At 52.7% G+C, this 113652-nt stretch carries 118 protein-coding genes and 2 tRNA genes (1 of these 120 only partly in view); 57 read left to right on the forward strand and 63 right to left on the reverse strand.

The window, feature by feature from the left end; translation table 11 throughout:
- Positions 1-168: 168 nt before the first annotated feature.
- Entirely contained in the window at positions 169-945 is a 777-nt protein-coding gene (locus H8K27_RS10420) for an enoyl-CoA hydratase (RefSeq protein WP_186863131.1), read from the reverse strand.
- Positions 946-1067: 122 nt separating this feature from the next.
- Between H8K27_RS10420 and H8K27_RS10425 the strand changes: the two genes are divergently transcribed.
- Positions 1068-1220, forward strand: a complete 153-nt coding sequence (locus tag H8K27_RS10425) for a hypothetical protein (protein WP_186863132.1) — start codon at positions 1068-1070, stop codon at positions 1218-1220.
- Here the strand turns inward: H8K27_RS10425 and apaG are convergent.
- Positions 1217-1591 (reverse strand): Co2+/Mg2+ efflux protein ApaG, encoded by a 375-nt coding sequence (apaG, locus tag H8K27_RS10430; RefSeq protein ID WP_186863445.1) that lies wholly within the window; start codon positions 1589-1591, stop codon positions 1217-1219. The two genes, H8K27_RS10425 and apaG, sit on opposite strands and share 4 nt — an antisense overlap.
- Positions 1592-1719: 128 nt before the next feature.
- Between apaG and rpe the strand changes: the two genes are divergently transcribed.
- From rpe to trpC, 6 genes are all read left to right on the forward strand, one after another.
- A complete protein-coding gene (rpe, locus tag H8K27_RS10435) occupies positions 1720-2385 on the forward strand; it encodes a ribulose-phosphate 3-epimerase (RefSeq protein WP_186863133.1) in 666 nt (221 codons plus the stop codon).
- Positions 2386-2476: 91 nt separating this feature from the next.
- Positions 2477-3160, forward strand: a complete 684-nt coding sequence (locus H8K27_RS10440; protein WP_186863134.1) for a phosphoglycolate phosphatase — start codon at positions 2477-2479, stop codon at positions 3158-3160.
- A 243-nt stretch (positions 3161-3403) separates the two neighbouring features.
- On the forward strand, positions 3404-4900 hold the full coding sequence (gene trpE, locus H8K27_RS10445) for an anthranilate synthase component I (protein WP_186863135.1): 1497 nt from the start codon (positions 3404-3406) through the stop codon (positions 4898-4900).
- Entirely contained in the window at positions 4901-5473 is a 573-nt protein-coding gene (locus H8K27_RS10450; RefSeq protein ID WP_186863136.1) for an anthranilate synthase component II, read from the forward strand.
- Positions 5470-6501, forward strand: coding sequence for an anthranilate phosphoribosyltransferase (gene trpD, locus H8K27_RS10455; RefSeq protein WP_186863137.1), 1032 nt, complete (start codon positions 5470-5472; stop codon positions 6499-6501). The genes H8K27_RS10450 and trpD overlap by 4 nt, the downstream gene beginning before the upstream one ends.
- Positions 6502-6503: 2 nt before the next feature.
- Complete coding sequence (trpC, locus tag H8K27_RS10460; RefSeq protein ID WP_186863138.1) at positions 6504-7307, forward strand: indole-3-glycerol phosphate synthase TrpC; 804 nt, start codon at positions 6504-6506, stop codon at positions 7305-7307.
- Between the two features lie 56 nt (positions 7308-7363).
- Here the strand turns inward: trpC and H8K27_RS10465 are convergent, their stop codons facing one another.
- The 6 genes from H8K27_RS10465 to H8K27_RS10490 all read right to left on the reverse strand — a co-directional run bounded on the left by H8K27_RS10465 (position 7364) and on the right by H8K27_RS10490 (position 13241).
- Positions 7364-7717 carry a hypothetical protein gene (locus H8K27_RS10465; protein WP_186863139.1) on the reverse strand — a complete coding sequence of 118 codons (354 nt, stop codon included), beginning with the start codon at positions 7715-7717 and terminating at the stop codon, positions 7364-7366.
- 395 nt (positions 7718-8112) lie between these two features.
- Complete coding sequence (locus tag H8K27_RS10470) at positions 8113-10008, reverse strand: M61 family metallopeptidase (RefSeq protein WP_186863140.1); 1896 nt, start codon at positions 10006-10008, stop codon at positions 8113-8115.
- Between the two features lie 59 nt (positions 10009-10067).
- Positions 10068-10520 carry a DUF3429 domain-containing protein gene (locus tag H8K27_RS10475; protein WP_186863141.1) on the reverse strand — a complete coding sequence of 151 codons (453 nt, stop codon included), beginning with the start codon at positions 10518-10520 and terminating at the stop codon, positions 10068-10070.
- Positions 10521-10676: 156 nt separating this feature from the next.
- Complete coding sequence (locus H8K27_RS10480) at positions 10677-11276, reverse strand: nucleotidyltransferase family protein (protein ID WP_186863142.1); 600 nt, start codon at positions 11274-11276, stop codon at positions 10677-10679.
- Positions 11277-11281: 5 nt separating this feature from the next.
- The gene (locus H8K27_RS10485) at positions 11282-12025 is read right to left on the reverse strand and encodes a DsbC family protein (RefSeq protein WP_186863143.1); all 744 of its coding nucleotides are present in this window, start codon (positions 12023-12025) and stop codon (positions 11282-11284) included.
- Between the two features lie 10 nt (positions 12026-12035).
- Positions 12036-13241 carry an FAD-dependent monooxygenase gene (locus H8K27_RS10490; protein WP_186863144.1) on the reverse strand — a complete coding sequence of 402 codons (1206 nt, stop codon included), beginning with the start codon at positions 13239-13241 and terminating at the stop codon, positions 12036-12038.
- Positions 13242-13396: 155 nt separating this feature from the next.
- Between H8K27_RS10490 and H8K27_RS10495 the strand changes: the two genes are divergently transcribed.
- The 3 genes from H8K27_RS10495 (at position 13397) to H8K27_RS10505 (ending at position 15000) form a co-directional block, all read left to right on the forward strand.
- Positions 13397-13472: transfer RNA gene (locus H8K27_RS10495), tRNA-Phe, on the forward strand.
- Positions 13473-13564: 92 nt separating this feature from the next.
- On the forward strand, positions 13565-14299 hold the full coding sequence (locus tag H8K27_RS10500) for a DUF6538 domain-containing protein (RefSeq protein ID WP_186863145.1): 735 nt from the start codon (positions 13565-13567) through the stop codon (positions 14297-14299).
- Positions 14215-15000, forward strand: coding sequence for a hypothetical protein (locus H8K27_RS10505; protein ID WP_186863479.1), 786 nt, complete (start codon positions 14215-14217; stop codon positions 14998-15000). The genes H8K27_RS10500 and H8K27_RS10505 overlap by 85 nt, the downstream gene beginning before the upstream one ends.
- Here H8K27_RS10505 and H8K27_RS16705 read toward each other — a convergent pair.
- The 3 genes from H8K27_RS16705 to H8K27_RS10520 all read right to left on the reverse strand — a co-directional run bounded on the left by H8K27_RS16705 (position 14887) and on the right by H8K27_RS10520 (position 18175).
- A complete protein-coding gene (locus tag H8K27_RS16705) occupies positions 14887-15399 on the reverse strand; it encodes a GNAT family N-acetyltransferase (protein WP_186863146.1) in 513 nt (170 codons plus the stop codon). The two genes, H8K27_RS10505 and H8K27_RS16705, sit on opposite strands and share 114 nt — an antisense overlap.
- Positions 15400-15509: 110 nt before the next feature.
- Positions 15510-16196, reverse strand: a complete 687-nt coding sequence (rfaH, locus tag H8K27_RS10515) for a transcription/translation regulatory transformer protein RfaH (protein ID WP_222610656.1) — start codon at positions 16194-16196, stop codon at positions 15510-15512.
- Positions 16197-16303: 107 nt separating this feature from the next.
- Positions 16304-18175 carry an AMP-dependent synthetase/ligase gene (locus tag H8K27_RS10520; RefSeq protein WP_186863147.1) on the reverse strand — a complete coding sequence of 624 codons (1872 nt, stop codon included), beginning with the start codon at positions 18173-18175 and terminating at the stop codon, positions 16304-16306.
- A gap of 476 nt (positions 18176-18651) precedes the next feature.
- Between H8K27_RS10520 and minC the strand changes: the two genes are divergently transcribed.
- The 12 genes from minC to H8K27_RS10580 all read left to right on the forward strand — a co-directional run bounded on the left by minC (position 18652) and on the right by H8K27_RS10580 (position 31767).
- Positions 18652-19398 (forward strand): septum site-determining protein MinC, encoded by a 747-nt coding sequence (minC, locus tag H8K27_RS10525; protein WP_186863148.1) that lies wholly within the window; start codon positions 18652-18654, stop codon positions 19396-19398.
- 65 nt (positions 19399-19463) lie between these two features.
- The gene (gene minD, locus H8K27_RS10530; protein WP_186863149.1) at positions 19464-20279 is read left to right on the forward strand and encodes a septum site-determining protein MinD; all 816 of its coding nucleotides are present in this window, start codon (positions 19464-19466) and stop codon (positions 20277-20279) included.
- 1 nt (position 20280) lies between these two features.
- Complete coding sequence (gene minE / locus H8K27_RS10535; RefSeq protein ID WP_176801541.1) at positions 20281-20544, forward strand: cell division topological specificity factor MinE; 264 nt, start codon at positions 20281-20283, stop codon at positions 20542-20544.
- A 269-nt stretch (positions 20545-20813) separates the two neighbouring features.
- Entirely contained in the window at positions 20814-21506 is a 693-nt protein-coding gene (locus H8K27_RS10540) for a response regulator transcription factor (RefSeq protein ID WP_186863150.1), read from the forward strand.
- A 53-nt stretch (positions 21507-21559) separates the two neighbouring features.
- Positions 21560-23263, forward strand: a complete 1704-nt coding sequence (locus H8K27_RS10545; RefSeq protein ID WP_186863151.1) for a FecR family protein — start codon at positions 21560-21562, stop codon at positions 23261-23263.
- 34 nt (positions 23264-23297) lie between these two features.
- Entirely contained in the window at positions 23298-25679 is a 2382-nt protein-coding gene (locus tag H8K27_RS10550; protein WP_230419200.1) for a CHASE2 and HATPase_c domain-containing protein, read from the forward strand.
- Between the two features lie 80 nt (positions 25680-25759).
- Complete coding sequence (gene hemA / locus H8K27_RS10555; protein ID WP_186863153.1) at positions 25760-27052, forward strand: glutamyl-tRNA reductase; 1293 nt, start codon at positions 25760-25762, stop codon at positions 27050-27052.
- A gap of 87 nt (positions 27053-27139) precedes the next feature.
- A complete protein-coding gene (gene prfA, locus H8K27_RS10560; protein WP_186863154.1) occupies positions 27140-28219 on the forward strand; it encodes a peptide chain release factor 1 in 1080 nt (359 codons plus the stop codon).
- Positions 28220-28317: 98 nt separating this feature from the next.
- Positions 28318-28818 carry a disulfide bond formation protein B gene (locus H8K27_RS10565; RefSeq protein ID WP_186863155.1) on the forward strand — a complete coding sequence of 167 codons (501 nt, stop codon included), beginning with the start codon at positions 28318-28320 and terminating at the stop codon, positions 28816-28818.
- Entirely contained in the window at positions 28818-29642 is an 825-nt protein-coding gene (gene prmC, locus H8K27_RS10570; protein ID WP_186863156.1) for a peptide chain release factor N(5)-glutamine methyltransferase, read from the forward strand. The genes H8K27_RS10565 and prmC overlap by 1 nt, the downstream gene beginning before the upstream one ends.
- 22 nt (positions 29643-29664) lie before the next feature.
- Positions 29665-30084: a GNAT family N-acetyltransferase gene (locus H8K27_RS10575; protein WP_186863157.1), complete on the forward strand. Its 420-nt coding sequence runs from the start codon at positions 29665-29667 to the stop codon at positions 30082-30084.
- A 69-nt stretch (positions 30085-30153) separates the two neighbouring features.
- Positions 30154-31767 (forward strand): alkaline phosphatase D family protein, encoded by a 1614-nt coding sequence (locus H8K27_RS10580; RefSeq protein ID WP_186863158.1) that lies wholly within the window; start codon positions 30154-30156, stop codon positions 31765-31767.
- 112 nt (positions 31768-31879) lie between these two features.
- Here H8K27_RS10580 and H8K27_RS10585 read toward each other — a convergent pair whose 3' ends face one another.
- The 5 genes from H8K27_RS10585 to H8K27_RS10605 all read right to left on the reverse strand — a co-directional run bounded on the left by H8K27_RS10585 (position 31880) and on the right by H8K27_RS10605 (position 36574).
- Positions 31880-32701: a penicillin-binding protein activator LpoB gene (locus H8K27_RS10585; RefSeq protein WP_186863159.1), complete on the reverse strand. Its 822-nt coding sequence runs from the start codon at positions 32699-32701 to the stop codon at positions 31880-31882.
- 21 nt (positions 32702-32722) lie between these two features.
- Positions 32723-33337, reverse strand: coding sequence for a penicillin-binding protein activator LpoB (gene lpoB, locus H8K27_RS10590; RefSeq protein WP_186863160.1), 615 nt, complete (start codon positions 33335-33337; stop codon positions 32723-32725).
- Between the two features lie 34 nt (positions 33338-33371).
- Positions 33372-33770: a YcfL family putative periplasmic lipoprotein gene (locus tag H8K27_RS10595; RefSeq protein ID WP_186863161.1), complete on the reverse strand. Its 399-nt coding sequence runs from the start codon at positions 33768-33770 to the stop codon at positions 33372-33374.
- A 26-nt stretch (positions 33771-33796) separates the two neighbouring features.
- Entirely contained in the window at positions 33797-35338 is a 1542-nt protein-coding gene (locus H8K27_RS10600) for a COG3014 family protein (protein WP_186863162.1), read from the reverse strand.
- A 216-nt stretch (positions 35339-35554) separates the two neighbouring features.
- A complete protein-coding gene (locus H8K27_RS10605; RefSeq protein ID WP_186863163.1) occupies positions 35555-36574 on the reverse strand; it encodes an alpha/beta fold hydrolase in 1020 nt (339 codons plus the stop codon).
- A gap of 287 nt (positions 36575-36861) precedes the next feature.
- Here H8K27_RS10605 and H8K27_RS10610 point away from each other — a divergent pair, with 287 nt between their 5' ends.
- From H8K27_RS10610 to H8K27_RS10620, 3 genes are all read left to right on the forward strand, one after another.
- Positions 36862-39210 carry a Tex family protein gene (locus H8K27_RS10610; protein WP_186863164.1) on the forward strand — a complete coding sequence of 783 codons (2349 nt, stop codon included), beginning with the start codon at positions 36862-36864 and terminating at the stop codon, positions 39208-39210.
- A gap of 345 nt (positions 39211-39555) precedes the next feature.
- On the forward strand, positions 39556-41076 hold the full coding sequence (gene adh, locus H8K27_RS10615; protein WP_186863165.1) for an aldehyde dehydrogenase: 1521 nt from the start codon (positions 39556-39558) through the stop codon (positions 41074-41076).
- A 95-nt stretch (positions 41077-41171) separates the two neighbouring features.
- Complete coding sequence (locus tag H8K27_RS10620; protein WP_186863166.1) at positions 41172-41567, forward strand: DUF779 domain-containing protein; 396 nt, start codon at positions 41172-41174, stop codon at positions 41565-41567.
- A gap of 24 nt (positions 41568-41591) precedes the next feature.
- Here H8K27_RS10620 and H8K27_RS10625 read toward each other — a convergent pair whose 3' ends face one another.
- Positions 41592-43580 (reverse strand): sigma-54-dependent Fis family transcriptional regulator, encoded by a 1989-nt coding sequence (locus tag H8K27_RS10625; RefSeq protein ID WP_456243320.1) that lies wholly within the window; start codon positions 43578-43580, stop codon positions 41592-41594.
- A gap of 349 nt (positions 43581-43929) precedes the next feature.
- Between H8K27_RS10625 and grxD the strand changes: the two genes are divergently transcribed.
- Together grxD and H8K27_RS10635 are read left to right on the forward strand one after the other, a co-directional pair.
- Positions 43930-44241 carry a Grx4 family monothiol glutaredoxin gene (gene grxD / locus H8K27_RS10630; RefSeq protein ID WP_186863167.1) on the forward strand — a complete coding sequence of 104 codons (312 nt, stop codon included), beginning with the start codon at positions 43930-43932 and terminating at the stop codon, positions 44239-44241.
- Between the two features lie 14 nt (positions 44242-44255).
- Positions 44256-44846 carry a UbiX family flavin prenyltransferase gene (locus H8K27_RS10635; RefSeq protein WP_186863168.1) on the forward strand — a complete coding sequence of 197 codons (591 nt, stop codon included), beginning with the start codon at positions 44256-44258 and terminating at the stop codon, positions 44844-44846.
- A 68-nt stretch (positions 44847-44914) separates the two neighbouring features.
- Here the strand turns inward: H8K27_RS10635 and H8K27_RS10640 are convergent, their stop codons facing one another.
- The 7 genes from H8K27_RS10640 to petA form a co-directional block, all read right to left on the reverse strand.
- A complete protein-coding gene (locus tag H8K27_RS10640) occupies positions 44915-47101 on the reverse strand; it encodes a S9 family peptidase (protein ID WP_186863169.1) in 2187 nt (728 codons plus the stop codon).
- 199 nt (positions 47102-47300) lie between these two features.
- Positions 47301-47376, reverse strand: a tRNA-Thr gene (locus H8K27_RS10645).
- A 55-nt stretch (positions 47377-47431) separates the two neighbouring features.
- A complete protein-coding gene (locus tag H8K27_RS10650; protein WP_186863170.1) occupies positions 47432-47914 on the reverse strand; it encodes a ClpXP protease specificity-enhancing factor in 483 nt (160 codons plus the stop codon).
- 115 nt (positions 47915-48029) lie between these two features.
- Positions 48030-48641: a glutathione S-transferase N-terminal domain-containing protein gene (locus tag H8K27_RS10655; protein ID WP_186863171.1), complete on the reverse strand. Its 612-nt coding sequence runs from the start codon at positions 48639-48641 to the stop codon at positions 48030-48032.
- A gap of 152 nt (positions 48642-48793) precedes the next feature.
- A complete protein-coding gene (locus H8K27_RS10660) occupies positions 48794-49558 on the reverse strand; it encodes a cytochrome c1 (RefSeq protein WP_176801564.1) in 765 nt (254 codons plus the stop codon).
- Between the two features lie 25 nt (positions 49559-49583).
- On the reverse strand, positions 49584-50996 hold the full coding sequence (locus tag H8K27_RS10665; protein ID WP_186863448.1) for a cytochrome b: 1413 nt from the start codon (positions 50994-50996) through the stop codon (positions 49584-49586).
- On the reverse strand, positions 50996-51610 hold the full coding sequence (gene petA / locus H8K27_RS10670) for a ubiquinol-cytochrome c reductase iron-sulfur subunit (RefSeq protein WP_186863172.1): 615 nt from the start codon (positions 51608-51610) through the stop codon (positions 50996-50998). The genes H8K27_RS10665 and petA overlap by 1 nt, the downstream gene beginning before the upstream one ends.
- 32 nt (positions 51611-51642) lie before the next feature.
- On the opposite strand from petA, the gene H8K27_RS10675 reads away from it, so the two are divergent.
- A complete protein-coding gene (locus H8K27_RS10675) occupies positions 51643-51933 on the forward strand; it encodes a hypothetical protein (RefSeq protein WP_186863173.1) in 291 nt (96 codons plus the stop codon).
- Complete coding sequence (gene mscL, locus H8K27_RS10680) at positions 51911-52336, forward strand: large conductance mechanosensitive channel protein MscL (protein WP_329604386.1); 426 nt, start codon at positions 51911-51913, stop codon at positions 52334-52336. Before H8K27_RS10675 ends, mscL begins: the two co-directional genes overlap by 23 nt.
- 54 nt (positions 52337-52390) lie before the next feature.
- Here the strand turns inward: mscL and H8K27_RS10685 are convergent, their stop codons facing one another.
- Positions 52391-53158 carry a Nif3-like dinuclear metal center hexameric protein gene (locus H8K27_RS10685; RefSeq protein WP_408058438.1) on the reverse strand — a complete coding sequence of 256 codons (768 nt, stop codon included), beginning with the start codon at positions 53156-53158 and terminating at the stop codon, positions 52391-52393.
- A gap of 11 nt (positions 53159-53169) precedes the next feature.
- Here H8K27_RS10685 and H8K27_RS10690 point away from each other — a divergent pair, with 11 nt between their 5' ends.
- Complete coding sequence (locus H8K27_RS10690) at positions 53170-54321, forward strand: Do family serine endopeptidase (protein ID WP_186863174.1); 1152 nt, start codon at positions 53170-53172, stop codon at positions 54319-54321.
- Positions 54322-54326: 5 nt separating this feature from the next.
- Positions 54327-54995 carry a DUF2461 domain-containing protein gene (locus H8K27_RS10695; RefSeq protein ID WP_186863175.1) on the forward strand — a complete coding sequence of 223 codons (669 nt, stop codon included), beginning with the start codon at positions 54327-54329 and terminating at the stop codon, positions 54993-54995.
- 24 nt (positions 54996-55019) lie between these two features.
- Here the strand turns inward: H8K27_RS10695 and tatC are convergent, their stop codons facing one another.
- The 30 genes from tatC to H8K27_RS10845 all read right to left on the reverse strand — a co-directional run bounded on the left by tatC (position 55020) and on the right by H8K27_RS10845 (position 82392).
- Positions 55020-55781, reverse strand: coding sequence for a twin-arginine translocase subunit TatC (gene tatC / locus H8K27_RS10700; protein ID WP_186863176.1), 762 nt, complete (start codon positions 55779-55781; stop codon positions 55020-55022).
- 44 nt (positions 55782-55825) lie between these two features.
- Entirely contained in the window at positions 55826-56329 is a 504-nt protein-coding gene (gene tatB, locus H8K27_RS10705; protein WP_186863177.1) for a Sec-independent protein translocase protein TatB, read from the reverse strand.
- Between the two features lie 33 nt (positions 56330-56362).
- Positions 56363-56581, reverse strand: coding sequence for a Sec-independent protein translocase subunit TatA (tatA, locus tag H8K27_RS10710; protein WP_176801571.1), 219 nt, complete (start codon positions 56579-56581; stop codon positions 56363-56365).
- A 42-nt stretch (positions 56582-56623) separates the two neighbouring features.
- A complete protein-coding gene (locus H8K27_RS10715; RefSeq protein ID WP_186863178.1) occupies positions 56624-56995 on the reverse strand; it encodes a histidine triad nucleotide-binding protein in 372 nt (123 codons plus the stop codon).
- 67 nt (positions 56996-57062) lie between these two features.
- Positions 57063-57416, reverse strand: coding sequence for a phosphoribosyl-ATP diphosphatase (locus H8K27_RS10720; protein ID WP_186863179.1), 354 nt, complete (start codon positions 57414-57416; stop codon positions 57063-57065).
- On the reverse strand, positions 57413-57814 hold the full coding sequence (hisI, locus tag H8K27_RS10725) for a phosphoribosyl-AMP cyclohydrolase (RefSeq protein WP_176801574.1): 402 nt from the start codon (positions 57812-57814) through the stop codon (positions 57413-57415). Before hisI ends, H8K27_RS10720 begins: the two co-directional genes overlap by 4 nt.
- Entirely contained in the window at positions 57811-58575 is a 765-nt protein-coding gene (gene hisF, locus H8K27_RS10730) for an imidazole glycerol phosphate synthase subunit HisF (protein WP_186863180.1), read from the reverse strand. The genes hisI and hisF overlap by 4 nt, the downstream gene beginning before the upstream one ends.
- Positions 58572-59366 carry a 1-(5-phosphoribosyl)-5-[(5-phosphoribosylamino)methylideneamino]imidazole-4-carboxamide isomerase gene (gene hisA / locus H8K27_RS10735; protein WP_186863181.1) on the reverse strand — a complete coding sequence of 265 codons (795 nt, stop codon included), beginning with the start codon at positions 59364-59366 and terminating at the stop codon, positions 58572-58574. Before hisA ends, hisF begins: the two co-directional genes overlap by 4 nt.
- Positions 59367-59436: 70 nt before the next feature.
- Positions 59437-60075, reverse strand: a complete 639-nt coding sequence (hisH, locus tag H8K27_RS10740; protein ID WP_186863182.1) for an imidazole glycerol phosphate synthase subunit HisH — start codon at positions 60073-60075, stop codon at positions 59437-59439.
- 45 nt (positions 60076-60120) lie between these two features.
- Positions 60121-60723 (reverse strand): imidazoleglycerol-phosphate dehydratase HisB, encoded by a 603-nt coding sequence (gene hisB / locus H8K27_RS10745; protein ID WP_186863183.1) that lies wholly within the window; start codon positions 60721-60723, stop codon positions 60121-60123.
- Positions 60720-61799, reverse strand: a complete 1080-nt coding sequence (gene hisC, locus H8K27_RS10750) for a histidinol-phosphate transaminase (protein ID WP_186863451.1) — start codon at positions 61797-61799, stop codon at positions 60720-60722. Before hisC ends, hisB begins: the two co-directional genes overlap by 4 nt.
- Positions 61800-61895: 96 nt before the next feature.
- Positions 61896-62678: a DNA-methyltransferase gene (locus H8K27_RS10755; protein ID WP_186863184.1), complete on the reverse strand. Its 783-nt coding sequence runs from the start codon at positions 62676-62678 to the stop codon at positions 61896-61898.
- Between the two features lie 18 nt (positions 62679-62696).
- Positions 62697-64013 (reverse strand): histidinol dehydrogenase, encoded by a 1317-nt coding sequence (hisD, locus tag H8K27_RS10760; RefSeq protein ID WP_186863185.1) that lies wholly within the window; start codon positions 64011-64013, stop codon positions 62697-62699.
- Positions 64014-64024: 11 nt separating this feature from the next.
- Positions 64025-64684 (reverse strand): ATP phosphoribosyltransferase, encoded by a 660-nt coding sequence (gene hisG, locus H8K27_RS10765; RefSeq protein ID WP_186863186.1) that lies wholly within the window; start codon positions 64682-64684, stop codon positions 64025-64027.
- Complete coding sequence (gene murA / locus H8K27_RS10770) at positions 64681-65934, reverse strand: UDP-N-acetylglucosamine 1-carboxyvinyltransferase (protein WP_186863187.1); 1254 nt, start codon at positions 65932-65934, stop codon at positions 64681-64683. The genes hisG and murA overlap by 4 nt, the downstream gene beginning before the upstream one ends.
- Positions 65934-66170 carry a BolA family protein gene (locus tag H8K27_RS10775; protein WP_186863188.1) on the reverse strand — a complete coding sequence of 79 codons (237 nt, stop codon included), beginning with the start codon at positions 66168-66170 and terminating at the stop codon, positions 65934-65936. Before H8K27_RS10775 ends, murA begins: the two co-directional genes overlap by 1 nt.
- Positions 66171-66213: 43 nt before the next feature.
- Complete coding sequence (locus H8K27_RS10780; RefSeq protein WP_186863452.1) at positions 66214-66969, reverse strand: ABC transporter permease; 756 nt, start codon at positions 66967-66969, stop codon at positions 66214-66216.
- A 5-nt stretch (positions 66970-66974) separates the two neighbouring features.
- Positions 66975-67895 carry an ABC transporter ATP-binding protein gene (locus H8K27_RS10785; RefSeq protein ID WP_186863189.1) on the reverse strand — a complete coding sequence of 307 codons (921 nt, stop codon included), beginning with the start codon at positions 67893-67895 and terminating at the stop codon, positions 66975-66977.
- A gap of 156 nt (positions 67896-68051) precedes the next feature.
- Positions 68052-68330 (reverse strand): STAS domain-containing protein, encoded by a 279-nt coding sequence (locus H8K27_RS10790; protein WP_186863190.1) that lies wholly within the window; start codon positions 68328-68330, stop codon positions 68052-68054.
- A gap of 15 nt (positions 68331-68345) precedes the next feature.
- On the reverse strand, positions 68346-68993 hold the full coding sequence (locus H8K27_RS10795; RefSeq protein WP_186863191.1) for an MlaC/ttg2D family ABC transporter substrate-binding protein: 648 nt from the start codon (positions 68991-68993) through the stop codon (positions 68346-68348).
- Positions 68994-69123: 130 nt separating this feature from the next.
- Complete coding sequence (locus tag H8K27_RS10800; RefSeq protein ID WP_186863192.1) at positions 69124-69894, reverse strand: MlaA family lipoprotein; 771 nt, start codon at positions 69892-69894, stop codon at positions 69124-69126.
- A complete protein-coding gene (gene mlaD, locus H8K27_RS10805; protein ID WP_176801587.1) occupies positions 69891-70367 on the reverse strand; it encodes an outer membrane lipid asymmetry maintenance protein MlaD in 477 nt (158 codons plus the stop codon). The genes H8K27_RS10800 and mlaD overlap by 4 nt, the downstream gene beginning before the upstream one ends.
- A gap of 126 nt (positions 70368-70493) precedes the next feature.
- Complete coding sequence (gene mlaE, locus H8K27_RS10810; protein ID WP_186863193.1) at positions 70494-71261, reverse strand: lipid asymmetry maintenance ABC transporter permease subunit MlaE; 768 nt, start codon at positions 71259-71261, stop codon at positions 70494-70496.
- Positions 71258-72064: an ABC transporter ATP-binding protein gene (locus H8K27_RS10815; protein WP_186863194.1), complete on the reverse strand. Its 807-nt coding sequence runs from the start codon at positions 72062-72064 to the stop codon at positions 71258-71260. Before H8K27_RS10815 ends, mlaE begins: the two co-directional genes overlap by 4 nt.
- 283 nt (positions 72065-72347) lie before the next feature.
- Positions 72348-73811, reverse strand: a complete 1464-nt coding sequence (locus H8K27_RS10820; RefSeq protein WP_186863195.1) for a glutamate synthase subunit beta — start codon at positions 73809-73811, stop codon at positions 72348-72350.
- An 87-nt stretch (positions 73812-73898) separates the two neighbouring features.
- Positions 73899-78584: a glutamate synthase-related protein gene (locus H8K27_RS10825; RefSeq protein WP_186863196.1), complete on the reverse strand. Its 4686-nt coding sequence runs from the start codon at positions 78582-78584 to the stop codon at positions 73899-73901.
- Positions 78585-78756: 172 nt separating this feature from the next.
- Positions 78757-79461, reverse strand: coding sequence for a transposase (locus H8K27_RS10830; RefSeq protein WP_186863197.1), 705 nt, complete (start codon positions 79459-79461; stop codon positions 78757-78759).
- Positions 79462-79929: 468 nt separating this feature from the next.
- Complete coding sequence (locus tag H8K27_RS10835; protein ID WP_186863198.1) at positions 79930-80196, reverse strand: hypothetical protein; 267 nt, start codon at positions 80194-80196, stop codon at positions 79930-79932.
- A gap of 482 nt (positions 80197-80678) precedes the next feature.
- The gene (gene ssb, locus H8K27_RS10840; protein WP_186863199.1) at positions 80679-81170 is read right to left on the reverse strand and encodes a single-stranded DNA-binding protein; all 492 of its coding nucleotides are present in this window, start codon (positions 81168-81170) and stop codon (positions 80679-80681) included.
- A gap of 34 nt (positions 81171-81204) precedes the next feature.
- A complete protein-coding gene (locus H8K27_RS10845; RefSeq protein WP_186863453.1) occupies positions 81205-82392 on the reverse strand; it encodes an MFS transporter in 1188 nt (395 codons plus the stop codon).
- A gap of 259 nt (positions 82393-82651) precedes the next feature.
- Here H8K27_RS10845 and uvrA point away from each other — a divergent pair, with 259 nt between their 5' ends.
- From uvrA to H8K27_RS10860, 3 genes are read left to right on the forward strand one after another with little or no spacing between them, the layout of a single operon-like run.
- The gene (gene uvrA / locus H8K27_RS10850) at positions 82652-85519 is read left to right on the forward strand and encodes an excinuclease ABC subunit UvrA (RefSeq protein WP_186863454.1); all 2868 of its coding nucleotides are present in this window, start codon (positions 82652-82654) and stop codon (positions 85517-85519) included.
- A gap of 25 nt (positions 85520-85544) precedes the next feature.
- On the forward strand, positions 85545-86120 hold the full coding sequence (pth, locus tag H8K27_RS10855) for an aminoacyl-tRNA hydrolase (protein ID WP_186863200.1): 576 nt from the start codon (positions 85545-85547) through the stop codon (positions 86118-86120).
- Between the two features lie 17 nt (positions 86121-86137).
- Complete coding sequence (locus tag H8K27_RS10860) at positions 86138-87241, forward strand: patatin-like phospholipase family protein (RefSeq protein ID WP_186863201.1); 1104 nt, start codon at positions 86138-86140, stop codon at positions 87239-87241.
- Positions 87242-87310: 69 nt separating this feature from the next.
- Here H8K27_RS10860 and H8K27_RS10865 read toward each other — a convergent pair whose 3' ends face one another.
- The 3 genes from H8K27_RS10865 to H8K27_RS10875 are packed head-to-tail and all read right to left on the reverse strand — an operon-like array spanning position 87311 to position 88908.
- The gene (locus H8K27_RS10865) at positions 87311-87514 is read right to left on the reverse strand and encodes a type II toxin-antitoxin system antitoxin (RefSeq protein WP_186863202.1); all 204 of its coding nucleotides are present in this window, start codon (positions 87512-87514) and stop codon (positions 87311-87313) included.
- Between the two features lie 9 nt (positions 87515-87523).
- Positions 87524-87979, reverse strand: a complete 456-nt coding sequence (locus H8K27_RS10870) for a hypothetical protein (protein ID WP_186863203.1) — start codon at positions 87977-87979, stop codon at positions 87524-87526.
- Between the two features lie 14 nt (positions 87980-87993).
- Positions 87994-88908, reverse strand: coding sequence for an SPFH domain-containing protein (locus tag H8K27_RS10875; protein WP_186863204.1), 915 nt, complete (start codon positions 88906-88908; stop codon positions 87994-87996).
- Positions 88909-89251: 343 nt separating this feature from the next.
- On the opposite strand from H8K27_RS10875, the gene H8K27_RS10880 reads away from it, so the two are divergent.
- The 3 genes from H8K27_RS10880 (at position 89252) to H8K27_RS10890 (ending at position 93180) form a co-directional block, all read left to right on the forward strand.
- Positions 89252-90646: an MATE family efflux transporter gene (locus H8K27_RS10880; RefSeq protein ID WP_186863205.1), complete on the forward strand. Its 1395-nt coding sequence runs from the start codon at positions 89252-89254 to the stop codon at positions 90644-90646.
- 24 nt (positions 90647-90670) lie between these two features.
- Complete coding sequence (ychF, locus tag H8K27_RS10885; RefSeq protein ID WP_186863206.1) at positions 90671-91762, forward strand: redox-regulated ATPase YchF; 1092 nt, start codon at positions 90671-90673, stop codon at positions 91760-91762.
- 239 nt (positions 91763-92001) lie between these two features.
- On the forward strand, positions 92002-93180 hold the full coding sequence (locus tag H8K27_RS10890; RefSeq protein WP_186863207.1) for a tyrosine-type recombinase/integrase: 1179 nt from the start codon (positions 92002-92004) through the stop codon (positions 93178-93180).
- 39 nt (positions 93181-93219) lie between these two features.
- Here the strand turns inward: H8K27_RS10890 and H8K27_RS10895 are convergent, their stop codons facing one another.
- Positions 93220-93873, reverse strand: coding sequence for a hypothetical protein (locus H8K27_RS10895; protein ID WP_186863208.1), 654 nt, complete (start codon positions 93871-93873; stop codon positions 93220-93222).
- Positions 93874-93973: 100 nt separating this feature from the next.
- On the opposite strand from H8K27_RS10895, the gene H8K27_RS10900 reads away from it, so the two are divergent.
- The 16 genes from H8K27_RS10900 (at position 93974) to H8K27_RS10975 (ending at position 107507) form a co-directional block, all read left to right on the forward strand.
- Complete coding sequence (locus H8K27_RS10900) at positions 93974-94297, forward strand: helix-turn-helix transcriptional regulator (RefSeq protein ID WP_186863209.1); 324 nt, start codon at positions 93974-93976, stop codon at positions 94295-94297.
- Between the two features lie 3 nt (positions 94298-94300).
- Positions 94301-95689, forward strand: a complete 1389-nt coding sequence (locus tag H8K27_RS10905) for a replication initiation factor domain-containing protein (RefSeq protein ID WP_186863210.1) — start codon at positions 94301-94303, stop codon at positions 95687-95689.
- A gap of 8 nt (positions 95690-95697) precedes the next feature.
- A complete protein-coding gene (locus H8K27_RS10910) occupies positions 95698-96009 on the forward strand; it encodes a hypothetical protein (protein ID WP_186863211.1) in 312 nt (103 codons plus the stop codon).
- Positions 96010-96220: 211 nt separating this feature from the next.
- A complete protein-coding gene (locus H8K27_RS10915) occupies positions 96221-96511 on the forward strand; it encodes a hypothetical protein (protein ID WP_186863480.1) in 291 nt (96 codons plus the stop codon).
- 47 nt (positions 96512-96558) lie between these two features.
- On the forward strand, positions 96559-96777 hold the full coding sequence (locus tag H8K27_RS10920; RefSeq protein ID WP_186863212.1) for a hypothetical protein: 219 nt from the start codon (positions 96559-96561) through the stop codon (positions 96775-96777).
- Positions 96778-96947: 170 nt separating this feature from the next.
- On the forward strand, positions 96948-97199 hold the full coding sequence (locus tag H8K27_RS10925) for a hypothetical protein (RefSeq protein WP_186863213.1): 252 nt from the start codon (positions 96948-96950) through the stop codon (positions 97197-97199).
- Positions 97196-98746, forward strand: coding sequence for a hypothetical protein (locus H8K27_RS10930; protein ID WP_186863214.1), 1551 nt, complete (start codon positions 97196-97198; stop codon positions 98744-98746). Before H8K27_RS10925 ends, H8K27_RS10930 begins: the two co-directional genes overlap by 4 nt.
- Positions 98747-98753: 7 nt before the next feature.
- Positions 98754-99068 (forward strand): DUF2523 family protein, encoded by a 315-nt coding sequence (locus tag H8K27_RS10935; protein ID WP_230419201.1) that lies wholly within the window; start codon positions 98754-98756, stop codon positions 99066-99068.
- Between the two features lie 3 nt (positions 99069-99071).
- Positions 99072-100154: a zonular occludens toxin domain-containing protein gene (locus H8K27_RS10940; protein WP_186863215.1), complete on the forward strand. Its 1083-nt coding sequence runs from the start codon at positions 99072-99074 to the stop codon at positions 100152-100154.
- A 26-nt stretch (positions 100155-100180) separates the two neighbouring features.
- Entirely contained in the window at positions 100181-101446 is a 1266-nt protein-coding gene (locus H8K27_RS10945) for a type II secretion system protein GspD (protein WP_230419202.1), read from the forward strand.
- 1096 nt (positions 101447-102542) lie between these two features.
- Positions 102543-103211: a hypothetical protein gene (locus H8K27_RS10950; RefSeq protein WP_186863217.1), complete on the forward strand. Its 669-nt coding sequence runs from the start codon at positions 102543-102545 to the stop codon at positions 103209-103211.
- A gap of 85 nt (positions 103212-103296) precedes the next feature.
- Positions 103297-103614, forward strand: coding sequence for a hypothetical protein (locus H8K27_RS10955; RefSeq protein ID WP_186863218.1), 318 nt, complete (start codon positions 103297-103299; stop codon positions 103612-103614).
- Positions 103615-103863: 249 nt separating this feature from the next.
- Complete coding sequence (locus tag H8K27_RS10960; protein ID WP_186863219.1) at positions 103864-104418, forward strand: Panacea domain-containing protein; 555 nt, start codon at positions 103864-103866, stop codon at positions 104416-104418.
- Entirely contained in the window at positions 104411-104827 is a 417-nt protein-coding gene (locus tag H8K27_RS10965) for a hypothetical protein (protein ID WP_186863220.1), read from the forward strand. Before H8K27_RS10960 ends, H8K27_RS10965 begins: the two co-directional genes overlap by 8 nt.
- A 643-nt stretch (positions 104828-105470) precedes the next feature.
- A complete protein-coding gene (locus H8K27_RS10970) occupies positions 105471-106328 on the forward strand; it encodes an MOSC domain-containing protein (protein ID WP_186863221.1) in 858 nt (285 codons plus the stop codon).
- A gap of 42 nt (positions 106329-106370) precedes the next feature.
- Positions 106371-107507, forward strand: a complete 1137-nt coding sequence (locus tag H8K27_RS10975) for a GGDEF domain-containing protein (RefSeq protein ID WP_186863222.1) — start codon at positions 106371-106373, stop codon at positions 107505-107507.
- Between the two features lie 9 nt (positions 107508-107516).
- Here H8K27_RS10975 and H8K27_RS10980 read toward each other — a convergent pair whose 3' ends face one another.
- The 3 genes from H8K27_RS10980 to rsmD form a co-directional block, all read right to left on the reverse strand.
- Positions 107517-107777, reverse strand: a complete 261-nt coding sequence (locus H8K27_RS10980) for a YfhL family 4Fe-4S dicluster ferredoxin (RefSeq protein WP_186863223.1) — start codon at positions 107775-107777, stop codon at positions 107517-107519.
- A gap of 85 nt (positions 107778-107862) precedes the next feature.
- Entirely contained in the window at positions 107863-108357 is a 495-nt protein-coding gene (gene coaD, locus H8K27_RS10985) for a pantetheine-phosphate adenylyltransferase (RefSeq protein ID WP_186863224.1), read from the reverse strand.
- A gap of 55 nt (positions 108358-108412) precedes the next feature.
- Entirely contained in the window at positions 108413-109084 is a 672-nt protein-coding gene (gene rsmD, locus H8K27_RS10990; protein WP_186863225.1) for a 16S rRNA (guanine(966)-N(2))-methyltransferase RsmD, read from the reverse strand.
- Between the two features lie 114 nt (positions 109085-109198).
- On the opposite strand from rsmD, the gene ftsY reads away from it, so the two are divergent.
- The 4 genes from ftsY (at position 109199) to rpoH (ending at position 113045) form a co-directional block, all read left to right on the forward strand.
- Positions 109199-110257 carry a signal recognition particle-docking protein FtsY gene (gene ftsY / locus H8K27_RS10995; RefSeq protein WP_186863226.1) on the forward strand — a complete coding sequence of 353 codons (1059 nt, stop codon included), beginning with the start codon at positions 109199-109201 and terminating at the stop codon, positions 110255-110257.
- A 34-nt stretch (positions 110258-110291) separates the two neighbouring features.
- Entirely contained in the window at positions 110292-110966 is a 675-nt protein-coding gene (locus tag H8K27_RS11000; protein WP_186863227.1) for a cell division ATP-binding protein FtsE, read from the forward strand.
- A 24-nt stretch (positions 110967-110990) separates the two neighbouring features.
- Complete coding sequence (locus H8K27_RS11005) at positions 110991-111905, forward strand: cell division protein FtsX (protein WP_186863228.1); 915 nt, start codon at positions 110991-110993, stop codon at positions 111903-111905.
- A gap of 249 nt (positions 111906-112154) precedes the next feature.
- Positions 112155-113045, forward strand: coding sequence for an RNA polymerase sigma factor RpoH (rpoH, locus tag H8K27_RS11010; RefSeq protein WP_186863229.1), 891 nt, complete (start codon positions 112155-112157; stop codon positions 113043-113045).
- Between the two features lie 209 nt (positions 113046-113254).
- Here the strand turns inward: rpoH and H8K27_RS11015 are convergent, their stop codons facing one another.
- Positions 113255-113652, reverse strand: the 3' portion of a protein-coding gene (locus tag H8K27_RS11015; RefSeq protein WP_186863230.1) for an SCO family protein. It continues 187 nt past the right edge of the window; 398 of the gene's 585 nt are visible here — the last part of the coding sequence; its start codon lies beyond the right edge, outside the window; its stop codon occupies positions 113255-113257.

Consider the following 113652-nt stretch of genomic DNA (forward strand, 5'->3'; position numbering starts at 1 on the left):
TTCATCAAGTGCCCACATTTATTGACTGTTAATTGTTAAAGATCGCTGTCTTGTCTGCTGGCTTTTAGAGCTTGCTGGCGAAGCGTTTTGTTCGTCAGCAGCAGAGAAACGAGATTATGAACGACTTTTCCGGCGATGACAAGTCCTTCATTTAAATTATTTATGCAGTTATTGATTTTTAAAAACGGCGGATCGTTTTTCCAGGAACGCTGCCATCCCCTCCTTCTGATCTTCCGTTCCAAAACTCGCCTGGAATAAGCGGCGCTCAAAATGCACACCTTCCGACAAGGTCGTCTCATAAGCCCGGTTCACCGACTCTTTAATCATCATGACGATCGGCAGCGACATACTGGCGATCGTACTGGCTGCAGCCATTGCCTCTTCCAGCAGCATCTCCAGCGGAACAACTCTTGAGACCAGTCCTGCGCGTTCAGCCTCGGCAGCATCCATCATGCGTGCGGTCAGGCACATGTCCATTGCTTTGGATTTGGAAATCGCCCGCGGCAGGCGTTGAGTGCCGCCCGCGCCGGGTAATGTGCCCAGCTTAATCTCGGGCTGGCCGAATTTGGCATTTTCTGCAGCAATAATGAAATCACACATCATCGCCAATTCACACCCGCCGCCCAGCGCATAGCCGGCAACCGCCGCAATCACCGGCTTGCGGATCTGGCGGATAGTTTCCCAATTGCGGGTGATGTAATCCCCTTTGTAGGTATCCATAAAACTGTAATTCGCCATTGCCGCGATATCAGCGCCAGCGGCAAAAGCTTTCTCACTGCCGGTAATGACGATGCACTGGATTGCCTCATTGCTATCGAGACTCTTGAGCGCACTGCCCAATTCATTCATCAGCTGATCGTTCAGGGCATTCAGCGCCTTAGGACGATGTAAAGTGATCAGGCCGACCTTTTCCTTAATTTCAAGAATGATGCATTCGAATTCCATATGTACTCCTATCGATTGTGTGTAGACTTCAGAAAAATCCTGGCGGTGATCATTGCATACATCATGTCACCCCGGGCTGCATATGATCAATCACGTCAACTTTATCAGCGAAGGTAACTGACATGTGGGTATTGGCACTGGAGGCAGGAATCGCTCTTGGTATCTTAATTTTTATCGTCTGGTGGACGATGTTTTCCGGTCGCACCGAAAACACAAAAACACCGCAGCCCCAGGACGCAGAGCATCAGGATACCGACAGCAGCCGGCATCGCTAGTGCAGGGTTCTCGGCAAAGACAATACAAATTCCGGAATGTCCACCTCAAATCGGTGCCCGTCCTCTGCAACGCAGAAATAGGAACCCTTCATTGTGCCCTGAGGTGTCTTCAGGATGCTGCCGCTGGTGTATTCGAAACTTTGGCCGGGCGGTAAAAATGGCTGATGCCCGACCACGCCCAATCCACGGACCTCTTCCGTCTGATTATTGGCGTCATTGATGATCCAGTGGCGCGAGATCAGCTGCGCCGCGACAGTGCCGGTATTTTTTATCGTAATGGTATAAGCAAAAACAAAGCTGTCACGATCCGGTTCGGATTGCTCCGGTAAATATTGCGTCACCACTGAGACGCTCATCTGATAGGTTGCCATATCCGCCTTTTCGTCCATTTCAGAATAACCACAAAATATACAAACAAGCATTGTGCCAGACCTTGCCACTGCCGGCATCGTCCGGGCAAGGTAAAATAGCGTATTGATTATTTGCAGGATATTTTCTCATGACCACCTATCGTATTGCTCCCAGCATCTTGTCCGCAGATTTTTCCCGTCTGGGGGAAGAAGTGCGTAATGTCGTCGCCGCCGGGGCCGACATGATCCACTTTGATGTCATGGACAATCATTACGTTCCCAATCTCACGATCGGCCCACTCGTCTGCGAAGCGATACGTCCTCATGTGCAGGTACCGATAGACGTACACCTGATGGTCAAGCCGGTTGACCGCATTATTCCTGACTTTGCGAAAGCGGGAGCGAATATCATCAGTTTCCATCCGGAAGGCTCTGAGCACATTGACCGCAGCCTGCAACTGATCCGTGATCATGGCTGCATGGCCGGACTGGTACTCAATCCGGCCACACCGCTGCATGTGCTGGAGCATGTCATGGATAAGTTGGATCTGATTTTGCTGATGTCTGTCAATCCGGGTTTTGGCGGACAATCCTTCATTCCGCATACCCTGAAAAAAATCGCCGCAGTCAGAAAGATGATTGATGATTCTGGCCGCAATATCATGTTGCAGGTCGACGGCGGTGTGAAAGTGGACAACATTGCAGAAATCGCCGCCGCAGGCGCAGATACCTTCGTCGCCGGCTCCGCTATTTTCGGAAAGCCTGACTACAAAGCTGTTATTGATTCCATGCGCGGCGAATTAATGAAAGTCTGAACACGCCACGCTCCTCAATCCTGTTATCCCGGCAATGCGATAGGCTGATCTGACTGCTTATCGCATCACAATGTACACCAGCCAGTTACTTATGCTCTCCTCCATTCAAGCCGTCATCATTGATCTCGACGGCACCATGCTCGACACTGCACCGGATTTTCTGGTCGCCATCAACCACATGCGGGCCGAATTCAATCTGAAACCGCTGACTCTGGAGCAAATCAAACGCATGGTCGGCAAGGGCTCCGAACACCTGATCCGCCAGGTTCTGGCAATTGGTCTCGCCACGCACGAAGCCGGGCAACTGTTTAATGCCGCGATGGATGCCTATCAGCGCCACTATCTGACCATCAATGGCAACCATTGCAGCCTTTATCCTGAAGTCACGGAGGGATTGCAGGCGTTCCGGCAAATGGGTTTACGGCTGGCCTGCGTGACCAACAAACCGCTCGCTTTTGCCGTGCCGCTGATGCAGAAAACAGGCTTATCCTCTTATTTTGAGCTGGTTTACGGTGGCGACTCATTCCCGAAAAAGAAACCTGATCCCCTGCCATTATTAAAAGTCTGTCAGCAATTTGCCTTACCTCCGCAGCATGTGCTGGCGATCGGGGACTCCAGCAATGATGCGATAGCGGCACGCGCCGCCGGTTGTCCGGTGCTGAGTGTTCCCTATGGATATAATCATGGCGAGCCTGTACAAAATATTGAAAGTGATGGTATAGTCGGCTCTCTGTTAGAGGCAGCAAAACTGCTGAATACAGAAATTCAACATTAATTTCATCATTCCAATCAAGTATGTCTTTCAATAACAAACGTCCGACAATGACACCAGGCGCCTTTGAGGCCTGGCTATGGCGACGCTGGCAATTCTGTTAATTTACTGAATGCCGCGAGTAGCTGTGCGCATCCCCTGCACAACTTCTTGTTTGTTATATCAATCTGTTTTATCCGTCCATACACCCAGAAGTGTCCCACTATGTCTGCCGCAGGCACACATACGGGCGGCTGAAAGAAAATCATGACTGAACTCGAATTCAAATCGTTGGCCGCGCAAGGCTACAACCGTATCCCCATGATTGCGGAAGCATTCGCCGACCTGGAAACCCCTCTGACGCTGTACCTGAAACTCGCCCAAAGTCAGAATGCAGGAAAAAATACCTTCCTGCTGGAATCAGTGATGGGTGGCGAGCGCTTCGGGCGTTATTCCTTTATCGGCTTACCTGCCAGCACACTGGTGCGCAGCATCGGTGAGACGGTTGAAGTAGTCAAAAACGGCGACGTCATCGAAACACATCAGCAGAATCCGCTGGAATTTATCGCCGCCTACCAAAGCCGCTTCAAGGTCGCCCTGCGTCCTGGCCTGCCGCGGTTTTGCGGAGGTCTGGCAGGGTATTTCGGTTATGACGCCGTGCGCTATGTGGAAAAACGGCTGGCCGGCAAAGCGCCGAAAGATGATCTGAAATTACCCGAGATTCAGCTCTTGCTGACCGAAGAACTGGCGGTGATTGATAACGTGTCCGGCAAGCTCTACCTGATTGTGTATGCAGACCCGGCGCAACCGGAAGCATGGAGTAAAGCACGTCAACGCCTCAAAGACCTGCGCGCGATGCTGCGCCGTAACGTCGATGCGCCGGTCACATCCTCTTCCGTCCGTACTGAATCCATCCGCGATTTTTCCAAAGAGGATTACTTAAAGGCCGTCGAAAAAGCCAAGGAATACATCATGGCGGGTGATCTGATGCAGGTGCAGGTCGGGCAACGTATCCGAAAGCCTTACGTCGACTCTCCCTTGTCGCTGTATCGTGCACTGCGCTCCCTGAATCCTTCGCCCTACATGTATTTCTACAATTTCGGGGACATGCAGATTATCGGTGCATCACCGGAAATCCTGGTGCGGAACGAAGCGCTGAATGACGGCAACAAAAAAGTCACGATTAGACCACTGGCCGGCACCCGTCCCCGCGGCGCCACACCGGAACGCGATGCAGAGCTGGCCAGAGAATTATTGGCAGACCCGAAAGAAATCGCCGAGCACGTGATGCTGATCGACCTGGCGCGCAACGATATCGGACGCATCGCGCAGACAGGCAGTGTGAAAGTTACTGACCAGATGGTGATCGAAAAATACTCGCATGTGCAGCACATCGTATCGAATGTCGAAGGTATCTTGCAGCCTAATCTTTCCAATCTGGACGTGCTGAAAGCAACCTTCCCTGCAGGCACCTTATCCGGCGCACCGAAAGTCCGGGCGATGGAACTGATTGACGAACTGGAACCGGTCAAGCGCGGTATCTACGGCGGTGCCTGCGGCTATTTATCGTTCGGCGGCGAAATGGATCTCGCCATCGCCATCCGCACCGGCGTGCTGAAAGACGGCATGCTGTATGTACAGGCGGCGGCCGGCGTGGTGGCGGACTCGGTACCGGAAATGGAATGGCAGGAAACAGAGAATAAGGCCCGCGCCGTATTGCGTGCAGCAGAACAGGTTCAAGATGGTCTGGATGGAGAAATTTAAATGTTACTGATGATCGACAACTACGATTCCTTCACCTATAACCTCGTGCAGTATTTTGCCGAACTGGGTGAAGATGTCCGTACTTTCCGCAACGACGAGATTACGCTGGAACAAATCAGCGCCCTGAAACCAGATCATATCTGCATTTCTCCTGGTCCATGCACACCGCATGAAGCCGGAATTTCCGTCCCGCTCATTGAGCATTTCGCCGGAAAAATTCCGATTCTGGGAGTCTGCCTGGGTCATCAGAGTATTGGCGCGGCATACGGTGGCAACATTGTGCGTGCAAAGCAGGTGATGCACGGGAAAACTTCCATGATCGCCCACACCGGTGTCGGCGTGTTCAAAAACCTGCCCAGTCCCTATACCGTGATCCGCTACCATTCGCTCGCCATTGAACGTGCCAGTCTGCCCGCTTGTCTGGAAGTCACGGCCTGGACGGATGACGGAGAAATCATGGGCGTCCGGCATAAAGAGTTCGATCTGCAGGGTGTTCAGTTTCATCCTGAATCCATTCTGTCTGAGCACGGCCATGCACTGCTGAAAAACTTTTTGACTGGAACACCATCATGACGATCACCCAACAAGAAGCATTAACCCGCCTGATTGAACACCGTGAAATTTTTCACGATGAAATGCTGTTTTTATTTCGCAAGCTGATGGGTGGTGAATTAAGCCCCGTCATGATCACCGCACTGACAATGGGATTGCGCGTCAAAAAGGAAAGTATCGGCGAAATTACGGCTGCCGCACAGGTGATGCGCGAGTTTTCCACCAAAGTGCCGCTGGCGAATACTCAGAACATGATCGATATCGTCGGCACAGGCGGTGACGGTGCGAATACGTTCAATATCTCCACAGCGTCCATGTTCGTTACTGCCGCCGCAGGAGCTCGCGTTGCCAAACATGGCGGACGCAGTGTTTCCTCTTCTTCCGGCAGTGCAGATGCGCTGGAATCTTTGGGCGCCAATATCAACCTGACTCCCGAGCAGATCGCCCAGTCCGTGGCACAGACCGGTATCGGATTCATGTTCGCCCCCAATCACCACGGCGCGATGAAGCACGCTGCGCCCGTCCGCAAAGAACTGGGAGTACGCACAATATTTAATATCCTGGGGCCACTCACCAACCCCGCAGGTGCGCCCAACATCCTGATGGGCGTGTTCCATCCCGACCTGGTCGGTATCCAGGTCCGTGTGCTGCAACGACTGGGAGCGCAGCATGCGCTGGTGGTATGGGGGCGCGACAATATGGATGAAGTATCGCTCGGCGCCCCAACCATGGTCGGGGAACTGATTAACGGTGAGATCCGTGAATACGATATTCATCCGGAAGACTTTGGTTTGCAGATGGTGTCCAACCGCCATCTGAAAGTCGATGGTGCGGCAGAATCCCGCGAAAAGATCATGGAAGTGATGAATAACGTCGATGGCCCGGCACGCGATATCGTCGCGCTGAATGCAGGTACAGCTCTGTATGGCGCCGGCATTACCGGATCCATTGCAGACGGCGTCCGGAAAGCCCGGGAAACCATTGCTTCCGGAGCAGCGCGCGCCAAACTGGAACAGTTTGTTCAGGTCACTCAACAACTCGGAAAATAAACATGTCGGATATTCTCAAGCAAATTCTGGATGTCAAAAAGAACGAGATCGTTGCAGCCAGCAAGTATCAGTCATTGAACAGTCTGCGCGATGAAGTGGAAACGAACAAAGAAATCCGCGCACAATTACGCGACTTCGAAGCCGCATTACGTCAGCGGATCACAGCCGGTCAGCCGGCTGTGATTGCCGAGATCAAAAAGGCGTCTCCCTCCAAAGGCATCCTGCGTCCGGACTTCCACCCGGACGAGATTGCTGCCAGCTACGCGGCGCACGGTGCAGCCTGCCTGTCGGTATTGACTGATGTGAATTTTTTTCAGGGCGCTCCGGAATATCTGCAGCAGGCACGTGCCGCCTGCACGATTCCTGTACTGCGTAAAGACTTCATTATTGATCCTTATCAGATTTATCAGGCGCGCCAATGGGGTGCCGACTGTATCCTGCTGATCGTTGCCGCACTTGATCATGGTCTGATGGCAGAACTGGAGGCCTGTGCGCAGGAACTGGGCATGAGCGTACTGGTCGAAAGCCACGATGCGCAGGAGCTGGAAGCAGCACTCAGACTCAAGACCCCACTCATCGGGATTAATAACCGGAATTTACGGACGTTTGAAGTATCGCTGGAAACGACGCTCGGGTTACTCCCCCGGATTGCTGCCGACAAGCTGGTGATCACGGAATCCGGCATCATGTCTGCTGCAGACGTCACGCGGATGCGTGCCGCCAATGTACACGGATTCCTGGTGGGAGAAGCTTTTATGCGGGCAGAAAATCCCGGTGCAGAGCTGGCGAAAGTCTTTGGCATCTGAACGGCCTGATAAGGTATGCACTGACCGGGCATATCGCTCACGCCACACACTTTTACTCACCACTTGCATCCTGTACCTGTCAAGGTATCGGCCAGAATTACACCGGCAACAAATATTCCGGAAACGGAGATCGGACCGATCTGAGCGCCATTCACATATGCATTCCTGCAATTCGCTCTTTGTGCGCCAGCGATTTTTTGTCCCAATGGACTCTCCGCCTGAAGCTGGGCCGGCGCTTCCCAGGCAGCGGATTGTGGTGCAGATAACCGGGTTTTCCTGTCTGCTGCCAGTGCGTCGTGCCGCAAAGCATCCAGATCAAGCAAACCAGAACTGACGCCAGCGGTGGTGGATGGCTGATCAGGAGGAGCTGCCGGCGCTGTATCCTGTGCTACGGCTACGGGCTGTGGCACATTCAATTTGCGCGGACGTGATGGCGCCGTTGTTCTGACTGCCAATTCAGTTTTTATCTCTGGCACAGGCTGAGGAGACTGTTCGGATATCCGAAGTATGTGGACATCCATATACAGTGGCGACATCTGTCGGCTGGTGACCGGCTTTTGTTGTGCGCCCAACCCAGCTAACAGGATGATATGAAAGCCAATTATCCCCAACAGGCAAATCAGCTTCTGCAAGCGGAATTCTGGAAAGGCAGCAAAGAGAAGTCGCATCTTATTTTGCAAGAAAGATAATGAGATGTGATGCACGGATCTTAATAAAGTTCCTTGCCTGCTCTTCAGATGAAAAAACCGCCGTACAGTCAGACACTGTGCGGCGGTTTTTTATGAAGCAACCGGAATACAGCTAGTTACTGTCTATTCTTTTTCTGAGAACTGGGTCGGTTGAGGCCCGGTGTTTTACCCGATGAAGCAATGCTCAGCGATACCGCAGGCATGTCTTCCGCCTGCAATTTTGCATGTACGGTCATCAGTTCATCGCGACGGAAAGCATGGATCTCCACGGTTTCTCCAACACGGTAGCGCCCTGTTGCGGCGCTCAATCCATCTGCGATATCGGCAGCAGTGACACGCAATCCGTTGATGGCGATGAGCACGTCGAGCGCGGACAGACCTGCCAGATGTGCCGCGTGGCCCTCAAACACGTTTGCGATTTTACAGTCCTGCCCATCGCGCACCACCTTGATGCCCAGGCTGGCTTTTTGACTGTTATCACCAGCGTCAACCGCAACGCCAAAATCAGCATATAACTTCGCCAGTGGCACGTCTTCTGTACCACGGACATATTTATCCAGGAAACGGCGGACATCCACACCGGTCGCCTTCATGATGACGGATTCGATTTCATTTTCTGCCAGCCCTTGCTGTTTCGCAGTCAGGGCTTTGGCATAAAAATCCCTGCCGAACTGCTGCCATAGCACGCGCATCACATCATCCAGCGATTTCTTTCCGGCTGTTGCTGCGCGTATGGTCAGATCCAGCCCCAGCGCCACCAGTGACCCTTTGGTGTAATAACTGACGATGGCATTGGGAGAATTTTCATCCTGACGATAGTATTTAGTCCAGGCATCGAAGCTGGATTCCGCCACGCTCTGCTTTTTGCGGCCGCTGCCGCGGGTGACCAGATTCATGGTTTTCGCAACCATTTTCAGGTAAGCCGCTTCGTCAATGACGCCGGCCCGCACCAGCATCAGATCATCGTAATAACTGGTGAAGCCTTCAAACAGCCAAAGCAGACTGGTGTAATTTTCGCGACTCAGATCGTAATCAGCAAATACCGCTGGCTTAATCCGCTTCACATTCCAGGTATGGAAATATTCATGGCTGCACAAGCCAAGAAAACCCTTATATCCCTCACTCATACCGGGCTGGTGTTTCAAGGGAATATCATTACGGTTGCAGATCAGCGCGGTGGATGCGCGATGCTCCAATCCGCCGTATCCTTCGCCGACCGCCATGATCATGAATACATAGCGATCCATCGGCGCTTTTTTGGAGCGGGGTTCAAACAGGGCAATCTGACTTTCACAGATTTTCCGTACATCGACCACCATGCGGTCCATGTCCATGTTCGGGACTTTGCCGGTGACCACGAAATCATGTGGAACGCCGCAGGCTTCAAAGGTGGCCAATGCGAAATCACCCATTTCCACCGGATGATCAATCAGTTCATCATAATTACGGGCAATGTAAGTGCCAAAACCGTAGCGTTTCGCTTTCAGCTCGGTCAACGCAGTTGCCACCCGCCATGTCTTGCAGGCCGGGTCAGCCGCGCGCTGAAGATCGACGACATGCGGCAAATGTTGCTGCCCATGCACGGACAGAAAAACACTGGTGCCGTTAAAGAATCCATGAGTCTGGTCCAGATGCGCCGCACGTACGGACAAATCCCATGCATACACTTCATAACTGATGGTCAGCGCAGCTTTACACGGCGCAGCCTGCCAGGTATGTTTATCCAGTTTTTTCAATCCAATCTTTTTGCCGCCGCAACTGGCACTGATCTGCTGGATATGCCGTGCAAAATCCCGCACCATATAACTGCCCGGAATCCATGCCGGCAGACTGACAAGCTGCCCGGTTTCGGATGGCGCAGCAATCGTCAGAGTGACCTCAAAAATATGTCCTGCCAGATCTTTGGGAATAATGCTGTAATGCAGTGGGCTGTTTACGGCCGCCGGAGATAATGCGCTGCTCCGTGTACTGCTGGTTTGCCGGTGTCTCTCAGGCTTCGTCGCTGTTGTCATGCTCAACGATCTTTCTTTGTGTTGTAGTTGATTGTGATTTTTTGCCGCGATCAGAGATGTCAGCTACGGACGTTGGCCGCGATGAAAGTGAATATCTGCGCCGTCACGACAACACGGGTCAATTGCAGGCGCAAGTCAATGAACCAGTCGGGAACAGCGTAACTCTGATACAGCTTTTTATCTATTTTGTAAGCAGCGATAAAGCCGGCAACCTGCACCAGAAAACCAAACAGCATGTTTCCTAATGAGCACCAGGCGATCAGCGTAGGAATCACGCCCCAGATCAGGGCTTTTTTAGTTTCCTCGTCATCCTTGCCGTCCGCCATGATGGTGACACCCCAGTGGACCCCGCCGAGAAAAGACAGAATCACAATGCCATATGCCAGCTGCGCCTTGATGAAATATCCCAGCCAGTCCGGATGCACCAGCCAGCATGCCAGTGTCAGTAAAACGAAAGGAATCAACCCGATGAAACCGAGGCGGATGACCAGTTTTTGATTCAGTTTATGCATACCATTCCGCTACTATGTGTGCCGCTACCGTTTTTTACGCCACCCGGTTTGCTGCGTCTGTCACGACAAAAGAACGCTATTTTAAGAGGAAATCGGAGACTTAGATATATCTGGAGCGGAATCACTTACCGGAATCATGTTTTCTGTCGCACAGGTTCAGCACGCCGCAGAAGGAAATATCAGGTCTGCAGGTACATCGACATCGTGCAGAATACCGGCATCGTCAACATTGACAGTGGTGACGTTGGCGTGTGACAGCACATGACGTGCGCCCTGATCACCGCTCAACTGCAGCAATTCCGGCAAGTGTGTTCTGGAGAATCCGACCGGATTTCCCCGCCGCCCCTGAAACACCGGTGCGGCAATATCCGCGCCGTTTAGCAAGCTGTGATGCAGGGCGGCAATCGTCACAGGCCGGACAAATGGCATATCGCCCAAAGCAATGATCCATCCGGCACTGTCCATCGTGTCACGCAGCGCGCAAGTCAGCGATGCTGCCATGCCGGTGTCGGCCGCTTCGCAAATCAGCGTGCGAAATCCATGCTGTTCCATTTCGCGCACCAGATCCGGATTATCAGGGCGCACCACAACCACCATATCGGGCAAGACAGCCCGCAGATTCAGCGCGCTGCTCAGCGCGACTGTGTGACCATCCGGCAATAATTGCATCAGTTTGTCGCTGGCACCGGACAGGTCATAGCGACGCCCTCGCCCTGCAGCCAGCAGAATCCCTGTGCAGGGCACGGAAAAGGACATCTGACTCAGTTAGCTTTGACGTTGTGCAGGCTGGCAAATTTTTCCTCCAGCCCTTTGGCATCCAGCGCACCAGGTACGCGTGATCCATCTGCAAAGAAAATAGCCGGTGTGCCATTTACCCGCAGCTTTTGTCCCAGCGCGAGAATCTTGTCGTTTGGCGTGACGCAGTTAGACTGGGCCGGCGCTGCGGCTTTACCGTTCAGCATCCAGTCTTCCCATGCTTTATTGCGATCGGCAGAACACCAGATGTTTTTTGATTTGACGGCGGAATCTTCCGACAGAATATTGTACATAAAGGTATAAACCGTAATATTGTCCATACCAGCCAATGTTTTGCGCAGACGTTTGCAATAACCGCAGTTCGGATCCTCAAACACAGCAATCACGCGTTTGCCATCCCCTTTCACCATCTTCAGCGCCGATTCCAGCGGCAAATCAGAAAATTTCACCCGGCTCAGATCATCGGTTCTGGCTTTGGTGTAATTGACGCCGTTTTTTGCGTCAATTACATTGCCGATGAACAGATACTGGGCTTTTTCATCCGTATACAAAACCTCGGAGCCGACCCTGACTTCATACAATCCGGCATACGGCGTTTTCGTGACCGAGTCGACTTTAATCCCGTCTGCCAGACGCGGTTCAACCAGTTTTTTAACAGCAGCTTCCTGCGGTGTCTGTGCAACGGTCAGCCCGGTGCCAACCAGCATCACAGCAGCGTTCACAGCAATAATATAGTGCTTCAGTTTCATTCAATATCCTTCATTTACCCATAGCATGGGCAATTAATTGGCCCTTTAAGACTGGCAATCGGTTGAGTAAGTTCAACCCCAGATTGCGTGCCAGGCGCACCGGCGTCAGGTCAGAACCAAACAGCCGTGACAATCCATCGGTCGCGGCCTGCATCAGCAAAACCTGCTCCTTGCGCGCCCTGCGATAACGCTCCAGAAAACGCGCTTCGCCGCAATCCCGGCAGGACTCACGCTCTTTCAGTATCTGCAGCAGGCAAGCGACATCGCCAAATCCGAGATTCATGCCATGTCCTGCCAGCGGATGCACCACATGCGCTGCATCACCGATTAATGCAACCCGTTCGGCAACCATCTGATGCGGGCGCATCAGGGTCAGCGGAAATGCTTTAATATTTTCCGGCAATACCGGCGTCAGATGTCCCAGCGCAGGCAGGCAATATGTTTCCAGCCTTTCAACCAGCGCCGGCAATGGTTCCCGCATCAGCGTGTCAGCCAGCGCATCCGGTGCCGACCAGACCAGTGAGACGCGATTTCCGGGCAACGGCAGCAGGGCGATGATGCCCTGCTCTTCAATAAACCACTGATGTGCGACGCCGTGATGCGGCTTTTCACATTCAAAATTTGTGACCACGCCCTTCTGTCCATAAGAGCGGTAATCCAGGCCAATATCACACTGTCCCCTGACCCAGGATTGTGCGCCATCGGCACCGACAATCAGTTGCGCCCGGATCACCCGGTCATCATCCAGCATCAGTTCAGCAGCCTCTTCCCCAGCTGTCATTTTTTTTGCAGCGCCCTGCACCAGATGCAAATTCTGCGTAAATCGCATTGCCGTATCAAGCGCCCGGTTAAGATTCTTATCCTCCACAATCCAGGCAAGCTCATCACTGCGCGCACCATAGGCATCAAACACCAGCTTACCTGCATCCTGAGCGGCACCACCCGGCTGACAACCGCATACTTCCATACCGTGAACGACAGAAACACGTTGCAAATCCATGCCATCCCAGACCTTCAGCGCAGCCAGCAAATCCTGCGCCACATGATTCAAGGCAAAGACACGCACATCCCAGTCTGCATCCGCCGCTGGCAGCACCTGATCACGACCCAGTACAACCACCCGCAAACCCGCCTGTGCCAAGCCTAAAGCAGCCGCCTTACCAATTGCGCCATTGCCAACGATGCAAATATCGCAATCAACCCTTTTATCTGTCATAGCAATTCATCCTGCCCGAAAACAAGACCCCCATTATACGGCACCGGCGAACGCCCCTCCGATGCGCAAAATCAATACCCCGCGCGCCCCGCCAGAAATTTTTCTGCCCACGGGACTTGCCAAACACAGCTTCAGTCTCTATAATGCGTGGTCTTGGCCTGGTAGCTCAGTCGGTAGAGCAGAGGATTGAAAATCCTTGTGTCGGTGGTTCGATTCCGCCCCGGGCCACCAAGATTATAAGTTGTTGATCTGATTGAGGTTTTTAATCTTCAAAATATCAGGTGTTCCAAACAGGTGTTCCACCTCACATTGAGGTGATACCGATGAAATTAGCTTCACACCTACGCCGTTCTCGACACGGCGTTTTTTATTTCCGAATCGTTTTCCCACAAATTCTCGCTGCCATTCTAGGTCAGCCAGAACTTAATCGCTCCCTGCTTACCCGTTGCCCCAAAACCGCAAAGCTTACGGGCTACCAACTCTCTGGCACAATGCTGCCATTGATTTCCAGATTGACGCGACTCATGACGATTGATCCAGAGAGCCTTGACCCTGAAAGTATAAAAAAGCTGATCGTGGAAGGATTGACGATCAACACGGACGGCAGCTTCTCCGCTGCCCGCATTCAGACCAGCGACGATCCTCAAATCGCACAGGAAGAGCTCAGGAGCTTCGCCCAACTTATCCACTCAACCCGTGCCGTACAAGCATCCCCCGCAACCTCCCCTGCCATCGTTGTGCCGCAAACGGAAGCACTGAAGGCGGAGGCGCAAATGCTGAAGGCCGAACTGACCCAGCCTGCCGCAGCCTTGCCGATCAAGCCCAGTACGCTGAAAGAAGCCTTTGATTCCTACCTGCTGTCCAAGAAGGGCATTGCAGCAACCACAAAAAAATCTTACACCGAGAGCCTTGAGTTGTTCGGCATCATGATCGGCGGCGATCAGCGGATGGTGCATGAAATCACCCGCAAGGAATGCATGGACTTCAACGAAGCCCTGTCGCACATTCCACACCTACAGTTGCACTGCATGCCCGCCTTACCAGTGAAGAAGATTTAGCGAAATGGCTTGGACTGCCGAACGCGGTTATCCAGCAATGGCGAATCCAAGGTCCATGTCTCTCACCAACCAAATATCGTTTGGGGACGGCCTACGACTGGATCATTGACCACATCACTCCGGTCTTCACCAGTGCCACTTCCACAGAAAATAATTCCGACAATACACTGGACGATATAGTCGCGGCATGGAAGATGAAAATCCCCGTGATGCTAGTAGGTGACACACTGCTGGGCTTCCTCAGATCAGTAAAAGAAGAGTCCCAGCCCTCCGGGTATCGGTTGGTAAATATCCCTGCCTTGCCATTTCACCCGCGAGAAGTAACACGAGCAGCCTTGGCCACGTTCAAAGATTTGCTCGTGGCACACGCTGAATTCAGTACTGCCGTCTCAGAATCAGACTCCAAAGCAGAAACGATTTACGAGCAATGGAAAAACCAAGTTCAGCCAGAAGTACGACTACAGTTCTTCCGTTCTGCACTGCTAGGAGTGCTTTCTTATATCCTAATGACGCGCCCAGATGGAACAAAGATCACGTTCAGGAGTGCTGGCGAGGAGTGGATTGCCAGTGGTGACGTTAATGGGAAATTACGTCGGGACCCAAACTCTGCCCGTGACATCTGGCAATATATTAACGATAAAAATGAGGTGGAAACTTATTCCGGTGGATGGTACCCCTCCCAAGGTTTCTACTGCAATTAATTCTGCAGAATCGCTTTCAAAACGAACTAGCCGTTGTCCAAAAGGCGGCAAACCAAAGGAAGTCCCTGGACTTCCTTTGGTAAATTTCACATACTCGCGTGGTCGCACAGAATTGAGAGTGACACGGCCAAAAGTGTCACAAATTTCAGTGTCGGAAGTAAAGCCATGTCTACTATAAATGCCTGGTTGCGTAGTCCACAACAATAGCGAATTAATTTGTTGCTCAGAAGAAAAATTAATCGCATTAGAAAGCAATTGTGTGCTTAAACCCTGGCCACGCCAGGCTTGGTCAACGCAAACCATACCAATCATGGCGCATCGAGATCCCTGAAACGGATTGCGTATGCGCAAGACTAGCGTCGCTACGCTAGTGCCATTGTTTTTTTCCGACAGCGTCAAGCAATATGTGCCTACGGCGGACCATGCAGTGCTCAGCGAGCATTAACAGCAAGTTAATGTGATGCGTAACAAAAACTTTCATCATCACGTGAAAAGACTGAACTCGGTGTTCAGCCAACCCTAAGCAACCGTCCTGCATCAATCTGCATCGGTACGGTTTTACTCAGCATTTCAAGCAGAATCATCGCGCGGCATTCTGGATCTGTGTTTTGATAGATCGCCTCCATACCGGAAAATGGTCCGTCAGCGATCACAACGGCGTCACCGTTATTGAACATAGAAGCAGTTGGCATCAGTTGTTCGCGCTGGCGTAACAGATTAACGAGTGCGTCATCCACCTTGGCTGCACAGGTACCGAAGCGCACCAGTTGATTCACCCCTGTTGTAGACCGGATTGGCGACCAGCTTTTTCCCTGATCGCTGCTATCTAGCCGGATAAACAAGTAACGTGGGAACATCGGTTCTGCAACTGTCGCTACCTTACGCCGCCGCGCTCGCTCAATGCGCATCAGCGGCAGATAGCACTCATAACCCTGACGCTCAAGATTCATCAGTGCTACTTCTTCTTGCCGGGGTTTGGTATGGAGCAGATACCAGGCTGTCGTTGCAGGAGAAACGATGGCAGGCTGATCAGGACTGGCCGTAGATGATATATGCATCAAACAATCAGAGCTTACCAACTCAACTACCGTTTTTTCAGTGATGTGCGATTGCATAGAAACAGATGATTGCTGTTTGGTGAAAAATATCGTTAACAAAAGAAGCTGTGCCAAGAATGGCAAAATCCAGCGTCTCATATGCTACGCCATCGATTTTAACAAAGTCAATGCGAATGCAGGACTTCGCAATCCGTCAACTCAACCCTGACGACAAGCGGTAGTCCGCTTGCCTGTTTTTCTATATCTCAATTTTTGCTGCCGTCTTGCACGGTCCAGCGCTTTCCTGAGTAAATGCGGGTGATATCGCTGGCAAAATGTTTTGCCAGGTTATTGCGCTTCAGTTTCAGGGTTGGTGTGATGAGCGTATTTTCAATCGTCCAGGGTTCCAGTGAAAGGATGACGGCCTTGGGCTGGGCGTAAAACGGGAAACTTCTGGTCAGTTCACGCACACGCTTGAGCACCACGTCGGTGACCTGTGACAGATTCAGGTTGTCCGGCTTTTTCGGATCAAGACTGAGGGCGGTAGACAGTTCCTGCCAGTAGCGCTGATTCAGAACCAGGGCGCAGGCAATGAACTGGGCGTTGTCACCGAATGCATATGCCTGTTCAAATACCGGATCGCTGGTGATGGCCAGTTCCAGATCCACCGGTGCAATTTTTTCACCGGTGGAAGTTACGATAATTTCTTTGACACGTCCCAGAATACGCACTCTGCCATTGACGATAGCAGCCTGATCTCCGGTCCGCAGCCAGCCGTCAGTCATTGCTTTTGCAGTATCTTCTTCCCGTTTCCAGTAGCCGCGCATGACGTTCGGGCCGCGCACCAGTAATTCCGAGTTTTCCCCGATTTTTACCTCCACACCGGCCATGACGCGGCCAACGGTCGTGGGGTCATTATCGTCGGGCGCATTGAATGCGACAACCGGCGCGGTTTCAGTCATACCGTAGCCCTGCACGATGGGAATGCCAAGCCCGAGAAAACATTGTGAAATCGTGGCGGACAACGCAGCTCCGCCGCTGACTGCCACCCGCAAACGGCCGCCAAACTGATTCCGGAGCCTGGTCGCCACCAGCGGTTCCAGCACTGTCCACAGCAACGCATCCGTCCAGGTCTGCAAGCCGCTTTTTTCCAATAACCCCTGTTCCCGCGAAAACCGGCGCCAGCCAATGGCAATCGCAGAACGAAACAACCACGACTGAAATGGCGACTGCGCCAGCCTGGTCTGGATCACGCTGTACACCCGTTCGTAAATGCGGGGAACGGAAATCAGAATAGTCGGACGGACAATCGTCATATCTTCCGGCAATTGTTTCACCGAGCGCGAAAACGCAACGCAGGCGCCTGCCGCCACCGGCAGGTAATAACCGGCAGTGCGCTCAAAAGTATGCGAAAGTGGCAGGAATGACAGGAACACGTCGCTGACCAGCGGCGACACCCGTTGCACCACCGCTTTCACATTCGACATGACATTCGTATGCGTCAGCATCACGCCTTTCGGTTTGCCCGTGGTGCCTGAGGTATAGACCAGCGCCGCGAGATCGTCCGGTTGCGGCAAACCGACGGTGACCGGCACTGCGGCGGCAGCGCCATGCGCCAGCCATTGCTCAAGACTCTGCACCGGAATATGCCCCACCATACCGGTTCCGGCACCGGATGTTTTTTCCAGTACCACGACTTGCCGCAATGCCGGCATTGCAATGCCTGTGGCAGCCACCGCAGCCCACTGCTGATCCGTTGCTGCAATCAGGAAACTGGCCTCACTGTCCATGAGAATGTAAGCAATACTTTCCGGATTATCCAGCGCATGCATCGGCACCGGGACACAAGCCATGCGTAAAGCAGCCTGATCCATGCAGACGGCATGCAGGCCATTGGGCAGCAGGATAGCGATCCGTGCACCATGCGCAGGCTGCAGCACCGACAGTGCCTGGACAAAACGCCCTACCTGCCGGTCTGTCTCCTGCCAGGAATAACTGATCCACTGACCGCTGCTTTCATCAAACTGACGGTAAGCCTCTGCATCCGGCGTCTGTGCAACCCGCCAGGTGAATAACTCCGGCAAAGTCTGTAATCCGGATAATGCGCTGACAGAAGTAGGGGACTTAGAATTAGACATGAGTAAAAGTGTCTGCTGTAATAAGCGATAGATTGATCGTTGGCTGATGCGATGCCGGCAGCGCGCTGGGGAAGGTCGCGCAGCCGGTGCAGCATCAGACATCTTCAGATAACTGGCATTGTATGCCCTCTCCGGAATTCCGGATGCATCTGCGCGAGCAGACTTAGCGGCACCCGGCGCCACAACTTAGCTGACGCCAGAATCCGCTGCAGTATAGAGACTCTGGAGGGCAAAGCAATAATCCGGGTCATTGACAAAAAATAGGTCATGTGACTAGTTGAGTGGTAATCATGCCTAACCATGCCTTTTAGCAGCTTTCCAACAAATGATGCTTATTTTTGCAATCCAGCTCATCAATTGGTAGGATTAGTCCTTTCATGGCGAACTGTAAATTCGCACAGGCATTCCGGACTCAGCCCATAGCGGCGCTGTTTCCAGCAGGAATTGTCTGGTAACCGCCACTTTTCTCTGGATTTATGCAAAACAGTCTGACGCGCAAACCTATCGAAATCAAAATTTCCACCGTCGTCGCTGTTGCAGTTCTTTTGCATGAAGCGTCCGTTTCCGTGCTGGAAACCGCCTTGCAGGAAATGACTGCCGGATCGCCCGATTTTTTTGATGATGAATTTGCCGTCATCGACGTTGAGGCGATTGCAGATACCCCGGTCGACTGGAATGCGCTGTTGCCGTTGTTCCGGCAACATGGTCTGCATCCGGTCGCCGTGCGCCACGCCAGAGAGACCGATCATGCACTGATCCGTTCGCACGGTCTCAGTATTGACGTCGTCAGCAAGCCGCGGCTGGAAACAGAGTTGCGGCAGCAGGAAGCGCCGGCGCCAGTAGTTACCGCGCCTGCCGAACCGCAAGTCATCATCCGCAATAACCCTGCCATGGTCATTGACACGCCGGTACGTGCGGGCCAGCGCATTTATGCGCGCGGAGCGGACCTGATCATTACCGCAGCGGTGAATAACGGTGCGGAAGTGATCGCCGATGGTAGCATCCATATCTACGCGCCTTTACGCGGACGGGCGCTGGCAGGCGCTACCGGCAACACCGAAGCACGTATTTTTGCGCTGACCATGGAACCGGAGCTGGTCTCCATTGCCGGGATTTACCGGACTTTTGAAAATGGCTTTCCGCCATTGCAGCCCAATCATCCTGTGCAAGTCCGGCTCAATGGCGACAGTATTGAAGTATCATCCCTCAAATCAGTGGCTTAGATCGTTGAAACTTTATTGGCTGAGCACCCCCGCTTCAGTTATTTCGGATTAAAAAGGAGTTATTTGTGGCAAGAATCATTGTTGTGACATCCGGCAAGGGCGGAGTGGGGAAAACCACTTCCAGCGCAAGTTTTGCATCCGGTCTGGCCATGCGTGGTCACAAGACTGCCGTACTGGACTTTGACGTCGGCTTGCGCAATCTGGATCTGATCATGGGCTGCGAGCGGCGTGTCGTCTATGATCTGGTGAATGTCATCAGTGGTGAAGCCACGCTGAATCAGGCATTAATCAAGGACAAACACTGTGACAACCTGTTTATTTTGCCGGCATCGCAAACCCGCGATAAAGACGCGCTGACCGAAGAAGGCGTTGAACGCGTGCTCAACGATCTGATTAAAATGGATTTTGAATATATCGTCTGCGATTCGCCGGCAGGTATTGAGCGCGGTGCAGTGATGGCACTGACTTTTGCCGATGAGGCGATTGTCGTGACTAATCCGGAAGTTTCATCGGTGCGCGACTCTGACCGGATTCTCGGCATTATTCAGGCGAAATCCAAACGCGCACAGGCCGGCGGCGAACCGGTCAAAGAACACTTGCTGATTACCCGCTATTCCCCGAAACGGGTAGATGCCGGAGAAATGCTGTCCTATACCGATGTGCAGGAAATTCTGCGCATTCCGCTGATCGGCGTCATCCCTGAATCCGAAGCAGTGCTGCACGCATCCAATCAGGGTAACCCTGCCATTCATATGAAAGGCAGTGATGTTTCTGAAGCCTATGAAGATGTCGTTTCACGCTTCCTCGGACAAGATGTCCCACTGCGTTTTATCAATTATGAAAAGCCAGGACTGCTGCAGCGCATTTTCGGAGGTAAATAAAATGGCTCTGCTTTCTTTTTTGTTTAACAGTAAACCCAAAACAGCCAGCACGGCCAAGGAACGCCTGCAAATTATCATCGCCCGCGAACGCACTGGCCGCGACGGCTATGATTTTCTGCCGGCCTTGCGGGAAGAGCTGATTGCCGTCATTTCGAAATACACCAAAGTCAGTCCGGAAGATATCAAAGTTTCCCTCGACAAACAGGGCAACCTCGAAGTGTTGGATGTGAATGTGGTCTTGCCGGAACTGGAAATGCGCAATTAAAGCTATGCAGCGTGCGTTCAGCCCGCTGAACAGGCCGGCCGGATGCGGGCTGACAGCAGCCTGCATCCGGCGCAGCACGCTTCCGGCAAATGATGTGAAAGATGCTTCAGAAGCAGTTATTTTTTAAAATTGTTATTAAAAAAGCGCTATTTGTCTGTAAAACAATGATTTGTGAAGTTACATTTATTCACAAATTTTATTTTTTTCAATTGCTTTCGATATAATGATAAGCAATCTTCCTCAATTGCCAGACACTAAGATAACAATCCATGAGAATCGCTGTACTTGACGACGATAACAACCTGCTGGAACTGGTCTGCACGATTTTGAATGCAGCAGGACATACCTGCCATCCATTCCTGAGCGGCAAGGAAATGTTGCATCAATTACGTCGTGAAAGTTACGACATGTTGATTCTGGACTGGCAAGTTCCTGATCTGAATGGTACCGAGATCCTGCATTGGGTACGCGAAAAACTCTCCCCGACGCTGCCGGTACTGTTCATGACCAGCCGTTCAGGAGAAGATGATATTGTCGCAGGACTGGCGGCAGGTGCGGATGACTACATGATCAAGCCGATACGCCGCAGCGAACTGGTTGCGAGGGTGCAGGCGCTGTTGCGTCGCGCCTATCCGACCCAGACGGCGTCCGAACATTTACAGTTCGGCATCTACAAGTTTGAAACCCGCGCCGGGCGTGTCAGTGTCAATGATGTTCCAGTAGAAATGACCCAGAAAGAATTCGACCTTGCGTTGCTCCTGTTCAGAAATCTGGGGCGCCCTCTGTCACGCGCCTACATTCTGGAAGCAGTCTGGTCCAGGGATGTCGACATTCCATCCAGAACCATGGACACCCATATTTCCAGAGTCCGCAGCAAACTCGAACTGAGGCCGGAAAACGGATACCGACTGGCGCCGGTCTACAGCTATGGCTACCGGCTGGAACAGGTCACCGCAGAATAAACCGCCCGGGTCAGCCATCTGACCCGGTTCTTTTTTATCCAGAGTCAATCATTATGCTATCCAACAATCGCTTCGCCTGGCGCAGTTTTACCCGTCATTGTCTGATAGCTGCGCTGCTGACATTATCCTGTTCGGCTATGGCCGCCCACCCCACCGGCACACCGGGCAGCGTCGTGGCCACGCCGCCGGATATGACATATTTCGCACTGCAAGGCGATACCTTATCCGGCATTTCCAAGCGCTTCACGGATAAGGCGATGAACTGGAAAGTACTCAGCAAACGCAACAAAATCGCCGATGACCGCGCAATTCCTGTTGGCACGGCCATCCTGATCCCGCTGGAATTATTACCGGAAGAAGAAAGCCAGGCGCGTGTGGTGGCGCTGGCCGGCACACCGTCTTATCTGCCAGCCAATGACGGCCAGGAAACGGCTCTGGCTGTTGGCAGCATCGTGAAAGAAGGCGGAAAAATCATCACCGGCAAAAACGGCTTCCTGACGCTGGCGTTACCGGACGAGTCGCGCATTTCCATCCCTTCCAACAGTCAGGTCAAAGTGAGTAAATTACGCCAGACCCGGTTCACCGCCAGCCCCAGAACCGAGCTTGCGCTGCTGGAAGGAAAAGTCGAATCACGCGTCAGCAGCCTGAGCAGTAATCAGGGCCGTTTTGAAGTCCGCACGCCGCTGGCGATTGCCGGCGTGCGCGGAACCCATTTCCGGGTTGGTGTCAGCGATGCCAGCACCGGCAATGAAGTGCTGGAAGGCGGCGTGGCAGTTGACAGCGCTGCCGGCAAAAAAAATACCGGCCTGGTTCTGCCTGCAGGTAAAGGCAATATCATCGATACTCATGGCGTCGGCAAAGCGATTGATCTGCTGCCGGCACCGGTACTGGCAGCAGATTACTCCCTGCAAATCCGCCCGACCGTGCAGTTCAGCGTTCAGCCAATGGCCGCTGCAGCCGCCTACCGTGTCCAGATCAGCAAAGATCAGCAGGCACTGGATGTGCTGACCGAAAATCGTTTCAAAGAAAACCGGTTTAAGTTTGACGGTCTGCCGGACGGTCAGTATTTCATCCGCGTCACCGCTATTGACCGGCTGGGGCTGGAGGGGCTGCCGATGTTGCAGGCATTCACCCTCAAGGCGCGCCCTGAGCCGCCATTTTCCATTCAGCCAAAAAACAAGGTTCGTACGGAAGCGGTTGATTTCGTCTGGACTGAAGCAGCGCAGGTTGATTTTTATCATCTGCAGATTGCCAGAGACAGCGAATTCAAAGATCTGGTGGCCGACCGGAACCAGATCAGGGAAGTTCAATTACCCGGCATCCCGCTTCCGCTCGGTCAGTATTTCTGGCGGGTGGCAACCGTCATCCAGAAAAATGGCGTGACCGATCAGGGACCGTACAGCGATACGCAGGCATTCGTGGTTGCACAGCCGCAAGCGCAGGCATCGATGGGTGACAGCGATGGCAAACAGATGTCGTTCAGCTGGAGTTCCGAACCTGGTCAGCGCTTCCTGATTCAGATTGCCACCGATCCTGCCTTCCATACGCTGTACCTCACCAAAGAACTGGATCAGGCAGAACTGAAGATCGCGCGGCCAGCAGCCGGCCAGTATTACCTGCGGGTTCGCGCCACCGATCCGGATGGCTATGTTGGTGCATTTTCCGCCACACAAAAAATCACCATCCTGCCGCAATGGACCAGTGGAACCGGCGAACCGGTCGTCAGCGGCGGGCAGATTGTCCGTCCCGGATTCTGATCGCTAAATCATGCAGGAGGATCAGCACTCACGGATGGAACATATCGCCTTTCGCGAATGGCTCATCCTGAGTTTTCTGCTCCTGTCACTCACTGCCGGCCTGATCATTTTCAGAAAACTGGAGCATGCCGACATGATCCTGTATGACCGCTTCATGCAATGGAATGTGCATGAAGCGCGGCAGGACATACTGGTGGTGGCGATTGACGATTACAGTCTCAATGAGCTCGGCAAATGGCCGTGGCCACGCCAGCGTCATGCGCAATTGCTAAAACAATTGAACGCAGCAAACCCGGCTGCGATCGGTCTCGATATTTTATTCACCGAAGAAGAACCGCAAGCGGCCACCGATCAGATCAGCGGCGATCAGTTGCTGGCCGATGCCATGACCCAGAGCAACCGGGTGATCTTACCGCTGATACCGCAAAATACCGGAAAAGGACTGGAAACCACCCGCCCCATTCCGCTGCTGGCGAATGCGGCGCGGCAGATCAGCCATATTCATCTGGAACCGGATCAGGATGGCATTGCACGCAGTGTCTTTTTGCGGGAGGGAATGTCGAATGAATGGTGGCCGCATTTTGCGCTGGCCATGAAAGACGTCGCACAAAACATACCGTCCGGCACCGAGCGTTACCTGCCGGGCCAGCGCCTGCCGCTGGCCTTGACAAAGTCGGATCATCTGTCCGGTATCTGGCAGCGCGACTACCGGATGTACATCCCTTTTTCCGGGGGCAGCGGCCACTTTCAGTCAGTTCCGTATGTGTCGGTTCTCAGGGGCGAGGTCCCCGACAGTTTTATCCGGAATAAATACATCCTGATCGGGCCGACCGCGCCGGGAATGACGGACTCTTATCCGACGCCGGTTTCGGGCAATGATGGCACCACGCCAGGCATTGAAATCAATGCCAATATTCTTGCCAGCCTGCTGGATGAGCGTGCCATCATTCTGGCCACGCGCTGGCAGAGCATATTGTATAACCTGGCCATTCCGTTACTCGGTTTAATCGCCTTGCAGCGCCTGTCGCCCAGAAAAGCCCTGCTGGCAACCACGACTTTGCTGGCAATCACCATTGCCGGCAGTTTTCTCGCCATGCGGTACGCCGGCTACTGGCTGCCGCCAACGGGCGCCCTGCTCGCGCTCGCGCTGGCTTACCCATTGTGGAGCTGGCGCAGACTGGAAGCGGCGATCCGCTATCTGGGCGAGGAGTTTATTGCACTCGACAAAGAGCCGCATCTGATGCCTGAGCTCAATATTCAGGATGCCCCGCGCCCGGTGCTCACCGATAAACTGGAGCAGCATATCAATGCGATGCGGATTGCAGCAGAACGGGTACGCGATTTGCGGCAATTCGTGAGCGACAGCCTGGCCAGCCTGCCGGACGCCACGCTGGTCACAACCACCGATGGCAACGTTTTGTTATCCAATCAGCCTGCGCTGACCTACTTCGCCAGTCTCGGTCTGCCAAAAGTCAACGATTCCCTGGTGCCTTACCTGTTTTCCCGGATGAGCGCACCGCAGGTCAGTGACAACAGTAATGATCCGGCTTTCAGCTGGTGGAATATTCTCGATCTGCAGCATACCTCCAGCATGATGCAGGGCGTTGAGGTGCGCGATCCGTTAAACCATGATGTCCTGATTAAAAGTGCGCCCTGCTATAACGCCGAAAAAATGCTGGTTGGCTGGATTATCAGCATCATCGACATCACGGCGATCCGCGCGGCGGAGCGCAGCCGGGACGAAACTCTGCACTTCATTTCCCACGACATGCGCGCACCACAGGCCTCCATTCTGGCGTTGCTGGAAATGCAGAAAGACAGTGCCACGGCACTGCCGCAGGATGAGCTGTTGTCCCGCATAGAAAAAGCATCGCGCATCACGCTGGGTCTGGCCGATAATTTTGTCCAGCTGGCACGTGCCGAATCGCAGGACTACCGGTTTGAAACCGTCGATTTCCGCGAAATACTGCTCGATGCCACGGAAGAAATGTGGTCGCTCGCCAGAACCAAGCATATCCGGCTGGAAACCAGCATTCCACCGGGTGACTATCCGGTCCGGGCGGACCGTGCGCTGATGACCCGCGTACTGACGAATCTGCTGTCTAACGCCATCAAATACAGCCCCCGCGATACCTCGGTTCAATGCAGCCTGACGCTGGAACAGCGTCTGGCAGATGCCACCGTGATCTGCAGCATCGCCGATCACGGATACGGCATTCCCCGTTCGGAGCAAAATAAATTGTTTCAGCGGTTCCAGCGTTTTAAAAATGCGGATCAGCCACGGCAAGACGGTGTCGGGCTAGGCATGGTCTTTATCAAAGCTGTACTGGACCGGCATCACGCCCAGATCGATTTCACCAGCGTGCCGAATGAAGGCAGCACCTTCAATATCAAATTACCATCAACTCATCTTTGAGGTAGATCAAGCCGGTGACTACCGGAATTAATAGCTGCAACGCGCTATAATGACAGCCTGTCTCCTCGCCCTCTCCAAGCATGCAACTGACCGCCGTTGGCCTTAATCATACGACTGCGCCGCTCTCGCTGCGGGAAAAGGTCGCCTTCTCGCCTGAACAGATTGGTCAGGCAGTGGTTGCGGCACGCGCCTGGTTCGGGCAACGCACTGCCGAAACAGGGCCATCGCCAGTCCAAGGCAATGAGGCCGCCATTTTATCGACCTGCAACCGCACGGAACTGTATGCCGCCTGTGCTGCAGCCAATCCGGTTGATGCCACAGCGCATTTTCTGGCGGATTTTCATCAGCTGCCGTATTCAGAACTCCGCCCCCACCTGTACACTCTGCCGCAGGACAATGCTGTCCGGCATGCCTTCCGCGTTGCCTCCGGACTCGATTCGATGGTACTGGGTGAACCCCAGATTCTGGGTCAGATGAAGGATGCCGTGCGTCAGGCGGAAGCTGCGGGTGGACTGGGGACCTATCTGCACCAGATGTTTCAGCGGACATTTTCCGTCGCCAAGGAAGTCCGCAGCACCACGGAAATCGGTGCCCACAGCGTTTCCATGGCAGCTGCCGCAGTCAGGCTGTCACAGCGCATTTTCGACAAGATCGCCGATCAGCATGTGCTGTTCATCGGTGCCGGTGAAATGATTGAACTCTGCGCCACCCATTTTGCGGCGCAGAATCCGAAATCGCTGACGATTGCCAACCGCACGCTGGAACGCGGCGAGGCGCTGGCACACCGCTTTAACGGTAAGGCGATCCGCCTGGCGGATCTGCCGTCGCAACTGGCACAATTTGACATCATTGTTTCCTGCACCGCTTCTTCCCTGCCGATTATCGGTCTGGGTCTGGTGGAGCGCGTTGTCAAGGCGCGCCGGCATCGCCCGGTATTCATGGTGGACCTGGCGGTGCCACGCGATATTGAACCAGAAGTCGCCAAGCTCGATGACGTTTTCCTGTATACCGTCGATGATCTCGGCAGCGTGGTGCAGACCGGTATAGAGAGCCGCCAGGCCGCCGTGGCACAGGCCGAAGCCATCATCGAAACCCGGGTACAGTCCTTCATGCACTGGGTTGATGGCAGGATTGTCGTACCGGTTATTCAGGACCTGCATGAAAGCAGCGAGCAGCTGCGCCTGATGGAGCTGGAACGCGCCCGTAAAATGCTGGCACGCGGCGATGATATCGACAGCGTGCTGGAAGCCTTATCCAAAGGCATTACCGCCAAATTTCTGCATGGCCCGCAACAGGCACTGCATCAGGCCAGCGGCGACGAACGTGCTCGGCTGGCACATCTGCTGCCTCAACTGTTCCGCACCAAGCGTTAGCGCTTTTTCCTTTTTCTGCCGTCTGTGACGGCATTCCCTGGGCGTTCCGCCGCCTTCGTTTCCCAGTTTTTCTTCGATTCAAAATTTATGAAACCATCAATGCTTTCCAAGCTGGATCAGCTCGCCGAGCGCCTTGACGAAGTGAATCAGTTACTGATTCAGGAAGGCGCCACCAACGACATGGACAGTTATCGCAAGCTCAATCGCGAACATGCCGAACTGGAACCGCTGGTCGCCTTATATCAACGCTATCAGCAAGCGCAAAATAATATCCATGATGCGCAGGAAATGCTGAACGATCCTGATATGAAAGCCATGGCGCAGGAAGAAATCGACACCGGCAGGCAAACCATGCTCGGTCTGGAAAGCGATTTGCAGAAAATGCTGTTGCCCAAAGACCCCAACGATGAGCGCAACATCCTGCTGGAAATCCGTGCCGGTACCGGCGGCGATGAAGCCGCGCTGTTCGCCGGAGATCTGCTGCGCATGTATACCCGCTTTGCGGAACGTAATCGCTGGCAAGTGGAAATGATGTCCGAATCGGCCTCCGAACTGGGTGGCTATAAAGAAGTGATCGTGCGCATTGCCGGATTCGGTGCATATTCCAGACTGAAATTCGAATCGGGCGGGCATCGCGTGCAGCGGGTTCCGGCCACCGAAACCCAGGGCCGGATTCACACCTCCGCCTGTACTGTTGCCGTGATGCCGGAGGCCGACGAACTGGCCGATGTCGTGATTAACAATGCCGATCTGCGGATCGATACTTTCCGCGCTTCCGGTGCCGGCGGCCAGCACATCAACAAAACCGATTCTGCCGTCCGCATTTCCCATCTGCCGACCGGCATCGTCGTTGAATGCCAGGATGGCCGCAGCCAGCATCAAAACAAGGCACAGGCGATGCGGGTACTGGCCACCCGCATCATGGACGGGCAATTACGCGAGAAGCAGGCCAAAGAAGCCGCGACCCGCAAAAGCCTGATCGGTTCCGGCGACCGCAGCGAACGCATCCGCACCTACAACTATCCGCAAGGACGCATGACCGATCACCGGATCAATCTGACTCTGTACAAACTCGACTTCATCATGGACGGTGATCTGGAAGAACTGACCAACGCCCTGATCGCTGAACACCAGGCCGAACTGCTGGCGGAACTTGGCGACGAATAAACCATCCAATCAGCAGTGCCACGCTGACAGCGCCATGCGCAAGTAAGCACAAAAGCGTGTAAGCTGGCATCCGCCTTTATTTTACGGACTCATTTCCCATGCCCGCTTTCCGTCCTGCCTTACTCGCCGTTTCCGTCATTTGCCTGACCTTGCTGGGTGTTGCACTGTATCTGCAAATTGTGGAGCTGATGCTGCCATGCCCTTTGTGCGTATTGCAACGTTATGCTTTTCTCTGCATCGGCCTGTTCAGCCTGATTGCGGCCTTCTTGCCGCCGCCACGCCGCCGTTATGGCATCGGGCTGGCTGCGCTGTCGGCGCTGACGGGCATGGGCATCGCGGGGAAACATTTATACGTGCTGTCTAATCCGACACTGTCCTGCGGTATCGATCCGCTGGAAACCGGCCTGAACAAAATATTTCTGTCCGAATGGTTCCCGATCATTTTCCGCGCTGACGGCCTGTGCGAAACACCTTACCCGCCGATTCTCGGTTTATCGATTCCCGCCTGGGCCATGATCTGGTTCGTGATTTTCAGCGTGGTACTCGGCACCCTGTTTTTCTCCCGCACCCGGACCAGCATCTTTGGAGAGCGCCACTGATGTCAGAGACATCATGGAGCATCGCACAATGCGAACAGGGTTCTCCGCTGGACAAAACCGATACCCGCATACTGCTCATGCATGTAACCGGTTTCAGCAGGATACAGCTGATCACCCAGTCGGCTTACCAACTCACCAGCGCGCAACAACAACAATTTCAGACATTACTGCAACGCCGTGCCGCAGGAGAGCCGATTGCCTACCTGACTGGTGAACGTGAATTTTTCGGCCTGTCGTTCCAGACTTCTCCGGCAGTGCTGATCCCGCGTCCGGATACCGAGTTGCTGGTTGAACTTGCACTGAAATATGCACCGACCAGTTCTGCCTTGCTGGATCTCGGAACCGGCTCCGGCGCCATTGCGATTGCGATTGCACATCAGCGTGCGGATCTGCAAGTCACCGCTGCCGACATCAGTGCTGAAGCGCTGGCGGTAGCACATTCCAATGCAGAACGATTATTGCCACCACACGCGTTACGGCTGCTGCACAGCAACTGGTATCAGGCACTGGGAACAGAACGCTATGCCACGATCGTCAGCAACCCGCCTTACATTGTCAAAGACGATCCGCATCTGTCGCAGGGCGATTTGCGCTTTGAACCCCTGAACGCACTGACCGATCATGGCGATGGCCTCAGTGCATACCGCCACCTCATCAGCCAGGCAAACGCCCATTTGCTGCCGCAAGGCTGGTTGCTGCTGGAGCATGGCTACGATCAGGCGGAAGCCGTGCGCACCTTGCTGGAGCAGCATCATTTCTCCGGCATCCAGAGCTGGCGCGACCTGGCGGGCATTGAACGGGTATCTGGCGGACAACTGATCTGAACATTTTTCGACAGGAGCAGTCATGCACATCTCCACCGATCCATCGGCATTGAATATCAGCCTAATCCATACGTTTCTCTCAGAATCATCTCCCTGGGCAACGGGCATCCCGCTGGAAACCGTCCAGCGCTCAATCGCCCATTCACTGTGTTTCGGCGGCTATCTGGATGGACAGCAGATCGCCTTTGCGCGGGTAGTGACGGACAAAGCCACTTTCGCCTATCTAATGGATGTCTTCGTGCTGCCGGCATTTCGCGGTCGCGGCTACAGCCGGCAGCTGATGGAAGCAATACAACAACATCCCGATCTGCAGCAGTTACGCCGCTTCATTCTGGTCAGCAGCACAGCGCGTGGCCTGTATGAAAAATTTGGCTTCAAACCGCCGGAAAAGCCTGAAACCTTCATGGAAATCAATCGCCCCGGCATGTATCTGTCAGGCTGATTACCTTCATCATCCGGTCACAGTCGGCTTTTACACTGGGTATTTTCAGCCCAGTTCACAGGAGATACCATGACCGGTCCGTCTTTCCCTCCACGTCGTCGCTTTTTGCGCCAGCTCGGCGCTGGTACCGGTGCCGTGATCGGCACTTCCCCGCTGTTGCATGCCCTGGCCGACAATACGGCTCCAGCCGTCATCACGGCGGATCGTCTGCGCCCGCAGCTGCCATGCGGTGTCATGAGTGGCGATGTCACGCTCGACAAAGCCATCGTCTGGAGCAAAGCCGATCGTCCGTCGAAAATGTGGGTTGAGTATGCCAATAATCCGGAATGGAAAAACCCGCAGCAAATGCAGGCGGTGCTGGCACTGCCTTCGAATGATTACACCGCACGCGTTGACCTGGGCGGCCTGCAAGCCGGTCAGCGCACTTATTATCGTGTCCGCTTTGAAGACCTGACACATCCGGGCAGCTTCAGCGAAACCCAGAGCGGCAGCCTGATGGTTCCCGGTGGTCACCACAAGAATATCCGTTTCGCGTTTTCCGGCGATGAAGCCGGACAGGGTTTCGGCATCAATGAAGCATTCGGCGGTTATCGTATCTATGAAAGCATGCGTCGCTTCCAGCCTGATTTTTTCATCCATTCGGGCGACCAGATTTATGCCGATGGCCCGATTCCGGCAGAAATCCGGCTCAGCAATGGCGATATCTGGAAAAACATCGTCACCCCTGCCAAATCCAAAGTGGCAGAAACCCTGGACGATTATCGCGGGAATTTTGCCTACAATTTCCTCGACGCCAACAAACGCCGCTTTGCTGCCGAAGTGCCTTTCCTGGTGCAGTGGGATGACCATGAGGTGCGCAACAACTGGTACCCGGGTCAGCAGATCGGCGCTGCCGAAAAACGCTACCAGCAGCAACGCGACCTGAATACGCTGGCCGGTCATTCGCGCCGGGCAATGTTTGAATACAATCCCTTCCGTATCGACGCAAATGATCCGGATCGCATCTACCGGCAGTTTTCCTACGGCCCGCTGCTGGAAGTGTTCATGCTGGACGAACGCAGCTACCGCGGCAAAAACTCACCGAACCTGCAAGCTGTGCTGAATCAGGATGCCGCTTTCCTGGGCAAGGCGCAGCTGCAATGGATCAAGCAGGCGCTGCTGAAATCGCGGTCCACCTGGAAGGTCATTGCCAGCGACATGCCGATCTCGCTGGTGGTTCCCGATCTGAATCCCGATGTGCCGAAAGGAACGTTTGAAGCCTGGGCCAACGGCGATCACGGCAAGCCGCTGGGACGCGAACTGGAGATTGCCGATCTGCTCGGCTTCATCAAAAAGCACAACATCAAGAATGTGGTGTGGGTCACAGCCGATGTCCATTACGCCGCCGCCACTTACTACATGCCGGAAAAGGCGCAGTTCACCGACTTTAAACCGTTCTGGGAATTCATCGGCGGCCCGCTGAATGCCGGCACCTTTGGCCCGAATGAAGTGGACAAGACCTTCGGGCCCGATGTGCGTTATGTCAGCATTCCTGCCGATTCAAAACAAAACCGCCCGCCGACAGATCTGCTGCAATTCTTCGGCATCGCCGAAATCGATGCGCATACCAAAGCGATGAAAGTGTCGCTGCATGATATCGACGGCAAGGAATTGTATAAGGTCGATATCCATCCGGAAGCCTGAGTCGTCCTGTCTCCAATCAGCAGACGAAGACAGCCACGTGCACCGGCGACTTCAAAAAAAAAAGCCAGTCACAGACTGGCTTTTTGATATGGTGAATCAAACTACTCAAGGTTCAGCGATACACGGTGACCGGCTCAGGCTGAGGTGTCACAACGGGCTGAGTGCTGCCGTTGCCATTGACCGGACGTGCGTTCGCGCCACGCGGCAGACCAAATTGCACCATCAGTTCGTTATAGGCATTCTCTGCCAGACTACGGGAGGTTTCCTGCATGACTTTGCCGCGATTAAATACCACACGGTCACCGGCGCGGCTGATGATCTTGGTATCAACACCGGAACCGCTGGCGCTGAAAGCCGCCTTCACTTCATAGGTCTTGGTGTTAATCAGGCTAAAGTCCGCCACCAGATCCAGCGACAAACTGGCTGTCATAGAGTTACCATATTGCAGCTGATTACTCTCCTGACGGAACTGAATATTACTGACGGTACCGAACAATACATAATCGGCCCCCGGGTACATACCTTGTTTAATGCGACCGATAATATCGTAGATTTTCTCCATCGGTTTACCGACATAAGGACGCGCCTGTACCAGATGCACTGCACCGCCTTTCAACAAGGCACCTTTCAAATCTGCGGTGTAGGTCTTTAATTCACCCCGATCGATATAGGTGTAATAGCCTTCCGCTTCAAAATAATTGCTTTCGCTTTTGGCATTGATGTTACCGCGCTGGGAATAGCTGTGATCGGTTTCGCGTTCGCTGTAACTACCTTTAACGCTGCTCTTGCTGGAGGCAGATACCACGCGGAAATACTCACTGACTTTTTCTTCGTAGGTCAGATCTGTCACTGCAATTTTAGGCTCAGCCGCATAAGCGCTGATACCTGCCAGGCCGCAGGCTAAAACAGCGATCGCTTTTTTTATATTCAACATCTTGCTTCCTTTGCCGGAAAGTTATTTTTTGGATGTTTTGCGAATTTCTTTTTCATCCTGCCATTCAATCGAACCGTCTTCGATGTCATACAGTTTCAGTGTCATCTTGTAGAACACATCTTTGGTAGTTGCGCTCTGTTTAACGATGGAGACGATTTCACCTTCCAGCGAGTACTTAGCCGCAGTCATATTACCGATTTTGGCTTTACCCTGCGCTTTATACAGGCCGCTCTGATTCTGACGCTGCAACTCATCCACACCTTGCTGCATCTCGTCAGCACTGCGGGTGAATTTCACCTTTTTACTTTTCACCAGTGCAGTCTGAATACTGTTCATGATCGACTTGGTGTCGATATATTCGCTGGTTTTGTTGCGGACACCAGCCAGTGTCAGGGTTGGACGATTGGCGAGTACCGGATCTTCCAGTAAAGAGCCGACCATTTTTTCTGCAATCATCTGCAGATCTGTCGAGCCGAATTCATTAGTAACGGTTTCCACAGCCTTGTTGTCGCCGTAGCTGACCTGACGTGCGAGGCTGACAGTCGGTTGTGACAGTTTAGTCTGACATGCTGTCAGCGAAATGCCGGCTAATGCCAGCAGACAAATCATTTTGGAGAATGTTGCGATCGATTTCATAAATTATTCCTTAATATCATTCCGGGATCAGGTATCAACGTGGTTCAGCACTCATTTCAATTTTGAAGTCACTGGCTTGCGGACCATAAGCCGTGCCTTTGATCAGCTGACTCTGACGTCCAAGTATCATCAATGGTTTCCAGACTTCACCATCGCCAACCTGCATACCGGCAGCATCAGTCCAGCGGAAGCGGTAATACACGCGCACATCTTTGTCGGTCAGATTCTGCATTTCTGCCTGCACCACCATCACGTCATTGCGACGCTGCGAGCGCAGATCGACTACCTGCACACCTTCCAGCGTACCGCGCACCATCAGTTTGGCAGCGATGCCAGCGGAAGACGCATTCGGAATATCGTTAGCAGCCTGAGCTGAAGTAATCCAGCAAGCAGCGAATAATGCGCTGGCTGCGAGTAAACGAGCATTTTTCATTGTGTTCTGTCCTTTGGGGGTAGCGATTAATTGGTATTTGCGGCTCCTGCAACACCGGCAGCCGCAGTGGTACCAGACTGGGCTGTAGGTTTTGCAGCTTTTGCGGCCTTTGCCGATTTAGCGGGATTTTTCTTTGATGCCGGTTTGGTGTCCTGTACTGCTGTTGCAGCTTTATCTTCGAGCTGCGCAACAGGTGTCACTGCGCCAAATTTGGCCAGGTCACCCAGATAGGTTTTATTCTGATACAGACGTACCGGAACCACCATGTAGCGCCCATCGATCGTGATCTTGCTGATTTCACCCGGACGTCCGGTGAAGTTCACGTCATAGTCACCCGGCGGCAGAAATGCGCGTGCCACGAATACGCGCTCAGGCAGACTACGCCACATGCGGTCATCAGCATCACTCTCAGTCGCCGCCACTGCGATATTGGCGGCCAGTCCGGCTAAGGCACCAAAATTCTTGTTGATCTGATCCTGCGCAACACCCTTAACGGCAGCACGGATCGCGGCACGGGTATAAATCCCCGGCAGCTCATCTTTCAGGGCACGGCGGGCCATCACGTTAAAATCAGTAATCAATGCTGTCGGCAGATTCTGGTTACCGACCTGAATGATATTGATCTGCGGCGCATCCTTATCCGGATAAATGACAGGGAAGGCCAGCGACATGGTGATCAGTCCGCGCCCGGTCGGAATCGGCAAGGTCAGCTTTTTCGATTGACGCGCAGGTGAATTGCCGGCTTCGACCACAAACAGCACATCGGTCACACCTTTCTTGCGGCGGAAACTGGTACGCTGATCCAGACCCTTCAAACCTTCTTCCAGTACCGGCAACTCAGGACGCAATTCTATCGCTTTGCGATATCCTGGCGCGGCCAGGCCAGGCTCGTTAAGCGCTTCGTACACAAAACCGGACAGATAGTGGCTGAGTGCATTCTGATAACCGTTTTTCAGCTTCAGTACTTCCGGATCATTCAGGGTTTCAACCGGATAGCCATTCAATTCTTTATTGCCAGAGCTGACACCCTTCGCTTTGGCTTCTTCTTCCGCCGCGACGGTTTCTTTGGAGCGGAATTCCGCAATCACCGCTTCACGTTCATGGGTACGCTTGATGTCGACGCGCGCCGTATCCAGATCACCCAGATTGATACGATTCATCGCCATGCGAATAGTCAGCATTACTTTTTCGTAGTCCTGCCCTTCGTAATCGCGGCTGGCATCGCCCATCAGGGTAGCGCCTATCTGTGCCATCAGCTTTTGCGGATTGCTCTTGGCATTTTCCTCCCATTCTTTGACTTTCGTATCTGCCACATTCAAGGCATTCAGGCTGTCCTGATAACGCTTGCCAATGCGCATCAGCTCGCCTTTTTCCAGATTCAGCAGCAAGTCATTTTCATTTTTCCCCTGCGTCTGCGCTTCAACTTGCTGAATCGCTTCTTCGATCTGGCCTGTTTTCATAACAGCCAGAGAGTTGGCCACCTTACTGTCATGGGTAGGTGTGGTAACGCAGCCCGTGAGCACAAGTGCCGCCACCAGCGGAGTCAATGCAAAAATAGAAATGCGCATAGGTATCCTGGAGAAATAGGAAAAAGTAAGAAACGTACTTTAAAAAAAGATTAGTTACGTTACATGAGCATGCAATTATAATTAAAGCATTACTTTTTTTCATTATAAAAAAACCACATTGTTCGCAAAATTGTAACTATTTTTAAATTATTTAAGCGATCTCAAGTTTTACGCTTTATTTTTTGTATGCAGCGTTACGACGTCGTCTTAAGACGATCACCAGTCAAGACAAGGTTCCTGTTGCGGATAAGCTGCCAGCCAGCGGTCAAGCTGCCACATGAAATCCGGCAGATACCGGTGATCCTGGCTATCTAAACCGTGGTCTGCTCCATGAAAAACGCAGTTCCGCCATTGGCCGGAAACAGGTCCAAGCATTTGCTGTAACTTATGTCTGGCATCTTTGGGAATCAGGGGATCGGCGTCGCCCAGTGACCACAAGACGGGACCTTTCCACATGCGCAGGTTCTCCAGGTGGTTGACTGACTGGATTTCTGCCCAATAACGCCAGCTGCGGCCATGTATCAGGCTGCGGTCAGGATTTGCGGGCATTGTCGCCAATGCTGCCTGCAATTGCTCCCATCCGGCATGCATATGTGCATACGACTGTGCCAGTGCCTGATAAGTCCCCATTGCGCTGTCGCCGCTATGGGCAAGCAAAACCAGATGGGTGGCAGAAGGAATCGACAGCGCCAGCACCGGTGCCAACTCTGCCCCTTCTGAAATCCCCATCAATATCACCCGTGGCGGTAATGTATGACTTTGGGTAAGCTGAAAACGAATGAACTCCAGCTGATCCGCTTGCCATCGGCTGAAATGGTCATCCCGCACAAAATCTTCACTGCAGCTGGCGCCATCATCGTGTGGTGCAACATGGCGTTTCTGTAACAACCAAATCCGGCTGCGCCCGGATTCACCTTCCAGTCCGCGGAAATAGCCCGGCAAATAGCGCCCCATACTCGCGCAGCCTGAGCCACCTACTACGAAAAACCAGTTTTCCCGCTGCGCATTCACTTGTTCCTGCTGCACCGCACCGGATTGTGCCTGTGGCAGTGAGGCCGGCTTGATCGCGGTCTGCGCCTGCTTTTCCAGATAAAAATAGACCGAATCAGTCCCATCGGCAAAATGGAAACGCAAACTGTCACTGGCTTGCGCTATACAAACCGGCGTCACGCCACAAAGTAATAAACCGAAACAACGATGCAGGCAACGTATGTAGAAGGCGGATAAATTGAACATCAATCCCGGAAGCTCCTGTTCAGTTAACACAAAATGGGCATGCAGACGGTCCCCAGTCCATCCGTATTTTGAAAAGACGGTATCCGCCGCCACAGATTTGGGGACAAGGCGAATACACTCTGACCTCCCGCAATCACCGGCAAACTGGAGTTCAGTGCCAATATTGCATGTACGATAACGCGCAGAGGTTCTACCCCCTGCCAGTCCGGCTGTCAAGACTGGCGCAAAGCCGCAAATTGCGTATCATCAGCGCCTTCATTGCTTTTTTATGTCTGGATGCTGGATTTATGTTGCCTTCAATTGAACAAAGACTTGCCGTAGAACTCGCTGCCAAACCGGTGCAGGTGGCAGCGGCGGTGGCCCTGCTGGATGAAGGCGCGACCGTGCCGTTCATTGCCCGTTACCGTAAAGAAGTCACCGGTGGCCTGGACGACACCCAGTTGCGCTTGCTGGAAGAACGCCTGCGCTATCTGCGCGAACTGGAAGACCGCCGTGCCGCCATCATCGCCTCGATTGAGGAACAAGGCAAAATGACGCCGGAACTGCTGGCGGCAGTCAGCCTGGCAGAAGACAAAACCCGGCTGGAAGACCTGTACCTGCCTTACAAACCCAAGCGCCGCACCAAGGCCCAGATCGCGGTGGAAGCCGGCCTGCAACCGCTGGCTGATGCCTTGCTCACCAACCCTGCGCTGCATCCGGAAACTGAAGCGGCCGCTTATCTGAAGCCAGCCTTCACCACCGCCAACGGTGACAATCCCGGCGTGGCTGATGCCAAAGCAGCGTTGGATGGCGCGCGCCAGATCCTGATGGAGCGCTTTGCCGAAGATGCGACGCTGTTGCAAACCCTGCGTGAATACCTGAATGAACACGGCATCGTGGAATCCAAAGTAGTGGAAGGTAAGCAGGATGCAGGCGAAAAGTTTGCCGATTATTTTGATTATTCAGAAACGCTGGGCACCATTCCTTCACACCGTGCGCTGGCCTTGTTCCGTGGTCGCCGCGAGGAAATGCTGACTGTCACGCTGCGGCTTGACAGTGAAGAAGAAAAACCAAAATGGGATGCGCCGCTGAACCCGTGCGAAAGCCGCATCGCCGCACGCTTTGGCATCAGCCAAAAAGACCGCCCGGCGGATAAATGGCTGGCCGATACCGTGCGCTGGGCCTGGCGCGTAAAGGTGTTCATGCATCTGGAAACCGAGCTCATGGGCAAGCTGCGTGAACATGCAGAAATCGAGGCGATCAATGTTTTCGCCCGCAATCTGAAAGCGCTGCTGCTGGCAGCGCCAGCCGGACCGCGCGCCACTATGGGTCTGGATCCGGGCTTGCGCACCGGCGTTAAAGTGGCGATTGTCGATGCGACTGGCAAGGTGATGGAACACGCCACGATTTACCCGCATCAGCCGCGCAATGACTGGGATGGCTCGCTGCATACGCTGGCAAAGCTGGCAGAAAAATATCAGGTATCGCTGATCTCTATCGGTAATGGCACTGCCTCCCGTGAGACCGACAAACTGGCGCAGGACCTGATCAAGCTCAAGCCCGAACTGAAGCTGACGAAAATCGTGGTATCCGAAGCGGGTGCATCGGTTTATTCCGCCTCGGAATTCGCGTCCAAAGAATTGCCGGATCTGGATGTGTCCATCCGTGGTGCGGTATCGATTGCACGTCGCCTGCAAGACCCGCTGGCTGAGCTGGTGAAGATCGATCCGAAATCCATCGGCGTTGGTCAGTATCAGCATGACGTCAGCCAGACGCAATTGGCGCGCTCGCTCGATGCGGTAGTGGAAGACTGCGTAAATGCGGTCGGTGTCGACGTCAATACCGCCTCTGCGCCTTTATTGGCGCGGGTTTCCGGCTTGTCCGCGAGTGTCGCACAAAGCATCGTGAATTACCGCGATGCCAAAGGCATGTTCAGCGCACGTGCCGATTTGCGCGCCGTGCCACGACTGGGTGACAAAACCTTTGAACAGGCTGCTGGTTTCTTGCGCGTGATGAATGGCAGCAATCCGCTCGACGCTTCCGCCGTCCATCCTGAATCCTATCCGCTGGTAGAAAAAATCCTGGCTGATATACAGAAAGATGTGAAAGCCGTCATCGGTGACAGCGGTTTGTTGAAAACCCTGAATCCTGCGCGCTATGCGGATGACAAATTTGGTGTGCCGACCGTCACCGACATCCTGAAAGAGCTGGAAAAACCAGGCCGTGATCCACGCCCGGAATTCACCACCGCGACTTTCAAGGATGGCGTGGAAGACATCAAGGATTTGCGCCCGGACATGATATTGGAAGGCGTGGTCACCAACGTGGCGGCCTTCGGCGCCTTCGTCGATATCGGCGTGCATCAGGATGGACTGGTGCATATTTCTGCGCTGTCGTCGACCTTCGTCAAAGACCCGCACACCGTGGTCAAGGCGGGTCAGGTGGTCAAAGTGAAAGTGCTGGAAGTGGATGTCAAACGTCAGCGTATCGCCCTCACCATGCGCCTGTCTGACAGCACACCGCAAGCCGGCAGCAAACCGGAACAGCGTGGCGACCGGCAGGATGCGAAGCGTCTGAATCAGCATCAGTCTCGCAATCAGGCGGCCGCGCCGGCCAACAATGCAATGGCAGCAGCCTTCGCCAAATTACGCGGCTGATCCGAAACGTTCGACACACAATACAAGCGAGAAATTTTGCTGGCCTGATCAACGCAGGTGACTATCTGGTTACCTGCGTTTTTTATTGCCGGCGACTGTTCCAATTTGCGACACTGTGTTGTTCCCTGTGACAGGATACAACATCTGCCGGCACACTCTGGCCGCCTCTCCGCCAGTCAGCCCAGATCAGCCCAAACCCTGAATCCATGCGCTCTGCAACGATATCGCCATCATCCTGAAACATCGTTTCACGGACTGGCACAGCGCTTGCTCAAACAGAATCGTGCAACAGCTTTTCTGGGTTCCACAACATCCTACAAAACACATTTCTGGAGACGACACATCATGAACATGGCAGACATCAGCAAACTCGGGATCAGCAATCCATTCAAGAACCGCTACGATAATTTCATCGGCGGTCAATTTGTTGCTCCGGTTGGGGGTGCCTATTTTGAAAACATCAGCCCCGTCATCGGCAAAGCTTTCTGCGAAGTCGCCCGCTCCACGGCGGAAGACATCGAGCTGGCACTGGATGCCGCACATGCCGCCAAGACTGCCTGGGGCAAAACCTCCCCTGCTGAACGCGCCAGCATTCTGAACAAGATCGCTGATCGCATGGAAGCAAATCTGACGCTGCTGGCTACCGCAGAAACACTGGACAATGGCAAGCCTATCCGCGAAACCATGGCGGCCGATATTCCGCTGGCGATTGACCATTTCCGCTATTTTGCAGGCTGTATCCGTGCCCAGGAAGGCACCGTGGCGCAGATTGATGCCGAAACTTATGCTTACCATTTTCATGAACCGCTGGGTGTGGTCGGCCAGATCATTCCATGGAATTTCCCGATTCTGATGGCGGTCTGGAAAGTCGCGCCGGCGCTCGCCGCAGGAAACTGCATCGTCCTGAAACCGGCTGAGCAGACTCCAGCCTCCATCATGGTGCTGATGGAGCTGATTCAGGATCTGCTGCCGCCAGGCGTACTGAATGTTGTCAACGGCTTCGGCCTGGAAGCAGGCAAACCACTGGCTTCCAGCAAGCGGATTGCGAAGATTGCCTTCACAGGTGAGACTGGCACTGGCCGCCTGATCATGCAGTACGCCTCTCAGAACCTGATTCCGGTGACACTGGAACTCGGCGGCAAATCACCCAATATCTTTTTTGAAGACGTCATGGATAAAGATGACGCGTTCTTCGACAAGTGTCTGGAAGGTTTCGCCATGTTCGCGCTGAATCAGGGTGAGGTCTGCACCTGCCCTTCCCGCGTGCTGATTCAGGAATCAATTTATGAGCGTTTTATTGAACGTGCGATTGCCCGGGTCGCCGCCATCAAGCAAGGCAGTCCGCTCGACAGCAGCACCATGATCGGGGCGCAGGCATCGCAGGAACAGCTGGAAAAAATCCTGTCCTATCTCGATATCGGCAAACAGGAAGGCGCGGAACTGCTGCTCGGCGGCGCACGCAAGCAGCATGAAGGCGATCTGGCCACTGGCTACTATGTTCAGCCGACCATCTTCAAAGGCCACAACAAGATGCGGATTTTCCAGGAAGAGATTTTCGGCCCGGTGGTCTCTGTCACGACATTTAAGGACGAAGCCGAAGCGCTCGCGATTGCGAATGACACGCTGTACGGTCTCGGAGCTGGCGTCTGGACCCGCGATGGCTCACGTGCATTCCGCGTCGGACGCGGCATCCAGGCTGGCCGGGTCTGGACCAATTGCTACCACCTGTATCCGGCGCATGCCGCATTCGGCGGTTACAAGCAATCCGGTATCGGACGCGAAACGCACAAGATGATGCTGGATCACTATCAGCAAACCAAAAATCTGCTGGTCAGCTACAGCCCGAATGCACTCGGCTTCTTCTGATGTCATCCGTTTGACCCCTTGATGTATCAGTGCTTTACCGGAGCCTTCCGATGTCATGCATCGGAATATGCTCCGGTTTTTTTCAGGAAATCATCATGGCAACTTCAGACATTCAACGGGTGCTGGCGACGGATGCAGCGCTGGCGTTTCTCGGACAACTGCAGCACCGTCACGGCGCGCTACTGTTTTTTCAGTCAGGCGGCTGCTGCGACGGCAGCTCCCCGCTGTGCTATGCGCAGGGCGACTTCCAGATCAGCGATACCGACGTTTATCTTGGGCAAATCGGCGAAGTACCCTTTTACATGGGACAGGAGCAGTTTGCCTACTGGCAGCATACCCAGCTCATCATTGATGTGGTGGATGGCATGGGTGGGATGTTTTCTCTGGATAACGGGACAGGAAAACGGTTTCTGACCCGCTCGCACCTGTTTACGGACGAGGAGAATGCGCGGCTCGAACAGCAAGGACTGCCGGCCCGTCCGGCATCCTGAGCACTGGCCGGCAGGACGCAAACGTCAGTTTTGCATTTTCCGGTAAATGGTGTTGCGCGACACACCCAGTGCCCGCGCAGCAGCCGATACATTGCCCTGATGCGCGGCCAGGGTTTTCCTGATCACTTCCGATTCAATGGCTTCCATTGTCGCAGGATGGTGTGTTTCTGCAGCCAGTCCCGCCGCCGGGTCAGCAGCCTGCGCCAGCCGGACACGGGCATCCTCCAGAAAATCGTCCGGCAAATGCTCCTGACGGATCACGTGATCTTCACCGGTCATCAGGATCGCCGTGCGCAACAGATTATTGAGCTGTCTGAAATTCCCGGGCCAGGAATGATGGCGGAACAGCGCCATCACTTCAGGAGCAACGGTGTATGCCTGCTCCAGCGCCTCGCTTTCATGCTGCAGAATCCGCTGCACCACGATGTCCAGGTCTGTGCGTTCGCGTAAAGCAGGCAGACGCACAACCAGCCCATTCAGCCGGTAATACAGATCATCCCTGAATTCAGCGCGGGCAATCATGTCGCGCAACTGACGGTTCGTGGCGCAGATGAGGTCGATGTTGACCGGAATGGATTTGGTTCCGCCCAGCGGCGTCACCATCCGGTCCTGCAGCACACGCAACAGCCGCGCCTGCAAATGCAAAGGCATATCACCGATTTCATCGAGAAAAAGCGTGCCGCCGTTCGCCTGTAAAATTTTGCCGGTATTGCCTTTTTTTCTGGCACCGGTAAACGCACCGTCTTCATAGCCAAACAACTCAGACTCGATTAACGACTCCGGAATCGATGCACAGTTCAGCGCGATAAACGGCGCTGCATGACGGGGCGAATCATTATGAATTGCCTGAGCCAGTAATTCTTTTCCGGTGCCGGTTTCGCCGGTGATCAATATCGAAATACCGCGGCCAATCACTTTTCTGAGTTTTGCAATCGTTGCCGCCAGTTGCGGGTCACCCGTATTGAGCATGTTCAGATCAGACAGCGGCATCCGCTCCGTACGCTCCTTGTGCACCGGCATCGCAGCTCTGTCATGCGTACTGGCAGCCCGTGTCTGCTGCGAGGCATGATGGAACGGCGACCCCGCCAGATGCATATCGCTGCATTTGGCAAATACCCTGACACCGTTCGGCAGGCACAGACGCAACAGGCCGGGCGCAGCTGTCCGGTAATGATCCATCAGTGATGAGATAGGTAAGCCGAACAGGGAACTGAACGTATGCGTCTGCATTGCCGCAGGGCTTAGTCCGAACTGAAACAGGCCGCTGCGGCTGGCACAGAGAACGCGGCCGTCCGGCGTGAAGCAGACCATTCCCTCCATCAGCGTTCCCAGAAATTCGGGACGGCTGTGGAAATGCAGCTTGAGGGCATCCGGATAAGTCGCTGCCATCAGCTGGTTTTCGATCATCTGCGCTGACATCCGCACCAGCGCCAGCGTGTGGCGGTGAAAATGATGCTGATCGCCAGTCACATCCAGCACGCCCAGCATTTTTCCCTGCGTATCAAAAATCGGCGAGGCGGAACAAGTCAGGAAATTATTGGCCAGCAGATAATGCTGATCCGCATGCACGATGGTCGGACTTTGTCCGGCAATGGCAGTGCCGATGGCATTGGTGCCCTTGCTTTGCTCCGACCACAATACGCCCGGGCTCAATGCCACCCGGTCTGCCTTGGCCAGAAAATCCGCATCGCCCAGCGTATGCAGGATGCAGCCCTGCGTATCCGTCAGCACCACCATGTGATGTGTATTGATGATCTGCTCGTACAGCGTCTCCATCACCGGTACCGCGTGGCTGTGCAAGATATGATTGCGTTCCAGCACACCGGACAGCTCGGTACGGCTCAATGGATCGTAATCGGGGGCTGCGCTCCGCGTCACTCCATAGGCAGCAGAACGCTCATGGGCCAGTGCAATCACATTCCAGTCATCCATGCCAGCAACAGCAGATGAAAAATGTCCCTGATAAGCGTTGCCCGCACTGCCCGGCGTGGTCGTGTTCGCCAGTTCATGCATGCTTGTCTCCTTGTACAATTCTGCCCTTTATGCCGGAGCTTCGATTGAACGATGACTGTAACACTGTTCCCGCAGTCACAAATCAATTTGCACAATTTTTTCCTGCCGATCCTGGCGGAACGGCCCGCAGGACGGTCGCTGTTCAAGTGTGTTTCTGAGAAAAAACACATATCAGCGCAAGTTGTTATTCATTATTTTTAATATTTTTTCATCTTTCCCTGTCCTGCAACTGGTTGGCCTGATTTCCCAACACGACGGGATCAGGCGATCTGGTCTTACATCAAGGCAGGCAAGTATAAAATCTGGGATAATGGCTGATTCGATTTATCAGGAAATAAAGGATATTGCCATGAGTGACGTTCAAAGCTGGATCAAAGAAACCGTAACGCAAAACCCTGTAGTCTTGTTCATGAAGGGGACTGCCCAATTCCCGCAATGCGGCTTTTCCGGTCGTGCTGTACAGGTGCTCAAAGCATGCGGCGTGCAGAATCTGGTCACCGTCAATGTGCTGGAAGATGCCGAAGTTCGCCAGGGGATTAAGGATTTTTCTAACTGGCCGACAATTCCGCAACTGTATGTCAAGGGCGAATTTATCGGTGGCTCCGATATCATGAATGAAATGTTTGAAAGCGGCGAACTGCAGACGCTGCTGAAAGACTGACCACAAGGTAACGGATGTCAGCCAGTATTGCGCCTCAGCGTCTGATCATTGCCATCACCGGTGCCACCGGTGCGGTGTATGGCGTGCGCCTGCTGGAAGTGTTGCGCAACCTGCCGCAAGTGGAAACACATCTGCTGATTTCCGAGGCCGGGCTCTTAAATCTGCGGCAGGAGCTGGATCTGGGCCGTAAAGAGGTCGAGGCGCTGGCGGATGTGGTTCATCATGTTAAAAATGTCGGCGCCAGCATTGCAAGCGGGTCTTTTCAGTCGGATGGCATGATCATTGCGCCATGCTCGATGAAAACCTTGGCGGCGATTGCGCATGGGCTCTCAGACAACCTGATTACCCGTGCGGCAGACGTGGTGCTGAAAGAGCGCCGCCGCCTGGTGCTGATGGTGCGCGAAACACCATTCAATCTGGCCCATCTGCGCAATATGACGGCTGTCACCGAAATGGGCGCCATCGTCTTTCCGCCGCTTCCCGGCTTTTACCATCGTCCGCAGTCGATTATCGATATGGTCGATCACACTACCGGGCGGGTACTCGACCTGTTTAACATTCCTCACGTACTCACGCCTCGCTGGCAAGGTCTGGGCGAGAAATAAGCACTTTTTGATCCGAGTAATCACACCCGACAGGCGTTCCCACATCCTGCCGGGGGTAACAAACAGTGTTACAAATTATTTTTCAAAAATTCCCAACGCGCTTTTTGCAATGACCAGATCATTGCATCACCGCGCGGGCCATGTCCCTGACCCGGATAGAGCTGCAGGCTGTAATCCTTGCCGGCCTTGATCAGCTCATCAATCAGCATCACCGTATTCTGAGGATGTACATTATCGTCCATCGTGCCATGCATGATGAGGATTTTGCCATGCAGATTCCCCGCTGCTTTCAACACGCTGCCCCGGTCATAACCATCGGGATTTTCCTGCGGCAATCCCATATACCGTTCGGTATATACGCTGTCGTATAAGCGCCAGTCTGTGACGGGAGCACCGACAAAACCGATTTTCCACGCCTGGCTGTGCGTCATGCCGTAGGACGTGAAATAGCCGCCAAAACTCCATCCATCCAGCGCAATCCGTTCCATATCAGCCCAGCCCTGCCGGCGCAGCCATTCCAGACCATCGAGCTGATCCTGTAGCTCCAGCTGCCCCAGTTTTTTGTGAATCGGCCAGGCGCTGGCGACACCCTTGTTACTGGCGCTGCGGTTGTCCAGTATCCAGACGATATATCCCTGCTGTGCCAGGAAGTGGTAATACAGGTTATGGTTCCAGCGATCATTCACCTGCGATGCCATCGGGCCGGCATAAAGATGATGAAAGACCGGATATTTTTTCTTCGGATCAAAATCAGGTGGCAGGAATAGCAGGCTTTCCAGCGGGAATCCGTCACGCGCCTGAATCTGCTGCTGAATGACCTGCGCTAATTGCAGTCCTTTCATTTTTTCCGGTAAACCAGGATCATCAATCAGTTTCAGCTGTTGTCCCGCAGCGCTGAACAGTGCCTGTTTTGGTGTCTGTTTCAGACTGCTCCATGTGTCAAGGAATTGCGTCATCGTTTTATTCCACTGAACCTGATGCGTACCAGGCTCGGTGGTCAAGCGCTGTAAATGGCTGCCATCCACGTTCACGGCATACACGTCATTGCCGATAGGGTTACGTTCATTCGCAGAAAACAGGATGCGGTTATTGATCTCGTCAATGCCATACACCTGACGAACATCCCAATTGCCGCTGGTAACCGTTTTCACCAGCTGATAATTTTTATCGTAGTGATACAGATGCCGGTGCCCGCTGCGGTCGGATTCCCATAAGAAGCTGCCATCTTTAAAAAAGACCGGGAAAGGCAAACGCTCAGTCCATGCCGGGCTCGTTTCCCTGACGATGACTTTGCTTGCACTGGACAAGGCATCATACAAGCGCAGATCCAGCCAGGTCTGGACACGATCCTGCCAGGCTGCCAGCAGATGCCCATCCGGCGTCCACCCGACCTGAACCAGCAAGGTTTCCTGATCAGGGTAAGGATTCTGAGTCCATGATAACTGACCGCTTTTATCGATGATACCCAGCTTGACGACCGGATTCGGATCACCCGCTTTCGGGTAACGGGTACGCTCTGTTTTTGCCGGCTGGGCATGATCGCCACTCAGGGTGTATAGCGGAACCCTGGTTTCATCAAAATTCAAAAACGCCAGTTTCTGGGAATCAGGCGACCACCAGAATGCGCGTAATTTACCCCGTCCATAAATTTCCTCCATATAAACCCAGTCCAGACGGCCATTCAGATTCGTTTCGCTGCCATCCCGGGTCAGACGTTTTTCTGTCGCACTGGCGACATCCGTCACATACAGATCATTCCCTTTTAAATAAGCCACTGTTTTTACATCAGGAGACAGCAGCGCCTCATCTTTATTCTGATCCGGCGTATGCGTCAGCTCCTTTGCCTGAGCGGATTTCAGATCCAGCAACCATAAATCATTCCGGTAACTGAACAAGTAAGCGTGCAGCCCCGGCTGAATCTGACTACCCAGCATTTCTGCCAGGCGACGCGCTTCCTTTTCCTCTATCTTTGCCGATGTGAGAATCCGCAAAAGATTACCGTCGACAGGGAGGGCCTGTTTTTTCCATGTTTCTGGCGTGACTTCCGACAAACGGACGATGCCATCCTGCAGTTGCGATTCGATTAAACGATTTTGCTGATCCCAGAATAAACGGGTCAGCGGTTTACTTTCAAAGCGCGCCTTCTGCGTTGGGTGATACAGCATTTCCAGACTCAGTTTCCCGTCATTTGCCAATGCACCTCCCGCCTGAAACAGCGAAATGACCAGCATTCCCCATCCGATGATTTTTTTCATTCGTAACCCTCTGTGTTTTTGTTATCCGTTGCAACGAAGCCGTCTGACCGTTGCAGACAAAGCTATGACCTTCCGCGCAATCATCAGTTCATTGATTTTCAGTACAGAAGTACCGGATGGAAGAGCATGCTACATGGTGCTCGCAATAGAGAAGGACAAAAGAAAAACCCCACCGTTATTGCTAACGATGGGTTTTTATTGGTGCCGGCTGCCGGAATCGAACTGGCTACCTGATGATTACAAGTCAACTGCTCTACCAAGTGAGCTAAGCCGGCGAAAATCTTTTCAGTAATGCCAAACAGCTGCATTCCCGAAGACCAAGATTATAGGCTACTTTATTATTTTTAGCGAGGGTTTTTCTGATTTTTTTTCTGTTTTTTTGTGATCCACAGCAGCGGACGGACTTTCATTCACTTCAGGCTGTGTGCTCACGGCGGCAAGGCCAATTTTCTTTGCGGATGTGTCCTGAACTGCTTCCGGAGGTTCTGGCAAGGTCTGCGATAAATCCACTTCAAATGCCATGCCCTGGCCATTTTCACTCGCATAGATCGCGATCACATTGGCAACAGGAACATAGATATCACGTGAAACGCCGCCAAACCGTGCTTTGAAAGTCACCGCATCATTATCCATTTTCAAGCCGCTGGTCGCGCCAAAGCTGATGTTCAGGACAATTTCGCCATTCCGGACAAATTCCATCGGGACTTGGGCGGCACCGGCGGCTTTCACCGCCATATACGGCGTATAACCATTATCTGTGCACCATTCATAGATGGCGCGCATGAAATAAGGCTTGGTAGAGGTTGCTTCCATATTGGCTTCCCGGACAAAACGATAGAGTTAAGAATAGATCGGTCAAACAAAAACAACAAGGCTGACTTATGGGAAGTCAGCCTTGCAGTACATCTGAATCAATGCCATGCGCAATTTAACGGCGCATGACTTTTTCCGATGGTGTCAGTGCCTCAATATACGCAGGGCGGGAAAAAATCCGTTCAGCATATTTCATGATCGGCGCAGCTGTTTTTGACAGTTCAATGCCGTAATGATCCAGACGCCATAACAACGGTGCCACGGCAACATCCAGCATAGAAAATTCATCACCCAGCATATATTTGTTTTTCACAAATAAAGGAGCAAGCTGAGTCAGGCGGTCACGAATTTCTGCACGTGCCTTATCCTGCGCCTTGGCGGAGCTGGAGCTTTTGTCATTTTCCAGCGTATGAACGTGTACAAATAATTCTTTTTCAAAGTTAAACAGCATCAGCCGCGCACGCGCACGCTGCAGCGGGTCAGCCGGCATCAGTTGCGGGTGCGGAAAACGCTCATCAATATATTCATTGATGATATTGGATTCATACAAAATCAATTCACGCTCAACCAGAATCGGCACCTGTCCATATGGATTCATGGTCGAGATATCTTCTGGTTTATTGAATAAATCAACATCGCGGATTTCAAAATCCATACCTTTTTCGAACAGCACCAGGCGGCAACGTTGAGAAAATGGGCAGGTTGTACCCGAATAGAGAACCATCATTTTTATAGTTCCTTAGAAACAATCAGGGCGAGGAGCCAATTTTGCGCGCCTCACCCCAGGGATTACTCGTCCGTTTACGACGGAAAGAAACGGACGATCTTAAAAATTCCTGCTGCGCTTATCAAAGACGGAACACAACAGGAAACAATGCGTTATTTTACTTCTTTCCAGAAAGATGCATTCAAACGCCAGGCCAAAGTTGCCAGTCCAGCCATAAAAATCAGAACCACGACACCAAGACGTTTACGGGTATTCTGAGCTGGCTCGCCCATCCACTGCAGATAAGCAACCAGATCACCGACAGCGTTGTCATATTCAGCGGCAGTCATGCTGCCCGCAGTCACTTTTTCAAAGCCATCGAACTGGTGAACCGATTTGGACTCGTCGTGCGGATCTTTCTTTTCAACAAATTTGGCATTCCGCACACCTTGCAACTGCCATAAAACATGCGGCATCCCGACATTTGGGAATACCAGGTTATTCCAGCCGGTTGGCCGTGAATCATCCTTGTAATAAGTACGCAGATAAGTATACAACCAGTCAGCACCGGAACCAGCTTCAGATGCTTTTGCCCGCGCGATGACCGACAAGTCAGGAGGAACTGCACCAAACCAGGCCTTGGCATCTTTCGGAGACATGGTGTTTTTCATCAGATCGCCGACCTTTTCACCTGTGAACAACAGGTTTTGTTTGATCTGATCTTCAGTCAGCCCGATATCTCTCAGGCGGTTGTAACGCATGGCGGATGCAGAGTGACAATTCAGGCAGTAATTGACGAACAGTTTTGCGCCATTCTGCAAAGCAGCCATATCCGTCGTCCGGTCTGGGGCGTGATCCAGTGGGAAAGTGCCTCCGCTTGCCAGCGCGAGAGCAGGAACCAAGGATGCAGCGGCAATCAGTTTTTTCAGTAATTTCATGCTTATTCTTCCTCGCAGAGTCCGCTCAATGAGCTACAAATGTTACGCGCTTCGGTACCGGTTTGAATGTACCCATCGCACTCCACCATGGCATCAACAGGAAGAAGCCGAAGTAAATGATTGCACAAACCTGAGAAATACGCTCACCAGTCGGTGAAGGTGGCTGCACACCCAGATAGCCCAGCGTCACGAAAGCAATGCCGAAAACGATATAAACAGATTTATGCCAGTCAGGACGATAGCGGATCGATTTTGCAGGTGATACGTCCAGCCAAGGCAGGAAAGCCAGAATCACGACTGAACCGCCGAACAAAACCACACCCCAGAATTTGGCATCCAGACCGAAAGGCATCATACCGACAATCGCCAGCAAAGCGATACCGGCAATCGCCATCTTGATCATCTGCGGCAATTTGGTGGTCATGTAAATCAACGCAACATAGGCAGCGATACCAGCCTGAACAACGTACAGGAACTCTGAAGTGGTCGCACGCAGAATCGAGTAAAACGGCGTGAAATACCATGTCGGCGCAATATGCGGTGGCGTCTTGAGCGAGTCGGCAGGAATGAAATTGTTATATTCCAGGAAGTATCCTCCCATCTCCGGCGCAAAGAAAATTACCGCACTGAACAGGGTGAGGAAAACCGTCACACCGAAAATATCCTTGGAAGAATAGTATGGGTGCGAAGGAATACCATCAACAGGATGGCCGTCCGGACCGATATTATCCTTAATCTCGATACCGTCAGGATTATTGGAACCGACTTCATGCAGCGCAATCAGGTGCGCAGCAACCAGTCCCAGCAATACCAGGGGAATTGCGATCACATGGAATGAGAAGAAACGGTTCAGGGTTGCATCCGACACCACGTAATCACCACGTATCCACAGCGACAGATCAGGGCCAATGAATGGAATCGCACCAAACAGATTCACAATCACCTGTGCGCCCCAGTAGGACATCTGTCCCCATGGCAACAGGTAACCGAAGAAGGCTTCGGCCATCAGACACAGGAAAATCGCAAAACCGAACAGCCAGATCAGTTCACGCGGCTTGCGATAGGAGCCATACATCAGGGCGCGGGCCATGTGCAGATACACCACGATGAAGAAGGCGGAAGCGCCGGTCGAGTGCATATAGCGCACCAGCCAACCCCACGGCACATCGCGCATGATGTATTCAACTGAGGCAAAAGCCAGATTGGCATCTGGCTTGTAATGCATTACCAGGAAAATACCGGTCACGATCTGGATCACCAAGACCAGCATCGCCAGCGAACCAAAGATGTACCAGAAATTGAAATTTTTAGGTGCGTAGTACTTACCCCACTGATCGTTCCACAATTTGGTCAATGGAAAACGTGAATCCACCCAATTGAGCGCTTTGTCAACAGCCGGAGCATCTGCAGGAAGCTTTTTTTCAACAAACGCCATGATTACGCCTCGCCTTTCTCATCTTTACCGATGACAATTTTGGTATCTGACAAAAACATGTGACGAGGCACATCCAGATTCTGCGGTGCCGGTTTGTTTTTATATACGCGACCCGCCAGGTCAAAAGTAGAGCCATGGCATGGGCAGAGGAAGCCACCCTGCCAGTCATCCGGCAAAGAAGGTTGCGCGCCTGCCTGGAATTTGGAGCTTGGGGAGCAACCCAGATGCGAGCAGATACCGACCGTAATCAGAATGTCCTGATGTTCTTTACGTGAGCGGGTTTGCTTCTCGCAATACTCAGGCAAGTCCATGGTGTAAGGTTTTTTCGATACGGGATCAGCAACTTTGTCTTCCGTTTTTGCCAGGCTCGCCAGCATTTCAGGAGTACGTTTCAGGATCCAGACCGGTTTGCCGCGCCATTCAACGGTCGTCATTTCACCCGGTTTCAAAGCGGAAATATCAACTTCCACCGGAGCACCAGCTGCTTTGGCACGCTCAGATGGCTGGAAAGTGCTGACCAGTGCTCCTGCCGTTGCCAAACCTGCCACACCACCCGCCGCGCAAGTGGCGACGAGCAACCCGCGACGGCCGGAATCGACCTGCTTTTCATTACTCATACCAACCCCAATCTGTCAAAAATCAAAACCCGATGAAGCCATCCGAACTACTTCTAGCAACATTAAATTATAAAGTAGCTCAATATGCTTTTGAAGCAAAAGATATCCGAAACGCTAACTTACAGGCTTTTTTTCAACAATATCGATATTTTTTGATTTATTTCAGAATGCCCGGCCTTTTTTCAGGCAAAACAATTTTTTCTTTCGAATTGACAATTTACTTCTTTCAAGTATTGTTTAAAAACCTGAACGCTGACCGGCTCCCTGCCAGTCACATAGGCCTCACTAAGGAGAAGATGTATGAGCATGATGCAGGAATTTAAGGCTTTCGCCAGTAAAGGAAATGTTGTCGATCTGGCCGTCGGTGTGATTATCGGCGGCGCATTTGGAAAAATCGTGGAATCATTGGTGGGCGACGTCGTCATGCCGATAGTCGGACGCATCTTTGGCGGTCTGGATTTCTCCAATTACTACCTGCCGCTGAACGGTCAGAGTACCAGCATGACGCTGATCGAAGCCAAAAAAGCAGGCGGAGTACTGGCTTACGGCAGCTTTATCACGGTCTCCGTGAATTTCCTGATTCTGGCCTTCATCATTTTCCAGATGGTCCGTTTGTTTAATAAGCTCAAGCAAGCCGAAGCCAAATCAGAACCGGCACCAGCTCCCGCCGTAACGTCAGAAGATATCCTGTTGCTCAGGGAAATCCGCGATTCTTTGAAAAAATAAGCAGTTCCGGATAACGCTGAACGCCGGAATCATTCCGGCATTTTGCCTCGGGCATCAGACCGGGTTATCAATATCGACGAAATGATGCTCCACACCGAAGCGGGTGGCGATCATCTCTCCCAAAGCCGCTATCCCATAGCGTTCCGTTGCATGATGACCGCATGACAGATAAGCAATGCCGGATTCCCTTGCCAGATGCACGGTAGGCTCGGAGATTTCACCGCTCAGATACACACTGGCCCCCGCTTCAATCGCCTGCTCCAGCATGTTTTGCGCAGCGCCGGTACACCAGGCGATCTTACCCAGCGGTTGCAACGGATCACCGATCAGCAAGGGCTGGCGCCCCAGTATTTTGTCGACATGCGCAGCAAGTGCGCCAACGGTCATTGGCTCTGCTGCCGGCATTTCACCTATCCAGCCCAGATCATTCTCGCCGAACCTTGCCTGTGGCAAAAAGCCCAGCTGACGCGCCAACTGGGCATTATTTCCGACCTCCGGATGCATATCGAGCGGCAAATGATAGGCAAATAAAGAAATATCGTTTTCCAATAACAATTTCAATCTTTTCTGCTTCTGACGAATCACCCGCATATCCTCGCCACGCCAGAAATATCCGTGATGCACCAGAACAGCATCCGCCTGAAGCTGCCTCGCCTGTTCAAGCAGCGCCAGACTGGCAGTCACCCCGGTAATGATGCGGCGAATTGTATCCCGCCCTTCCACCTGAAGGCCATTTGGGCAATAATCACGTACACGGCTTACTTGCAATTCTGTCTCCAGGAATTGCGTCAGCTGATCCCTGCCGATTATATTCATTTTCATTTTCTTACCTTATGCGACGTCTTTGGTTATTGTTTGCACAGACTGTGACAGTTGGCCTGGCCATTTGGTTTATTGTAACGACCCTGAAACCCGATTGGGTGAATAAGAATGCCACCGGATCGGCGGCGCTCCAGAGCATCAGGGAGGCACCGGCCAGTTCGGCACCTCCGGCCAACTCTTATCGCGGCGCTGCCCGTAAAGCGATGGCTTCGGTCGTGAATATCTATACGTCCAAAGAAATTCAGCGTCAGCGCAATCCTTTGCTGAACGATCCGTTTTTACGCCGCTTCTTTGGCGATCAGCAAAATCAGCGCACGGAACGACAATCCAGTCTTGGATCAGGTGTGATTGTTTCAGCCGAAGGCTATATCCTGACGAACAACCATGTCGTCGAATCTGCCAGCGAAATTGATATTGCCCTTGCGGATGGCCGCACGGCAGCAGCACGGGTGGTTGGTACCGATCCAGAAACTGATCTGGCGGTCATTAAAATCAATTTACCGAATTTACCTGCCATTACCCTGGGACGCTCGGAAGATGCACAGGTCGGTGACGTTGTCCTGGCGATCGGCAACCCATTCGGCGTCGGACAAACGGTCACGATGGGCATTATCTCGGCGCTCGGCAGAAATAACCTGACGGACAACGCATTCCAGAATTTCATCCAGACCGACGCCGCCATTAATCCGGGCAACTCCGGAGGGGCGCTGGTCGATGTCAATGGTAATCTGCTCGGCATCAACACGGCCATCTACTCGCAGTCCGGTGGCTCAGTCGGTATCGGTTTTGCGACACCGATCTCGACAGTAAAAATGGTCATGGATGCCATCATCACACAAGGTCAGGTTGTGCGTGGCTGGATGGGCGTGGAGCCGCAGGATATCACGCCGGAACTGGCGGAAAGTTTTGGCCTGAAACAAAAATCAGGCACCATCATTGCGGGCGTCATCCGCGGCGGGCCAGCCGACAAGGCAGGGATGAAACCGGGTGATATTCTGATTTCAATCGATGGTAAACCTGTTTCCGGAACGACCGAAATGCTCAATCTGGTCGCCCAGCTCAAGCCAGGCAATACAGCCCGGATACGGGTGCTCAGGAATAATCAGGAACCGATGCTGGATGTACTGATCGGCAAACGTCCGCCAACCCGAGCTGAAGAGTAAGCGCTATGCACCTGATTGATCTCAAAGCCTTTCTGTCCGAGCTGTCGGACAACAATAACCGCGCCTGGTTTGTCATGAACAAACCGCGTTACGATATTTTGCGGGCAGAGTTTCTGCAGTTGGTCACAGAACTGATTCAGGGGATACAAAAATTCGATCCGGCGGTAACCGGCTGCGACCCCAAAAAATCCCTGTTCCGGATTAACCGTGACGTGCGTTTTGCAGCAGACAAATCGCCTTATAAAACGACGTTTTCAGCATCCATTCTTCCCAGTGGCAGAAAAAAACCCAGTGAAGGCGGGGGACCTGCCTATTATTTCCAGATCGATGCTGAAGGACGTCTGTTTTTCGCCTGTGGCGAATATATGCCGCCATCAGACCGCCTGCTCGCTATCCGGCAACATATCTTGCACGACCCGGAGGGTTTCGATCTGGTACTGAAAAACAAAAAACTGCAGCAACAATTCGGCGCACTACAGGATGAAGGTAAGTTGACACGCCCGCCCAAAGGCTTCGCTGCAGACGCACGGCATATTGAATACATCAAATTGAAAAATTTCATGGTCTGGACCGAATGCGATCTCAAGAGCATGGATAGTGAACAGGTCATCGCCACACTGCTCACGGCCTTTAAAAGCGCCTTACCACTGGTTCAGTGGCTACGCACAGCCTGAAGAAATTTATTGATTCCGGGAGCGTTATTGCTCGCTCTCCGGCGCCTGTGTGACGCGAACAAACATAGGCGCAACCAGTAAGCCGATCTCATACAGTAACCACATTGGCAAAGCCAGGGAAAACTGGCTCACGATATCCGGCGGAGTGACGATCGCCGCGATCACAAACGCGCCGACAATCACGTAAGGGCGAATCGCTTTCAGTTTATCCGTCGAAACCAGCCCCATCCGCACCAGAACCACCACCACCACCGGCACCTCAAATGTGACGCCAAATGCAAGGCACATGGACATGATGAAGTCGAGATAATTCTCGATATCAGGGGCAACGCTGATGGAAGCCGGCGCAAATTCATTAATAAACTTAAACACGCGGCCGAATACCAGGAAATAGCAAAACGCCACCCCACCCAGAAACAACAGGGAAGACGATACGACCAAAGGTGCAATCAGGCGCTTTTCGTGTGTGTAGAGTCCTGGCGCGATAAATGCCCACGCCTGATACAGTATCCACGGCAGGGACAGCATGAAAGCCAGCAACAGAGTTACTTTCATCGGCACCAGAAACGGGGAAATGACTCCGGTAGCGATCATTTTCGCGCCGGCAGGCAGGGACGCCAGCATCGGCTGCGCCAGAAAGTCATAAATCGCAGATGGCCCCGGCCATAGCATCAGGACCACACAGGCTGCAGCCAGCCCATATACGGCCTTCACCAGACGATCCCGCAATTCAACTAAATGGGAAATGAAGGTTTCCTCAGCACCAGGCTCAGTAGAATCACTCATGCGAATACCGCCAGAATAAAGGTCGCAAAAAACATGCTGATGGATTAGAAAAAACTGGCTGGTGCACGCACCCGCGTGCGATGACGCGCCATGCGTGCAGACCCAGAAACCACATGGCTGCGCTGACCATGACGGTTTTTATACCAGGAAGGAACTGCTGTTGTCTTCGTCAGTTTTTTACGGCGAAACTCTTTGGCTTTTACCGCCAGCTGTTCTGTCGCAAAAATAGCCGGGGCTGCATGGTTTTCAAGCGAATCCGAACGGAATTCCTGTCCGACTGTGCGCAGTTCATGTTCTGCCTCTGCCAGCGACGAAGCAACAGACTGCTCTACGTTCTGCGCAGCTTCCTGCATGTCTTTCTGGACTTTACGCAGCTCTTCAAGCTCAATCTCTTTGCTGACTTCTGCTTTGACGTCATTAATATAGCGCTGCGCGCGTCCCAGCAGGGTACCTGCCATACGGGCGACCTTGGGTAACTTTTCCGGACCAATCACGATCAGTGCAACCACACCGATCAGGGCAAGTTTACTGATTCCGAGATCAATCATGCAGTAACCCGCCGCTGGACATCAAACAGATCATCACTGTTTGCTTTTTTCTCTGGCGTCGACGTCGATCGTACTTTTGTCGGCAACCTGCTGTGCAGCCGCAGGTTTCTCTTCTTCGCCTTTCATTCCGTCTTTAAAGCCTTTGACAGCCTTACCCAGATCGGAACCGACATTACCCAGTTTTTTAGTGCCGAATACCAGCACGACCACGACCAGCACAATTAACCAATGCCAGATACTCAATGAACCCATGTTGACTCCTGCAAAGAGCAATGCTCTTTCTTAAAATTTAAATTAACGTTGTCCGCGCCAAGGCTTCGGGCCGCCGATCACATGCATGTGCAAATGATACACCTCCTGCCCGCCATCCGGTCCCGTATTGATCAGGGTTTTGTATCCGCCGCTCAACTCTCCGTCGGCATTGGCAACCGGGGCGCAACCATGCTCATCGGCTATCCGCGGCACCAGCGCCAGCATTTTTCCCAGCAACCCGGCATGTTCTGCCTGTGCAGCTGACAAAGTATCCAGATGTAATTTAGGAATAATCAGCAAATGCACCGGTGCCGCCGGGTTGATATCTTTAAATACCAGCAGATCCTCATCTTCGTAAACCGTGGTGGCAGGAATTTGCTTAGCCGCAATTTTACAGAAAATACAGTTATTCACTTTGTATCCGATCAAGTTAACTGAAAAAATACCTGAAGAAATCGATGACTCTGATGTATCTCAGAAGTCAGTTATCCTGACGCGATGCTTTTTCCGCCAGACCGGAAATACCTTCCCGTCTGGCCAGCTCATCCAGTACCTGTTGTGGGTGTAGATCATACTGTGCCAGCATGACAAGCGAGTGAAACCACAGGTCGGCGCACTCGTACAATACTTTTTCCGTATTGCCGGAAACCCGTGCATCTTTGGCTGCCATCACGGTTTCAGTCGCTTCTTCGCCAATTTTTTTCAGGATGGCATCGTCGCCTTTGGCGAACAGGCGCGCGACATAGGATTGCTCGGGATTGCCGCCATTGGCCGGCTTGCGGCTCTCAATGATCTGCGCAAGATGTTCCAGAATCTGGAGCTGCTGTGTACTCATTTATAGATACTTTCCGGATCTTTCAGGACGGGATCGACAGCCAGCCAGTCACCATCATTCAGACCGCCTTCGAATTTCTGAAAAAAGCAGGAATGGCGTCCGGTATGACAGGCAATGCCATCAGCCTGCTCAACCTTCAGCAAAATCACGTCTTCGTCACAATCCAGACGAATATCCCTGACCTTCTGCACATGGCCCGATTCTTCACCCTTATGCCACAATTTTTTACGGGAACGGCTCCAGTACACCGCCTCCCCCAATTCTACCGTGCGGGATAAAGCCTCGCGATTCATCCATGCAAACATCAGCACATCATTGCTGCCGGCTTCCTGGGCAATCACGGGCACCAGCCCCTGGTCGTCCCACTTGATCTTGTTAAGCCATTTTGCAGCGCTCATGTCAGCCTCACCGGAATATTCTGCGCAGCCATGAAGCGCTTTGCCTCACCGACAGTATGATGCCCGTAATGGAAAATACTGGCCGCCAGTACAGCGTCAGCGCCGCCGGTCCGGATTCCGTCGGCAAGATCCTGCAAACCGCCGACACCGCCCGATGCAATCACCGGCACCGGCACTGCATCAGAAACTGCACGGGTCAGCCCCAGATCGAAACCGGAACGGGTTCCGTCTTTATCCATGCTGGTAAGCAGTATCTCGCCAGCGCCAAGCTGCGCCATTTTCTGCGCCCACTCGACCGCATCGAGTCCGGTGGCATTCCGGCCACCGTGCGTGAACACCTCCCATTTTCCCGGCGCCACCTGCTTCGCATCGATCGCAACCACAATGCATTGCGAACCGTATTTGTGCGCGGCATCTGCCACCAGCTGCGGATTGGTGACCGCGGAAGTATTAATGCCGACCTTGTCGGCACCGGCATTGAGCAGACGGCGCACATCTGCCACCGTGCGCACTCCGCCACCGACTGTCAGCGGAATGAATACCTGGGATGCGACAGCTTCGATAATCGGCAAAATCAAATCACGGCCATCGGAAGAAGCCGTAATATCGAGAAAGGTGATTTCGTCCGCGCCCTGCTCATCATAACGGTGCGCAATCTCCACCGGATCACCGGCATCGCGCAGCTCCTGGAAATTAATTCCTTTGACAACGCGCCCCGCCGTCACATCCAGACAGGGAATAATACGTTTAGCTAATGTCATTCCGCATCTTCTTCATCTTCAACCAGATCGCCGCTGAGCTCATCTGCACGTTCCTGTGCTGTCAGCAAATCCAGCGTTCCTTCATAGATAGAGCGGCCGCAAATCACGCCGTCAATTCCCTCATCCTGAACTGCGCACAAAGCTTCCACATCTGACAAATCATGCACGCCGCCGGATGCAATAACAGGAATGGATACTGCCTGCGCCAGCCGGATGGTGGCCTCGATATTCACGCCGCCCATCATGCCGTCGCGGCCGATGTCGGTATAAATAATGGCTTCCACGCCATAGTCTTCAAATTTCTGGGCCAGATCGATCACCTCATGACCGGATAATTTACTCCAGCCATCGGTCGCCACTTTGCCATCCTTGGCGTCGATGCCGACAATAATCTGACCTGGAAAAGCGCTGCAGGCATCCGCCAGAAATCCCGGATTTTTCACAGCAGCAGTCCCGATGATGATGTACGACAAGCCATCGTCCAGATAACGCTCAATGGTATCGAGATCGCGGATGCCGCCGCCGAGCTGCACGGGAATCTCTTCGGTATCGGTTTCTTCTGCGTAATCGCGCACAGCCTGAATGATTGCCTTGACTGCCGCCTCATTTTTCGGCTTGCCAGCAAACGCGCCATTCAGATCAACCAGATGCAGGCGGCGGGCGCCCTGTTTCAGCCAGTGCCGGGCCATTTCAGCAGGGTCTTCGGAAAACACGGTGGCCTGGTCCATATCGCCTTGTTTCAGGCGCACGCAGTGACCATCTTTCAGGTCGATAGCAGGAATGAGCAACATGATGGTAAAAAGTAGATGTCTGAAAGACAGTAAAAAATCGGTTTAAAGTGATTTGGATAACAGAGTGCGGTCAGGGATTCCAGTGTACAAAATTCTTATACAGTTGCAAGCCTGCTGCCGCACTCTTTTCCGGATGGAACTGGGTCGCAAAAATATTATCACGCGCCACGGCACAGGCAAACCAATCACCATAATCGGTCATACCCACCGTGTGCTGCGGATTTTCCGGCTGCGCGTAATAACTGTGCACAAAATAAAAATAGGCAGCATCCGGTATGTCTTGCCACAACACATGCGGCCGTGACTGCTGCACCCGGTTCCAGCCCATTTGCGGTACCTTGAAGCGGGAACCATCGGCCTGCAGGCGTCCGTCAAGCGCAAAGCGCACCACCTTGCCGGGCAATAAACCCAGACCTGGCGTGTCGCCCTCTTCACTCACGTCGAACAACATCTGCTCACCGACACAGACACCGAACAGCGGCTTGCTGCGGCTGGCTTCCAGCACTGCATCCTGCACACCGGAATCGCGCAGGCTCTGCATGCAATCTGGCATGGCGCCCTGTCCGGGCAGCACAATACGGTCGGCACTGCGGATATCTGCCACCGTGCCTGAAATCAGGACTTCGGCTTCAGGCGCCACTGCCCGCAGCGCTTGCGCCACTGAGCGCAAGTTACCCATACCATAATCAACAACAACAATTTTATTCATAATGACTGACCAGTTTGAACTGCCCTATCTGACTGGTATCGGTAATCAGAGACAACCTTTGGTGGAAGGAATGGTTCCTGCAGCGCGCGGGTCAAGTTCAACAGCCATGCGCAAAGCGCGGCCAAATGCCTTGAAAACCGTTTCGCACTGATGATGGGAGTTATCGCCTTTCAGATTATCAATATGCAGCGTGACCAGCGCATGATTGACAAAACCCTGGAAAAATTCCCTGGCCAGATCGACATCAAAATTACCGATCATGGCGCGAGTAAACGGAATGTGGTAACTGAGTCCCGGACGACCGGAGAAATCCACGACAACCCGCGATAAGGCCTCATCCAGCGGCACATACGCATGGCCATAACGACGGATGCCTTTCTTGTCGCCAATTGCCTGCGCAAATGCCTGTCCCAGCGTGATCCCCACATCTTCAACCGTATGGTGAGCGTCGATATGCAGGTCGCCATGGGCCTCAATATCCAGATCAATCAGGCCATGACGCGCGATCTGATCCAGCATGTGGTCCAGAAAAGGCACGCCTGTATTGAGTTTTTGTTGACCGCTGCCATCGAGATTGATGGCGACGCGGATTTGCGTTTCATTGGTATTGCGGGTTACCGCCGCAATGCGTTCAGTTGGCTTATTCATGGTGATGACAAAGATGCCGCAAAAGCAGCAAGAAAAAGAGCATTTTCTTCCGGAGTGCTGACCGTGATACGCAGGCAATTCTCCAGCAGGTTATGCATTTTACCTACATTTTTGACTAAAATTTTTTGTTCAACTAATTTTGCAAAGACTTGTTCGGCATTCGCAACACGAATCAGCAGGAAATTTGCTGCTGATGGATAAACTTGTACGCCGGGCAAGCTATCGAGCTGATGACTGAGCCAGCTACGCTGCTCGCGCAGCATGGCGGCCTGCTGCTCCAGTACATCCACATGCTGCAGCATGAATTCTGCCGCCGCCTGACTCAGTACATTGATATTGTATGGCGGCCGCACTTTTTCAAATTCCTGCATCAGCGCATGACTGCCGGACATGTATCCCAGACGTATTCCGGCCAGTCCCAGCTTGGATACGGTACGCATCACCACCAGCTGATCAAATTCAGGCAGCCGGGACATCAAGCTGGCCTGCGCAAACGGCTGATAAGCCTCGTCCACCACGACGATCCCACGATCCCCGACCGCGCGCAAAATCTGCAGCATCGCATCAGCATCATACAGATTGCCAGTCGGATTATTGGGGTAAGCAAGGTACGTGATGGCGGGGTGATGTTCCGCTATCGCCGCCAGCATAGCAGGCAAATCGAGCGTGAAATCCGCCAGCAGCGGAACACCGACAAACTCCATGCCTGCCAATTTTGCCGACAGCGCATACATGACAAATCCCGGCACGGGTGCCAGCACTTTGGCGCCAGGACGGGCACAAGCCACCGACATCATGGAGATCAGTTCATCGGACCCGTTACCCAGCACAATGTCATACCCGGCGGGCACGCCGAAGCGCGTGGCAATCAATTGTTTCAGATGGGTATAGGACGGCACCGGATAACGGTTCATCGCAACCCGCGCCAGATGCTGCGCCAGCTCCTGCTGCAATGTCTCAGGTAAAGGATAGGGATTTTCCATCGCATCAAGCTTCAGGAAACCACTGGCATCCGGGACATGGTAACTCGCGAGACCGGCGATTTCCGGACGGATTACCTGGGTCAAGGTCGAAATACTCACTGTCGCACTCCATGCGGTATGGCTGTTCAAAACAGCCTGCTCGTTAGCTGATGCGTATCGGAACACATCAGGATACAGTTGCTGACTGGCTCAGACGCAGGCTGCCAGCGCCTGTACGGGTTGTTCTGCGAGACGTTTTTGTATCATCGCGCAGTAATCGGGATTCAGTTCAAAACCAACATAATCGCGACCACAACGCTTTGCGGCGACAGCCGTCGTGCCACTGCCCATAAACGGGTCAAGCACCACACCGCCAGGCGGGCAGGATGCCTTGATCATGCGCTCAATGATTTCCAGCGGTTTCTGGGTAGGATGCGGTTCGCGTTCAGCGTGCTCCCGGTGCAGACGCGACACGCTCCATACATCCTTGGGATTAAAGCCGAGCTCCAGCCACTTTGCGCCTTCAAAAATCTTGCGGCTACGGGCCTTCTTCGTCGCCGCATCGTAGGGAATGCGAATCGCGTCAAGATCAAAGTAGTAATCGCGGGCTTTCACAAAAAAACCGATCGTGTCATGCACCGAGGAATACTTGCGCACACTGCCTCCCATGGAAGGCACCCTCCGGTCCCAGATAATTTCATTCATCATGCTCATGCGCTGCTTGAGCATCACAAACACTTCCGGGGAATAGCGCCAGGTCAAAAAAATATACAGGCTGCCGTTCGGTTTCAGCTTCGGCAAGGCCAGATCAACCCATTGCGTCATCCAGTCCAGATAAGCGGCAGCATCCAGTTTATCGGAATCATTCCCGTAATCCTTGCCGAGTCCATAAGGCGGGTCGGCCAGCAATAAATCGATACTGCAGTCCGGCAAGCGTGTCAGCCCTTGCAGCGCATCTTCGCAAAAAACCTGATTCCGCCAGCTGTCTGCCATGTTATCTGGATCCCGGAATCATGACTTCAGCCGCAGTTCAGCACTACGGGCATGCGCCTGCAAGCCCTCGCCATACGCCAGTTCGGCAGCAACACGCCCTAAGGTCTGGGCCCCCTGCTCGCTGACAAAAATCATGGATGAACGCTTCTGAAAATCATACACCCCGAGAGGTGAAGAAAAGCGGGCAGTGCGCGAAGTGGGTAACACGTGATTCGGACCAGCGCAGTAATCACCGAGCGCTTCCGAAGAAAACCGGCCAAGGAACATCGCTCCAGCATGGCGAATCTGATCCGCCCATTGCTGTGGATTACCGGCGGAAATCTCCAGATGCTCAGCCGCGATACTGTTTGCGATCTCACAGGCCTGCTGCATATCGCGCACCTTGATCAGCGCACCGCGGTTGGCGAGCGATGTCCGGATCACTTCCTGACGCGGCATCTCCGGCAACAACCGGCGAATGCTGTCCTCTACCGCATTGAGATACGCTTCATCGGGGCAGAGCAAAATAGACTGCGCCAGCTCATCGTGCTCTGCCTGTGAAAATAAATCCATCGCCACCCAGTCCGGATCGGTAGTGCCGTCACAGAGAACAAGAATTTCTGATGGCCCGGCAATCATATCGATGCCGACCGTGCCGAACACCCGGCGCTTGGCAGCAGCCACGTAGGCATTACCCGGACCGACAATTTTATCCACCTGCGGAATCGTCGCTGTGCCATATGCCAGCGCACCCACCGCCTGCGCCCCGCCAATCGTAAATACCCGGTCAACACCGGCAATCGCCGCAGCCGCCAGCACCAGCGGATTTTTCACGCCGTCCGGGGTCGGTACGACCATGATGATTTCCTGCACGCCAGCGACTTTGGCTGGAATGGCATTCATCAATACCGAGGAAGGATAGGCGGCTTTCCCGCCGGGCACATAAATACCCACGCGATCGAGCGGCGTGACTTTCTGTCCCAGCACCGTGCCATCAGGCTCGCAATAACTGAAGCCTGCTGAACCGCATTCCGCCTTTTGCCGTTCATGATAGGCACGTACTCGCTGCGCGGCCGTTTCCAGGGCGCTGCGACGGGCTGCAGGCAAGGCATCCAGCGCCGCCTGCATTTCTTCGCGCGATAATTCAAGTTCGGCAATGCTGCGGGCATTCAGCCGGTCAAAGCGGTTGGTCGCTTCCAGCACAGCCGTGTCCCCGCTGGCTTTGACACTGGCCAGGATCTGCGCTGCAGCGCGGTCTATCGCTTCATCCTCAGCAGCTTCAAAAGCAAGCAAAGAAGAGAGTCTGCGGGAAAAATCCGCTTCGTCTGAATCCAGTCTGGTAATCAGGGAGGCCATACGTATTCTCTTTAAATGGATGCTTTTAATCTGGAAGCGCGTTCAAACGCATCCATAATCGGCTGCAGGCGTTCACGCTTGAGTTTCAGCGCAGCCTGATTCACCACGAGGCGCGATGAAATATCCATGATGTGCTCGACTTCCACCAGGTTATTGGCACGCAGGGTATTGCCGGTGCTGACCAGATCAACAATCGCATCAGACAATCCCACCAGCGGCGCCAGCTCCATCGAGCCATACAGTTTGATCAGATCAACGTGCACGCCTTTGCTGGCGAAATGCTGACGCGCTGTTTCTGTGTATTTGGTCGCCACCCGCAGGCGCGCACCCTGGCGGACGGCATTTTCATAATCAAACCCGGCAGACACCGCGACGGAAACCCGGCATTTGGCGATATTCAGGTCAATCGGCTGATACAAGCCTTCACCGCCATGCTCATGCAACACATCTTTTCCTGCCACACCAAAATCTGCTGCGCCATACTGAACGTAAGTCGGCACATCAGAAGCGCGGACAATGATCACGCGCACACCGGGATCATTTGTGGCAAGGATCAGCTTGCGGGATTTTTCCGGGTCTTCTGTGACACGGATTCCTGCCGCTTCCAGCAAAGGCAGCGTCTCTTCAAAAATACGCCCCTTGGACAGCGCCAGCGTTAATTGTGCAGTCATGATTTAATCCTATGAATGTGGGCGCCGACAGCCGACAATTTCACTTCCATGCGGTCATAACCGCGGTCCAGATGGTAAATCCGGTCAATCAGGGTTTCACCTTCAGCGACCATGCCCGCGATCACCAGTGAAGCCGATGCCCGCAGATCGGTTGCCATTACCGGTGCGCCGACCAGTCGTTCCACACCATTGACTATCGCGGTGTGTCCGTCAATTTCTATTTTTGCGCCAAGCCGGTTCATTTCCTGCACATGCATGAAACGGTTTTCAAAAATCGTTTCCGTCACGCGGCTGGTACCTTGCGCGATGCAGTTCATCGCCATGAACTGCGCCTGCATATCGGTTGGAAAACCCGGATATTCCGTGGTGCGGAAACTGACCGCTTTCGGACGGCTGCTCATCTGCGCGCGAATCCAGTCCGGGCCGGTGGTCAGCACCACGCCGGCATCGCGCAATTTATCAAGCGCCACATCGAGAATATCGCTACGGGTATTTTTCAGCGTGATATCCCCGCCGGTCGCGGCAACAGCACACAGGAATGTCGCGGTCTCGATGCGGTCGGCAATCACCATATGTTGCGCGCCATGCAGACTGGCGACACCCTGAATCACCAGACGGTCGGTACCGATGCCTTCGATCTTCGCGCCCATCGCCACCAGCAAATTGGCCAGATCCGTGACTTCCGGCTCCCGCGCGGCGTTTTCCAGCACGGTTTCGCCATCTGCCAGCGTTGCCGCCATCAACAGATTTTCTGTGCCGGTGACGGTAATCATATCGGTGACGATCCTCGCGCCCTTCAGACGCTTGGCCCTGGCATGGATATAACCGGCTTCAATGGTAATGTCCGCACCCATCGCCTGCAGGCCTTTGATGTGCTGGTCCACCGGACGCGAACCAATGGCGCAACCGCCCGGCAGAGAAACCTTCGCTTCACCAAAGCGTGCCAGCAAAGGTCCCAGCACCAGAATCGATGCACGCATGGTTTTCACCAGATCGTACGGCGCTTCCAAGCGGTCTATCTGGCTGCCATTGAGCACCGTGACACCGTTTTCCTGCGTGACCTGCAACCCCATCTGGCGCAACAGTTTCAGCATCGTGTTCACATCCTGCAAGGATGGCACGTTATGCAGGCTGACATCACCGGCTGTCAGTAAGCCGGCACATAAAATCGGTAAGGCGGCATTTTTGGCTCCGGCAATACGGATATCGCCATTTAACCGGTAACCGCCTTTGATGAGTAACTTATCCATTATGCTTGGTACTCTTCAGGTGTCAGGGTTTTCATCGACAGGGCATGGATTTCTTCACGCATGCGGTCGCCCAGGGCGGCGTACACCAGCTGATGACGCTGGATGAGGCGCTTTCCGGCAAAGGCAGCGGATACGATCACGGCGTTGAAATGCTGACCATCGCCCTCCACTTCCAGATGGCTGCATTCCAGCCCGGCGGCGATATAGGATTTGATTTGTTCAGGAGTAGGGAACACGATTCATCTTTCTGAATAAAATAAGAGCTGGCGTCACCTGTTTTCAGTGGCGCAACTTATAGCCACGTTTCAGCATCTGCACGGCAATCGTCGCCAGCAATGCAAAGAAAACGGACACGACAGCCAGGCTGTGCAGCGGCGCCACATCAGACTGGCCAAAGAAACCGAAACGGAATCCGTCGATCATATAAAAAAACGGATTAAACCGGGATAAGCTTTGCCAGAAAGCCGGCAGAGAATGGATGGAGTAAAACACACCGGACAGGAAGGTTGCCGGTATGATCAGGAAATTCTGAAACGCTGCCAGCTGATCGAATTTTTCAGCCCAGATACCGGCAATTAGTCCCATCGTACCCAGCATCGCGGCACCCAATAAAGCGAAAATGCCAATCCACCACGGTGCGACAAAATGCAGGTCGGCAAACCAGGCCGTCACCACAAACACGCCCGCCCCGACTGCCAGCCCGCGCAGAATCGCCGCCAGCACGTAAGCGCTAAACAGTTCCCAGTGCGACAGCGGCGGCAACAATACAAACACCAGATTGCCGGTGATTTTTGACTGAATCAGGGAAGAAGAAGAATTGGCAAACGCATTCTGCAAGACACTCATCATGACCAGACCCGGGACCAGAAAGGCGGTATACCTGACGCCCGGATAAACCTGCACATGCTCATCGAGCACATGACCAAAAATCAGCAGATACAGCAAAGCCGTCATGATCGGCGCGGTGATGGTCTGGGTCGCCACTTTCCAGAAACGCAGCACCTCCTTGTACAGCAAGGTGTTAAAGCCCGTCATCTGGCTCATTTCGCGCCCTCCATAATCTGCAAAAATACTTCCTCCAGGTCGGCCTGCAATAACTGCAAGTCCTCAATGACACAGCCGGCAAGACGCAACTCACGCAGCATCGTTTCCACCTGCGCCGAATCCGTTACACGCAAGGCAAACTGACGCGGATCGGCAGAACGTTCGTGTGTGATGATCAGGCTGCGCAAGGCATCCGGCAAAACGGTGTTCGCATGGGCAGCCAGCGTCACCCGCAGCTGTGAGCCAGAGATGCGCTTAATCAGTGCAGCAGTGCTGTCCAGCGCCACGATTTTCCCCGACTTCAGCATGGCAATCCGGTTGCACAATGCCTGAGCCTCTTCCAGATAATGCGTGGTCAGCACGATCGTATGGCCTTCACGGTTGAGGCGGGCAATAAACTGCCATAAAGTCTGCCGCAATTCCACGTCCACACCTGCTGTCGGCTCATCCAGCACAATGACCGGCGGCTTGTGCACCAGCGCCTGCGCCACCAGCACACGGCGCTTCATGCCGCCGGACAAAGCACGCATATTGGTGTCAGCCTTATTGGTGAGATCAAGATTTTCCATGATCTCATCAATCCAGCGATCATTATTCCGGATGCCAAAATAGCCAGACTGCATGCGCAGTGTTTCACGCACAGTAAAGAACGGGTCAAACACCAGCTCCTGCGGCACAACACCGAGATTGCGGCGGGCTTCGCGGTAATCACGCACGACATCATGCCCCTGCACGCTGATCTGCCCGGCATCTGCACGGCTTAATCCCGCCAGGATCGAGATCAATGTCGTTTTACCGGCGCCATTTGGTCCGAGCAGACCAAAAAACTCCCCTTCTTCAATCGTCAGGGAAACGCCTCCCAGTGCCTGTAGAGACTGGAAACGTTTTTGTATATTGCTAATTTGTATCGCGGCCATCGGGCATGCTGCACTTGCGTGCTCATCAGGAATCAGACAACTTGGAAAATTCAGCGGTTTCACCCTCAGGGCGAAACCTTTGATTATAGGGGATTTTCAGCAGAACAACTGAAAGCATGTGCAGACTGGCGCCGCACATTTACCGGCAGGCGGGAATCAATGTCGTCCGGCAGAGGAGGCGAGTTGAAACTGTTCGGTCAGGCCATACAACTGAATCAGGCTCAGCAGACCTGTGGGCGCATCGTGAAATTCCATCGCCCGGTTCTGCTTGTCTGCCTGTCGCTGCCATTCAATCATGACAGCAACTGCGGCGGAATCAATCCGTTCCAGCCCGGATAAATCAAAGCTGAACTGGCCCTGAGCAATCATGCTGCTGCCCGCAGCCTCAACAGCGCGGGCAGTGTGTTGTGAAAATTCACCGGTGAGTTTATACACAGCCAGTCCTGAATATTATTTGGAAGCAGTTCTTGCCGGAGCAGAAGCAAGCTTTTTATTTTTTTCCGACAGCGTTTTAATCAGGCCATCGATACCGGATTTACTGATTTCAGCGGCAAAGCTGCCTTTGTATGTTTCAACCAGCCAGGCACCGAGAACATTGATGTCGTATATCTTCCAGCCACCCGGCAATTTTTCAAGCCGGTAATTCAGCTGAATCGGCTCGCCCCTGGCCTGGATCACCTGGGAACGCACTTCGACTTCCGTATCTTCCGGCGCGGAGCGCATCGGCTTGAATTCAACGCGCTGGTCCTTGATCTGGGAAATCGCACCGGAATAGGTAAATACCAGCAAAGTGCGGAATTCGCTGATCAATTGTTTTTGCTGTTCCGGTGTCGCATCACGCCAGCTTTTTCCGGCTGCCAGCGATGTCATGCGGGGAAAATCGATGTAAGGCAAAATCTTGCTGTCCACCATATCGAATACGCGTTTCTGGTTGCCTGCCTGGATATCTTTGTCATTTTTTGCCGTATCCAGAATTTCCTGGCTCAGGCGCTTCACCAACTGATCCGGCGCTTCGTCAGCAGCCAGTGCCAGGCCTGTGCTGCCCAGCATCAGCCCGGCGAACATCAGGGTAAAAAATCGTGTAACAAGTGCTTTCATAGGGATTCCTTTGGTGTTTCTTTGAAAACGGCATATCTGCCATTCCTTAACCGGCCCGACCGGGTTCCGGTTGACGGACAAAACTATTTTTTACAAATGCATCACATTCCGTCACGTCTGCTGCGATCGTTTAATCGTCATCCGGGTTGATCTGACCCGCCCGGCGCTGCAGGTAAGCATCGCGGAAAAAGACATATTTATCCAGTGCGGCTTCTTCGATCAGGGAACCGGCATCCAGCACCGATGCCCGCTTATCGACCAGACGCACAACCGTTCCGGTATTGCGGATATATATTGGCTGTTTGTAAGACCACAAGTCCCCTTTCAGATCAACCGGCGTCGCCAGTGCATCCCGCAAGGTGGAAGGTCCCAGAATCGGCAATACCAGATAAGGTCCGGAATGCACGCCCCAGCGCCCCAGCGTCTGTCCGAAATCTTCAGCGTGTTTCGGTAAACCGGCCGGCGTGCCGATATCCAGCAAACCACCCAGGCCAAACGTACTGTTCACGGCAAAACGCATCACATCGGATGTGCCATCAGCCACTTTCCCCTGCAGTAAATTATTCACTGCATTCCAGACATCGCCAATATTGCTGAAGAAATTACCAATACCAGTCTGGACAAATCCGGGAGTGATGTTGCGGTAAACCTGTGCCACAGGCTTCAGCACTGCCTGATCCAGCGTGTCATTGAAACTGAACATCACGCGGTTAAATCCCTCCAGAGGGTCGCGCGGATTATTACCGATATTCGTTTTGGTGCTGATGGCATCCAGCGTCTGATCAGTCTTGTCACGGATTTTTTCCACCGTCACGGTACTGCATCCGCTCAGCAGCAGACTCGCCGCAATTATCAGTGGGGCAAGCCAGCGTGCATTGGATCGGGTCAGAAATTGTGTCATTTTTTGTTTTCCGCACTGCTGTCAGCTGCTTTACTGAACAAGAACTGACTGATCAGATTTTCCAGCACCACTGCCGACTGCGTCATTTTAATCCTGTCACCCGCTGCCAGATTATTCGTATCACCACCGGGTTCCAGGCCGATATATTGCTCGCCCAGTAATCCGGCCGTCAGGATTTTGGCCGAACTGTCTTTGGGAAATTTGTAACGTGTCTCCAGCTGCATGACGACGGTAGCCTGAAAGGTTTTATCGTCGAATTTGATTTCAGACACCCGCCCGACGACCACACCGGCACTCTTGACCGCAGCCCGCGGCTTCAGGCCGCCGATATTATCGAAGCGTGCCGCCACTTCGTAGTTTTTTTCCAAAGAAAATGAACTCATGTTGCCGGCTTTTAATGCGAGAAACAGCAACGCTGCCGCCCCCAGCACGACAAACAGGCCAACCCAGAAATCCAGTGATTTTTTTTGCATTATCTATCCTTACCTTAGTATCCCCGGCACCACGGGGACATCCAATTGAATCTTTTCGCGCTCTTCAATGCCGGGCACTGAAAAATACGGGCAGCTTCGCCAGGTTTCGTTGCGCTTTGCGACTGATTATTGAAACATCCAGGCAGTCAGCAGGAAATCCAGCCACAACACCAGCAACGAAGACACCACGACCGTTCTGGTGGTCGCCCTGGCGACGCCTTCCGGTGTCGGCTGCGCCTCATACCCCTGAAACAGTGCCACAAAAGTCACGGCAAAACCAAAGACGATACTTTTCACCACACCATTGCCAATATCTTGCCAGATTTCAACGCCGGCCTGCATCTGCGACCAGAATGCGCCGTTATCGACCCCGATCAATTTGACCCCGACCACATAGCCGCCGATGATGCCCATCGCATTGAAGATCGCAGTCAATACCGGCATGGCGATCAGACCTGCCAGAAACCGTGGCGCCAGAACCCGCTGAACCGGATTCACAGCCATCATTTCCATCGCTGCCAGTTGCTCACCGGCTTTCATCAGGCCAATTTCCGCTGTCAGCGAAGTACCCGCCCGTCCGGCAAACAGCAATGCAGTGACAACTGGCCCCAACTCACGGGTTAAAGACAGCGCCACCAGCAAACCCAGCGCCTCTTCCGAACCATAACGATTCAGGGTGTAATACCCCTGATAACCCAGCACGAATCCGACAAACAATCCGGAAACAGCAATAATCACCAGCGAATAATTGCCGATAAAGTGAATCTGATCTGTCACCAGACGGGGGCGGCGCCATAGCCCGCCAGCGTTCCATAAAATAGCGAAGAAGCAGCGGGCGGCATATCCCAGGTCACTGGCGGTTTCTCGTACCCAGGCACCAATGCGCTCAATCATGATACGCGCTCCTTCAGCCCCAGATCGTCTCTCAGAGACTGCCCCGGATAATGGAAGGGAACCGGACCATCTGCCTCGGCATGGACAAATTGTTTCACATAGGGGTCTTCGGATGCCAGCATTTGTTCCGGCGTGCCCTCAGCCACAATTTTTCCCTGCGACAGAAAATAAATATAATCGGCGATGGCAAAAGATTCATGCACATCGTGCGACACCAGTATCGTGGTAGACCCCAGCGCATTGTTCAAGTTCCGGATCAGATTGGCAGTCACGCCCATCGAAATCGGATCCAGTCCGGCAAACGGCTCGTCATACATCATTAACTGGGGATCGAGCGCCACTGCGCGCGCCAACGCCACCCTGCGTGCCATACCGCCGGAAATTTCGGAGGGCATCAGCTGCGCCGCATTGCGCAGGCCAACAGCATGTAATTTCAGCATCACCAGATCACGGATCATGGCTTCACTGAGATCAGTATGTTCGCGCATCGGAAACGCGACATTGTCAAACACACTTAAATCGGTAAACAAGGCGCCATGCTGGAACAGCATGCCCATTTTGCGCCGCATCTGATACAGACCGGCATTATCCATCTGCTCAATTTGCTGCCCATCGACAGCGACCGTACCTTGCTGGGGCCGGATCTGGCCGCCAATCAGGCGCAGTATCGTCGTTTTGCCGGATCCCGAGCCGCCCATCACAGCAATCACTTTGCCGCGCGGAAAATCCATGCGCAGCCCCGACAGAATGGTGCGCTGCCCATACCCGAATTGAAGATCACGAATTTCGACGAGATTAGACACAGCAGGAAATGAAGTTTTGCAAAAACTAGATTGTAATGCAGAACGGGAATTACGGCTGCTTCGGCAACTATAATAAAAAAACAATGAAATGAATTATTTTCTGAAAATTTTGTATTTTCAAACTTAAATTCTATTTTTTATATAAAAGTACAAATTTTCTTAAAAACAGATTGTTTTGTCTCAAAAAATTAATGAATATTCAGTCAGTAATTATTGAATTTTGTCTGTTCTCTTCAAAAAATTTGACGGATTGCAGCCCTCAGACTGTAATCCGTCACACTGATTAACGAGGCAAAACCGAGTCGCCCATCAGGAAAGCATCCACTTCACGGGCGCACTGACGTCCTTCGCGAATCGCCCAGACCACCAGCGACTGGCCACGACGCATATCGCCTGCCGCAAAGACCTTTTCTGCATTGGTCTTGTAGCAACCGGCGCCATCGGTTGTCGCTTTGGCATTACCCCGGGCATCTTTCTCCACGCCAAAGGCATCCAGCACCTGCTGTACCGGAGAAACAAAGCCCATGGCCAGCAAGACCAGATCGGCTTTCATCTCAAATTCGGAATCCGGCACTTCCTGCATCTTGCCGTCTTTCCATTCAACGCGGCAGGCGATCAGCTTTTCCACTTTGCCGCCCTTGCCTTCCAGGCGTTTCGTTGCAACAGACCAGTCACGTTCGCAACCTTCCTCATGCGAGGAAGAAGTACGCAGTTTAGTCGGCCAGTAAGGCCAGACCAGCGGTTTGTTTTCCTGTTCTGGCGGCTGGGGTAACAATTCAAACTGGGTCACGGATTTGGCGCCGTGACGATTCGAGGTACCCACGCAATCAGAGCCGGTATCACCACCACCGATCACCACAACATGCTTGCCCGTCGCCATGATCTGGTCTTTGACCTTGTCACCGGCATTCACCTTATTCTGCACTGGCAGGAAATCCATAGCGAAATGCACGCCTTTGAGTTCGCGGCCAGGAACTGGCAAATCGCGCGGCGTTTCTGCACCGCCGGCAATGATTACTGCGTCGAAATCCTTTTGCAGCTGTTCCGGGGAAATCGTTTCTTTGGACCAGTTGGTGACCGTGGCAGGAAAATCCTTACCGACAAACACGCCAGTGCGGAATGTCACGCCTTCTGCCTGCATCTGATCAACACGGCGGTCGATATGGGATTTTTCCATTTTGAAGTCGGGGATGCCATAACGCAGCAAGCCGCCAACACGGTCATTTTTTTCAAATACTGTCACATCATGACCAACACGCGCCAGTTGCTGCGCTGCTGCCAGCCCCGCAGGACCAGAGCCGACAACGGCGATTTTCTTGCCGGTTTTCATAGCAGGAATCTGCGGTGCAACCCAACCGTTTTCCCAGCCTTTATCGATGATGTAATGCTCAATCGACTTGATGCCGACTGCATCATTATTGATTCCCAGAGTACAGGCTGCTTCGCAGGGTGCCGGGCAGATGCGGCCGGTAAATTCCGGGAAATTGTTTGTCGAATGCAGCGTATCGAGCGCCTGCTTTACTTGCCCGTTGTAGACCAAATCATTCCAGTCAGGGATGATGTTATTGACAGGGCAACCGTTGTTGCAAAACGGAATACCGCAGTCCATGCAGCGTGCCGCCTGTGTTTTTGCCTGCGCATCGTCCAGATGCACCAGGAATTCCTTGTAATGCTTTTTACGCGACAACGGTGCTTCGGAAGCTTCCTGCAGTCGCTGATATTCCATGAAACCGGTAACTTTACCCATTTTTATCCTCAATATGATTGCGGGCTACTGCCCTGTCAGTCTTGAATTGCGCAGAATCAGGTGCGCCGGCTGGCGCATCCAATGAAACTAGGCAGCAACTTTTTCCTTCCTGGCAGCCTGCTTCGCCGCAGACATTTCCGCCAGAGCACGCTTATATTCGGTCGGGAATACTTTGACGAACTTAGCGCGGCTGCGGGCCCAGTCATCCAGCAGATTGCGGGCACGGGTACTGCCCGTATGTTTGAAATGGCGCTCAATCAGGTTACGCAGGATTGCTTCATCGGTCTCACCCTCACCGCCGCGCAGACGGCTGTGCCAGATTGATTTATCGACGGTCGCAGTCTGCACATCGCCTGCCAGCACTGACTCCAGCGTGACCATGGACATATTGCATTTCGCTTCAAATTCGCCATCCGGATCATAGACATAGGCGATACCACCAGACATACCTGCGGCAAAGTTACGACCGGTGTTACCCAGCACGATGACCGTACCGCCTGTCATGTATTCGCAACCGTGATCGCCGGTGCCCTCGACTACCGCGACAGCGCCGGAGTTACGCACGGCAAAACGCTCGCCTGCCACGCCGTTGATGAATGCCTCGCCGGAAATCGCACCGTACAGAACCGTGTTACCGCAAATGATATTGTCCACTGCCCAGCCGCGGAATTCGGTATTCGGGCGGATGATGATGCGGCCACCAGACAAGCCTTTGCCGACGTAATCGTTACCTTCGCCCACCAGATCCAGCGTCACGCCGTGCGCCAGGAATGCACCGGCAGACTGGCCGGCCGTGCCTTGCAGCTGAATGTGGATGGTGTCATCCGGCAGACCTGCATGGCCGTATTTCTTCGCCACTTCGCCGGACAGCATCGTGCCAACGGTGCGGTTGAGGTTTTTAATCGGCGAAATGAAAGAGACTTTCTCGCCAGTTTCCAGCGCAGTCTTTGCCTGAGCGATGAGCTTGTTGTCCAGCGCCTTGTCGAGACCATGATCCTGCACATCGACATGGCGGATCGCCGCATCAGCACCGGCTTGCGGCTGGTGGAAGATTTTTGCGAAATCCAGGCCTTTGGCTTTCCAGTGCGAAATGGCTCTGGATTTATCCAGCAGATCCACCCGGCCAATCAATTCGTCATAGCTGCGCACGCCCAGCTGCGCCATGATCTGGCGAACTTCTTCGGCAACAAAGAAGAAATAGTTCACGACATATTCCGGCTTACCGGAGAATTTTGCGCGCAATACCGGGTCTTGCGTCGCCACGCCGACCGGGCAAGTATTCAGGTGGCATTTACGCATCATGATGCAACCTTCCACCACCAGCGGCGCAGTCGCAAAACCGATCTCATCGGCACCCAGCATCGCCGCAATCGCCACGTCGCGCCCGGTCTTCATCTGACCGTCAGCCTGTACCCGCACACGGCCGCGCAAACCGTTCAACACCAGTGTCTGCTGCGTTTCCGCCAGTCCCAATTCCCACGGTGTGCCGGCATGTTTAATCGACGACAAAGGTGAAGCACCAGTACCGCCGTCATGGCCTGCAATCACCACATGATCGGCCTTCGCCTTGGAAACACCCGCCGCAATCGTACCGACACCGACTTCAGATACCAGCTTGACGGAAATCGACGCATTCGGATTCACGTTTTTCAGATCGTGAATCAATTGCGCCAGATCTTCAATCGAATAAATATCGTGATGTGGCGGTGGAGAAATCAGGCCTACGCCCGGCACAGAAAAACGCAGTTTGGCAATATATTCCGACACTTTATGGCCAGGCAGCTGACCGCCTTCACCAGGTTTTGCACCTTGCGCCATCTTGATCTGAATCTGGTCGGCAGAGGTCAGATACTCGGCTGTCACGCCAAAACGGCCAGAAGCAACCTGCTTGATTTTAGAGCGCAGCGAGTCACCTTCAATCAGTGGAATATCCACTTCGATCTGTTCCTTGCCAATCACAGAGGCCAACGTGGCGCCTTGCTTGATAGGAATGCCTTTCAGTTCTTGCTGATAACGCGCCGGATCCTCGCCGCCTTCACCGGTATTCGATTTACCGCCAATCCGGTTCATCGCGATCGCTAATGTGGCATGCGCTTCGGTACTGATGGAGCCCAGAGACATCGCGCCGGTCGCAAACCGTTTGACGATTTCTTTGGCGGGTTCAACCTGTTCCAGCGGAATGGCTTTGGACGGATCAATCTTAAATTCAAACAGCCCGCGCAAGGTCATATGACGCTTGGACTGATCGTTGATGATCTGTGCGTATTCCTTGTAGGAGTTGTAGTTGTTGGCACGGGTGGAATGTTGCAATTTGGCGATTGCATCCGGTGTCCACATATGGTCTTCGCCACGGACACGGAAAGCATATTCGCCACCCGCATCGAGTGCATTTTCCAGCACCGGGTCCTGACCGAAAGCCAGTTTGTGCAGGCGCAGCGCCTCTTCTGCCACTTCAAACACACCGATGCCCTCAACGTTGGATGCAGTGCCTTTAAAGTATTTGTCGACCAGCGATTTATTCAGACCGATCGCTTCAAAAATCTGCGCGCCGCAATAGGACATATAAGTCGAAATGCCCATTTTGGACATCACTTTCATGAGTCCTTTGCCAATCGCCTTGGTGTAGTTGTAGATCGCTTTTTCCGCGCTCAGATCACCCGGCAGATCTTTCGCCATGTCAGCCAGTGTCTGCATGGCGAGATAAGGATGTACCGCTTCTGCGCCATAGCCCGCCAGCAATGCAAAGTGGTGCGTTTCACGGGCGGAACCGGTTTCGACGACCAGACCGGTTGTCGTCCTCAGCCCCTTGCTGACCAGGTGCTGATGCACTGTCGATGTGGCGAGCAAGGCAGGGATGGCGACATTGCCGGCATCCATCTTGCGATCGGTGATGATCATGATGTTGTGACCAGACTTGACCGCATCCACCACCTCTGCGCAGATCGAAGCCAGGCGCGCCTCAATGCCTTCCTTGCCCCAGGATACCGGATAGCAGATATCGAGCTCATAAGACTTGAACTTGCCACCCGTATTGGCGCTGATGTTGCGCAGTTTAGCGATATCGGCAAAATCCAGCACCGGCTGCGACACTTCAAGACGCATCGGCGGATTGATGTTGTTGGTATCGAGCAGATTCGGTTTCGGGCCAATGAACGAGACCAGCGACATCACCATCGCTTCGCGGATAGGATCGATCGGCGGATTGGTGACTTGCGCAAACAACTGCTTGAAGTAGTTGTACAGCGGCTTGAGTTTGTTGGACATGACTGCCAGCGAGGAATCATTCCCCATGGAGCCAATTGCCTCTTCACCAGCCACCGCCATTGGCGCCATCAGGAATTTGATGTCTTCCTGGGTATAGCCAAATGCCTGCTGGCGATCGAGCAGCGTGGCCGTTTCGGTTTCCTGTTTTACTTCGCCCTTCAGTTCATTGAGCTTGATACGGACGGATTTGATCCATTGCTTGTATGGCTTGGCATTGGCATAAGTGTCCTTGATTTCTTTGTCGTCAATGATACGACCAGCTTCCAGATCGATCAGGAACATTTTGCCGGGTTGCAAGCGCCATTTCTTGATGATCTTCGATTCGGGAATCGGCAACACGCCGGATTCGGATGCCATCACCACCAGATCGTCGTCAGTCACGATGTAACGCGCAGGACGCAGGCCGTTACGGTCCAGCGTGCCGCCGATCTGGCGGCCGTCGGTGAAGGCCATGGCTGCAGGGCCATCCCACGGTTCCATCATTGCAGCGTGGTATTCGTAAAATGCACGACGGTTATCATCCATCATGCCGTGATTTTCCCAGGCTTCCGGGATCATCATCATCATGGCCTGTGCAATCGGATAACCCGCCATCACCAGCAGTTCCAGCGCATTATCAAAACTTGCTGTATCGGACTGACCTTCAAAAATCAGCGGATACAATTTTTGCAGATCGTCGCCCAGTACGGCGGACTTCATCACGCCTTCACGGGCGCGCATCCAGTTGAAGTTACCTTTGACAGTATTGATTTCACCATTATGCGCAATCATGCGGTAAGGGTGCGCCAACGGCCATTCCGGGAAGGTATTGGTGGAGAAACGCTGATGCACCAGCGCCAGCGCAGAGACACAGCGCTCGTCCTGCAAATCCTTGTAGTAGACACCGACCTGATCTGCCAGCAGCAAGCCTTTGTACACCACCGTGCGCGCAGACATGGACGGCACGAAATACTCCTTACCATGCAGCAGCTTCAGCGCTTCAATCGCATGGACTGCCGATTTACGGATCACGTACAGCTTGCGCTCCAGCGCATCGGTCACCATGATGTCAGGGCCACGGCCAATGAAAATCTGGCGGATAACCGGTTCTTTGTCACGCACAGTCGGTGACATCGGCATCTCGGCATCAACCGGCACATCGCGCCATCCCAGCACGACCTGACCTTCCGCACGGACTGCACGCTCAATTTCCTGCTCACAGGCAAGGCGGGAAGCATGTTCTTTTGGCAGGAAAATCATGCCAACGCCATATTCCCCAGGAGGCGGCAACTCAATACCCTGCTTTGCCATTTCTTCGCGGTAGTACTGATCCGGAATCTGAATCAGGATACCGGCACCGTCACCCATCAGCGGGTCAGCACCCACCGCACCGCGGTGATCCAGGTTTTTCAGGATCAGCAAGCCCTGATCAACAATCGCGTGGGATTTTTTACCCTTGATATGGGCAACAAACCCCACACCACAGGCATCATGTTCGTTGGTTGGATCGTATAAACCTTGAGCTTGCATAGCTATCTCCGGAAGGCAAAATTGAATGACTGAGATGGAGAATAGTGCAGCGCAAAAGAAAGTTCAATCTAAATAAAAGGGGTCAGAGACATATTTTAAATAACAATTTTTATGAATTATTTTAAAGGGGTCGGAGTCATTTAATGCAATAAATTTTTTTTCCCTCTCCAGATTATTCCTGCCCTGCAGGCACCGCTTTTCGCGGGCGCCCACGCTTTGCCGGCGATACCCGGCGCTCGGTCAGCTTTGCCATTTCCGCCTCAAAAACCGGAGAACCAAGCAACCATCCTTTATGCGTTGCCTCAGTCAGACGCGCCAGTTCTGCCGCGGATAGCGACTGCTGCATCATTTCTCTATAGTTTGCCTCGCGCTGGAAAGGCGTGTTTCCCAGCGCCCAGAAAATAGGATGATCCGACACCAGCGGATCAAGCCGCAAACCAATGTGATGCTGATAACTTGACCAGGGATAATCCAGCAAATCCGCTACCAGCCCGGCGCGCAAAGGATGGCTTTCTACATACAGGCTGCATGGTAGGAAAAAAGTCTGCGCCTCCAGCACGGTTGCCTTATAGCGCCCCTGCCACAAGCTCCCGGAGCGTTGATATTTGCGGTTGAAATAAGGGACATAGTAGCGGCCAAGCCATTGCAAAAGCTTGCTCAGCCCTTCGGCATCCTCCGGCGTCACCAGCAAATGCAGATGCTCAGGCATCAACACGTAGGCATGTATCGCAATATGGAATTGTTTTGCACCCTGCCCCAGCCAGCGGAGAAACACGGTGTAATCCTCGCTGTCGCGGAACAGTTGTGTACCTTCGTGGGTACGCTGCACCAGATGATGCAGCATCTGCGGAATTACCAGACGCGGTAGTCTTGCCATAAATTCACCGTACACTCAAAAATCAGATGATTGAATACCCCAGTATACTCAGGAACAGCCACCGGCTCTCTCCCAAATACCTGCAATGTGAGTACAGCCGGGGAAATCAAGTCATTGATTGAGAATTCCATCATTAAAGTGGCATGGCAGCCGGCTTGTGGCTCAGATGGGCAGATGATGCAGAAAATCATCCGCAGCAGGCAACATGCGGCGGATATCAGCAAAAGGCAGTGCTGTCAGCCAAGTACAGAGCAGGCAGGCAAATCGGGCGAGCGCCCAGCAGATGGATGAAATGACGAAAAAAAACAGCGTGGGAAGAATGCTGCAACCTGACTGGCATCCGTCAGGTGATTCATCTTACTGACGGACAAACATACTCAGGCAAAAATTCAGGCAGAAAGCATAAAAGCACGATGAAACCGGTTCATCGTGCTTTTTATCTTCAGGCAAGTCGCTGATCTGAAAAAATCAGTGGTAAGCGCTGACCAGTTCAGGTGTCTTCGCTTTCAGGCGGAAAGCGCTGAGCGCCTTGGAGGCGTCCTGTACAGCAGTCACTTCCGGCAAGCCGCTCATCAATTCGGAAATGCGGCTTTTCAGTGCTTTAGCCTGCGTAGCCAGTTTGAAATGCGCCGGACGCTGAGTCTGAACAATACTCCAGCGAACGATTGGTGCCTGTCCGGTTCCATCCAACAATGCACGATCACGCATCCATTTTTCAAAGGAACGTGTTGGCATATCAGTCTCAACCCAGATCAGATGATCAGATGTCATCTTTTGGTTTGCAGAAGGACGCACCGCAATTTCGTAAATCATTTTCAAACTCCTTGAGGGAGAATCGTTGCCGTACACATTACAGCTCAGGATTCATAACTCCCAAAACGAGCCTGTCACCACTTGCGTTGACATGAAAAGTTACAAAACCTCAAAAAATTTATACTTGATTCGATTTTTATTCAAAAAATCAGGGCAGAACTGGTAAAAATTAAGTATTTAATTATATTTTTATCATTTTATTCAATGCCCGGCTGGGACTTATCTGGCTGAGGCACTTCATTGATTCTATGAACAATAGTCTCAACTAATTGCCCGGCAACACTGTCGTGACGCCCATAAAAGCCTTAACAGTCTTTCCAAGACTGATTATTTTCCTGCAATAAACAAAAACCCGGCAGAACAAGTCTTACCGGGTTTTTCATTAAAATCAGTTGTACTGGGTGTCAGAACGGGATATCGTCATCCATGTCCGAAAAATTCGGTGCCGGACGGGATGCCGGTGCTGGGCGTGAAGCCGGCGCTGCCTGCGGACGCTGTGCCGGCGCAGGTGCCGGACTGCCGTAACCGCTGTCGTCCATGGCGGCACCGCCACCCATGCCCTGCCGGCTACCGAGCATCTGCATGCTGTCGGCACGGATATCGGTCGCATATTTCTCGACGCCATCCTTGTCGGTGTATTTACGGGTGCGCAGGCTGCCTTCGATATAAACCTGCGAACCTTTCTTCAGATACTGCCCGGCAATTTCTGCGAGCTTGCCAAAAAAAGTGATACGGTGCCATTCGGTCTGCTCTTTTTTCTCGCCTGTCGCCCGGTCTTTCCAGTTATCCGTCGTTGCGACAGTAATGCTGGTCATGGCGTCACCACTTGGCATATAACGTGTTTCCGGGTCCCGACCCAGATTGCCGACGATAATGACTTTATTCACGGATGCCATGTATTTCTCCTGTTTTTCTGTATTTCAATCAATATTATTCAACCTGAACGGATGGGGCTGATTTGCCGCGCTTCGCGATTTCCGGCATCTTGACAGCCATTATAAGCCACAGCAGGCTGGTGACTGCGCAGACAATAAAGACGGAAGAAGCGCCGGTATGCTGTTTCAGCCATCCGCCCAGCGCCCCGCCGCAAAACAGTCCGATTGCCTGCATGGTGTTATACACGCCGAGCGCCGCCCCTTTTGCGGCAGGTGGTGCGATGCGCGATACCAGCGAGGGCTGGCTGGCCTCCAGAATATTGAACGCAATAAAAAATGCAAACAATAAGCTAATCAGCAATACCGGTTGCTGCAGACCCTGCCACAAGCCAAGCTGAACCAGTAGCAGCAAGGCAATGGCACCGATAAAAACCTGTTTCATTTTGCCGTATTTTTCGCCGACAAAAATCGCTGGCAGCATTGCCACAAAAGAGGCAAACATAATCGGCAGATAGATTTTCCAGTGGGATGTCACGGCAATGCCGGCGTACTGCACCAGCGCCGTCGGCACCACCACAAACATGGCCATCTGCGACAGATGCAGCACGAAGACGCCGTAGTTCAGCCGCATCAGTTCACGGTTTTTCAGCACCTCAGAAAGCGGAACCGGCGCCAGCTGAACCGCAGGCGCATCGGGCGTGATGAACAGCACCACGCCAATCGCAGCCAGCGAGAGGATGCCGGTCATGGCAAAAATTCCCCCCATTCCGATAGCCTGATACAACAAAGGCGCAGCGACCAGCGACAGGGCGAAGGTCAGCCCGATCGAGCCGCCGACCATGGCCATGGCCTTGGTCCGGTGCTCTTCCCGGGTAGAGTCGGCGATCAGCGCGGTAATCGCTGCCGAGATCGCCCCAGCGCCCTGGATCGCGCGTCCGATCAGCACACCGAGCACAGAGGTAGCCATCGCAGCGACAAAAGCACCGGCTGCGAACAACAACAATCCGATCACGATAATACGTTTACGGCCAAATTTATCCGAAGCAATACCGAATGGAATCTGCCCGAATGCCTGGCTCAGGCCATAAATGCCCATCGCCATGCCGACCAGCAGGCTATTGTCTCCACCCGGCAGGGTTTTGGCATGAATGGCAAACACCGGCAAAATCAGAAACAGCCCGAGCATCCGCAAGGCAAAAATCGAAGCCAGCGACGCACTGGAACGGATTTCCGTCTGCGTCATGCGCGATGCGGCAGGCGGATTGTTCGCTTGATGGGCATTACGATCAGAATTTGTTGCAATAGTCATATTAAATATCCATCCTGACGGCGGATTTTACGGAACAAGAAGACGAGCCAACGGTAAATTTCAAAAACCCGTTATAGTAGCAGGTTGCTTGCCTCTGCCAAAATTGAGCTCAAATACCATGACGACACGATCAAAAGCTGCAAAAGCCCCTAAACCCGCCGAAATCGAATTCGACGCCGATGACATCGCGCTCATGCAGAAACGCGAGCTGATCCGCGTCAGGGGAGCACGGACCCATAATCTGAAGAACATCAATCTCGACCTGCCGCGCAACAAGCTGGTGGTGATTACCGGTTTGTCCGGTTCGGGTAAATCCTCGCTGGCGTTTGACACCTTGTATGCCGAAGGGCAGCGCCGTTACGTCGAGTCCTTATCAGCGTATGCACGCCAGTTCCTGCAACTCATGGAAAAACCCGATGTCGATCTGATTGAGGGACTCTCACCAGCGATCTCGATCGAGCAGAAGGCCACCTCGCATAATCCACGCTCCACCGTCGGCACGGTCACTGAAATCCACGATTACCTGCGTCTGCTGTACGCAAGGGTGGGCACGCCGTATTGCCCAGATCATCCGGAAAACCCGCTGGCAGCGCAGTCGGTGTCGCAAATGGTGGATGCCGTACTGGCTATGCCGGAAGACAGCAAACTGATGATCCTGGCGCCCGTGGTGTCGAATCGCAAAGGGGAGCATGTGGACCTGTTTGAACAGATGCAGGCACAGGGCTTTGTACGCTTCCGGGTTCAGAGCGGCACGCATGAAGCGAAAATTGTGGAAGTCGATGATCTGCCCAAGCTGAAAAAAACCGAGAAACATTCGATCGACGTCGTGGTGGATCGCGTCAAAGTGCGTGAAGACATCAAACAACGTCTGGCGGAATCCTTCGAAACCTGCCTGCGCATCGCCAATGGCCGTGCACTGGTGGTGAATATGGACAGCGGGCATGAACACCTGTTTTCGAATAAATTTGCCTGCCCGACCTGCGGCTATTCACTGCAGGAACTGGAGCCGCGCCTGTTTTCATTCAATAACCCGATGGGCGCCTGCCCGGAATGCGACGGGCTCGGCCATATCGAATTCTTTGATCCGAAACGGATCGTCGCTTTCCCTAATTTGTCACTGGCCAGTGGCGCAGTCAAAGGCTGGGACCGCCGCAATCAGTTCTACTTCCAGATGCTGTCGAATCTGGCGGCGTTCTACGAATTCGATATTGATACCCCATTCGAGCAATTACCGGAATCGGCGCAGCAAGTCATTCTGTATGGCTCGGGCAAACAGCAAATCCCGTTCACGTACATCAACGAAAAAGGACGCACCGTGATCAAGGAGCATGCGTTTGAAGGTGTGGTGACGAATCTGCAGCGCCGCTACCGTGAAACGGATTCGATGGCGGTGAAAGAAGAACTGGCGAAATTCATCAACGAAAAACAATGCCCGTCCTGCCATGGCGCGCGGCTGCGCATCGAAGCACGTTACGTCAAGGTCGGCACCGGTAAGCAGGAAAAAGCTATTTTCGATATCAGCGCCATGCCTTTGCGCGATACCCTGCATTTCTTCGAGCACCTGCAGCTGCACGGTGCCAAACGCGACATTGCGGACCGCATCATCAAGGAAATCACGGCTCGCCTGACCTTCCTCAATAACGTCGGGCTCGATTACCTGTCGCTGGAACGCAGTGCCGATACCCTGTCCGGCGGCGAGGCGCAGCGTATCCGGCTCGCTTCTCAAATCGGCTCGGGCCTGACCGGTGTCATGTACGTGCTGGATGAACCGTCGATCGGTCTGCACCAGCGCGATAACGACCGCCTGATCGACACACTCAAGCATTTGCGCGATATCGGTAACAGCGTGCTGGTGGTCGAGCATGACGAAGATGCGATCCGTTGCGCCGACTTCGTGGTCGACATGGGGCTCGGCGCCGGCGTGCACGGCGGCGAGGTGATCGCACAGGGCGCGCTGGACGATATCCTGCAAAATCCACGCTCGCTGACTGCCAAATATCTGAGCGGCGAACTGGAAATCAGCGTTCCCGCCAAACGTACCGCGACCGATCCCGACAAACAATTACTGATCGCGGGAGCCCGTGGCAACAATCTGAAAAATCAGGACATGACGCTGCCGGTCGGTTTGCTGACCTGCGTGACCGGCGTGTCCGGCTCGGGCAAATCCACACTGGTCAATGACACGCTCTACCATGTCGCGGCGCGCCATCTGTATGGCTCGCAGACGGAACCAGCGCCATTTGACCACGTCAGCGGACTCGAACATTTCGATAAAGTCATTTCGGTCGATCAGGCACCGATAGGCCGCACGCCACGCTCTAACCCTGCCACCTATACCGGCTTATTCACCCCTATCCGCGATCTGTTTTCTACCGTACCGACTGCCAAAGAACGCGGCTACAGCGCTGGCCGTTTTTCGTTCAACGTCAAGGGCGGCCGCTGCGAAGCCTGTCAGGGCGATGGTGTGATCAAGGTCGAAATGCATTTCCTGCCGGATGTGTATGTACCCTGCGATGTCTGTCACGGCAAACGCTATAACCGCGAAACGCTGGAAGTCCAGTACAAGGGCAAGAATATCCACGAAGTGCTGGAAATGACGGTCGAGGATGCCCACGAATTCTTCAAGCCGGTGCCGGTGATTGCCCGTAAGCTGCAGACGCTGCTGGATGTCGGGCTTGGCTATATCCGCCTCGGTCAAAGCGCCACCACGCTGTCCGGTGGTGAGGCGCAGCGCGTGAAGCTGTCGCTGGAATTATCGAAACGCGATACCGGCCGTACCCTGTATATTCTGGATGAGCCGACCACCGGCCTGCACTTCCACGATATCGCGCTGCTGCTGAAGGTGATACACCGTCTGCGCGATCAGGGCAATACGCTGGTCATCATTGAACACAATCTGGATGTGATCAAGACTGCCGACTGGCTGATTGATCTGGGGCCGGAAGGCGGTGCAGGTGGTGGCAGAATTATCGCGACCGGCACCCCCGAACAAGTGGCCTCAAACCCTGACAGCGTCACCGGCAAATACCTGTTGCCACTGCTGAAAAAGCGTAAAAAATAAAACTTTTCTCTTCTGTAAAATTGGTATGTCTATCCGTCTGATTGTCGGCCTTGGTAATCCGGGGCCGGAATATGAACAAACCCGCCACAATGCGGGTTTCTGGCTGGTTGACCAGTTTCCGGTCAGCCTGCAGCGCGACAAAAATTTTAATGCGCTGGTCGGAAAAACCCGGATCGCCGGCGAGGAAGTCTGGTTGCTGGAACCGCAGACTTTCATGAACCGTTCCGGTCAGTCGGTCGGTGCGATCTGCCGCTTTTATAAAATCACGCCAGATCAGATACTGGTGGTACACGACGAACTGGACATGCTGCCCGGCGTCGCCAAACTCAAGAAGGGTGGCTCGTCTGGCGGCCATAACGGTCTCAAAGACATCACCGCTGCGCTCGGCACCCAGGATTACTGGCGGCTGCGTATCGGCATCGGTCATCCGCGCACGCTGAATCTGAATCAGGGCGTGGCAGATTTTGTACTGCACCGTCCGCGCAAGGAAGAACAGCCGCTGATCGATGAAGCGATTGCCAAAAGCATGGATGTATTGCCGCTGATGGTCGCCGGTGAATTTGCAGAAGCCATGACGCGTTTGCATACCAGCGCGAAGTAATCCGTACCGGAGTGACGATGCCCTCTTCGATTCAGATTTTTGCCGGTAAAACGGCTTTTCATCATGTGCAGCAACACGGTCTGCAGGCGGCGGATATTGCCGTGATTCCGGCGGCGGCAGGCGGCCCGAAAGGCCTGATCCTGCAGGCGATAGATCAATGGCTGTTCGGTGAATGGCTGCCTTCTGCGCCACGCGAACGCAGCCTGCTGGGTGCCTCCATCGGCGCATGGCGTATGGCGGCCGCCAGTTGCGCCGATCCGGTGGCCGCGTTTGAACGTCTGGGTAATCTGTACTGTGAACAGCAATATCCGGAAAACCCCGGCCCGCATGATGTCTCGCAGAAAATCCGGCAATTGCTGCAAGCTTTTATCGGCGGGTATGAAGAAGAAATCGTCCATCAGCCGCAGCACCGCCTGCATTTGCTGACAAACCGCGGACGCGGCCTGCTGTTTTCGCCGCAATCAACGCTGGCGGCAAAAGCCGGCTTTGCAGCTGCCACGTTTTCCAATCTCCGTTCGCGGGCACGTCTGGCGCGGCATCTGGAACGGGTGATTATCGGCGATGCGCGGGATACGCTGCCCTGGCTGCACACCCCATTTGACCGTTTCACCACCCATTTCTGCGCGCTGGATAAAGACAATCTGGCGCCCGCCCTGCTGGCGTCCGGCACCTTGCCGCTGATCATGGAACCGGTCACCGCAATCCCTCACACACCTGCCGGCACATACTGGGATGGCGGCATCATCGACTATCATCTGGCGCTGCCTTATGCGCGTCTGCAAACGCAAAACACAAAGGAACTGGTACTGTATCCCCACTTCACCCGCCAGATCGTGCCGGGCTGGCTGGATAAAGCGCTGCCCTGGCGCCGTGCAGGACTGGGGCGGGATAAGCACTGGGTCGATAATCTGGTGATGATTGCCCCATCCGATGCCTTTGTGCGCAGCCTGCCGCGCGGGAAACTGCCTGACCGCAAGGATTTTTTCCATTACGGCACCCGCCATCAGCAGCGGATTCAGGCATGGCGCACCGCCATCGCAGAAAGCCGGCGTATGCGGGACGACCTGGCGGCGTTCATCGCCAGACCCGATATGAGGCTGGTGCGCGGCCTGAATTTCTGATGCACTTTACTGCCTTGCTGCCGGGCGCAGGAGGCATTGCACCGGTTCAGCACCGGTTCAGCACCGGATTCACTCAGGTGGATCATTTTCCGTTTGAATGTCTTCCTGAACGGGCAGCGGCAGAGAGCGTCCGCGCTGCTTCAGCGCCTGCCGCAACAGGTATTCCACCTGCGCATTGGCACTGCGTAATTCCTGCGCAGCCAGACGCTCGATCTCGCTCCACAACACCGGATCGATACGCAAAGGAAAAGATTTTTTACCCGGGCTTGCCATACGCTACTTTCACGACGGTAAACGCTGGAGATCTGCCAGCCGCGGCTGCAGATAAGCCATCCAGCGTTGCGGGTCGCGCGTTCCCAGCCGCAGGGTTTTACCGTTTTTGAGATAAAGGCGGATGGCGCCAGTGCCGCTGACGTTATACAACATGCCGCTGCGGGTACGCCGGATACCCCAGCCTTCCAGGCAGCCAGACTGACTGACTTCGGCACTGGCGATATCCCGCAAGGCGATCCGCCAGCCGGGCAAGCGGATCAGCATGAAATGCCAGCTCAGATGATCCGCCGTCAGCGTCGTCGTCAGATTGGCAAAACACAGTGCGACCGCACTCATGATCGACGGTCCCAGCCACACGGCGGGCGAACGTTCCCGCAACATCATCGAGATACCGAAGATCGCGATCAGCAAAATGCCGAATACAGGATAGTTCCACTGTTTTTCTTCATACACAAGATAAGACATGATTGCGTCCTGGCTCAGTTGTACAAGGTGCCGGCATTGACCACAGGCTGGGTTTCGCGGTCGGAGCACAGCACGACCAGCAGATTGCTGACCATCGCCGCCTTGCGCTCATCGTCCAGCTCCACAATATGGCGCTCGGACAGACCCTGCAATGCAGCTTCCACCATGCTGACCGCGCCCTGGACGATTTTCTTGCGGGCGCTGATGATGGCTTCTGCCTGCTGACGGCGCAGCATGACCTGCGCGATTTCAGCGGCATACGCCAGATGCGTCAGTTTGGCATCTTCCACGTCAATTCCTGCGGCGCTGAAGCGATTATGCAATTCCGCACGCATCGCGCTGGCCACCACGTCCATGCCAGCGCGCAAGGTGGTCTCGCCTTCGGCCAGATCCTCGCCGTCATCGTAGGCATACAGCGATGCCAGGTGACGCAACGCAGCCTCGGCCTGCACATTCACAAACCGCTCAAAATCATCGACGTTGTAAATCGCCAATGCGCTGTCCTGCACCCGCCAGACAATGGCGGCGCCGATCTCCACCGGATTACCGCGTTTGTCATTAACCTTCAGCGGCGCGGTGTTTAAGGTGCGGGCGCGCAGGCTCAGCTTGCGCTTGCTGTAAAACGGATTCACCCAGCGCAAACCTTCGCTGCGGTCTGTGCCCTTGTACTGGCCAAACAGCGACAATAACGCCGCCTCATTCGGCTGCAACATATATAAGCCACTAAAAACAAACAACCCGGCAACCAGAAGCCCGAGCCGCCAGCCGATAGCAACCAGGCCTTCTGCCGGCGGAAGCGTGACCAGAGAGTAAATGCCCGCCGCTATCAGCAGACAGACAAGCGCAATCATGATGTAGCCATCGGATGACTGAATACGGTGTTCCTGCAATGGTTTTTTCTGACTTTGCAACTGATTTGATGCACTCATGGATTCTCCTGTACGATTTCACAATGAAATCAGAGTGATATCACTTTAGTTAATTAAAAAATAAATTCAAGGTGAATTTTTATTTTTTTCGATCTTTTTAAACTGCCGGTCAACCAGTACTGTTCTTTCAAACACGGTTAAACCTCAAACAGCGCGCATCAATCCTGTGTCAGCAGCGGTGAACTAATTCCCCGCTGCGATGACCAAACCAAAGCACGCTGTGCAAGCATCGGACGGCAGCACACCGCCGCACTGATCGCTGAGCGCACAGAGTTCAGGTAAGATGCCTGTCCTTTGTCCCGCCGGGACAGCACGATTAACCAGAACAATCATCCCGAGTCACATGAAAACCCGTATCCGTACTGAAGCTGCCGCGCTCTGGCAAATTGCCTGGCCGGTTCTGATCGGCCAGCTGGCCACTGTTGGCATGGGTGTCTCAGATGTCGCCATGACCGGCCATCTGAGCGCTGAAGAACTGGCTGCTGTCGCGCTGGGCGCCTCGCTCTGGACCATTGTTCTGGTCAGTGTGATGGGAATCATGATGGCAGTGAATGCCGTGATTGCCCACGAAGTCGGCGCCGAATCGTTCCAGCGGGTTCCTCACATCATGCGCCAGTCGCTGTGGATGGGGCTGGGCACAGGCCTGATTGCCTGCCTCGTGCTGAATGCCTCGACCCTGGTATTTGATTACCTGCAGTTAGCGCCGGAAGTCCACCGCAAGGCCGCGCGTTTTGTGCATGTGATCAGCATAGGCCTGCCCGCCTTTGCCATGTACCGCGCACTGTATGGCTACACCACCAGCCTGAATCAGACCAAGCCTGTGATGCTGATTGCACTGGGCGGGCTGGCCTTCAATATTACGGTTAACTGGCTGCTGATCTACGGTCACCTTGGCTTGCCGGCACTCGGCGCAACCGGCTGCGCCATCGCCACTGGCACCGGCCTGTGGCTGATGCTAGGCGCCATGGTGCTCTGGATCCGGCATGCTCCGGTCTACCGCCGCACAGACCCGTTTACGCAACGGGAAGCGCCCAGCTGGCCGGAAATCCGTTCCATGCTGCGGCTCGGCTTGCCGATCGGCATCACCTATTTTGCCGAAGTATCCGCCTTTTCCGCGGTCGGGCTGCTGGTCGCCCGCTTTGGCGTGGTGCCCGTCTCGGCCAACCAGATCGCGCTGAATTTTTCATCGCTGGTATTCATGGTGCCAATGAGCATCGGCATCGCCCTCACTACCCGCGTCGGACAAGCGCTGGGGGAAGGTGATGTCCAGAAAGCGCGCTTTGTGTCATGGCTCGGGGTCAGTATCTCTCTGCTGTTTGCCGTCATATCCGCCACACTGATCATGATTTTCCGCGACCAGATCACGGCCGCCTACACCTCGGACGCCGAAGTCCGGCAACTGACGGCAGAACTGCTGATTTTCGCTGCCGTGTTTCAATTGTCAGATGCAGCGCAGGTCACGGCATCCTGCGCAGTACGTGGCTACAAGGTCACGCGTACGCCCATGCTGATTCACCTGATGGCGTTTTATGGCTTCGCCCTGCCACTGGGCTCGGTACTCGGGCTGGCGCCGGACTGGATGCCGTGGAAGCCCGCCACGCCGATGGCGGCACAAGGTTTCTGGACCGGGCTGGTCATCGGCCTGACGATTGCAGGGGCGCTGCTGCTCGCTTATTTGCACCGCATCAGCGGGAACCGGGTCAGAATAGCGGTCAAATCCGGTAAAATAGCGGGTTAATTCAAACCTGATCGGCAAAACATCATGAGTCTCAAATGCGGCATCGTCGGCCTGCCTAACGTCGGCAAATCCACCCTGTTCAATGCACTGACCAAAGCGGGCATTCCGGCAGAAAACTATCCGTTCTGCACGATTGAGCCGAATGTCGGCGTGGTGGAAGTGCCCGATCCTCGCCTGAAACAGCTGGCAGAAATCGTCAAGCCGGAACGCATCCAGAACGCCATCGTCGAATTTGTGGATATCGCCGGTCTGGTGGCAGGCGCATCCAAAGGCGAGGGCCTCGGCAACCAGTTCCTCGCCCACATCCGCGAAACCGATGCCATCGTCAACGTGGTGCGCTGCTTTGAAGACGATAATGTGATCCACGTTGCCGGCAAAGTCAGCCCGCTCGACGACATCGAAGTCATCCAGACCGAACTGGCGCTGGCCGACATGGGCAGCGTGGAAAAAGCGATCCACCGCGAAAACAAAAAAGCCCGTTCCGGCGACAAAGACGCCGCCAAACTGGTCGCGCTGCTGGAGCGCATCATGCCGGCGCTGAACGACGCCAAGCCGGTACGCGCACTCGGTCTCGACGCCGAAGAAATGGCCCTGATCAAGCCACTGTGCCTGATCACGGCCAAACCGGCGATGTATGTCGCCAACGTGGCCGACGACGGCTTCACCAATAACCCTTTGCTCGACCAGCTGACCGAATTCGCCAAATCGCAAAACGCACCGATCGTCTCGATCTGCGCAGCCATCGAAGCCGAAATCGCCGATCTGGATGATGCCGACAAAGCAGACTTCCTGGCGGACATGGGCATGGAAGAACCCGGTCTCGACCGCCTGATCCGCGCCGGTTTCAAGCTGCTTGGCCTGCAAACCTACTTCACCGCCGGCGTCAAGGAAGTCCGTGCCTGGACCATTCACGTCGGCGATACCGCACCGCAAGCGGCCGGCGTGATCCACACCGATTTCGAACGCGGCTTCATCCGCGCCCAGACCATTGCATTTGAAGACTTCATCGCCTACAAAGGCGAAGCTGGCGCCAAAGAAGCCGGTAAGATGCGCGCCGAAGGCAAGGAATACATCGTCAAAGACGGTGACGTGCTGAATTTCCTGTTCAACGTCTAATTGCAGATAGAGGTTTCAGGCGAATTCAATCTGTTTCAGCCGCCAGAAATTCTCTTGAAATTCCCCTATGAGAGCCGCGATTTTCGCGGCTTTTTTGTTTCCAGTTGTTTCATTTAATTTCAATTGCATTCATTAAAAAAGCGGGTACAAAAGTGGGTACAAAATTTTATTTGAGTTAAAAGTGGTGGGTATAATGTTATTGCAATTCAATCCTCAAATTTCTCTCATTAATTTCCTCCATGCTGACTGATGCCCACTGCAGAAATGCAAAACCCAAAGATGTTCTGTATCGCTTGAATGACTCTATGGGGTTGTATTTGGAGATCAAACCAAACGGCGTAAAGGCTTGGCGTTATCGTTTTAAGTTATCTGGCAAGGAATCTTTGTTTGCACTTGGCGACTATCCTTCCGTTGGTCTTTCTGAAGCTCGCGAAAAATGTGCTGAAGCACGCAAACTTGTTAAGCAGGGCATAAGCCCAGTTCAGAATCGGCAGCTGGAGCAAATTAAACGCGAGCAGGATAATTTAAATACGTTTGAAGCCATTGCCAGAGAGTGGATATCTATAAAAGATTGGGCTGAAATTACTAAAGTGCGGCGCACTGATATGTTGGAGCGCGTAGTGTTTCCGTCGATTGGTAAATTACCCGTTCGGCAGATTACGTCTGCCCACATTCTCGATATTCTCAATAAAACGCTAAAACGCGGAGCGCCTTCGGTAGCGGCTGAAGCTAAACGCACTATGTCTGCAATATTTGATTTGGCAGCGTCGACTTTGCGCGCTGATGTAAATCCAGTGTGGCCGGTTCGAAATGCGCTGCCTCCCAATAAGACTCAACATAAGAGTGCGCTTTCATCTCAGGAAATAGGAAAGCTGCTGGCAGATTTCAATACCCACGGAGGTAATTTTCAAACGATAAAGGCATTCCAATTGATGTGGCTCACGTTGGCACGCCCCAATGAAGTTGTCGGCGTCAGGTGGTCAGAATTGGATTTAGATAATGCAACTTGGAAAATTCCGGCTGAGAGGATGAAGGCTAGGCGAGAACATATTCTCCCCATTCCGACTCAAGCCGTACACCTTCTCAGAGCCATGCATCCGATTACCGGCCACACGAATTTTGTATTTCCAAATCGTGATGATCGCAAGCGTTGTATGTCATACGCCTCTTTTCGTGGCGCTTTAAAAAAATTGGGCTGGGCTACAAAGTTCAGTCCACACGCAACTCGGACAAGTGGCTCAACCCGACTAAACGAAATGGGGTATCGAGCAGATATTATTGAAGCTCAACTGGCCCATGCAGAGCCCAATTCAGTACGGCGAACGTATAACCATGCAACTTATTTTGCTGAGCGGGCGGAAATGATGCAGACGTGGGCCGATCTTATTGATAAATGGAGCCAGGAACATTCGTCCTGACTCCATTGTGCGTGTGGTCGTAAAGGTGGGTCAGCAGAATTAAATTGGGAGATCGTCTTCTGGCTGTGGTGCAACATATTTCGAAACCTCATTTTTCGAAGCATTTTCTTTGTTCATCCTTTTGCTTGCTTCTCTTTGAGCGGAATCATCGAAACCATGGTCTTGAGTCATTTTTGAGATTGCTTCACGCTCAAGCGATGCAAGAGTCGCCTCCTGTTGATCTCTGATTTCCCTCAGTACATCTATTTCTCTAAGCAGATTCAAAAACTCGAGCTGTAGTTTGTCGCGTTCAAGTTCGTTATCATGAATTTCATTCCAAGCGGGTAGGTGTTGCATTGCTATCTGTGCCAAAAAATAATCTCTGGCAGCAGTACGGAGCCTCTTTTTTGTTCTGTATCGCAACTCCAGTTTTTTATCTTCTAACGGTATCCAATTGTCTTTTATTTCATCTGTGGCCGGACTGTGATGTCCATGCTCTGAGTCAGTAATACCTGTTGCAAGCCAAAAAGCAAATTCAGGCCAAGCAGCGCACAATACTTCAATCATCTCTCCGCTTGGCCGACTGTCTTTATTCCACCAAGTACGCCAAGTGCCGCTAGCTATTCCAGTTGCGTCTTCCAATTCTTTGAATCTTTTTGCTGCCGTCGTCTTATGGGCAATCAATATCTTTGCTCGTTCAGTAATCGTTTCCATAAAATCCTCTTGACAATAGTTCCAATTAAATCTATTGTTCGTGCTAGTTAGCACTACTTATAGTGTTATTTGATATTACTTAGCGTTGAGAGAATCAATTATGGGTGACATTCCAAAATTTGACCAGTTGTTAAATAAGTCATTTTCTTATAGCCATGCTCCAATTGCCGATGAGCCAGCTGCAGAAATTGCCAGTTTGCCAATTTGTCGCATACAAATTCTGGAAGTTGCTCCTATATGTCGGCTCCTGTCTTGCTCCCGCGTAACGTTGTGGCGAATTCGTCAAAACGATCCAACATTTCCACTTCCAGTTTCTCTTTCCGACAACAAAACCATTCGATTTGTTGAACACGAAATTCATGAGTGGCTTCGTAAAAAAATGGATGCGCGGAAACCTAGCTCCGTTTCTCATGAAGGGAGCTAAGTAATGAGCAAAATAAAGCAACTGGCGCATGACGCCATGCATATTCGCGGCAAGCAACTGCCCGCCCGCAGCGGCGGCAGCCGCGAGGACGGACAGATGCGCCGCCGCGAAGCGCCAGATCAAGAGCGCGCAAAAGTCTCTGATGTCCCCCCCACAGTAAACACGGGGGAACGTAGACAAGCAGACGCGCACCTTTATGAAGCTCCATACGTTTTTCAAAAAACTCAAAAAATCAGTTCCGTGCAGCCAAATCAAGAATTGATAGCTGAGTTTCAAGCACCGAAAAACTCACCGATTCAGCTTTGTATGCGTGATGGCAAAGTCGTAATGCAGATGATTCGAATTCCTGCTGAGAGCGAATGCTGCGTAATTGATACTGTGCGAGTCACGATGCACGAAAATACAATTTTCAATAAAACTGTTCGCTCATTGCTTACAGAAGATGAAATAGCAAGGGAAGCTTCAAAGCATATTGAAGCAATTTTCGGATTCGGAATTACAAAAAAATACGATAAAGGTCGTGACTTCTTCTTACATGCTTGGGAGTTAGGCGATAACTATGGCCATTTTGCGATGGGTGGCATCAAGCAACGTGATTCGATACTGATTGCTATTAATGGTCAAGGCTGTTTAGCAGCGAAAGCAGGTTGGGAACTGCGGCTATATCAATTCCTGACCTCCAGCGATTGCATTGCTCCGCGCATTACCCGTGTGGACTTAGCGCATGACGATTTCGACGGCTCGCAATTGTCTGTTTATGACTTCGATCGCGCATGGGAAGACGGCGGTTTTGATCGCTATGGTAACCGGCCTGAACCACAAAATTACGGTCCTTGGAAAAACCAAGATCCAATGGGCAAGGGACTCACATTCTATGCTGGAACGAAAAGCAGCAGCCAGCTATTTCGCGGTTACCAAAAGGGTAAACAACTCGGTTCGCCTGATAGTCCGTGGATGCGTGCGGAAGTCCAGTTCAGCAATCACGACAAAGTGATTCCATTTGAAATTTTGATTGACCCGTCCAGCTATTTTGTTGCGGCCTATCCCGTGTTGCAGCAGTACAGCCCGAACAAAACCGGCAAACGCACTGAGATAGTTAAAAAACTAGCTGAAGTTGGCGTAGAACATTTAACCAAACACACGAAACGTAGCTACGGAAAATTTATACGCTACGGACGTCAGATATACGGCGATAAAGAATTTCTCGACATGGTGCAGTCTGATCTGGATGAATGTCCTGCAAGGATGCGCCTTCCTGATTACGAATTTTCACCGACACCAATCCACAAGCAATCTTTGCTGGAATCGTGTGTTCCCTTCGCTTTAACTGCATCGGATTATGGCTATCCCGATGATGACAGTTCTTTGCATAGCCAATTCTCACACCATTAGGAGCAGTCATGAAATTTCAAACAGAACTCAAAGTCCTCGGCATGAAATCCAGCAAAGGCAAGATGGATAACGGCATGGAATTCGACAGCACAAAAGTGTATGTCGAAACACCGCTAGACGACTCCAAAGGCAATGCAAAAGGTTGCTCCGTTGCCGAATATAACCTCGGCCTCGCTGAGGAATTCAACAAGTACAAACACCTGCCATTTCCGTTCATGGCAACTGCCACGGTCGAGGTCGTTGTCAGCGGCAAGAATCAAAAGATGCAGCTGTCCGAACTCAAGCCGGTTGATATGGTTAAACAACCGAAAGCGGCCTAATCATGCGGCGCGTTTTCATTGTTCAGGACAGAGAGAGCGCGCTGTTTCTTTGTCCTCAGTTTGGTGACGTTGGATATACGCAGTGGCTGCATGAAGCTGGCCGTTTTGATGATGAAGAGTCGGCTGTTGAAACAGCGAATTTTCATTGTACGGAAGGCTTCAATGTGTCCTCGTTTTACGAGTATTCCAACGCCGTTAATTAACAGAATTTATGGCTAACGGATCAGTTCAGACAGTCATCGTATGTGCACCGGCAACAAATTACCCACCACCGGCCTTACGTAGCTTGTGCCCGGATCAAGGTGGTCAGATTTATGCTCCGACCAGAGTGCAGGCCTATCTGCTTGATCCCAGCCAGCAAAACAATATCGATGCAGCTTTAGGGAATTTCGACTATGCGTATGCGTCCGGCCTGTGGTCGTTGGCATTCAGCATGGTTGTCGGTCTCTATTTTGTATCACACGGAATCGGTCAAGTTCTCGGCATGATTCGTCGGGGTTGATGATGCGGCTGGGCGCTTCCCCAGAAATTTAAATATGGAGTTTCAACATGAATAAAAACGTTCAACGTGGTTTGGCTTTGGTTGGTGCGATCGCTGTTTCCGGTTCCGCATTGGCGGCAGGTGGTCCAGACCTGACACCTCTGACATCGGTTGTGGATTTCGGTACGACAATTACGGCAACGTTGGCAATCGCTGGTTTGCTCGCCGCTGTATATATCGCCATCAAAGGCGCAAAAACCGTTCTCGGCATGATCAAAGGCAAGTAATCATGCATAAGAAAAGGGGGTGGCCGCCCCTTTTTTTTCGCCTATCAAGAACTGACAGAATAAAAAATGACGATCAATGAACTTTGGTACTTAATCATTTTTGCATGGGGTATCGCATGCGGCTGGGCAGTAATCAAAGGTATCAACAACCAATATTAGGATGACCCATCATGCAAGACATTTTGATTTGCTTTGTTTCGATCATGCTCGTATCGGGTTACTGGATTCTCGTATTTTTTTTCGTGATCGAAGGCTGCGAAAAATGGTGGCATCCGTTTGTACTTGCCGCGCTATTCCCGATCATGCTCATATACGAAAACTGGATTGGCCTAGTCGCCGTCGCCCTGTTCTTCTCACTACTGTTTGGCATTCCGATCGCCATTGGAAAAGCGTCCCTCTGGTTTTCTGGAGCCATGTCATGAAGAAATTAATCACATTGTTTGCGATTAAAAAAGTTCTTCTTCTATTACTCGTTACATCCATTCTCTTCCAGCAGCATCAAGCATTTTCCCAAGCGCTACCAGTAGCTCCAGCAGCAAACTTTGTGATGAATCGTGCGGTCGCTGGAGTGCTAACAAGAGTCGCCATAGCGCGTGGTTTTGCTGCTAATGATCCAAGAATCGCAGCGACACTACTCGGCGTCAGCTCATCCCTAACGGCGGTAAACACGGCGTCAACTATCGCCGGCGTCGGTTTAGCTATTGCAGGGGCTCCGGTATGGGTCACTATCGTCGGTGGACTTGGTGTATTAGCGGTCGGTGCCGCAATAGTCGCCGGCACATCCAGCATGTCAATTACAAATACAAGTGCAGGAAATAAATTACAGATTGTAGATGGTTCTGTAGTGCCGCCACCTGCCTATACGTCAGCGACAACGATACCGGCAAATTTTGCTTATCTCGTCAACGATGGGCAGGAGGTATACCGAGATTCGAGCTGCTATTCGACAAATGATTGTTATGCATTCCCGCCGTTACCTGCAGGTGACATTCCGATTCAGTGGAAATTCACATTTCCAGGCTCAGGAACAGTCGTCGTCGTTTTCTGGTCGATCGAAAGTTTTAAAGCAAAATGGACACCTTGGAGGCATCCTCCAGGAATCGCATTTGACGGTGGTTGGTACGTACCTGCAAATTTATCGACAGCAAATTGGACTTCAGGGCCAACTTGGGATTTTTCTCAATCCGGAAAACGCTTGATAGGCAACCTGCAACTCAGCTTTCAAAATCCGCAAGGAGCTACACCTGCATCGCCAGTAAACGCGGCTTTCGATTCAACGACATCGCTCATACTGTCACCGAATCTCGGCCCACAATTGTATGCGAATCTGGACAATGCTTTTGCCAACATATCGCCGGCAATCAAGTCGCATCCACTTTCTAATGCGACCATTGCACAGGTAGTGGATTCCGCTTGGAAGAATGCAGCAGCACAACCAGGTTATCAAGGATTACCGTATAGCGTAACTCAGCCGGTTACTGCCGCCGATGTCGCGACATGGCAAGCAGAAAATCCAAACAGCATGCCGTCGCTCAATGATTTACTGGCGCCGGCAAGTTTACCTAATACAGCAACCGTTCCAATTTCGGCAACGGCAACAAACCCGAACCCTAGTCCGAATCCATCACCCAATCCTGCACCAGATCCGAACGCTGTTTATAACGTCAACATCGTCAATATACCTCGTGTAGACCTTGGGGCAGATCCTAATATCGCGGCACCAACAATGGAAGCTACTCCTTCAGCCGTAGAGATATTGTATCCACTGTTCACGCTGTTTCCTGAACTAAAAAACTATCAGGCGCCACAGCACAGTAGCGATTGCCCGAAACCTCAATTCAACGTGTTTGGAAAGACCATCACTATGGATTCTCATTGTGTGCTGGCTGAACAAAACCGTTTAGCGATCGCTTCGATCATGACCGTAGTTTGGATATTGGTTAGTCTCTTTATTTTATTGTCCGCGTGAGGTCACTATGCCCGCTGCATTGTTTGGAATTCTCTTATCTGCATTACAGAGTGTTCTCGGTTTCGTATTGCGTTCTGTAATCGTTAAGTTCGTTCTGTTTTATGGAATCTATTTCGTGGTTAGAGAATTCGTTCCCGCGCTGACATCGTATGGATTTTTTTCGGGTACAGGAAAAGCATCTGCACTAAGCAGCGCCTTAACCAGCATCCCAAGTTCAGTCTGGTACTTTCTGGATCTGTCGAATTTTTCGATGGGTGTCAGCATGGTACTGTCTGCATATGTGACGCGCTTCATTATTCGTCGTATTCCATTGATCGGATAAGCCATGGCGATTAATGCATACGTTGGTTTGCAGGGCTCAGGGAAAAGCTTTGAGGTCGTATCCTCTGTCATTCTGGACGCTGTCGCACATGGTCGGCGTATCGTTACCAATGTTGCGGGCATCAGTGAAGATCGGATTCACGAATATCTCGTCAACAAGCGTGATGCGGATTCTATCCGCCTCGGGCATATCATCCATGTTGAGAACGATCGCATCATGCAGCCGCAGTTTTTTCCTGATGAAGAAAAACCAGAATTGGACTCCATCGTTAAAGGTGGTGATTTGGTCGCGATTGATGAAGCCTGGCGTTTTTGGGGAACAGACAGCGGCAAATTGAGTCACGAGCATATGCAGTTCTTCCGTATGCATCGGCACTACGTCCATCCTGATACAGCCGTCGCCTGCGACGTAGTACTGATGACGCAAGACATTACCGGTTTGCATCGCTCAGTTAAGAACGTCATTGAATTCGCATTCAAGATGCATAAGCATAAGTCACTTGGATTCTCAAAGCGCTATCGCGTTGAGATTTACGAAGGATGGAAGCTCAATGCCAAAACACGAATTGATGATCGTCAAAAAAAATATAATCCGGAAATTTTCCCGCTGTACCAAAGCTATTCCGGTGGTCAAGGAATGGAAACTGCGATCGATAAGCGTCAGAATATTCTGGCGAATCGCACATTGTGGTTATACGCTGCGGGCGTAGTGATTGCCGCATTAGTTGGGTCAATTGGGGCATGGCGTTTTTTTCATCCAGACATTCCAGCACGAAACGGAAATACGACCTCGCCTGCAAGTTCAAAAAAATCGATTCAGCCAGGCATACCTGCGACCGCTAACGGCCAAGTCGAAAATCGAGGTCTGTTTTCCGAGACGTGGAAAATTGTCGGTCAACTGGATATCGCCAACGATCATTGGGTAATTGTTTCAAACCCAGCCGGTCGATTGCGCATTGAGTCGCCATCCATGTTTCATGGCACAGGTGCTGCTGCCATTGGTGAGATTGACGGCGAGCGCGTATCTCGCTGGTCAGGCTCCAATAATCTACCTGCGTCACAAACACCAGGGCAACCCGCAAAATGAAGCATTCAATAGGATTATCACTGCTCATGCTGGCCGTATATGCAAATGCGGCAGTTCCACTTCCCAAAGCACCCAAAGCTATGGCGATACCGCCCATAGAATCGACAGTCAAATTTGATTTTCAATCAGTCAATGTCGCGCAAATTATCAGCCTCGTTTATTTGGAAGCGTTAAAACAGCCGTATGTAATTGATCCTGCCGTTTTAAGAGATGAGCGCTTGGTCTCTTTCCGATTTGATGCGAGCAAAGGCGATTTGCGTACGTTCTGGGAAAATTTCCTGGACTCGCTCGATTTCAAAATCGAGTTGCGTCACGGTGTCGACTACGTTACGTCAAAGAAGCCGGCGCAAACTGCATCACCTAATTTCGATGTCCTGATTTATCATCCAAAGTATCGTCAAGTTTCCTATCTGGTCGGCTTGTTGACGCCGATTTTCACTACCGGAAATTTCACGGTCAATCGCACAGTGCATGCTCCGGCCAATGCAAAGAACAGCACAACCGATGCGCCGCCGGGATCAGCCGCGGCATCGATTGATCAAGATAGCGATACGCTGGTTTTTCAAGGTACGCAAGATGAACTTGCCAAGTTAAATAGAATCCTTCCGCAGGTGGATACGGCAACTGGCGAGGTCGTCGTGAAAGCGGTCGTCTACGAAGTCACTACCGGAAATTCAGAAGGCTCTGCATTTGGCCTTGCGTTAAATGTCCTTGGCGGAAAATTGGGTTTATCAATCGGTGGTGCGTCGACGCTAGCCAATTCGGTTTCAATCAAATCAGCGAGCATTGATTCCGCATTTTCTGCGTTGTCGGGGGATACCCGATTCAAGGCAATATCGACACCTCAGATTCGCGTGAAATCCGGTGCACAAGCGCGTTTTACTGTCGGCCAGGACGTGCCTACGCTCGGTGCGGTAACTTATTCGCAGAACGGCTCTCAACCCGTCCAATCAGTTGAGTATCGTTCCTCCGGCGTTATTCTGAATTTATCGCCGACTGTCAGAGAGTCCACGGTTGATATGACGATCGATCAGCAGATCAGTGACTTCGCAAAAACAGAAACCGGCGTCAATAACTCTCCTACGCTCACAAAACGGCAGCTTTCAACGACCGTCAGCATTGCAGACGGTGAACTCGTTCTGATCGGTGGACTCACGCAAGACAAAGATACGAATACACATTCTGGTTTGCCATTCCTTCCGCAATTGCTGCATTCGAAAAGCAACACCGGATCAAGAACTGAAATTTTGCTGTTGCTGCAGGTGTCGAGAATTCGCGAAAAATTACTATAAATTTATCAAAACGTGTGTGAAACCACGAATGCAATTTTTAGCGTTTTCGTCTGAAAAAGTTTTAGCGCGCTAAAACTTTTTGCGATCGCTGTAATATTTTCCTTGGTATTACGGTATTTTGTTAACTCAAATGCAGTGAATTGCACGGTACCGTGCAAGCCATTTCACTATCCGTGCAACCTATTGCACCATCAGTGCAAATTTCCGAAACATATTGCTTGTTCTAAGCGTGTGTGAAAACACGAACTTATTTCTACCAATGCTACGAAAAGCCTAAGCTTTTGATTAAAAGTCCAAAGAATGAAGAATCGGGATATGCGACGAAAAATCTATGCGCTGCATAATCCAAAGTATTGCCAATCAAAGATAAATTTTGTCGGCTCTAAAAACGACGAACTTTGTGAAGGTTCACGCTGGATCACACAGGATAATGCTTGATCATGTCGTGCTAAAATTCCACCAAGATTGTTCGAGAGCGAGTGAAAGACGAACGTGCTGCCCGGAGCGATTTGGGTCCTGCGGATAGTAGGGGCAACAGAACCTCGCATGGTAAGCCTAGCTTGCCGAGACAAGGCCCTGCGGGGTCTTTTTCTTTTTCTTCGCCGGTTTCGGCTTCTTTTCCTTTGGGGGAAGACCACATTAATTTCCGCAAACGTGTGTGAAACCACGAACACTTATTTTGCTAATGCTATCTAAAAATTTTAGCGCGCTAAAACTTTTGCGCCTATTCCTGGAATCAGTTTTTAGCGAAAGGCTTGTCAAGGGCGATTCTAAAAGAATTTCCCGATGCAGATGCGTCGTTACCGGTTAGCGTAACTTTTGGGATTGCCCGCCGCAAATCCGCGATATTAAGCGGGAAATTGTTTTTGAATCGGCGAAGCGAACGCTTGACAAGACTGTAGCGATATACGCTCACGGTAGGGGTGCAGGAAGAGCGAAGCGCCCCGCAGGGCTACCTGCATCCCTGCCACGTGGCGAACGCCGCCGGAGGCTTTCAATAATAGTTTCATTTTATAAATGCTAACCATTTGTCAACCAATTCATCCTTTATGCGTTCTTAGAGGAAATTTCTCAACAGCAACTCACAGGGATGGATATGACCTATTTAATTGATCGCATAGATTTTGTAGACAATAAACTTTGTGAGTTTTGCAAACGTCATCTAAGGACAAATATTGCTTATATTTTGATAAAAGATGGCATTGAAGTCCCTGCCGGTCCAAGTTGCGCTAAAAAAAATGGGAAAAACTCTGGTGAGAAAATTCCCGATTTTACAAAAGCATCGTTTGATGTTCCGGAAGACGATGAAGTTGATCAAGTGAGAGACGGTGCTAACCCAGTAAGGGGCAATATCAGAGCCAGAGCGCCTCGGCCAGCTGGATATCACGAAGTTGAGTATTTAAGACTGAGAGCAGAAAAACTTGTAAGATTTAATGGTGCAATGTTTCCTAAACTCAAGGAAATATACCTCAAATACCAAACGTCAGGCCTAGATGACACTGATATTACGTACCTTGAAAGATTGATTAAAAAAGTTTCCGCAGACAACCCCCTTTTATCGCCAAAAAATTTACAGAATTGTTATGCATATGCATTTTGGTTAGAACGTTTTCTTGATAAGAAGGGGACAAACGAATTTGCTAGTTCCGTTTTAGCCCAACTTCAACAAAAATTAAAGCTTACTGAAGCACAGATAGTCGCGATTAATAATTGGTTCCAGCATATTGAGCGTATGCCTAGACTCGATACAAAAGCATTCCTATGATTTGCTTGGCTATTTAGTTGCAATTTTTACTTGACTTTAACCATGTCACCTCTCGATAAAGGTGATTTTTTAAAATCCATTTGATATGACAAAAATCTTTCTTGCCTTTTTAAGCGCATTTCTCCTTGTTTCTTGCAGCAAAAACAGTGGTGTGCCGGATGTGGATATTCATGGTGAAATTGTTGAAGTCAAGCCAGCAGGAATATCAAATGGCTTTCATTTCTCAGCCAGTTACGCTCGAATGATTAATGTTAATGGAAAGAAAATGGAGCTACTCGAATTTTTAAGTACCTACTGCGTCGGTAAAGCAAGAGAAGAAACTGAAACCTGCTCGAGGGGAGCTCGTATTGCTGCGATCGATATGAGTAACGGCCCAGTAGAAAAATTACCCCCAGGCTTATAGACATACTCCCTGAATCGCCACGAGTTCCCTAGACACTCTTCCTTTCGATAGCGCTGATTATCTATCGTGTTGACGCCTCAGAATATTTCAAGAGACGCGGGCACATCTGCTCAGGTTGAGCTATATTAGTAACGTGGCGTTACTGTCGCTTCGTTTTCACGTATAATCTTCGATCGATTATTTAATTGACTTTTTCTTTTTCTTGTCAAGTTAAATCGTTATTTTTTAGAAATTCCTAAGGAACTCGGTATGTTTAAGGAACGCAAAGCAGCACAGTTGGCCGCTGCACTGCTTGATAGAGCGGGCGGGCGGTTAAACGTGCTCAAACTCACAAAGTTGCTTTACCTCGTCGAAAGAGAGGCCATGAATCGACATGGTTTTCAGATTTCAGACGACCAGATGGTGTCAATGCCTAAGGGGCCTGTCTTGTCCAACACACTTGACTTAACAAATGGCTTTGTTGAGTCGGCAGAATGGGATGCTCTAATCGAAGATCGAGAGCAGCATGATGTAAAACTTAAGGTTGCAATTGCTCGTCAAGAACTTACCGCCCTAAATGACTCAACTATCGACATAGTCAATGCGATTTGGGCTGAATTTGGTCACATGAGCCAATGGGATTTGGTCAAGTATACCCACGATCAATGTGCTGAATGGGAAGACCCCGATGGGTCGTCCTTGCCAATTCCTGCTAAGCGAGTCTTTATGGCGACCGGTAAATCTGCGGCAGAGGCGGAAGTTATGGCGAAGGAAATGCGAGCACAGCAATATTTCGATCGTTTGCTTGAGGACGTTGATGGCTAACCCTGCGAATCCAGCTCAATTTCCCATTGCTCAGCGAGATGCATTTCTTATACCGTCTGGCCCAAATTTGACAGAAGATCAATTTCATCTTTTTGTTGTTTTGACTGATCCAGGTAAAAGTAACGAAGTATTGATGGTTAATGCTACGACTTGTTATCCCAATATTCCAGATGATCCATCTTGCTATTTGGAAGCGGGCGATCACAATTTTATCCAGCATAGAAGTTATGTGTTATACGAGAAATCTCGCAAGTTGAGTATTACAAAGCTTCGTCAGTTGATCGCTGCAAAAACCATAATTTTTCGACCTCCACCAGTCAACCATGCTGTATTCACTCGTATAGGGGCAGCGGTGCCTGGCAGTAGGATGAGCCCTGATCATATTGATTTCTTCAACCGGTACCGATAGTTTTGTGGCAAAGGGGCTCGTGAAATGTCGAGCTATGCAGTAATTCGATGTTTGCGTTCACTCCTAAGTGGAAAGGGAGTCAAGAGGTTGGCGTGGCCCGCAACTCCTTTCGGCGCGAGGACTTGCCTCTTTGATGTATACCATAGTTTGGTGGAGTAATAATCCCTTCTGCGACCATGTGGCGAGCGATCCCGGATGGTCGAGAAAACGGTTTGATTGTTGGTGGTGGTCTGCTAATTTTCAAATGTCTCAGCCTATACCCTATAGTTGAATAGTACTAGAACAACATCTAGGGTTGAAAATTCTTATATTTCAATCCTTGTTACTGAGCCACGAAGATAGGTTACATTAAATTAAAAAGTGGGTACAGGAGTGGGTACAATAGTATGTATGCCGAATAATTTTCAATAGAAATCATATCGTTATCATCGAATTTCCTGTTCAACGTCTAATCAGCAACATCCCCACAAAAGACGCAGCCGCATGGCTGCGTCTTTTTTCATCTGCCACCGTCAGCGATCATCCGGGATTCACTGCTCTCATCATTAGAATCCCCCGTTTAAGCGGAACACATTAAAATAACAAGCCCTGCCCGCTTAATTGCTCATTTAACTGCTTATTTAACTGCTCACGGACTGCCTGGATGCCTGCCATTTCCGAACTGACGATTTACCCGATCAAATCCTGCGCCGGGATATCCTTGAACGAGGCAGTCATGACCGCAAGCGGATTGCGTCATGCCGGAGTCAGCGATCGCGAATGGATGCTGGTCGATAGCAACGGGTTGTTTCTCACGCAACGCGAATACCCGCGCATGGCGAGCCTGCGCGTGACGGTTGGAGAAGATGTGCTATGTGTGGATGCGGTGCGGATGACAACATTGCGCATCCCGCTGCAAGCTGCGACTGCCGCGCAAACGATCGCGGTCAAAGTCTGGGATTTTGAAATTCAGGCGGAGGATGCCGGTGACAGCGCCGCCTCATGGTTCAGCACCGCACTGGAAACAGCTTGCCGGCTGGTGCGCTTTCCGGCACAGGGGAAACGCTTTGCCAATACCAAGTGGACCGGCGATACGTTAGCACCGACCCGCTTTGCCGATGGTTACCCAATGCTGCTGATCAGCGAAGCATCGCTGGATGATCTGAATCGGCGGGCCGCGGCTCAGGGGCGTGCTGCCGTGCCGATGAACCGTTTTCGCCCGAATATTGTGATCAGCGGCATTGAGGCTTTTGAAGAAGATTACGCCGCCAGCTATCTGCTGGACAATGGCATACAGCTGCGTCCCGTCAAGCCTTGTCCGCGTTGTCCGATTCCTGCGGTTGACCAGTCTGACGGCACAGTGGGTGACAATCCGGTAGATATCCTGCAGAGTTACCGCGCCAATCCGATTGTGGACGGTGAAATCACCTTCGGCATGAATGTGATTCTGGAGCAGGGTGCAGAAAAAATAATCCGTGTCGGCGATTTGCTGGACATGCCGTTCGCTTTTGACACATTGTGAAAAGCATCTGCAGACCGCTGCTATTGACGAGCCACTGACCTCATGCGCCAGACTATCCCCCCCAATACCGCATCAGCATCCGATAAAGCGCTGGCGGAATTGCGCATGGAAAATCAGCTGTTGCGCGCTCGTCTGGATGATTTGCTGGAACAGGCGCACCGCAATCAGAATATCATGGCACGCCATCAGAGTTTTGATCTGAAGATCATTGGCGCCAGCCAGTTCCGTGAGCTGATTTCCTGCATTTTCAGTTCGCTCGCCATCATGTCGGAACTCGATGTCGTTACCCTGCATCTGATTGATCCCCGTCAGGATTTGCAGCAAATGCTGAGCGATCTCCGAATTGATCTGAATGAATTTCCGCATCTGCATTTCATTCGCCATGAAAACGAACTGCAAACGGCAGGATTACCCATGCAAAAACCGGGGCTGGGACGTTATCAGCCACCACTGCATCAGTTCCTGTTTCAAAGCTGCGCGCACAAACCGCAGAGCATCGCCATCATTCCTTTGCAGCGCCAGAACAAGCTGATCGGCTATCTGAATATCGGCAGTTTTTCACCGGAGCGTTTTCTGCCCACGATGGCGACGGATTTTATTGAACGTCTTGGGCTGATCATTGCCGTCTGTCTTGAGAATGTCATCAATAATGAACGGCTTACTTATATCGGTCTGACGGATCCGCTCACCAATGTCAGCAACCGCCGTTATGTGGAACAGCGCATCCGCGAGGAAATTGGCCGGGCCCGGCGTCAGCGTTATGGCATTGCCTGTCTGTATCTGGATATCGATCATTTCAAGCAGATTAATGACCGTTACGGCCATCAGGGCGGTGACGATGTGCTGTGCGAGGTTGCCAGACGGATTAAGGCAGAGCTGCGGCTCAGTGACACACTGGGTCGTTTTGGCGGGGAAGAATTTGTCGTGCTGCTGGTCAATGCAAATTTACAGGATGCCATGCTGGTCGCTGAACGTATCCGCCGCAGTATTGCCGATACTGCGTTTCCCCTGTCTGCCACGGGAAACTGCAGCACCACGATTTCGATCGGACTCACGACAGTCTCCGAACGGCACAATCTGGGAGAGGCCACGCTGGTCGCACGCGACATGCTGCTGCGGGCCGACCGCGCACTGTATGAAGCCAAGCGCAACGGGCGTAACCAGGTGCGTTGCGAATAAACCGGAAGATCAGTTTTTTTGCTGCGCAGCCTGCAGCTGTTCGTATTTTGCCTGCAATTGCGCAGGCGTCTCACGCCATTCCGGATTAAACGGAATGCAGTTCACCGGGCAGACCTGTTTGCACTGCGGCTCTTTGTAATGACCGACGCACTCCGTACATTTATGCGGATCGATCTCGTAAATTTCCGGCCCCATGAAAATGGCATCATTCGGGCATTCAGGTTCGCAGACATCACAATTGATGCAATCGTCTGTAATCATTAAGGCCATACACACTTCGCTTTCACTGCAACGCTGTCGTCTGACACCACTCTCAAAATCAAGACTGGTGGGACAATCAGCGGATTACTGTTTCTTATTTCGGTTCATTCAGCGCCGCGACCTTCTGCTTGAGCCAGCGGTCCACGGAAGGGAATACAAACTTGGACACGTCACCGCCAAACATCGCGATCTCCCGCACAATCGTGCCAGAAATAAACTGATACTGGTCGGAAGGCGTCAGGAACAAAGTTTCGACATCGGGCAGCAGATAGCGGTTCATCCCCGCCATCTGGAATTCGTATTCAAAGTCCGACACGGCGCGCAGACCACGGACGATAACGCGGGCGTCATTCTTGCGGACAAAATCTTTCAGCAGACCGGAGAAGCTCTCCACCCGGACGTTGGGATAATGCCCCAGGACTTCATTGGCAATGCTCAGGCGTTCATCCAGAGAGAAAAACGGCCGCTTACTTTTACTGTCTGCCACGCCAACCACCAGCGTATCAAACAGACCCGAGGCGCGACGCACCAGATCCTCATGACCGCGGGTCAGTGGATCAAATGTTCCCGGATAAACGGCTGTGACCATCTTCACTCCCTTTGTTTGCTGACAGCATCACGTTATGCACTGAATTGAGCTGGCATTATGCCTGATTTTCGTGCGTTTCATGCTGCAAAATGCTGCGTTGCAGTATATGGAAATGCACGCTGCCTGCTTTATCCGCACGTATTACCTGCCATCCTGCTAATAATTGTCGTATTTTTTCATCATCCACCGGATTACCTGCTTGCGGCGCCAGCGAAAACTCCGCCTCAACGTAAAGGTATCCGGATGGCTGCAACATGGATTGACAGGCGGGAAGGATTTTTTCCAGCCAGCCCATGGAAAATGGCGGGTCAAGGAAAATCACCCCGTATTGTTCCCCTCTCGCCACAGCCTGTTCAACAAACCGCATAGCATCCGCTTTGAGCAGGGTGCACTGACTGGCCTGCAATTTATCCCGCACTTGCAGTAACTGCTGAAACGCCGGGGTATAAGCTTCCACCAGTGTCACCTGGCGGGCGCCGCGGCTGGCAGCCTCCAGACCGAGTGCTCCGCTGCCGGCAAACAAATCGAGACAGCTGACCTGCGACCAGTCGGCGTCCAGCAGATGGGTCAGCCAGTTAAACGCCGTTTCACGCACGCGGTCGGGTGTCGGGCGTAATCCTTCGGCTTCAATCACACTCAGCAGGCTGCGTTTCCACTGTCCGCCGATAATGCGGATCTGATGGTTGGCGCGTGATGCCGAAGCCGGCTTTCTGTTCTGGTTTTTCATGTTGGGATTCAGGTGCTTCAATCGAATTAGCCGGTATGCTCTGTTAAAATGGCAGCATTCTAATACTAGGACTGCTGCCCTGCAGCTTCCGATCTTCCTACAAAATCGCCACCGATGTTCAGTTTTTTTAAACGCAAGCCCAAAGAAGAAGCAGCGACCGCACCGGCACAGCCAGCCGCAGCACCATTAACGGCTGCCGCAGCACCGCCTGCTTCGCTCCCTGAAACGGCGTCTGCGGACAGCCAGCCCGTACTTTCTGATGCCGCGCCGGAACAAAAACGTTCCTGGCTCAGCCGGCTGAAATCCGGACTGGCAAAAACATCCTCCAGCCTGACGACTTTATTCATCGGCGCCCGGATTGATGATGATCTGTATGATGAGCTGGAAGCCGCGCTGCTGACTGCCGACGCCGGCGTGGAAGCCACTTTATTTCTGCTGGATACCCTGAAGAAAAAAGTCAAAGATGAAAAACTGACCGAGGCAGAACAGGTCAAGACTGCGCTCAAAGCTTTGTTGCTGGAGCTGCTGACGCCATTGCAAAAGCCGCTGGAGCTGGGGCGCCACCAGCCACTGGTCATGATGATTACCGGTGTCAACGGTGCCGGAAAAACCACCACCATCGGCAAGCTGGCCAAGCATTTGCAGGTACATCAGCAATCCGTCATCCTCGCCGCTGGCGACACTTTCCGTGCAGCGGCCAGAGAACAGCTTGCGATCTGGGGTGAGCGCAATGACGTGACCGTGATTGCGCAGGAATCCGGCGACCCGGCAGCAGTGGCATTTGATGCCGTCGCTTCGGCGCGGGCGCGCGGCACCGATGTCGTCATGGTGGACACGGCAGGCCGGTTGCCAACGCAGTTGCACCTCATGGAAGAACTCAGAAAAATCAAGCGGGTAATTGCCAAAGGCATGGATGGTGCGCCACAGGAGGTCTTACTGGTGATTGACGGAAATACCGGACAAAACGCCCTAGCGCAGGTCAGGGCATTTGACGATGCCCTGCAACTTACCGGTCTGATCATCACCAAACTCGATGGCACAGCGAAAGGCGGCGTGCTGGCGGCGATTGCGAAAACCCGCCCTGTTCCGGTCTATTTCATCGGTGTCGGCGAACAGATTGAGGATTTACAGCCTTTCAACGCACAGGAATTTGTCGACGCACTGCTGCAATAATGCGCAATAACATTTACTGACTCCATTCATCGCCATGATCGAATTTGATAACGTTTCCAAGCAGTATTCGCGCGACGCTTATGCTTTGCGTGATATTTCCTTATCGATTCCGGATGGCGAACTGGTGTTTCTGGCAGGCCCGTCCGGTGCCGGCAAATCCACCCTGCTCAAAATGATCGCGGGAATAGAAAAACCCAGCCAGGGCCGGGTAATCGTCAATGGCCAGGATATCAGCAAATTAAAATCCGGCAGCCTGCCCTACCTGCGCCGCAAACTGGGACTGATCCTGCAGGATCAGAAACTGCTGAATGACCGCAGCGTTTTGTCCAATGTGATGCTGCCCCTGATCGTCACCGGCGCGGCCAGCAGCGAAGCCGAAGCGCGGGCCCGCGTGGCGCTGGAAAAAGTCGGTCTGATCGATAAAGCACCGGCATTCCCATTGAGCCTGTCCGGCGGAGAACAGCAGCGCGTGGCAATCGCCCGCGCGATTGTCAACCGGCCAAAAATTATTCTGGCCGATGAACCGACTGCTTTTCTTGACCGGGACAACGCCAATAAAGTGCTCAGTGCGCTGAAAGCCTTTCAGAGTGCCGGTGTCACCTGCCTGATCTCCAGCCATGATGAGCAATTTCTCGATCAGGCCAACCGTGTTATTTATCTGAGCCATGGACAGGTCACCGATACCTGGAATGCGGCAGTCGCCGCCTGACCCCGGATTTTTAAGGATACCCGTATGACGATCTGGTTTCGTGAACACCTGTTTGCACTGCGCAGCGCATTCACTCACCTGCGCGCAGGTACCGGCAATTTCCTGTTCAATGTGCTGGTGGTCGCGATTGCGCTGGCATTGCCGATCGCCGGTCTGACGCTGATTGAAAACGTGCGGCCGGTTTCTTCCCAATTGTCGATTGAGCCTGAAATCAGTATTTTCCTGGGCACTGAAACACCGCGAGAGAGCGCAACCGCCTTGTCCGTTCCGATCAAAAAACTGCTGAAGGAACGCAATATCAGCGGCAAACTGAACTTCATTCCGAAAGACAAAGCGCTGGCTGCCATGCAGGATTCTTCGAGCCTCGCTGAAGTCTTATCGACGCTCGGCGGCAACCCCTTGCCGGATGCCTATGTATTATCGCTCTCCAACAGCGATGCAGGTAAGCTCGACAGCCTGACAGAACAGCTCAGGGCCTTGCCTGATGTGGATGTGGTCCAGGTGGATTCGGCCTGGGTCAAACGTCTGGCGGCACTGGTTCAGATTCTGGAAATGGGTTTATTGTTCCTTGCCGTGACGCTGGGGATGGTTGTTATCGTCGTGGTGTTCAATGCCACGCGGCTGCAAGTCATTTCGCATCAGGCCGAAATTTCCGTCACCCGCCTGCTGGGAGCAACCAACAGCTTCATTCACCGCCCGTACTACTACACCGGCGCCATGCTGGGTTTGCTGGCAGGCTTGCTGGCGCTGGGCGTGATCGCGGCAGCATTGCAACCGCTGAATCAGAGCATCGCCGAATTTGCCAGACTGTATGCCTCAGAATTTCGCCTGGTTCCACTGGGCATCATTCCCAGCCTTGCATTACTCGGGATCAGCATGCTGCTGGGGCTGACAGGTGCTTATCTGTCTGTGCGCCGGCAACTGGCCCGGGCAATCTGAAACTTGTTACTCTTATTACATGAAACTTTCTCCGGTTTCCTGACTCCAAGTATCAAGAAGCCCCTGTTATGCAGTGATGATCCAGGTAAAAGACGGTGGAAATACGAAATTCCCATCAGTTTATTTTGCAAAAAAGATCATTTTTCAGCAAAATTAGCACTCTTCTCAAGAGAGTGCTAATATAGGGTTTAAGAAGCCGGCTCTGCATCTATTTCAGCGGACCGGCAGCAATGAGGAGGAACTATCGCAATGACTTCGACACAACTTATCCCGGCAACAGACAGCACCGCGCTGACCCTGGGTTTCAGTGGTACGCTCGGAAATATTGACGCCTATATCTCTGCTGTTAACCGGCTGCCTATGCTGACCCACGATGAGGAAGTGGATCTTGCCACCAAGCTGCGCGATCATAATGACCTCGCAGCGGCACAGACACTGGTGCTGTCCCATCTGCGGCTGGTTGTTTCGATTGCCCGCGGTTATCTGGGTTACGGTCTACCGCATGCCGATCTGATCCAGGAAGGCAATATCGGTCTGATGAAAGCCGTCAAGCGCTTCGACCCGAATCAGGGTGTGCGTCTGGTGTCTTATGCCATGCACTGGATCAAAGCCGAGATGCATGAATACATCCTGAAAAACTGGCGTCTGGTGAAAGTGGCGACTACAAAAGCACAGCGCAAGCTGTTCTTTAATCTGCGCAGCCACAAAGAAGGTCTGGAAACCATGTCTCCCAAGCAGATTGATGCGCTGGCCAAGACTCTGGATGTGAAACGGGAAGAAGTCATCGAAATGGAAATGCGTCTTTCCGGGCATGACATTGCTCTGGATGCATCAAACGATGATGATGACGACAAATTTGCACCGATTGCGTATCTGAAAACCGAGTCAGAAGAGCCGACCCGGGTGCTGGAAACCCGGCAGTACGATCGTCTGCAGAGCGAAGGACTGGAGTCTGCGCTGGCAAAACTGGATGCCCGTTCCCGTCACATCATTGAAGCACGCTGGCTGAAAAATGATGATGGCTCCGGTGCGACCTTGCATGAGCTGGCGGATGAGTACGGTGTGTCCGCAGAGCGTATTCGTCAGATCGAGAGTGCTGCCCTGAAAAAAATGAAAGGCGCACTGAGCGCATTTTCCTGAGTTCAGCAGACAACTGCAAAAAAGGCACTCCCCGGAGTGCCTTTTTTGTTTTTCCGCATCTGAAAAATGAATTATCCGGGGAGTATCTGCCATTTTACGCTGATTGCCCGCATCAACAAACGGACTCCCAACATACTCCCCTCCAGTATTTTTTATGGTTCGGCGCGCATGGGTCACTCCCATCCCGATCCATGCCGTAAAACTGCTGTTTATTTCAGCAATAATTTCAGATCGTGCACAATTGGTTCTGCGCCCTGTCCGTGACGCAGGAACAGGCGTATCCGCCCTTCGGTATCAAACACATAGCTCCCGGCCGTGTGGTCCATCGTATAGCTGGTCGGCGTTTTACCCGGAACTTTCTGGTAATACACCTTAAAATCTTTCGCTACCTTAGCCGTGGCTGCCGCATCACCATACAGTCCGAGGAAACGACGGTCAAAATTCGGAACGTAAGAAGCCAGCAAAGCCTGCGTGTCACGCTCAGGATCAAGCGTCACAAACAGTACCTGCACTTTATCGGCCTGATCGCCCATCTGCTGCATCACAGTGGCCATTTCTGCCATGGTAGTCGGGCAGACGTCAGGGCATTGGGTGTAACCAAAGAAAA

This window comes from Cognatundibacterium griseum, assembly GCF_014284195.1.
In the GTDB taxonomy this organism is placed as follows: domain Bacteria; phylum Pseudomonadota; class Gammaproteobacteria; order Burkholderiales; family Burkholderiaceae_D; genus Undibacterium; species Undibacterium griseum.

Coding starts and splice junctions, on each gene's coding strand:
- H8K27_RS10895 (WP_186863208.1), bottom strand. CDS start 93,873: ATGGAAACGATTACTGAACGAGCAAAGATATTGATTGCCCATAAGACG.
- ychF (WP_186863206.1), top strand. CDS start 90,671: ATGAGTCTCAAATGCGGCATCGTCGGCCTGCCTAACGTCGGCAAATCC.
- trpE (WP_186863135.1), top strand. CDS start 3,404: ATGACTGAACTCGAATTCAAATCGTTGGCCGCGCAAGGCTACAACCGT.
- H8K27_RS10970 (WP_186863221.1), top strand. CDS start 105,471: ATGCCTGCCATTTCCGAACTGACGATTTACCCGATCAAATCCTGCGCC.
- H8K27_RS10785 (WP_186863189.1), bottom strand. CDS start 67,895: ATGGCCGCGATACAAATTAGCAATATACAAAAACGTTTCCAGTCTCTA.
- hisH (WP_186863182.1), bottom strand. CDS start 60,075: ATGAATAAAATTGTTGTTGTTGATTATGGTATGGGTAACTTGCGCTCA.
- H8K27_RS11000 (WP_186863227.1), top strand. CDS start 110,292: ATGATCGAATTTGATAACGTTTCCAAGCAGTATTCGCGCGACGCTTAT.
- H8K27_RS10585 (WP_186863159.1), bottom strand. CDS start 32,701: ATGTTGAATATAAAAAAAGCGATCGCTGTTTTAGCCTGCGGCCTGGCA.
- rpe (WP_186863133.1), top strand. CDS start 1,720: ATGACCACCTATCGTATTGCTCCCAGCATCTTGTCCGCAGATTTTTCC.
- H8K27_RS10475 (WP_186863141.1), bottom strand. CDS start 10,520: ATGCATAAACTGAATCAAAAACTGGTCATCCGCCTCGGTTTCATCGGG.
- ftsY (WP_186863226.1), top strand. CDS start 109,199: ATGTTCAGTTTTTTTAAACGCAAGCCCAAAGAAGAAGCAGCGACCGCA.
- H8K27_RS10940 (WP_186863215.1), top strand. CDS start 99,072: ATGGCGATTAATGCATACGTTGGTTTGCAGGGCTCAGGGAAAAGCTTT.
- hisF (WP_186863180.1), bottom strand. CDS start 58,575: ATGACATTAGCTAAACGTATTATTCCCTGTCTGGATGTGACGGCGGGG.
- H8K27_RS10800 (WP_186863192.1), bottom strand. CDS start 69,894: ATGACACAATTTCTGACCCGATCCAATGCACGCTGGCTTGCCCCACTG.
- H8K27_RS10675 (WP_186863173.1), top strand. CDS start 51,643: ATGAAGCCATCCGAACTACTTCTAGCAACATTAAATTATAAAGTAGCT.
- H8K27_RS10595 (WP_186863161.1), bottom strand. CDS start 33,770: ATGAAAAATGCTCGTTTACTCGCAGCCAGCGCATTATTCGCTGCTTGC.
- hisB (WP_186863183.1), bottom strand. CDS start 60,723: ATGAATAAGCCAACTGAACGCATTGCGGCGGTAACCCGCAATACCAAT.
- H8K27_RS10605 (WP_186863163.1), bottom strand. CDS start 36,574: ATGTTCAATTTATCCGCCTTCTACATACGTTGCCTGCATCGTTGTTTC.
- apaG (WP_186863445.1), bottom strand. CDS start 1,591: ATGGCAACCTATCAGATGAGCGTCTCAGTGGTGACGCAATATTTACCG.
- hemA (WP_186863153.1), top strand. CDS start 25,760: ATGCAACTGACCGCCGTTGGCCTTAATCATACGACTGCGCCGCTCTCG.
- H8K27_RS10920 (WP_186863212.1), top strand. CDS start 96,559: ATGAATAAAAACGTTCAACGTGGTTTGGCTTTGGTTGGTGCGATCGCT.
- H8K27_RS10830 (WP_186863197.1), bottom strand. CDS start 79,461: ATGGCAAGACTACCGCGTCTGGTAATTCCGCAGATGCTGCATCATCTG.
- H8K27_RS11005 (WP_186863228.1), top strand. CDS start 110,991: ATGACGATCTGGTTTCGTGAACACCTGTTTGCACTGCGCAGCGCATTC.
- H8K27_RS10845 (WP_186863453.1), bottom strand. CDS start 82,392: ATGACGCAGACGGAAATCCGTTCCAGTGCGTCGCTGGCTTCGATTTTT.
- H8K27_RS10755 (WP_186863184.1), bottom strand. CDS start 62,678: ATGGCAGACAGCTGGCGGAATCAGGTTTTTTGCGAAGATGCGCTGCAA.
- H8K27_RS10900 (WP_186863209.1), top strand. CDS start 93,974: ATGGGTGACATTCCAAAATTTGACCAGTTGTTAAATAAGTCATTTTCT.
- hisG (WP_186863186.1), bottom strand. CDS start 64,684: ATGACTGCACAATTAACGCTGGCGCTGTCCAAGGGGCGTATTTTTGAA.
- H8K27_RS10575 (WP_186863157.1), top strand. CDS start 29,665: ATGCACATCTCCACCGATCCATCGGCATTGAATATCAGCCTAATCCAT.
- H8K27_RS10780 (WP_186863452.1), bottom strand. CDS start 66,969: ATGACGGGCTTTAACACCTTGCTGTACAAGGAGGTGCTGCGTTTCTGG.
- H8K27_RS10625 (WP_456243320.1), bottom strand. CDS start 43,580: ATGCATGAACTGGCGAACACGACCACGCCGGGCAGTGCGGGCAACGCT.
- ssb (WP_186863199.1), bottom strand. CDS start 81,170: ATGGCATCCGTGAATAAAGTCATTATCGTCGGCAATCTGGGTCGGGAC.
- H8K27_RS10470 (WP_186863140.1), bottom strand. CDS start 10,008: ATGACAACAGCGACGAAGCCTGAGAGACACCGGCAAACCAGCAGTACA.
- H8K27_RS10545 (WP_186863151.1), top strand. CDS start 21,560: ATGCTATCCAACAATCGCTTCGCCTGGCGCAGTTTTACCCGTCATTGT.
- hisD (WP_186863185.1), bottom strand. CDS start 64,013: ATGGCCTCCCTGATTACCAGACTGGATTCAGACGAAGCGGATTTTTCC.
- H8K27_RS10425 (WP_186863132.1), top strand. CDS start 1,068: ATGTGGGTATTGGCACTGGAGGCAGGAATCGCTCTTGGTATCTTAATT.
- H8K27_RS10600 (WP_186863162.1), bottom strand. CDS start 35,338: ATGCGCATTTCTATTTTTGCATTGACTCCGCTGGTGGCGGCACTTGTG.
- H8K27_RS10860 (WP_186863201.1), top strand. CDS start 86,138: ATGCCCTCTTCGATTCAGATTTTTGCCGGTAAAACGGCTTTTCATCAT.
- H8K27_RS10640 (WP_186863169.1), bottom strand. CDS start 47,101: ATGAAAAAAATCATCGGATGGGGAATGCTGGTCATTTCGCTGTTTCAG.
- H8K27_RS10955 (WP_186863218.1), top strand. CDS start 103,297: ATGACAAAAATCTTTCTTGCCTTTTTAAGCGCATTTCTCCTTGTTTCT.
- H8K27_RS10690 (WP_186863174.1), top strand. CDS start 53,170: ATGCGACGTCTTTGGTTATTGTTTGCACAGACTGTGACAGTTGGCCTG.
- H8K27_RS10980 (WP_186863223.1), bottom strand. CDS start 107,777: ATGGCCTTAATGATTACAGACGATTGCATCAATTGTGATGTCTGCGAA.
- H8K27_RS10450 (WP_186863136.1), top strand. CDS start 4,901: ATGTTACTGATGATCGACAACTACGATTCCTTCACCTATAACCTCGTG.
- H8K27_RS10870 (WP_186863203.1), bottom strand. CDS start 87,979: ATGTCTTATCTTGTGTATGAAGAAAAACAGTGGAACTATCCTGTATTC.
- H8K27_RS10485 (WP_186863143.1), bottom strand. CDS start 12,025: ATGAAACTGAAGCACTATATTATTGCTGTGAACGCTGCTGTGATGCTG.
- trpC (WP_186863138.1), top strand. CDS start 6,504: ATGTCGGATATTCTCAAGCAAATTCTGGATGTCAAAAAGAACGAGATC.
- H8K27_RS10930 (WP_186863214.1), top strand. CDS start 97,196: ATGAAGAAATTAATCACATTGTTTGCGATTAAAAAAGTTCTTCTTCTA.
- H8K27_RS10945 (WP_230419202.1), top strand. CDS start 100,181: ATGCTGGCCGTATATGCAAATGCGGCAGTTCCACTTCCCAAAGCACCC.
- H8K27_RS10720 (WP_186863179.1), bottom strand. CDS start 57,416: ATGAGTACACAGCAGCTCCAGATTCTGGAACATCTTGCGCAGATCATT.
- H8K27_RS10950 (WP_186863217.1), top strand. CDS start 102,543: ATGACCTATTTAATTGATCGCATAGATTTTGTAGACAATAAACTTTGT.
- H8K27_RS10685 (WP_408058438.1), bottom strand. CDS start 53,158: ATGAAAATGAATATAATCGGCAGGGATCAGCTGACGCAATTCCTGGAG.
- H8K27_RS10875 (WP_186863204.1), bottom strand. CDS start 88,908: ATGAGTGCATCAAATCAGTTGCAAAGTCAGAAAAAACCATTGCAGGAA.
- H8K27_RS10635 (WP_186863168.1), top strand. CDS start 44,256: ATGTCAGCCAGTATTGCGCCTCAGCGTCTGATCATTGCCATCACCGGT.
- rpoH (WP_186863229.1), top strand. CDS start 112,155: ATGACTTCGACACAACTTATCCCGGCAACAGACAGCACCGCGCTGACC.
- minC (WP_186863148.1), top strand. CDS start 18,652: ATGCAAAACAGTCTGACGCGCAAACCTATCGAAATCAAAATTTCCACC.
- mlaE (WP_186863193.1), bottom strand. CDS start 71,261: ATGATTGAGCGCATTGGTGCCTGGGTACGAGAAACCGCCAGTGACCTG.
- mlaD (WP_176801587.1), bottom strand. CDS start 70,367: ATGCAAAAAAAATCACTGGATTTCTGGGTTGGCCTGTTTGTCGTGCTG.
- tatC (WP_186863176.1), bottom strand. CDS start 55,781: ATGAGTGATTCTACTGAGCCTGGTGCTGAGGAAACCTTCATTTCCCAT.
- H8K27_RS10965 (WP_186863220.1), top strand. CDS start 104,411: ATGGCTAACCCTGCGAATCCAGCTCAATTTCCCATTGCTCAGCGAGAT.
- H8K27_RS10620 (WP_186863166.1), top strand. CDS start 41,172: ATGGCAACTTCAGACATTCAACGGGTGCTGGCGACGGATGCAGCGCTG.
- H8K27_RS10975 (WP_186863222.1), top strand. CDS start 106,371: ATGCGCCAGACTATCCCCCCCAATACCGCATCAGCATCCGATAAAGCG.
- H8K27_RS10440 (WP_186863134.1), top strand. CDS start 2,477: ATGCTCTCCTCCATTCAAGCCGTCATCATTGATCTCGACGGCACCATG.
- lpoB (WP_186863160.1), bottom strand. CDS start 33,337: ATGAAATCGATCGCAACATTCTCCAAAATGATTTGTCTGCTGGCATTA.
- H8K27_RS10500 (WP_186863145.1), top strand. CDS start 13,565: ATGAAATTAGCTTCACACCTACGCCGTTCTCGACACGGCGTTTTTTAT.
- adh (WP_186863165.1), top strand. CDS start 39,556: ATGAACATGGCAGACATCAGCAAACTCGGGATCAGCAATCCATTCAAG.
- prmC (WP_186863156.1), top strand. CDS start 28,818: ATGTCAGAGACATCATGGAGCATCGCACAATGCGAACAGGGTTCTCCG.
- H8K27_RS10865 (WP_186863202.1), bottom strand. CDS start 87,514: ATGGCAAGCCCGGGTAAAAAATCTTTTCCTTTGCGTATCGATCCGGTG.
- H8K27_RS10825 (WP_186863196.1), bottom strand. CDS start 78,584: ATGCAAGCTCAAGGTTTATACGATCCAACCAACGAACATGATGCCTGT.
- minE (WP_176801541.1), top strand. CDS start 20,281: ATGGCTCTGCTTTCTTTTTTGTTTAACAGTAAACCCAAAACAGCCAGC.
- H8K27_RS10925 (WP_186863213.1), top strand. CDS start 96,948: ATGCAAGACATTTTGATTTGCTTTGTTTCGATCATGCTCGTATCGGGT.
- uvrA (WP_186863454.1), top strand. CDS start 82,652: ATGCAGAAACGCGAGCTGATCCGCGTCAGGGGAGCACGGACCCATAAT.
- mscL (WP_329604386.1), top strand. CDS start 51,911: ATGAGCATGATGCAGGAATTTAAGGCTTTCGCCAGTAAAGGAAATGTT.
- H8K27_RS10820 (WP_186863195.1), bottom strand. CDS start 73,811: ATGGGTAAAGTTACCGGTTTCATGGAATATCAGCGACTGCAGGAAGCT.
- petA (WP_186863172.1), bottom strand. CDS start 51,610: ATGAGTAATGAAAAGCAGGTCGATTCCGGCCGTCGCGGGTTGCTCGTC.
- H8K27_RS10550 (WP_230419200.1), top strand. CDS start 23,298: ATGGAACATATCGCCTTTCGCGAATGGCTCATCCTGAGTTTTCTGCTC.
- trpD (WP_186863137.1), top strand. CDS start 5,470: ATGACGATCACCCAACAAGAAGCATTAACCCGCCTGATTGAACACCGT.
- H8K27_RS10490 (WP_186863144.1), bottom strand. CDS start 13,241: ATGACAGATAAAAGGGTTGATTGCGATATTTGCATCGTTGGCAATGGC.
- H8K27_RS10480 (WP_186863142.1), bottom strand. CDS start 11,276: ATGTCCTTTTCCGTGCCCTGCACAGGGATTCTGCTGGCTGCAGGGCGA.
- H8K27_RS10960 (WP_186863219.1), top strand. CDS start 103,864: ATGTTTAAGGAACGCAAAGCAGCACAGTTGGCCGCTGCACTGCTTGAT.
- H8K27_RS10905 (WP_186863210.1), top strand. CDS start 94,301: ATGAGCAAAATAAAGCAACTGGCGCATGACGCCATGCATATTCGCGGC.
- rsmD (WP_186863225.1), bottom strand. CDS start 109,084: ATGAAAAACCAGAACAGAAAGCCGGCTTCGGCATCACGCGCCAACCAT.
- H8K27_RS10835 (WP_186863198.1), bottom strand. CDS start 80,196: ATGCCAACACGTTCCTTTGAAAAATGGATGCGTGATCGTGCATTGTTG.
- H8K27_RS10795 (WP_186863191.1), bottom strand. CDS start 68,993: ATGAAAGCACTTGTTACACGATTTTTTACCCTGATGTTCGCCGGGCTG.
- pth (WP_186863200.1), top strand. CDS start 85,545: ATGTCTATCCGTCTGATTGTCGGCCTTGGTAATCCGGGGCCGGAATAT.
- coaD (WP_186863224.1), bottom strand. CDS start 108,357: ATGGTCACAGCCGTTTATCCGGGAACATTTGATCCACTGACCCGCGGT.
- H8K27_RS10420 (WP_186863131.1), bottom strand. CDS start 945: ATGGAATTCGAATGCATCATTCTTGAAATTAAGGAAAAGGTCGGCCTG.
- prfA (WP_186863154.1), top strand. CDS start 27,140: ATGAAACCATCAATGCTTTCCAAGCTGGATCAGCTCGCCGAGCGCCTT.
- H8K27_RS10540 (WP_186863150.1), top strand. CDS start 20,814: ATGAGAATCGCTGTACTTGACGACGATAACAACCTGCTGGAACTGGTC.
- hisA (WP_186863181.1), bottom strand. CDS start 59,366: ATGTTGCTCATTCCTGCTATCGACCTGAAAGATGGTCACTGCGTGCGC.
- H8K27_RS10695 (WP_186863175.1), top strand. CDS start 54,327: ATGCACCTGATTGATCTCAAAGCCTTTCTGTCCGAGCTGTCGGACAAC.
- grxD (WP_186863167.1), top strand. CDS start 43,930: ATGAGTGACGTTCAAAGCTGGATCAAAGAAACCGTAACGCAAAACCCT.
- H8K27_RS10880 (WP_186863205.1), top strand. CDS start 89,252: ATGAAAACCCGTATCCGTACTGAAGCTGCCGCGCTCTGGCAAATTGCC.
- H8K27_RS10660 (WP_176801564.1), bottom strand. CDS start 49,558: ATGAAATTACTGAAAAAACTGATTGCCGCTGCATCCTTGGTTCCTGCT.
- hisI (WP_176801574.1), bottom strand. CDS start 57,814: ATGAGCGCTGCAAAATGGCTTAACAAGATCAAGTGGGACGACCAGGGG.
- H8K27_RS10520 (WP_186863147.1), bottom strand. CDS start 18,175: ATGTCTAATTCTAAGTCCCCTACTTCTGTCAGCGCATTATCCGGATTA.
- murA (WP_186863187.1), bottom strand. CDS start 65,934: ATGGATAAGTTACTCATCAAAGGCGGTTACCGGTTAAATGGCGATATC.
- H8K27_RS10915 (WP_186863480.1), top strand. CDS start 96,221: ATGGCTAACGGATCAGTTCAGACAGTCATCGTATGTGCACCGGCAACA.
- H8K27_RS10610 (WP_186863164.1), top strand. CDS start 36,862: ATGTTGCCTTCAATTGAACAAAGACTTGCCGTAGAACTCGCTGCCAAA.
- H8K27_RS10650 (WP_186863170.1), bottom strand. CDS start 47,914: ATGGAAGCAACCTCTACCAAGCCTTATTTCATGCGCGCCATCTATGAA.
- tatB (WP_186863177.1), bottom strand. CDS start 56,329: ATGATTGATCTCGGAATCAGTAAACTTGCCCTGATCGGTGTGGTTGCA.
- H8K27_RS10565 (WP_186863155.1), top strand. CDS start 28,318: ATGCCCGCTTTCCGTCCTGCCTTACTCGCCGTTTCCGTCATTTGCCTG.
- H8K27_RS10505 (WP_186863479.1), top strand. CDS start 14,215: ATGCATGGACTTCAACGAAGCCCTGTCGCACATTCCACACCTACAGTT.
- H8K27_RS10580 (WP_186863158.1), top strand. CDS start 30,154: ATGACCGGTCCGTCTTTCCCTCCACGTCGTCGCTTTTTGCGCCAGCTC.
- H8K27_RS10655 (WP_186863171.1), bottom strand. CDS start 48,641: ATGATGGTTCTCTATTCGGGTACAACCTGCCCATTTTCTCAACGTTGC.
- H8K27_RS10890 (WP_186863207.1), top strand. CDS start 92,002: ATGCTGACTGATGCCCACTGCAGAAATGCAAAACCCAAAGATGTTCTG.
- H8K27_RS10935 (WP_230419201.1), top strand. CDS start 98,754: ATGCCCGCTGCATTGTTTGGAATTCTCTTATCTGCATTACAGAGTGTT.
- rfaH (WP_222610656.1), bottom strand. CDS start 16,196: ATGAGACGCTGGATTTTGCCATTCTTGGCACAGCTTCTTTTGTTAACG.
- tatA (WP_176801571.1), bottom strand. CDS start 56,581: ATGGGTTCATTGAGTATCTGGCATTGGTTAATTGTGCTGGTCGTGGTC.
- H8K27_RS10910 (WP_186863211.1), top strand. CDS start 95,698: ATGAAATTTCAAACAGAACTCAAAGTCCTCGGCATGAAATCCAGCAAA.